The organism is Clostridium sp. UBA3061 (assembly GCF_002367465.1).
Classification (GTDB): Bacteria; Bacillota; Clostridia; order Clostridiales; family Clostridiaceae; genus Clostridium_J; species Clostridium_J sulfidigenes.
This window is the reverse complement of sequence record NZ_DFCF01000010.1, coordinates 1-115,343: the sequence shown is the minus strand read 5'-3', so window position 1 is coordinate 115,343 and position 115,343 is coordinate 1. Positions and strand designations below refer to the sequence as shown.

Sequence of the window (115,343 nt, the reverse complement as noted above, 5' to 3'; positions counted from 1 at the left end):
TGGACTTTTAGGTCCTAATGGTAGTGGTAAAACGACTTTAATAAAGCTAGCTAATGGGTTGTTAAAGCCAACGTCGGGAGAAGTAAAGATAGCGGGACTTTCTCAGGGCATAGAAACTCAAAAAATAGTTTCTTACCTCCCTGAAAGAACCTATCTTAATGATTGGATGAAGGTATCTGATATTATAAATTTTTTCAAAGACTTCTATGAAGATTTTGATGAAAAGAGAGCCTACGATATGCTAAGTAAGTTAAATATTGAATCAAATGTCAAGCTTAAGACTTTATCAAAAGGAACAAAAGAAAAGGTTCAACTTATTTTAGTTATGAGTAGGCAAGCAGAGTTATACTTTTTAGATGAGCCTATTGCAGGGGTAGACCCAGCAGCAAGGGACTATATTTTAAATACTATAATAAGCAATTATAACGAAAATGCAACTGTAGTAATTTCAACTCATCTAATAGCAGATATAGAGAAAGTTCTCGATGATGTTGTTTTTATATCAAATGGAGAAATAATGCTACAAAAAAGTGTAGATGAAATAAGAGAAAGTAGCGGAAAGACAGTAGATGAGCTATTTAGGGAGGTATTTAGATGCTAAGAAAATTAATGAAATATGAATTTAAGGCTACAGGCAGAATAATGCTACCTCTTTATGGAGCTTTGCTTGGATTTTCAATTATTAATAAGATATTTATTGGAACTAATATGGCTGAGGTAAATATGGATTTCTTAGGTGGAATTCCTGCCATTATAACAATGATAGGGTATTTCGTAACTATGGTGGCAGTTTTTGTGGGAACACTTTTTATAACTGTACAAAGATTTTATAAAAACCTATTTGGTGATGAAGGATATTTAATGAATACTATCCCAGTAAAAAGTTCTCAAAATATAGTAAATAAATTAGTAGTATCTATGGTATGGACTATAATAAGTGGTTTCATAGCTGCAACATCTATATTTGTAATGGCCTATGAACCAGGGGTATTAAAAGAAGCAATTAGAGAATTTAAAAATATTTACTCTGAAATTGGATTAAATGTTTTCGGTATAATAGAATTTATAATATTTGGAATTGTATCTTTAGCTCATCAAATTATGATGCTTTATGCATCACTTTCTATAGGTCAGTTGTTTAAATCAAAAAAATTATTAGGAGGATTTGCTGGATTTATGATATTAAGTATTGCTCAACAATCAATAATAGGAATAGGTATGACTATATTAGTTGCAAGTGATAATTTTATTTATCTATCTTCACACTATGCAATACTTTGTGGAATTATAGTTTGTTTAATTTTCTTCACAATTTTATTCTGTATAACTAACTACATTATGAAGAATAAACTTAATCTAGAATAATAAAAAAATTTAAAGCGTCAGTTTTAGTAATAAACTTAAACTGGCGCTTATTTTTATGTATATATAAATAATTCATTTACCGCCTCTATGCGTTCTTTTAGTATGGTTTCCTAATTATGGTCATTGGGTAGTTTATTATAATGGAAAATTTTATGATCCAGAATTCAGCCTTATGGATGAATGTGCTCCAAATGGAAGAATAGGAGCATATCTTTCAGTTTATTTAGATGAAAGGAATGAAAATGAATAAATTCTTAAAACTGATTAACTATGATATAGAACTATAATCTAATGAACGATAGTAGGAGTATGCGAAGTATCTAATAAATTATAACAATCAGTATTGACTCTAACTAAAGGTTAGGATTTAAAATAATATTGAAAGGGGGGGGGAATCTTGAAGATTGGTGAGTTTGCTAAAAGATCAGGGGTAACTGTAAAAACATTGCTTCATTATGATAAGATTGGGCTGTTACAGCCATCTTTAAAAACGCAAGCAGGTTATAGAATTTATTGTGATGAAGATTTTTTCAAGCTACAACAGATTATTACTCTTAAGTTTATTGGGTTGTCACTTGAAGAAATAAAACAACTTATAAATGAAAAAAATCAAAATATAGAGAATATAATAAGGGTTCAAACAAGAGCATTAGAGGAAAAGAAGAAACATATTGAGACAGTTATTACTGCTCTAAATAAAGCCGAAAAGCAAATACAAAATAATAGTTTTTTGGAAGTTCAACAACTTATTGATATTATCAAGATAACGAATATGGAAACAAGAGCAAAACAAAGATTCAATGACGCAAGTAAACAATATGTTACGGACAGCTATCATTGGAGGTCTAAAACAGCAGAACTAATAAATGAATTGATTAAACCTAACATAAATGATATTGTACTTGATTTAGGGTGTGGAACTGGAAAGCAAATTATTGAGCTATCACGAAAAATAAAATTAGCAATTGGTGTAGATATTAGTGATGGAATGCTTAAACAAGCTAAAGAAAATATAGAAAATGAAAGAGCACATAATATTGAACTATATATAGGAACATTTGAAGAGCCTGAATTAAGTGTAGATTTACGAAAAAAATGTATTACAAAAATTATTTCTAATTATGCATTACATCATCTAACTACAATATATAAGCAAAAAGCAATAGAAAAAATGATTAATATAGGTGGAGAAAATTTGCAAAGTATTATTATTGGTGATTTAATGTTTTTTGAAAATCCTAATGATTATAAGGAGGAATTTTCCTTAGTAGGATATGGACCAGAAGTAGATTTTCCATCCAGCGTGGAAGAGTTAAAAAATTGCTTTTTAAATTTTGATTTTACTGTTGAAGTACACAGATTGCATCCACTTGTAGGAGTTGTGGTTGCTAATAGAAATAAAGTGGATAATCTGTAATAATAAATAAGTTCTTATAATACGCAACAGCTATAAATCAAATAATTTCTTTAACTACTGTACATGCAGAAATAAATATTCGGTATTCTTATTAGAAGTAGTTTAAGACTATATTTAAAATCTAAATTTTAAGCAAATTAATAAAAATCCAACGGCTTAGCCGGTGGATTTTTTACGCTATTCAATATTATTTTTAAATATTTCGTTAAAATTCTAATGAAGACATCCATTTTAAAAATTAACTTTACATCTAAAAAAATTATGCTTTTATATAGTTCAAATATATACATAGGTATATATTAAACTATTTATATAGGGAGCTATTTAACTATAGAAATATTTAACTATTTAACTATTTGTTGTAGCCATGCGGGTTTCAGGGGTTTTCCTATTTTGAAAGTTAGATTAAGTATACCTAAATAAAAAGATGTGACAATGGAATAAAAATGTGATTCAATATAGGAATCATATTTTAAAATATAATTGTTTAAGCATTAGATTTTATGTTAAAGTCTTAGTAACATGATTAATTTAGAAATTATTTACTAAGGGGACATAAATAAAGAGGTGAGCGTAATATTATGAAAAGCCAATGGGAAGAAAAGTGGTTAGAAGATATAGAGTTTTTGAGAGAAAATCTCATAGAAAAGCATAAAAATTTATTTTTTAATATAAGTAGGAAAGAGTTTGATAGTAGGATAGATAAATTAAAGTCAATGATAGGTGGCCTTGATTATGAAGAGATGAAGGTAGAGATTTCAAGGGTGGTTGCCTCAATTGGAGATGCCCATACATCAGTTGCATTTCCTGCTAATAAGTATTTGCCTATTAAGTTTTATTGGTTTGAGGATGGGATTTATATTATAAGAACTAGTGAGGCTTATAAGGATTTATTATTTAAGAAAGTTATAGCAATTGAAGATGTTAGCATGGATAAAATTCTTCATGAACTTTCAGAAATCATATCTTTTGAAAATGAATATTTTTTTAAGGCTCACAGTATGAAGTATATGCAGGTTGCAGAAGTTTTATATGGATTATTGATATCAGATTCTGTGGATAATATAAAAATAACAACAGAACACAATACAGTTAAAGTTAAAACAGTTAATATTAATGAATTAAAGTATTCGGATAGTCAATTGCCCTTATATGCAAGAAGATCTAATGAGAATTTGTGGTATGAATATTTAGAAGATAAAGAGGAACTTTACATAAAGTATAATTATTGTAGGGAAGATGGAAATATAAAAATTAGTACAAAAATAGTGGAGATTATAGACTTTATAGAGAAAAATTCTACTTATAAAATTACTATAGATTTAAGAAATAATCTGGGTGGAGATTCCAGATTATTAGAACCTTTATTATGCTATATAAAGAATAATCCTAGAATTAACAATAAGGAAAATCTGAAAGTAATAATAGGAAGAGAGACTTTTTCATCAGGATTACTTAATGCTTATGAATTCAAATTTGAGACAAACTGTGTTATTTGGGGTGAACCTTCAGGAGGAAAACCTAATTGTTATGGTGAGATATTAAGATTTGTTTTACCAAATAGTAAATTTAGTGTTAGCTACTCAACTCGATATTATAAATTGATAGATGATGATAGTACTATGTCTCTGTATCCAGATAAGACTTTACATGAAAAAATTGAGGATTATATAAATTATTAATAAATATTTTTAATGATTAATTTTTAGTCAGAAGTTGTAGCTACCAATTTTATTTACCACTTTTGTAGAAATATAACGGTATTCAATTCTTTGCAGCACTACTTATAGAACTAGTTGATAACTTTAATCTTTGGCTGAAACAAATTTAATATATTATCAATGGGGGACGGTAGCAGTTTTGCAATTATCATCTTAGCTACTATATGCAAAGACAACAGATGAAATCAAAGAAGGTCATGGAGCAGTCGTTTATCGTACCCATTTAGTTCGAATAATATCGTGTTGGTGTTCATTTATATTTTGTACAAAATATGGTATAATTTTATAAAAATATTATGTATTATTAGTTTATTGTTGCTACTGTAAGCATAAAAGATTTTAGTAATCAATAAAAGGCTAATTAAGATAGGATATTTAAATCTAAATTATAAAATCAATTCACAAAAGAGGTGTAATGTATGATTGAGAATAAATATAAATTTCAAAAGCTAACCCCAGTCAAAGATGTTGATTTGAGAGTATATGAAAATTCAATAGATTATATTTTTTCAAATCCCGATATCCGTAATATTGCTATTTCAGGAGCATATGGTGCGGGTAAAAGTAGTGTTTTGGAATCTTATAAAGATAAACATCCAAAATTGAAGTTTTTACATATATCACTTGCCCACTTTAAAACACATGATAAAGAAGAAAATGAAGAAGTAAAAGAATCTGTTTTAGAGGGGAAAATATTAAATCAATTAATACATCAGATATCAGCAAGCAAAATACCACAAACGAATTTTAGGGTTAAGAAAAAAATAAAAACTAGTTATATTATAAAAAACACTTTAGTTATAATGATGCTGGTTCTTTCAATTATGCATATATGGCAATTTAAAGTTTGGAGCGATTTTGTATCTTCTTTACCACGTAACTGGATTCAATCAATTTTAAATCTTTCAACAAGTAGATATTCACTTCTGGTAAGTGGATTAGTATGCATTATTTTATTAAATGAATTCATATTTGAACTTGTTAAAATACAAAAGAACAAGAATGTATTTAGAAAGTTTAATGTACAAGGAAATGAGATCGAAATCTTTGAAGATAGCGACGAATCTTACTTCGATAAATACCTCAATGAGGTGCTATACCTTTTCGAAAATGCAAGTGCAGATGTTATTGTTTTTGAAGATATTGATCGATTTAATGCCAATAGAATTTTTGAAAGACTTAGAGAAATAAATATCTTAACCAATATTCAGCTGAAAAAAGAAAATAAAAAGCCTATTAAAATTTTTGAGATATTTAGAAAAGTAAGGCTCTTAGCAAAAATTCTACCCTACAAGGAGAATAATAAAACTCTGCGATTTTTCTATCTACTACGTGATGATATTTTTGTATCAAAAGACCGCACAAAATTTTTTGATTTTATTATGCCCGTTGTTCCTGTTGTGGATAGTTCAAACTCATATGACCAATTTATAGGCCACTTTAAGGAAGGTGGTATTTTTGATAAATTTGAAGAAAGTTTTTTACAGGGACTTTCTTTATATGTAGATGATATGCGGATTTTGAAAAATATATATAATGAATTTATTATTTACTATAATCGATTAAATACAACCGAACTTGATTGTAACAAAATGCTTGCTTTAATTGTATATAAAAATCTATTTCCGAAAGATTTTAGTGAATTACAACTTAATAAAGGATTAGTTTTTACGCTTTTTGATAAAAAAGAAGAATTGACAGAGTCAGAAATCAACAAATATAAGCAAGTATTGGAAGAGAAAAACCTTGAGATTAAATCTGCTAAAGAAGAGCATCTAGTTTCTATTGAAGAATTGGAGGATGTCTATAAAGAAAAGTGGTCACGTTTTTATAATTCAAATCGCTATAATTATCAGCTGCAAGAAGAAAAGCGAAAAGAACACGATTGTGAAAAAGCAACCCGTATACAAGCTATACAAAATAGAGCAAATAATCTAATCCCTGCTTTAGAAAATGAAGCTACACAACTTAGAGATAAGATAGTATTAACAAAAAATAAACAACTAAAAGATTTAATAACTCGTAAAAACATTGATAGTGTTTTTAAAGTGACGGTAACTAATGAAATTGGGGCCAAAACAGATTTTAATGAGGTTAAGGGTAGTGAGTACTTTTCGTTGTTAAAATATCTTATACGTAATGGGTATATTGATGAAACCTATAATGACTATATGACCTATTTCTATGAGAATAGTTTGAGTCGTATAGATAAAACTTTTTTACGTAGTATAACCGATGAAAAATCAAAAGAATACACATATAGATTGAAGAATCCCAAATTAGTTGTAGACCGACTTAGAATTGTTGATTTTGATCAAGAAGAAGTACTTAATTTTGATTTGCTTGAGTACCTACTAAAAACACCAAGATGTATTGATAATCTTGATAGGATTTTACTTCAACTCAAAGAAATAAAAAATCTGAAATTCATAGGTGCATATTTCGATACAGAAAAAGAGTTGCCTGCTTATGTAAGGCATCTTAATTTGCGATGGCCTGAATTGTTTTCACATATGGTGACGATAGAGGCTTTAACAGAAGAGCAGATACGTCATTATTCAATTTGTACAATATATTATTCCGATGATAATAGTTTACAGTCTGTAAATACAGACAATAAGCTAAGTGGTTATATCGCCAATTGCCCTGATTATCTTACGATAGAAAATCCTGATATACTAAAATTAATTCATGGGTTTGAATTATTAGGTGTATCATTTATTCAAATAGAGTATGATTGTGCCAACAAAGAGCTGTTCGAAGCAGTATATGAAAACTCTTTGTATGAACTTAATTTTGATAATTTAGCACTTATGCTTAGGGTTGTCTATAGAATTGAAAGTGAAAGTGATATTCAGCATAGAAACTACACATTGATACTTATGAAGCCAGATTCTTCATTGTCTCTATATGTTAAAAAAAATATTTCCGCATATATAGAAATTATATTATCAAATAGTGGCAGTAGCATTAGTGATGATGAAAATGCTGTATTATCAGTTTTAAATGATGAGGAGATATCTACCGAGCAAAAAATAAACTATATTAAATTATTGCAAACTCCGATTACATTACTTTCTAAGGTAGAAGATACGACGTTGTGGGATAGTTTATTAGAACGACGTTTGGTTAAATACTCAGAAGAGAATATTATCGTTTATTTCAATTTGAAAAAATATAACTCTACATTGATTCAGTTCATAAATAGTGGTGAAAGAAAATTAGATTTTACAACAGGAAAAATTACTTTGGAAGATGAAAGATCCGAACTATTATTTGATGAAACTATCATATGTGACGAATTGACAAATCAGAAATACAAAGAAATTGTATGCACGCTTGATTTTTATTACGAAAATTTCAATGTTCCTAATATTTCTGATGAAAAGCTGCGTATTCTTGTTGATAAAAATATTCTCCATATGACTCCGCAAAATTTACAATACATAAGAGGGAATTATCCCGATCAAGTTATGTATTTTATTGAAAACAACATACAAGAGTATACAAAAATTCATACCAATGACTTGTTTAGTTTCGAGGAGCTGACTCTAATACTTCTTTGGGATATTGTAGATGAAATCAAACTAAAATTACTTACTTTTACAAAAGTACCGATATCTATAAATAAAGATAAGTATTCGGTAGTTGTAAATGAGCATATTTTATGTAATAACCTTGATGTTAATGATCTTCCAAACTTATTTGCGACATACGAGAAATGGGACAGTTCAATTCAACAAGTCATATATAACTTAGCAATACAAAAATTAGATATTGTGACTTCAAACTCTAAAAATATATCAGATAAGCTAACAAAAGATTTGATTTCTTCCAATGATTTAGTAAATGAACACAAAATCAATCTATTCATATCATTTATACCTAATTTAAGTATAAGTAAGTGTAAAGAATATATGTATCTTCTTGGGTTAGATGATTATGCAAAGATTTTTGTGCCTCGAAGTAGAACTAAATATGAGATTACAAGCGTAAGTGAAAAATTACTAACTGCATTTAAAAATAAGGAATGGATTGAAAGCTTTGAAGAGGCTCAAGATAAACCTGGGTACTACAAGATTATAAAGAGAAAAGCAGTCACAAAAACACTGCCGTCAAAATTGCTTTAACACATGAAAAGATTATAAAAACACAAACCGCTCTATACGATTTAAAACATAATATATTTTTAAAAGAAGGTAAAATGGTCCCTACATCAAGGATACTTTGAAAAAGACTATGCAACTAAAGGCTGATTTCTATATTGGATAGGAGTCAGCTTTTTTAATTCCTATTGATATCTGAAATTATTATAGTAATGCATATATTTATTTATCATACTTTGCAACTATTCAAATGTATCACATCCTTTATAGTCAATTTCTTCTTTCATATGACCAAAGAAAGACTCCTGTGGAGCATTATATCAACAGATACCACGCATTGACATGGATTTGCTTAATTTATATTTTTTTAGAAGTTTTTGAAAACGATGACTAGTATAATGAACCTCTTAATCTGAGTGAACAAATGCTTCTGAATACAATGAATTACTATTGTTCTGCATTAATTTTTCAATTGTGTCCATAACAATATCTAATTTAAGATTTTTAGTAATAGTATATGCAAAGATTTCATTTGTAGAAGCCATCTTTAGTCGTCGACAAATAATCCATATGAGAAGTGCCGTATGGTATATAAGTAATATCAGTCAATAGCACTTTGCCTACAACATCTTGATTAAATTCTCTATTTAGCAGATTAGGAACTAATGTATGTTCTTTGTTCGCCTTCATAATCCTACGGTAAGGAGTTGCTTTTCTTATTGGATATTTGATATTATATTTTTGCATAATTCTTTGTATATACTTTCAGTTTATAGCCATATTAAATTCTTGTTCTAATACTATCTTAATAGAACGAGAACCTTTCTTATATCCTTTATGATTAAATGCTTTAAGAATTATATCTTTTAATTGTATAGCTCTTTGTTCATGGTTATTGCGTTGATTTTCTGAATTTAAATAATTATAATAACCAGATTTTGATACTTTAATTAATTTACATAAGTAAGATATCATATTTCTTAATTGCTACCTAGTTGTAGGATTATAAATAATCACAAAATTGAGTATGCTATTAACTTACCGTTTTCCACCTGCCTTTTTAAAGCTCGATTTTTTTGAACAGCTCTGCCTCAGCTTTCCAATATGCAATTTCTGCCTCATTTTTTCCTATTATTTCTTCTAAAGTCAGTTCATTAGTAGTTGACGCCCACTATTAAATTTTCTAGTATCCCTAAGCCCTAGTTCCTCTGCTTTATTATAAGCATTACTCCACCTTTTACTGTCACACCAAATTCTGTGATTACCAAGTATTTCCACGTAAAATCCTGCATCATGGAAAATATTAATTGGTAATTTTCCAACACTACGTTCAGCAATAAATAAAGTTTTAAATTCATCTGTGTATGTAAATCCTTTTTCACTAACTTTTTTACATACTTATTATTAGATAAATTTAGAATTTCTTCTTTCGAGAGTAAATTTTTACTCATGGTATTCACAACCTTTCTGTTTTTTATTGTGCACAAAAAAGAACCTATATGAATAGTCTTTTTAAAGTATCTATTTCATATGTTACATTTTAGAAAGTGGCTAAGGCTTTTTTATGTACAAATATCTTATCATAAGTAGAGCAAATTTATCTTAGATTCATTAAAATACATGATCTTTATTAAACCTGAATTATTCAAAGATATAAAAAGATAAATTTGATGAATAATTCGTGCTAAAATATAAGAGGGGAGTAGCTCTTAAGGAATAAGAAATAGATTTAAATATCAATAGATAATTGAAGATAGTAAAACATAATGATTTGGTATATCATGTTTAGAATGTTATATTTATATAATATTAAGTATCTGACTATTGAAAATTATAAATGATGAAAAAATAAGAGGTTCGAAAGTATGAAAAGAAAAAAGTTATTAGAGAATATTAATATACAAATAAAGAATGGAAATCATATTATTGGTGTAGCAACAGGTACAGGAATGACGGCAAAATATGCTGAAAAGGGTGGAGCTGATTTTATTTTAATGCTAAATTCGGGTAGATTTCGGCAAATGGGGAGAAGTTCATTGGCAGGTTATTTACCATTTTGCAATAGCAATGATATGGTAATGGACTTTGCTTCAAAAGAGATAATACCGTTGGTAAAAGATATGCCTATTATATTTGGACTCAATGCAACGGACCCTCTAAAGAATATGGAAAGTTACATAGATAAAATAAAGAATATGGGATTTTCAGGTATTAATAACTATCCTACAGTTGGACTTATAGACAGTCAGTTCGGTGAAGCTCTTGAAGAAGAAGGATGTAACTATTTAATTGAAGTAGAAGCAATAAGAATAGCCCATGAAAAAGACATGTTTACAGTTGCCTTTGTATTTAATGAAATACAGGCGGAGCAGATGATTATTGCAGGTGCTGATGTCATTTGCGTACATTTAGGTCTAACAGGAGGAGGATTGTTAGGAGCAAAAAAAGTCTTCTCACTGGAAGCTGCAAAGGTTAAAGCAGAGAAGATATTTAATAGATGTAATGAGTTAAAACCAGAGGTAATTAAATTAATATATGGTGGACCTGTAAAAACACCAATCGATATTCAGTACATGTATAGTAATATTGAAGATTTAATGGGATATATAGGTGGATCAACATTTGAAAGAATTCCATCGGAAAAGTCTATTACAAACATAACAAAAGCTTTTAAAGTTTCAACTCAGTTAGATGAAGATGATTTAATAATTAAAATGTTAGATGGAGTTAAAAAGCACTATAATTATGTTGAATTTGTAAAGGAGTACGTTGCCAAAAATTATATGAATGATGTTTCATTTCTAGACTTAGCCAAAGTAGCTCATGTATCAAGGGGTTACTTAAGCAGTTTATTTAAAAAAGAAGTTGGTTGTAGTTTTCCAGAGTATCTAGTTAAATTTCGTGTAAATAAAGCAGCAGAAATTATAAATAAAGAGAATATCCAATTGTCAGACTTAGCACCATTAGTTGGTTATAAAGATTATGTGCAGTTTAGCAAAATGTTTAAAAAGTATAAGGGTTGTTCGCCAAAACAATATAAATTTAGAAATATGACATAAACACAAAAATATAGTACATAGCAACGTTTACATAAAGAGATGAAAAACGTATGATTAACTTATAAATATCATACGTTTTATAAGACGATTATCTTAGTCATTTATCTAATATTGTACAGACTAGATAAAAGAAAATTTATGTAGGGAGATTAAAGAAATGAAGACAATCGCTATTGCAGGAACATTTGACACTAAAGGCACTGAATATTTATACGTAAAAGAACTAATTGAAGGTTTGGGTTTATGTACTTTTACCATTCATACCGGTGTATTTGAGCCAGCTTTTGAACCAGATGTATCAAACAATGAAGTTGCAAAGGCAGCAGGCTCAGACATAGAAACTCTAGTTTCCAAAAAAGATAGGGCATTAGCAACAGAAGTATTATCAAAAGGCATGGAGAAGTTATTACCTGAATTATATAAACAGGGTAAGTTTGATGGTATTATATCCTTTGGTGGAACTGGAGGAACTTCATTGGTAACTCCAGCTATGAGGGCACTGCCTATAGGTGTGCCAAAGGTTATGGTTTCAACGGTTGCTTCAGGCAATACTGAACCTTATGTAGGTACCAGCGATATTATTATGATGCCTTCTGTGGTGGATGTTGCAGGTCTTAACTCGATTTCAACAAAGATTTTTACAAATGCAGTATTTGCAATTGCAGGTATGCTTAAGTTTGAAAATACAAAAGTCGTGGAGAAAAAGCCATTAGTTGCTGCAACTATGTTCGGCGTAACAACTCCATGTATAACAGCTGCAAGGGAATACCTTGAAAAGAGAGGTTATGAAGTTCTTGTATTTCATGCAACAGGTGTAGGTGGACGTTCAATGGAAGCACTTATCCATGGAGGCTTTATTGAAGGTGTATTAGACCTTACTACCACAGAATGGGCAGATGAAGTTATCGGTGGTGGTTTAAATGCAGGACCTCATCGTTTAGAGGCAGCAGGTAAAAATCAAATACCACAGGTTGTATCAGTAGGTGCCATTGATATGTGTAATTTTGGACCATATGAAACAGTTCCGGAGAAGTTTATAACACGTAACTTATATAAACATAATCCTTCAGTAACGCTTATGAGAACAAACAAAGAGGAAAATGAAGCGATTGGTATGAGACTGGTTGAAAAAATAAATCTAGCTAAAGGAAAAACAGCTTTATTCATACCTCTAAAAGGAGTATCTGCTATTGATGTAGAAGGTCAGCCTTTTTACGGTCCAGAAGAGGATGAAGTATTATTTAATATATTAAAAAATGGTGTAAACAGAAATGTTGTAGAAGTAGTAGAAATTAATTGCGCTATTAACGAAGTAGAGTTTGCAGAAGCAGCAGCACAAAAATTAATAGATATGATGAAAAAATAGTGAATAATAAATTTAAATAATAGAAGGAGGCTTTATTGATGAATACAATGACAAGAAACGAAATTATGACAAAGTTCAAAGAACAGGTTAAAAATGGGCAAACATTATTAGGTGTAGGAGCTGGTACAGGTATTACGGCTAAATTCAGTGAAGCTGGTGGAGCAGATATGCTTATAGTTTATAATTCAGGCAGATACAGAATGGCAGGAAGAGGTTCTCTTGCAGGATTACTATCCTATGGAGATGCTAACCAGATTGTAGTTGAAATGGGAGCAGAAGTACTTCCAGTTGTAAAAAATACTCCAGTTCTTGCTGGTGTTTGTGGAACTGACCCATTCAGAGTAATGGATATTTTTCTTAAGCAATTAAAAGCACAAGGTTTTGCAGGGGTTCAAAACTTTCCTACAGTAGGATTAATTGATGGTGTATTTAGACAGAACCTAGAAGAGACTGGAATGGGTTATGATTTAGAAGTTGAAATGATAAGAAAAGCGCATGAACTGGATATGCTTACAACTCCTTATGTATTTGACCCTGACCAAGCAAGAGCAATGGCAGAAGCTGGTGCTGATATATTAGTTGCACACATGGGATTAACTACAAAAGGTACAATAGGAGCACAAACAGCACTTACACTTAATGACTGTGTAGAGAGAATTGAAGCTATTATTAAAGCTGGAAGAGAAGTTAATCCTGATGTTATGGTAATCTGTCATGGAGGACCTATTGCGGAGCCAGAAGATGCTGCATATGTAATAGAAAAAACAGAAGGAATTGACGGTTTCTTTGGTGCTTCAAGTATTGAAAGATTTGCAGCGGAAAAAGGAATAAAATCACAAACAGAAGCGTTTAAAGCAATAAGTAAATAATAAATATAACATCACATCCACCACCTGTAATGGCTTAAATAGTTATTTATAGGTGGTGGTACTTTTTGCTGAGAGATGTTAACTTCTATTTATATTAGTAAAATTATTTTAAAGTAAGTGTATAGTAAATTTGATCTACAAAATGTATTGTTTACCTCAAATAAGTATGCTAAAATGTTATATATTGGTAAAAATTAAAAATGTGGAGGTGTAGAGATGATGTATAAAATTTATAAAATTGACTCCAATAATTTGACAGCAGATGAAGTTGAAAACTTATATTTAATCAATAAGAATATAACAAAAAAATATAATTTTTTAGACCCATATAAAAGTAATGATGACTATAAAGCTCTATATTTATCGTCTTTTAATGGAAGTGATAATGAGCTATTTGTACTTGAAAAGAATTCTTTAATTTGTGGAATGATTAATTTTGGTAAGGCTGCTGACTGTAATGGAAATGAACAATATAAATTAAACATCACTTTATGCGATTTATCAATTGATGAACTTATGATTACGGCTATAAATCAATTGGTTCAAGAGAAACTAGCTCAACATGGTGAAATTGTAGTGGTTACATATAATTATGAATTAAATGAATTAATGAATCAATACAATAATAAGGTAAGCTTAAGGGCTAATTATTACACTTTAAAAAGAGAAGACATTGATATAGACATGCTTAATAAATTCATGAAAGAATTGGAAGCAAAAAATTCAGATCTTTCTATTAAATATACTGATATCATCTCAGAGAGCTATATCAAACAATATTGTGATTTGTTTACAGAAACTATGAAAGATATGCCGGATGTTATGGAAGAGGGGTATGTACAGTTTATTATAAATCCTGAAAAACAAAGGCAAATTAATGAGTCTAATAAGAAAAGAAATATAACTCATAATTGTTATATGATTTTTAACTCAAATAATGAAATGATTGCTAAATCAAATGTATCTGTCAATAATAACGACCCTGGTTTTCCTTACCAATTTATGATTGGAGTTAAAAGATCCTATAGGGGAAGGAATTTAGGAAAATGGCTTTATGCATCTATGTATAAGAGATTATTCGAGACTGTTAATTTTGACAGGGTGATTGTATGTCATCATCCTGCAAACAAACATGCAATTAATGTTAGTGAATGGGTTGGATATAAATTCAACTATTTAATGACAGCTCATATTTTATATAAATAACAAATATTTCACTATTATGATAGCCATCAGTTTACTAAACTGATGGCTACTATTCTTAAACCTATTGCCACAATCTCAAAGTACCTAGATTATTCATCCCAGAAATATTTTTCACGTGCATTTGTAACTTTTTATGGTATTTCACCCTATGAATATAGAAAAAAATAGTTGCCAATTTCAAAATAATAGTTGATATAATACATTAATAAAATCCTCCGAAGTAATGCTAAGAGTTTTTGTTTTGTGCTCAAATAGTTGATAGAGTCATCAAAAGTTAAAAATTTTATAAGTAAATAGGTATTTTACAATATGTAAATAAAATAAAAAGCTGAACAAATAGAAACAAAATACAATAAAGTTAAACAAAATACAACAAAATACTTTACAAGTGCAAAGAGAACTATTATAATTTAATCATAAACTAATTTTGAAAGGGTAGATTTTTATGGAAAATCAATTTTATACAATAGATAAAATCGCAGAAATATTAGGTATGCATCACAAAACTATAAGAAAATTTATAACAGAAGGGAAGCTTGGAGCAAATAAAGTTGGAAAGCAATGGAGAATTTCAGGTCATGATTTAAGTGTTTTTATGGAAAAAAATAATGTTAGTATTAATAATAAAAAGATTAGTGAAGAGTCAAATATTGATTTTGTTACTAATGGAGAAGTGAAAGATACTATAAAGCAAAAGGTAAATGTATCTACTGTTGTGGATATTAATGATGTAGATAAAGAAGAATATTTTAGAATATCAAATACTCTTATAGCACTAATGAATTGTAAAGATTCCGGAATGGAAAAATCAACAATTAATATGAAATATGATGAAAAAGTAAACAGACTAAGGGTTTTGTTATGGGGAAATGTAAGCTTTATTGAAGGTATGCTAAGTTCAATTTCTATGCTTGTGGAACAAACCAATTTATAAGGAGAGTGAATACTTTGAATTACAGAGTAGTAAACAAAAATAACAATAAATATATTGAATTTATTTCTGATTTGAGGAAACTTTCTTCAGAGCAAGATGTGCTAGATTACATATCTAAATGTATGGAAAATGACATTTATACAATAATACTGCATTCTAATGTATTATCTGAAGACTTCTTTAATCTTAAAACTGGACTCGCAGGCATGGCATTGCAAAAATTTATAAACTACAATGTAAAAGTCGCTGTTATTATTGAAGATGAAGAAAAGCTTAATGAGCGATTTAAAGAAATGATTATGGAAGCTAACAAAGGAAATCATTTCAGAACATTTAAGAATATTGCAGATGCTGAAATTTGGATTTCGAAATTATAATATAACGATGGCATGTATGTAAGTTATAACTCATATGGTTGTCATTACAAAGAGGTCTATTATGGAGAAATATTTTTCAATAGGAGAGATATCTAAACTATCTATTATGAAAATACACATTATTTTCAGACTGTAATAAGATGTAATCTTATTACAGTTTTTTGCTTTAAAAAATTATGGTAGTCTTTTCTCTAACTATTTAATGTGCCAATATTAATGCTTTATCACACTTTTTTCAAAAGTTTGTTGCGGTGGAGGAATTATTTGATATAATAAGTAGAATAATAGATTAGGAGTGGTTTTATGCAAGTGTATTTTGATAATAGTGCCACCACTGAGCCTTATGATGAGGTAATAGATGCTGTGGTACATACAATGAAAAATAATTTTGGAAATCCTTCATCCGCTCATGGTTTAGGCCTTAAGGCAGAAATAGCTCTTAATGAATCAAGAGATAAAATAGCTAAGACTATCAATTGTACCAAGGATGAAATAATATTTACTTCTGGTGGAAGTGAAAGCAATAATTTTTTAGTAAAAGGTTTTACTGGGGTAGGTGCGCACATAATAACTAGTGAAATTGAACATCCTAGCGTACTTAATACCTTCAGGGATTTGGAGGCAGCAGGGACTAAGGTTACTTATTTAAAGGTTGATAATAAGGGTCGTATATCTCTAGAAGAATTAAAAAACAGCATAAATAGTGACACTAGATTAGTGAGCATAATCCATGTTAATAATGAGCTGGGAGTTGTACAGGATATAGAAGCTATAGGGACATTAATAAAAGGAAAAAGTCCTAGAGTTAAGTTCCATGTAGATGCGGTCCAAAGCTATGGAAAGTTTAAAATAGATGTAAAAAGAGCTCAAATAGATTTGTTATCCGTCAGTGGACATAAAATTCATGGTCCTAGAGGAGTTGGTTTTTCTTACATAAAAAAAGGATTTAATCCTAAGGCTTTAATAAGCGGTGGTGGACAGGAGAGAAACTTTAGATCAGGCACAGAAAATTTACCAGGTATTATAGGCTTTGTAAAGGCTTCAGATATTATATATAATAATGTTCAACTTAATTATTCAAAGGTAAGTGAGCTTAAAGAATATTTTATAGAAAGACTTAGAGATATAAAAGATATAGTGATAAACAGTCCTTGTGAGGATTGCTTCAGTCCTTATATTTTAAGTGTTTCATTTAAAGGTATAAGAGGCGAAGTACTACTACATCTTTTAGAGGAAAAGGGAATATATGTATCTACTGGTTCTGCCTGTTCCGCAAAGAAACAAGGAGATAGCCATGTGCTTAAAGCTATAGGCCTTAATACTCAGGAAACAAAGGGAACCATAAGGTTTAGCTTTAATGAGTTTAATACAAAAGAAGAAGTAGATTACACTATAGAAGTACTAGAAAAAAGTTTGAAATTTTTAAGGAGAAAATAATATGAGAAAACTATTACTTATTAAATATGCATCGGAAATTTTTTTAAAGGGATTAAATAGAAGAATCTTTGAAAAAAAGCTCATGAAGAATATAGATTCAGTACTTAAGGGATGTAGCTATGAATTTATAAGCGATCAAGGAAGGTGGTTCCTCTATAGTGAAGATTTGGAGGAGGTAATGTCAAAAGTAAAAAGGGTTTTTGGCGTTTCTGAAGTTTGTTTAGTTACTGAAGTAGAACCTACCATGGAAGCTATCAGTGCTCAAGCGGTTGTGGAAGCTGGGGATTTTGGAGAAACTACCTTTAAGGTTGAAAGTAATCGAGCAAACAAAGCCTTCCCTCTAAATTCTATGGAGATGAGTCGTGAAATTGGCGCTGTAGTATTAAATGCTGTAGAAGGATTAAGGGTAGATGTTCATAAACCACAAAGAATAATAAATGTGGAAGTAAGAAAAAGGGCATATGTATATTCTAAAAGGGTAAAAGCTGTTGGAGGAATGCCTTACGGCACAAATGGTAGTACTATGCTTATGCTTTCTGGTGGTATAGATTCTCCTGTTGCTGGATATTTGATGGCAAGACGTGGGGTAGAATTAAACGCTATTTATTTCCACAGCCATCCTTACACTAGTGAAAGAGCTAAAGAAAAGGTAAAGGACTTGGCAAGATTACTAAAGGGCTACACTGGGAAAATCAATCTTTACGTGGCACCTTTCACTGATATTCAAATGGATATAATAGAAAAATGCCCTGAGAATGAGCTTACTATAATAATGAGAAAATTTATGATGAGAGTTGCCTGTGCTGTAGCGGAAAAATATAATATAAACTCTGTAACCACCGGGGAAAGTATAGGCCAGGTAGCAAGTCAAACTATGGAGGGACTAATGGTCAGCAATGACGTGGCAGATAGGCCAGTGTTTAGACCTCTTATCGCCATGGATAAAATAGATATCATGGATATATCTAGAGATATTGGAACCTATGAAACATCTATACTTCCTTATGAAGACTGCTGTACAATATTTGTACCAAAGCATCCAAAAATAAAACCTAGAGTGGACTTAATAAGAAATTCTGAAAGTATACTGGATATAGATAGACTTGTTCAAGAATGTATAGATAATATGGAGATATACAACGATCTTTAATAATTGATGCCTAAATAAATAAAAGGATGCAGTAATTCTAAACTGCATCTTTTTTTAGATGAAAATTTGGCTAAACATAGTCAAATGTTGTTATATAATTAGAAATATCAAAACACATATGGAATGCTGTTGCTGCAAGTTTAATAAAATATCTATTATATAGTAATATTTCTATCCCAATGTCTATGAGCTGAAATATCAGTTATGAATTTATTTGTAAACTTATCCTTAGAATCCCCAACTGTAACTCCAGGTTGATCTTTCATCTCTGGCTTTAATAGCATAGTCATTGATTGTGAAACTAAAATTGGCTTGAAATGCTTATAGGTTTCTTCGATAAACATCTTAGTGCGCATTTTGAAGTCAGGGTCAACATTGCCTGAGCCAAGAACGCAGATAGCATCAAACAGTACGGGGTCTGCAGATAGCAAGGAATGTTTAGGTAGCTGACTTGTGCCATCAGAACCCTTTATTGGGCTTAAGTTACAACCTATTATTTCTGGCATAGTTTTTGCTGCGTTTAAAGCTTTTATCATTGTGTTAAATTCATCTGAATTATATCCTTCTGATAATATTATTCCAACTTTTAATGTATCCGATTTTTTAATAGTATTTTCTTGACTCAGTGCTGGTGATACTTTGTTATATTTTGATGCTTCACCTTTAGGAAGGTTAGCTCCGAGATATTGTGCTACTTGAGTCATCATGTTAATATTTACATTACCAAACATATCAATTATTTGTTGCCTAATATCTTTATTGTTTACCTTAGAAAGTTCAAATTTAAATGCATCAATGATATGCTTTTTCTCCACATCACTCATGCTATTATAAAACATTGCTGCTTGAGAAAAATGATCTTCAAAACTTTTACTTCGTGAGCGAACTATATTTCCTTCTACCTTTTCTTGGTAATTAGCAAAACCACCTTGGTCTTCACCTAGGGTTTTAGGAGTGTTGTTAGATAATGAATTATTATGGTAGCTCACATTAGTAGTATTTATTGTCTGCCTTGAATGTCCATCTCTTTGATTATTATGGACGGTGACTACAGGTCTGTTTATAGGAATCTCATGGAAGTTAGGTCCACCTAGTCTTGTAAGTTGAGTATCTGTATATGAGAATAACCTACCTTGGAGTAGTGGATCATTTGTAAAATCAATTCCTGGAACTAAATGACCGGGGTGAAATGCCACTTGTTCAACTTCTGCAAAGAAATTATCTACATTTTTATTTAAGGTTATTTTCCCTATAATCTTTACTGGAATATCCTCTTCTGGCCAAATTTTTGTAGGATCCAGTATGTCAAAATCTAAACTGAATTCTTTATCTTCTGGCAATAATTGTACACCTACTTCATATTCCGGATAATTGCCTGTATTGATAGCTTCTTGCAAGTCCTTTCTATTGAAATCTGGATCCTTTCCAGCTATTTTTTGAGTTTCATCCCAAACTAAAGAATGGACTCCAAGGGCAGGTTTAAAATGCACTTTAAAGAAAGTAGATTTACCACTTTCATTAATAAATCTAAAGGTATGTATGCCAAAGCCTTCCATCATACGGTAACTTTTCGGAATTGCTCTATCGGACATAGCCCACATAACAGTATGAGCAGATTCCTGATTATTTGCAACAAAGTCCCAAAAGGTATCGTGAGCACTAGAGGCTTGAGGAACTTCCGTATCTGGCTCAGGTTTCACTGCATGAACAAAATCAGGGAATTTAATTGCATCTTGAATAAAGAAAACAGGAATATTATTTGCAACTATATCATAATTGCCTTCTTGAGTATAAAACTTTACTGCAAAACCTCTTATATCTCTAACTGTATCTGCAGAGCCTCTAAATCCAGCTACTGTAGAGAATCTTACAAATATAGGAGTTTTTATAGAAGGATCTTGTAAAAATCCTGCTTTAGTATATTCCTTCATTGATTCATATAATTGAAATTCTCCGTGTGCTCCAGTACCTCGTGCATGGACAACTCTTTCTGGAATCCTTTCATGGTCAAAATGAGTAATTTTTTCTCTGAAATGGAAATCTTCCATTAAAGTTGGCCCTCTATCCCCAGCCTTTAATGAAAACTCATCCTGTGACATTGTAAGACCTTGATTTGTAGTAAGATTTTTTCCTTGGTTATCCACTTTAAATTCATCTAGTTGTTTCTCTTTTGCATTTTTTATCTGGTTATTTTCATTGTTGTTTTGATTTCCCATGGTATTCTCCTTTCAAAGTATCAACTTTAAAGTTAAAAATGTTGTTTACTATAATATTGTCAACTAAAAAGTATTTATACTACTAAGTGATAACTAAGTTTTATTATATTGAATTTGTGCATTATGATATGTTTTTTAAACAGAGTTTTAATAAAAGGTTTTGATTACCTTATAAGTTAATTGTTGTGTAATAGCTGGTGTAAGAATGTTATAATATATTTAGTAAATATTTTTCATGCTGAAGGGCAGGGTGTCTATGGGAAATACTAAGGATTTTGATAAGGTTTATAAATATTATGATAAGTTTATGGCTACTTTTAACTTATATAAGATTAAAGATATAGAAGATGCAGCCGGTATTAATGAGGATGAAGTGGTTGTAGATATAGGGGGAGGCACTGGCTTTTTGGCTAATCATATTTGTAATAGCTGTAACACTGTATATGTCCTTGATGAAAGTGAGAAGATGCTTTCAAGAGTAGAGGAAAGAGGTAATGTTAAAGTTATAAAAGGTAATGCTTTAAGTACGCCATTTCACAGCGGTTCTATAGATACAGTTATAATGAGTGATGTTTTTCATCATATCAAAGAACAAGAGGAGCTCATTGCTGAAATAAGTAGGATACTAAAGGATAGTGGAAAAATAGTTATTATGGATTTCCATAAAAATCATATAAGAACCAGGTTGTTAAGATTATTTGAATTTATTCTCTTTGGAAGATTGTTTTTTAGAACTAAAGATGAAATTAAGGTTTTGCTTGAAGAACATTTTCATATAAGTAAAGTTTATGATAAGGGCTATTATTTTATATTTGTAGGTGAGAAAATATGATAAATAAAATGGTATTTTACTTAAAGGTTGGCTATAAACTCTTTAAAAAAGAAGTTGTAAGCAAAGAAGATTATAGAGCAGAGTATGATAAAGTTTCTGATACCTATAATCATTGGCTCGAAGAAATGGGAACACATTCTGATAATATTATTCATTCAAAGTATATAGATCCAAATAAGGAATTGAAAATACTAGATTTTGCTTGTGGAACAGGATATATAACTAAGGGTCTTTTAGATAAATCTGAAAAATATAAAATCACAGCTGTAGACCAATCAAGTAAAATGCTTGAGAAGTTAAACGCTGTTAATAAGGATAAGGTTACTATTATTAATAGTGATGGTATTGAATTTTTGAAAAAATCTAATGAAAAATTTGATGTGATATTTTTTGGTTGGGCACTTTCTTATTTCAATCATCATGAATTATTTAAGCTCTTTAATAATGCTTTAAAACCCCAGGGTATATTAGCTATAATTACAAATGTTCATGGAACTTTAGATAAGATAGAAGAAATATTTCTAGAAGTAATGAGAGAGAAGGAAAAGGAAGTAATTAAACCTATGGATATAAGATTAAATTTACCAAAGGGGAAGAAAGGCTTAGTTAAATGGTGCAGGCAGTACAATTTTAAGGTTTTAGAAGTAGATGAAGGTGAAGTGTTTTTTAGATTTAAGGAGCCAGAGGAACTTATGGAGTGGTTAAATATAACTGGTGCATTGGCAGGCACTAAGAAGATCTTTAATGATTATAATGAAGTTGAACCTCTTATAGTGGAAAAAATAAAGAAAGAGAAATATAAAAATGAAGATTATGAAATAAATCATAAATTTGCCTATGGGGTATTTAGAAAGGAATAGAAATGGATGAGCATAAATAATTTAAAAATCATGTCTCAAATGGCTATTGATAAAAATGTTATAAGGAATATATTTGACATTTACAATATTCTAAGGGAAGATAAGCAGTTTAATCTATTAAAATATATAAAAATGATGAGAAGTTTTATAAAGGGTGAAAAACTAGTGAAGCATGAGGACAAGTATATACTGAGTACATTTTTACCACCCTTTCCATCTAAGTCCTTTGTACAAAATGTACTAGCAGTTGATGGGTCTAAAAACATATTTACAAAGCAAATCTATGCAGAGAGAACTGCACCTATTTCTATGTATTTATGTATAACACATAAATGTCCTAATAATTGTGTTTATTGTAGTGCAAAAAGTAGACAATTAGGAGAAGAGTTAACAAAGGAACAATGGATTAAGGTTATACAGGAGCTTCAAGAAATGTGCACTCCTATTATTGGAATTACAGGAGGAGAGCCCATGGCACGTGAAGATATATTTGATATAGTAAGAAGTATAGATAATAGAAGTACATCTATTTTATTTACCAGTGGTTTTAATCTAAGCTATGAAAAAGCAAAAAAGTTAAAGGATAGTGGTCTATTTGGCATTGGAATAAGTTTAGATTCTTATGAAAAAGATGTACACAATAAAAATAGAAATAATGAAAATGCCTTTGATTATGCTATTGAAGCTCTTAGAAATGCAAATAAAGCAGGGTTATATGTAATGGCACAAACCGTTATATTGAAAGAAAATCTTGATGAGGAAGAGTTATTTAAGTTATTTAAATTTGCTAAGGATAATGGGGCCCATGAAGTTAAGATACTTGAACCTATCCTAAGTGGCAATCTTTTAACAGAAAAACAATTAAGTAGTGTAATGTATAGTGAAAGTGATAGAGAAAAGCTTATAAAATTGCAACATAAGGCAAATAAAAGAAGTGATTTACCTAAGATAAGTACCTTTGCTTATACAGAAAGTGAATTAAAATTTGGTTGTGGAGCAGGAAATCAACATTCCTATATAAGTGCTTCGGGAGAATTATATCCCTGTGATTTTGTACCTATGAACTTTGGAAATGTAAAAAAAGAATCTGTAAAAAAACTATGGATTGAAATGAAAAATCATATAGGCAAGCCTAAAATTGGATGCTTTGCTCAAAAAGTAAATAGGGAAGTATTTAAGCAATCAGAAGGGATACTTCCACTTAATAAGGAAAAGGCAATAAATATCTGTAATAAGAATAAAAGTAATAGATATCCTAAATATTATAGGAATTTACAATAAGGAAATTAAAGGGGCTTTTGAAAAGCTCCTTTAACATGTTTTATAAATATTTTGAAGGATTATCTAAAATCTCTTGAATTACACTAAAATATTGTCCTACATGTAAGCCATCAACTAAGGCGTGGTGTACCTGAACAGACAGTGGCAACTTAACTTTACCATTTTCTTCAAAGTATTTACCCCAGGCTATTCTTGGAATACTGTCAACAGGATTCATCTGAATTGGGTGGGCTACACCAGTAAATGAAACCCAAGGAATACTGGTCATATATAAGAGATCATCACAATCAGATTCATCTTTAATAATGATATTATTTTTTATTTTATCTATTTCTTCAGATGCACTAATTTTAAAATCATTGAACTCATTTATGAATTTTGCTCTACAAAAACTAAATACTTCATCTTGTACCATTACAGTAAAAGCAGGGTTTATATATTCATGCTCAACTACCTTATCTTCTCTTATCCTATATCTAAATTCTTTTATATCATTGGCTGCTTTTGTAGCTACATATACAAAGGATATAAAAAATGGGATTTCATTTTCTTTAATATAACTATAAAATTTTGTAATATCTACATTACCGCAAATATTAAAATGTGGGTAATTAAAGCTCTTAAAAAAATTATAGTGGTCTTTTCTTTTCCAGTTTTCTATATCTATAAATTTCATTAATATATCACTCTCCATAAAAATAGTAAATTCCCTGATAAAATACCGCAATTTCCATTTTGTAAAATTAGCATTATGAACACTTAAAAATCTCATAGTTAACTTTTAAACTAAATTACAATGCATAACATTACAATTATATCATTTATACCACTAAGTTTAAATTGAGAAGTTAGACTTAAATATAATTCATAAATAAAAAAGATTCTATATTAAATATAGAATCTTTTATGGTTGCGGGAGCAGGACTTGAACCTACGACCTTCGGGTTATGAGCCCGACGAGCTGCCAACTGCTCCATCCCGCGATATTAAGTTCTTAAGAGATTTCCTTAAGCTTCTTATTCAGTATAGTATTAATAGTGAGATAAGTCAATGGTATTAGCAAAATAAATATTATATTTTTACGTGTATAATTTAATGAAGATATTTCATTAAGATTTATACATCTAAATAGCCATATTTAAAGGGGAGAAGGGCATGTTAGATTCATTAATAAAATCATCATTTATATTAGTACCATTGATGTTAAGTATGATAGTTTACCATAACTTTGATAAGGAATATGCCATAACTGATAAAATTAGTGCAAAAATAAAAATGGACAAGAAATGGCAACCTTTTTTAGTAGTATGTTCTGCTTTTGTATTGCAGATAATTATTGGAATTATAGGTATATATTGATAGATATTCCTACTAATGTATTCTTCATATTTAGTGGTTTGATAACGGGGATAGCAACAGGGTTTTCAAATAAACTTCAAAATCAAATTAAAGACAAAGAAATATAAAATAATTTAAATTTATATAAGTGTACCATATGAAGTGTTAAGAGATACATTGAGTAACTTCAATGAGCTACTATTAGTATATAGCTTGTTGGAAAAATTAAATTAATATGGATGTTAATAGATATAAGTCAGTTAAAACGTGCTATAATAGGGAGGTTTTTAAATAAAAAGAGGCTTAAACGTATCTATAATATTAATGGATATGCTTAGTCCTCTAGGAATTATTTATATAAAAAAACTTTTAGGTTATCTTTATTGTCTAAGGTGGCAAGTAGAACGTTTTTTATATCAGTTTGATATAACTTTTTTAATTTGGAAACAACCCAACCTTCATCTTTATTAGTTTGCTTTAGCTCCTCGTAATTAATTCTACCATCCTTAATGATTGTCCTAGGCAAATCAAAGGCTTCTGTTTCCATTTGATAGAATGAAGGAGTAATAGGTTCATATTTTGGGTCTAAAAAAACAGAAAATTTTCCATCAGCTTCCCAAATCGCTAATGCTACTTTTTTTATATCTTCTACTTTTTCTTCACGTAATTCTTCTAATAACACATCAAGAGATATTCTTGCTTTTTTTAATCCTTTATAAATAATTTCTCCGTCTTTGATAATTGTGATTGGTTTATGATTAATAAGTATTTTTATAAATGGAAATTTTAGAACACAAAATACTCCAGCAATATATAGGACAACTAATACAATTGTTGAAATGACAGATCCCTTTAACCCAAGGTTTTCATCAGATAATGGATGAGCAATAATATTTCCAATTACTAAAGCAATGACAAAATCAAGGAGTCTTAATTGGGAGATGCTACGTTGTCCTAAGACTTTTGCAACAATAACTAAAAAGAAAAAAGCAATAATAGCACGCAAAGCCCACTCCATGATAGTAAGTGTTTCCTGACCTTGTAAAAAATCCATAATGATATCTCCTTTATACTAAAAATCTAATATGTAGTTTATCGTTGATGTTATTTTAACCAATAATTAATGAAAAAATTAGAATGAAAGTTTTTAATAATAAACTAAACTATTTTTAGATAAAAAAGGATAAAACTACTTACACATAGATATCACTAGGGTAGGATATATGTTATAATTAGGTAAAATAAAATTTTTGTAATATATACAAGGAAATGGAATTATGAAATTCAGAATTGTTTCATTTAAGATTACTTTATAAAATAGGGGGTATAAAATGAATTTAAATGAAATAAAATTAGAACTAGTAAACATAGAATCAAAGGAAAAACTGGAGAATTTGATGAGTATATATTTACATGATTTATCAGAGTTTGCAGATGATTCAAAAATTAATGAAGATGGAAAATTTGAATATGATGGTTTAGAAATGTATTTTAAATCAGAGGATTTAACTCCTTATTTTATAACATATCAAGGGGAAGTGGCAGGTTTTGTTCTTTTTAATACTGGGAAATATGTTCCAAAAGATATTGATTATGTTGTTCATGAGCTATTTCTATTAAAGAGTTTTAGAAAGAAAGAAGTAGGTAATGCTGCAATTAGAATTTTGTTAGATACAAGGGTAAATATAAAATTGAGCAAATATCAAGTAATAAGCCTGCGGTGAATTTTTGGAGAAAATTTTATGAAAAATAAGGCATTAAATATATAGAATCAAAAGAAAGAAACTATGATTTAGAATGTAGCGTTCAGATATTTAATATATAACTAAAAAGGAGATACCATCTTTAAGGGGGTATCTCTTTTAAGTTTATCTAAAGTTACAATGGCATTAGAGTTTTATCTTTTATAATAACTAATTTATTAATTCGTATTGTAATTAAAAACATAAAATGTAAATTTATGTTAGTTATGTTTAACTATACTATGTAATATATATAAGTATAGGATTATTTGTTACAATATTTAAAAGAGGAGATGTATAATATGAATATTCCTGTTTGGGAATATGTACTTTCCATGGGAACTTATTTTATTTTACTTTTATTCATGATTGAATATATGAGGAAACATCACAAATTTGCAGCTATCTTCTGGGTTGTATCTTTATTTACTTTTCCACTTTGGCTTATGGGAGGCATAAATGGTTGGTTTCGTTGGGCAAAAACATTCAGTGCTATATTGCCACTTATAATAGGTGGATTTTTCCGTGTAGCTGATCAGGAACAATATAAAGGAAAGTTCTGGGACTTTATGAGAAAGGATTGGATCGTTTGGTTCATTTATGCGGTACTATTCTTAAATATTGCAGAAGCTACTATAAAAGATGTTACTTTAAAAAACTATGGCAATGCGCTTTGTGGATTATTATTATGTTTTACTATTCCATTCCCAAATGGACGAAAATTCTTTAAATTAAGTGCTGAAGATAATAGTATGTTTATAGCTTATACAACTATAGCTTGGAATTTATTATATACAACTTGGAATTTATGCTTTGTTTATGGTGAAACTGGTAAATACTTTGCTAGCTCTATATGCATATTATTGGCGGCAGAAATATATCCAATTATTAAAAGAAAACCTGAACTTTATATAGCAGCTCGTATATATACCTTATCTGCTCACGTATTAATTAGAGCTTGTTTACCTAACTTATTCCCAGCTGTAATGGATGCATCATCATGGTTTAATGCAGATATATTATATGGATGGGGAATATTTAACGGTCTAATAATAATTCCTTATGCTTTCTGGTATATATGGCAACTACATTCAGGTAAGGCTGAAGTAAGCTTCATTAGAAGTAATACTTCAGCAATGTAGGTAAGTAAATCTATATTTATCCTTAGATACCTTAAACTAAATGATCTAAGCCATTAACTGCAGTTTGCTCATTCTCATTAATAGGAATAACTATGCATTTTTGACCATCAATTATTTGAGATTTTATTTGAGGTATCTTTTCAGGTTTTACTTGAAGTATAACGTCATAGTCAGGAGCATTCTTATTATCTTCTGAATTTATATCCAAATCTTTCTCTAAATTAGTTTCTAAAGTTTCTTCTAAAATTATATTATCTTCACTAACTTCTGTAGATGAGGGAGTTTCACTATCTACAGAAGTTTCTTGTTTAACTTCATCCAGTTTAGTTTGAAGTATTTCTACTTGTTTTTGAAGGTGTTCTTCCTTCTTTCTTTGGGCATTTACCTTAAGTGCCTTTGAATCAATTAAATTTTCTGCTAAAGGAAGATCATCACCAAAGTTTTCTACATAGGATTCTTCAATCTTAGAAGTGATTTCTTCAGGAACCCCACTTTCTATTAAAAGGTTTTGTATATCCTTCTTTGTTAAGCTTATAGGTTCACAATCTGCATCATCATATATAGCATTGTATTCCTCTACCATAGCACTTAGATTTTCTTGTACTTCCATAAAAATTTTATCAGCCTTCTTTTCTTCAGTACTAAAAGAATCTTTAATAATTGACTCAAATGTTTCTTTTTGCAAGGTAGCAGTTTGTTTTGAATAACAACCCAAAGCATTTTCCATTAATTCAGGATGGGTATCCTTTGCATTTTTCGTGTAATACATAATAGAGTTGACATCTGAACTACGCTCAATAAAAGCAGGAAACACAAAGCCATTAGTTGGAGCATCAACTACCCAATCTCTAATACGTGCTTTTATTTTATTTTCTTCTTCAAAGTATCTAAGACCAGGCTCAGAAAGTGAAACAGGGCATATTGCACATAACACATATTCATATACTTCTTCAGATTCATCTAACTTTGCATTATCAGTGGTTTTAGTAATAACGTCATAAGCATCATGAAAAACAAGTATTATAAAATTACCGGTAAAATCATAATTATCAATAATTAAATTATAAAAGTTATCAAGGAGGGCATCATCTTTTAATTGACTTTTTTTAAGTTGCATAAGAGAAATTTGTCTTTCATTCACATAGTCTTCATTAATTGGAAAGTTAAGTTCTAAAATATTATTTCCAATAGTACCAGACAGTACTTTTTTAGCGATTTCTAAGTACTTAAAGTATTCATCTCCATCTAAATTTAGAAATGATTCTTTAAATTTTAAAATGATATTTTTTTCTCCATTAACATAGCAACCACACAACTTAGTGAAGGTGCAATGATCTTTTTTTAAACGTCTTTTTAACTCAAGTATATCTTTTTTTCTCATATATAAACTCCTCAATCTAGTATTTTTCTATTTGTAGGTATTATTAACTATACAGAAAGGCATCACTATATTCATTCCAATAAACAGAGTTCTTAGTATCAGTATTTTCCATACTTAGGACTCGTTGTCCTTTAGGATAAATAAGTCCATGTAAGCCAAACCAAAGATTTGGACACTCACTTAAGTATAATATTTTTTTCATCTTAATTAAAGGGTTTATTAGGTAAAGTAAATACAGATGATATGAAAATAATAAGCATACCTAGAATGTATCTGGTATAATAAGGGTATGATTCCATATAGAAGGTTAGTGGCAGAAAAACTAAAACAGGATTTTACTAAATAAGTTATATATTAAGAGGGGTAAGAGAATGGTATTTGAAAAGTTAAATGAAAAGTATTTAGAGGATGCAGTTAAGCTTGCACAAAAACAATATAATATGGAGCAGAAATATATAGAAGCCTTAAATGATAAAGACTATAAAGAGGTTCTTACTGATTTATTGAGTGATATTTTTAAGAATAATCATGGAATGGTAGCTATTGAAAGAGGAAAAGTATTAGGGTATTTAAGTTTTTGGAAAAGTGTAAACGGTCATTTTGGCAATGTTAAAGGTTCATTTTCTCCATTATTTGCAAATGCTTATGGCGGAGAAAATAGGGGTAAAATAGCATCACTTCTTTTTCAATATGTATCAGAAGAAATGATTAAGGAAGAAATTTTAAGTTATGCAATTTGTCTATATAGCCATGATGCTCAAGTTATGAAATCTTTGACAATGAATGGATTTGGCATAAGGTGTGGAGATGGAATCAGAAATGTTAACAAGCCGCTCAATATTGAAATTAACACAGAATATTCTTATGAAGAAGTACATTATAGCAAAGCAGGATGTTTGTTATCGTTAAGCAATAGTTTAGTAAGGCATATGAGAAAGAGCCCTACATATTTTCTGAATGAAGAGCTTTCAGAAGGGGAATTTGTAGAGAGATGCAATAATAGACAATCACGTTTCTTTATTGCCAAGGATAAATCAGAAATAATAGGATATTTAGAAGTCACAAATGATGGAGAAACATTTATCACTGAAGAACCAGACTATTTGCATATCTGTGGGGCATATTTGAAAGATAGCTATCGTGGGAAGAATATAATCCAGAGTTTACTTTCCGTTGTTATTGAAACATTAAAAAGGGATGGTATAAAGAGATTAGGTGTGGATTTTGAAACAATTAATCCAACTGCGTTAAGATTTTGGGAAAAGTATTTTGATAGTTATACGTATAGTCTTGTTAGAAGAATTGATGAAAGAATTCTTAGATAAAAACTAGAAGCAAATGCTGATTTCTATATACTCTAATATGGTATCCCGTTATTAATATATAATTACGTATTAATATATAGTGATATTTGCAGAAATCGGTTTCTATAATGTAGAAATAAGATGCATAGAGCTTGAAAGAAATAAATGGAAGTTTTAAAATATATTTGTAAACTCAAAGTTGAGAGGTGAGTATATGATAAATACAAATTCAATAAACCAAGTTAATAAAAGTAATATTAGTGGACTGACAATTCCTTTATATGATAGTTACTGTTTTTCTAATATTTGTGGAACTATAAAAGATTTATTTAATATTGATTCAGATAAAAAACTTCCTAGTGATGTTATCGGAAATAGCAATGAGAAACCTAATAAAATAGTATTTTTTCTAACGGATGCTTTTGGATGGTGTTTTTACGATAAATATAAAGAGCATTCTAAATTTTTATGTAAATTAGAAAAGAGCGGTGTAGTTTCAAAATTAACTTCACAATTCCCATCTACTACAACAGCACATGTAACAACAGCATTATCTGGTGAATCAGTTTATGAACATGGACTTTATGAGTGGTTTTATTATGAACCAAAAGCTGATGATATAGTAACATCATTTTTATTTAAGGAAGCAAGAAATAAATATAATGAAACCTTAACAAGGAAAAATATAAAACCCAGTGACTTTATACCACAAAAAAGCTTTTTTAAAGAATTATTAAACCATGGAATAAAAAGTACTGTTTATCAACCTAGTCATATAAATAATAGTACCTATACTAGATTCACATGTAGGGATGCTAATTTAAAGGGTTATGACACAAATGAAGATTTGTTTAAATCATTATCAAAGGATTTATTAAAGAATGATGATAAAGAATATTTTTATGTTTATTTACATGACATTGATGCTATAGCTCATGCAAAAGGAAATCAATCAGAAGAATTTAAAATAGTTATGGGTAATTTATTTAAAAATTTAGATAGGTTTTATGAAGAAGGAAAAGATAAGTTTAGTAATACTGCTATTATAATTTCTGCAGACCATGGTCAAATTGATATTGATCTAAAAAATCCATATTATATTAATAAACTAATTCCTGATATAGAGAAGTATTTAAAGAAAAATAAAAACAATGATATCATGTCACCAGCAGGATATTGTAGAGATTTATTTCTGCATGTAGAGGAGAAATATTTGATAGAGTTAAAGACTATTCTTGAAAAGGAGTTATATGAAATAGCACAAGTATATCTATTTGAAGATTTAAAAGATAAAGGCTTATTTGGAGTTCCTAGTGAAAAGTTATTAGAGAGAGTTGGAAATTTAGTTATATTGCCTAAAGAAAATAATACTGTTTGGTGGTATGAAAAAGATATATTTGAAGTTACATTCCTAGGAATGCATGGTGGAGCAAGTAAAGAAGAGATGGAGATACCATTTCTATTTTATATGTTTAAATAATATTGTAGTAACCTAAGTTACAAGCTACTTCGAAAAGTCCCCAGGGAGACATAAACAAGTTATGAACACAATCTGATTGTATCTGCCTGATGGAAAGGGGGGATGAATGGGAGAGGCTGTAATGACAAAGGTCAGGTTTTAATGTTGAATGATAGGAATGGAGTGATTATGTGTCTAGAGCAAATGACAGAGATATAGTTAGGGGACAGTATAATTCAGATAAGAATTTAAAAGCCAGACAAGCTTTACATGATGGTTTTAGTACAAATAAATATGGATGGTTTAATTGGGTATTTGATCAATATAAGTTTAAGCCTAATGATAAAGTTATTGAATTTGGATGTGGGAATGGAAGTACATGGGCTAATAATAGAAATAGGATACCAAAGGATATCCAGGTGATTCTCACAGATTTGTCTGAAGGTATGTTGAGATCAGCAAAAGATAACCTTTTAGGAATTGATGAAGTATTTGATTATTCTGTTAGTGATATACAAAATATTGAATATGAAGACAATTCATTTCAGTGTGCCATTGCAAATCATATGCTTTACCATGTGGAAAATAGAGATTTAGCAATCAGTGAAATTGCCCGTATACTTAAAGCAGATGGAACTTTTTATGCTACTACCAATAGTCTTTATAATATGAAGGGACTAAAAGACTTAGTGAGAAATTTTGATTCTCAACTTGATTATGAATCCTTTTCTGTTGCAAAGGAATTTGGTATAGAAAATGGGGCAGAGCAGTTATCAAAGCATTTTGATTCTGTTGAAACTTTAGTATATGAAGATTCCCTTCATATAACAGAAGCAAAGCCTTTAGCGGATTATGTTCTATCATTAGATGAACATGTGAACATACAGGATATAATGACGGAGAGCAAAGTACAGGATTTTTACAGATATTTGGAAGATATAATTTTAAGAGAAGGAAGTATTGATATACCTAAATCTAGCGGAATGTTTATAGCTAAGAATCCTAAGAAAGTGTTATAAAAGGAATGATTGCTATATTTGAACGCATATGAGTAGAGTTACATTTGAGTTATGCTTCAAATTTCATATTTAATTAGTAGAACTTACTCAGCGAACGCATATGAGTTGAGTTATAATTAAAGCAAATAGGGCGTGTAATAAATTATGTTGAATTTATTACACACCTTATTATTTTATTCTTTTAATACATTAATAATTTTTCTAGATAATTTATAAGATTCACCCGCTCCAAAAACTATAATTATATCTCCACTTTTAGCTTCACTAAGGAGTTTACTACATATTTTATCAGAGCTTTTTATATACTCAGCTTTATTTATATCTATTTCACTACATAGCATATCTAAATTAACTGGCTCTATGTTTTTATTTGCTTCTCGTCCTAAGAAGGGATTTGTAATAATAACTCTATCTGCCTTTTTTAATGCTATAGCAAACTCATTAAAAAACAGCTTTGTTCTTGAAAGTTGATGTGGTTCAAAGACAGCGAAAACCTTTTTTCCTGGATAACTAAGTTTAATTGAATCTAAGGTAGTTGCTACTGCTGTAGGATGATGAGCAAAGTCATCAAAAATCTTAATATCATCAATATCTGCTACTAATTCTAGTCTTCTTCCTATTCCTTTGAAATTTTTAAATGAATTCTTTATTGCATCTATATCAACACCTAACTCTAGGGCAGTAATTAACACCCCTAAAGAGTTTTCAACGTTATGCTTACCGATAAGTCCAAGGTTAAAATTATATTCTTTATCTCCATTTACTACTTTAAAGGAGGAATATTCAGGGGTGTTTGAAGTCAATTCTGCTTTATACTCCATGTAAAAAGGGAATTCAAGCTTATTATCTATATAATATCCAATAACTTTTACTCCTTCTTCATTTAGCCAATGTCTTAACTCACATAATATTTCTCTAATAGCTGTACTATCTTCATTAACAACTAAAATTTTTGAACCTTTAAGCCTTTTTATAAAGTTTTTAAAAGAAGCCTTGACATGATTTATATCCTTGAAAAACTCTGGATGATCCATTTCCACATTGTTTATTACAGCTATTGAAGGACTATAATTTAAAAAATTATTATTGAATTCATCAGCTTCACATACAAAGTAATCTGACTTTCCTAACCTGTATCCACCACCCCAATTCTTAAAGGTTGTTCCGGCTTCAACAATTGGATCTAGACCACCATTTTCCAAAACAAGTCCCATTAAAATTGTAGTTGTAGATTTACCATGGGTACCTGCAATGGAAACAACAAACTTTTCATTTTGCACATATTTAGCTGAAAACTCCTGCCATGTCATTAAAATTCCTCTTCTTTTAGCTTCAAGTATTTCTGGATGATCCGGTGAAATATCTAAAATGGCAGGTGATATAGCTAAGATATCAATATCCTGTATATGGCTTGAATCATGACCTTTTAAAATATCTATATTATTTTGTAAAAGAGCATCTTTATAATATCCTGATATATTCAAGTCACATCCTGAAACATCAAACCCCATGTTCTTTGCAATAATTGCTATAGGTGCAGCACCACTTCCGCATATACCCATGAAATGCACTTTTATTTTATTTTCCAATATAATTCACTCCTATCATAATGTAATTTAGATTAAGAATATGTTTTAGAAAAGCCTTTGTTCTGCTATTTATTCAAAATAAAGTTGATTCACATTAAATTACAATTTCAAATTAATTATAACATAAGTTTACTATTGTTTTCCAATGGGTGAAAAAGAAATGATTATAGACTTGCATGAAGCTCAAGAAACCATTCAATTCAATTTTAAAGTAATGTATAATAAGAATTAAGTAAAAATTTGATAATATGTGAAAAATTAAGTTGTATTTAAAATATAAATAAGAAGTTAAATTTAATGAATTTTTTCATCTTTGACAAAGAACTAACAGAATATAAGGTAATTAGTAAATTAATATAATCAAATTAGTATGGACAAAACAAAGCACAGTAAGACGGGAATAAAATACTTTGTTACTATATACTTTAATGGAGGTTAGAATTTTGGAAATAATTAAGGATATTAATAATGCAATTGAATATATTGAAGATAACTTAGGTTCAAATATAAGTATTGATGAAATAGCGAAGGTTGCATTTACATCACGTTACCATTTTCAAAGAATGTTTCATGCATTAACTGGGGTTACTTTAACAGAATATATTAGAAATCGTAGGATAACACTTGCTGGTGAAGAGTTATCTTCTAAAGATGTAAAGATTATTGATGTAGCTGCTAAATATGGTTATGAAAGTCCAGATGCGTTTACTAAAGCTTTTCAAAGACTTCATGGTTCAACACCCTCTATGATAAAAAAGGGCAATGCAAGACTTAAATCATTTCCAAAACTCTCATTTCAAATATCAATTAAAGGGGAATGCGAAATTAATTATAGAATAGTTAAACAAGATGAATTTAAATTTTTTGGAGTGGATTTTTTAACCACATTAATAGATAATGCATTGTATAAAGAAATACCAGAATTTTGTGATAAAATTTGGGAGGATGGAACCCATCTTAAGATTAATGAATTTTTAGGATATTCTAAAATGAATATGCTTTATGGAATTCATTATGATTTTAAAGAAGATGGAAGTAGAAAATATATGATGGGGTGGAAAGTTCCTGATAAAGATATACCTAATGAATATAAAATAGTAAACATACCTTCATGTACATGGGCTGTTTTCGATGGCAGGGGAGATAACTTGAATACCCTTGCCATAGCAGATTTATGGAGGCTAATATATTCAGAATGGTTTCCATCATCAGGATTTGAACAAATAGAAGGACCATGTATAGAAAAGTATTTTTGGGATGATGATCAATATATTAATTATAGTTGTGAGTTATGGATTCCAGTAAAAAGAAAATAAAATGGGGGATAAAATGAGTATTGAAATAAAAAATCCAAAGGAAGATCAGTACGGTAATAGTAAAGAAAATATTTTTTTAGCCTTTAGTGATGATGGAAGCTATTTGGGAAGTGCCTATACATATCCTAATATAAATTATCATCAGGCCCATGAAACACCATACCTTATCTTTATAGATATTGATATAGAATCTAATATAGACAAGCTTTTAAAAGATGAAGTTAAACAAAAATTATTTGATAAGGTATTCCTAAGGGCTAAAGAGCTTCATAAGGAAAGACCAGACTTAAAAGCAAGAATATATTCTGGATTTGAATATAACAATGAGAAGCTTGATTTTTATATTAAAAATGGTTTTGATGAAAACTACAGTATCATTATGGAAGCAGATATTGAAGAGAATCCTAAATATACATTCACTGAAGTAGAAGTAACTGAGATAAATTTAAGTTCTCAGAAGGAGCTTATGGAGTATAGTGCAATATATAATGAAATCTTTATATCACCCTTAGATGTAGATGCACTTTTAGAACAAAGTAAGGAAAAGCATTTTAAAAATCTATATTTTTTAGTTGATGGAAATATACAAGGTGGTTGCACAATCTTTGAAAAGGATGGTTACGGCTATATTGAAACTTTATATGTTTTATCAGAAGCACGTGGCAAAGGAATATCAAAAATTATAGTTAAGTATATATTTAATTATTTCTTGTCAAAAAATTTAAATAAAACAAAGCTAGAAGTATGGGAACTCAATAAACGTGCTATAAATTTATATAAATCTTTTAGATATAATGAGGTTGAAAAGAACTTCATGTTTCCAGGTATAACTATTTAATTATGTAGAATAAATACAGGGAGGTTAAATAGAAAACACAAATTATAATAGTTAGGGTGAAGTGTATCTGTTGAGAAACAAAGTAAATAAAAAGAAAAATTAGTATAGTGAGAAGAAATGATAAAAAGTGAGAAACTTCATATAAATGGAGTTTTTCACTTTTTACTATTTTTAAGCTAGGAAGTTTTAATATACTATCTCTACACTTTAATTATACCATATATAACAAAGTAATTATAGACTGGTAATTTAAGGTATATGTGATAAAATAGCAATGTTAATTCTAAAATGCTAAAGCTTATTACAAGGAGGAGATATTTTGTCAATAAATAAATCTGAATGGCTAGTAGAAATAGAATGGTTAGAAAAGGTGCTTAGGGAGGTAAAAAAGCAATTAAAAGAAAAACAAAACTCCAAAGATAATTTTAAAAAAGAAGCTATTGAAACCCAAAGAGAATTATGGGAAAATCTTGGGGCTGTTTCAGTAGAAAACGGTATGCAGCATATAGGAGATTTTATGCAGTTTATTAATACCATGAAAATTCAAAAGAGGAACCATGAGTTTGAAAGAAAGCTAGTTGATAAATATGAGAAGATGATTTCATCTCCTTATTTTGCAAGAATGGATTTTGAGGAAGAGGGAGAAGAAAAAGCTGAAAAGTATTATGTTGGAATTTCTAATTTAATTGATGAAGACTTTAATTTCTTTATATATGATTGGAGGGCACCAGTTTCTAGTATGTTTTATGATTATGAAATTGGAAGTGCTAATTATAAATGTCCTGATGGGATTATAAATGGCAAAATATCAATGAAAAGGCAATATAAAATTAGTGATGGCAAGATTGATTATATGTTTGACAGTAATATAAAAATAGATGATGAAGTATTACAAGATATATTAAGTAAAAGTAGCGATAATAAAATGAAGGCTATAGTGACTACAATTCAAAGAGAGCAAAACAAGGCAATTCGTAATGAAAAATATAAAAATTTAATTGTTCAGGGGCCTGCAGGGAGTGGAAAAACTTCTGTTGCTCTTCATAGGATTGCATATTTATTATATAAGCATCGAGATACCATAACATCTAAAAACATAGTTATATTTTCCCCAAATAATATTTTTAATGATTATATTTCCAATGTTTTACCCCAGCTTGGGGAAGAGAATATGCTTCAAACTACATTTAAAGAATATATGCATAAAGTTCTAGAGGAGGTAGGAGATAAAGAAGATTATTGTGCAATGATGGAGACAATTTTTGGTGATAACAGTGAGCAGTCTTATGATATTAGGGTTAAAAGCTTGAAGTTTAAGTCATCTGCTGAGTTTGTTAATTTATTAAAGATATATATAAAGCACTTAGAAAAAATAGGTAGAGATTTTAAAGATATTACTTTAAGAGGGAAAACTATAATTTCAGCAGTGGAAATACAGGAATTATTTTATAAGGACTATAAGAGGCTTCCTCTTAAGAGAAGGTTAGAAAAGCTAAAGCAAAGAATTCTATATGTTATAGAACCTTATGAAAAAACATTGGTTGATAAAGCAGTAAAAGAAATGGAAGAATCCGGTGAACACTTAGATAAAGATGAAATAGTTAAAAGAAGTAAATCTTTAGTAAATAGAGACATTAATTCTATAGTTAATGAGGTGAAAGAAAAAACTAAATTTGATTTGATGGATTGCTATAAAGCCTTTTATGAAGATTTAGAACACTTCTTAAAGATGGTAAATATTAAATATGATAATGAAAGTATTAGAGAAATTAAAAGATATACATTAGAGAATTTAGGGGTTAAAAAGATAAATTATGAAGATCAAATAGCTTTATTATTTATAAAAGGAGCTGTAGGTGATATTCTAAAAACAGAAGAAGTGAAGTATGTAATTATTGATGAGGCTCAAGATTATTCACCATTACAGTATGAAATCTTTAATCAGTTATTTAACAAAGCAAATAAAACAATCCTTGGCGATATATCTCAATCCATTAATCCTTATATGAATGTTAGAAGTTATAACAATGTTGTAAATATACTTAAACCTGAGGATACTTCTATAATAAATTTAACTAAAAGTTATAGATCAACAATGGAAATAACTAAATTTTCTCGAAAAATATTAAGTGATGAAATTCAAGATGAATACGTGGAAAGAAGTGGGGAGTGGCCTAAATTAACTGGTCTTTTAGATGAAGAAGATATAAATGAAAGAATAGTTGAAGAGGTAAAAGTTCATAAGGGTGATGGGCATAATTCCATAGGAATAATAACAAAAAATGTTGATGAGGCACAGAGGGTTTACAATCATTTGAAGGATAGGATTAATATTAAAATGATTATAAGTGAGGATGATGAGTATGTTAATGATATTTTAGTTATTCCTGCATATCTTGCTAAGGGTTTGGAATTTGATGTGGTTATGATATATAATGCCAGTGATTTAAAGTATAAAGATGAAGAGGATAGATTGCTACTTTATACAGCTTGTACAAGAGCCCTCCATGTTTTAGATATATTTTATTTAAGGGATGTATCATCATTATTAAAGTGAAAAGAAATAAGGTAGACTGAAAAAGTCTATCTTTTTTTATATGAAAATGTAATCAAAACTTGAATCTGAAAATTAATTACAAAATATGTTATAATAAAAGGGAAAGATAACTATAAGGCATTAGATAAATAGGAATTTAAGGGGAGTGGTTTTTCATAAATATATAGTAAAACAAATACAAATTGAATTAATTAAATATTTTATGGGAGACGAGTATTATGGCTGGAGATAATTTTAATGTTAATTTAAGCTTAAGTGAAGTAGCTGAATTATTAGATAAAGGAATAGTAAATGAAAGTATTACAGGTGAAAGGATAGATTATCATGTTGTAAATATTGATGATATTCATGCTATGATTGTAATAGTCTATGAAAAACATTTCTATAGAGCAGGGAACAGGCTTACATTAACAGTATGCATAAATAATGTTCATGATGTTACACATGTTCACTGCATAGGTGCCGGTGGTGGTGAAGGACTATTTAGATTTGACTGGGGAGCAAGTGATAAATTTACTAATTCTCCAAGAGAAATATTAAAAAATTATATAATATAAACAGTAATTGGGAGGTGTATTTGTGTCTAATTACTATGAACAAAGTTTAAATTCTACAAAATTGTTTAAGGTTTATGATTCAAAATATCCAAGAATTAAGCGTTATTTAGGTGAAGAAATCAAATTTGTGGGTGAAAATTTACAGGGTAATGAGAAGGTGTTGGAGGTTGGAACAGGCTATGGACGTATAATTAAGGAACTGGCACCTTTTGCATCAAAGCTTGTAGGTATCGATATTTCAAAGGACTCTGTAGAACTTGGTAGGAATTATATAAAAGAAAGCCCTAAATGTAGTATTGAAGTTATGGATGCCCACGACCTTAAATTTGGTGAAGAATTTGATGTGGTATTATGTTTACAAAATGGTTTATCAGCTATGAAAGGATACCCTATGGATTTAATTAGACAATGTATGAAAGTGCTTATTCCTGGAGGAAAGGCTTATTTTAGCACATACAGCCCTAAATTTTGGAATCATCGTATAGCCTGGTTCTATGAACAGGCGGATAAGGGGCTACTTGGAGAAATTGATTTGGAAAAAACTCATGATGGTATGATTGTGTGTAAGGACGGATTTGTTGCTAATACATTTTCTGAAGATGAACTTAAAAAGTTTGGTGAGGAATTCGGTAGTGATTATAGCATTGAAGAAGTAGATGAGTCTAGTCTATTTCTTATTATTAAAAAGTCTATAGATTAATTTTAGTCTATCCTTAATTTTCATAAAAAAATATCATATTGAGATTTAGGTAGGGAGCATTTTACATTCATCCATGAAACCCTTCATAATACATTTCTATGTTATGAAGGGTTATTTTATCTACTTTCCCTCTACAAACCATTTGTAATTTGATTCGTAAAATACGTACTTTTCACGGCCTTGAATTTTGCAAGTGTATCTAATTCCGGCTCCTCCAGCTTTTAAGCTAGCAGCTGGTCTTATGTCTATTATTTTGTCTACTTCATAGTGGCGGCCATCTTCCCAAATTATTTCTCTGGGTTTTAATACACCTTCCTTTGTAAACTCTGCTAAAACATCCACATAAATCTTTGACATAATTACCTCCTAAAAATAACCATGAGGATGTATTGTATGATCCTCACAAGGATTAATCCTTGATAAATTCCTATCTGTATACATAATAGCTCTATGAATACTCTTATATCCAAAACGTCTTCTAATTTGGTCTAAAGCCTCATCTATTTTTTCCAGTTTAAGTCTTTTTTCATTGTCCATAAATAAATCTGTCTGTACTGGCATTGTATCAATTACAAGGTCAGCACCTCTTACACCAATACTTCTTACGGGATTTTTAAAGCTATAATTTTCTTTAAATAGCTTAAAGGCTGCCTGGGCAACTTCCTTGGTTATATTGGTAGGAGTTAGAAGTTTCCTTTGCCTTGAAAAACTGCAAAGCTTGGTATCTCTAACTGATATTTCAACTACGGTACATTTTAATCCATTTTCTCTAAGTCGTTTTGTCACACTTTCAGCTAAAACTATTATAATAAGCCATACATCTTCATCACAAACTAAATCCCTAGGCGTAGTAGTGCTATTACCTATAGATTTTATGGGAGCACTATAACTTTCAACTAGTACTTCTGAAGTGTCATAACCGTTGGCGAAAGAATGTAGAATAAGTCCCATTTTCCCTAGATGCCTTTTAAGAAAATCAGGATGGGTTTTGGCTATATCTCCAATAGTATTTATGTTTATGCTTTTAAGTTTTGCATTGGTGCTTCTACCAACATATAAAAGGTCTGAAGCTGGCAAAGACCAAGCTATGTTCTTATAATTTTCCTTTGAAATTGCAGTTATAGCATCAGGCTTTTTATAATCAGAGCCTAGCTTTGCAAATATCTTATTCCATGAAACTCCTATACTAACTGTTATACCTAATTCTTCCTTCATTCTATTGCTAATTTGCTTTGCTATTTCAAAGCCATTGCCAAAAAGCCCACAGCTCCCTGTTACATCTAGCCAGCTTTCGTCTATTCCAAAAGCCTGCTGCATATCTGTGTAATGCCCATATATTTCATGGGCCATTCTAGAAAATCTTAGATAAAGATCCATCCTTGGTGGCAAAAATATAATTCCAGGACATAGCTGTTTTGCCTGCCACAAAGGCATTCCTGTTTTCACCCCAAATTTTTTAGCTATTTCATCCTTAGCAAGGACAATTCCATGACGAGCTTCAGGGTCTCCACCAACTGCCACTGGTTTTCCTTTTAGCTCGGGATGATGCAAAAGTTCAATACTTGCATAACAAGAATTAATATCTGAATGTAAAATTACTCGTTCCAAATAAAACCATCTCCATATATGATATATTAATATTATATATCATTATATGATAAGTAAATAGTTTTATGTATCACATAATGATATTTTTCTATTGTAATTATCATTCCACTAATATACAATTAACATAAGGAGGTGTCTACTATGAAAAAGACCCTAGGAGAAAAAATAACAGCTGCAAGGGAAGCTATAGGTTTATCCCAATATGAAGTAGCTGAGTTTATAAAAAACAAAGGTATAGATGTGACGAATCAAAAGGTTAGTAAGTGGGAAACTAATTATACTACTCCCAATGCTTATCAGTTTTTAGCTCTTTGTGAAGCACTAAAGGTTAGTGATGTACTGGGAACCTTTGGGGATTGCAGTGTAGACTCACCTTTATCTAATCTAAATCAAGAGGGGAAAAATAAGGTAGAAGAATACATAACGCTCCTTATTGCCAGCGGTATGTATAGTAATGAGGTTAAAGAAGAAAAAGTAATATATATGAGAAAGCTTCCTCTTTATGATTTACCGGTATCTGCAGGAACTGGTAGATATCTAGATGACAACTCCTGTGAAATCATTGAAGTAGGTAGTGATGTTCCTATGGAAGCAGACTTTGGAGTTAGAATTTCAGGAGATAGTATGGAGCCTCGTTTTGTGGATGGCCAAATAGTTTGGATTCATAAACAGGACATTTTGGAGGATGGAGAAATTGGAGTATTTGCCTTTGAAAATAACTCCTACTGTAAAAAGATTTCTATTTGTGGAGATGGAATTAAGCTTATTTCCCTTAATGAAAAATATGCGCCTATAAGTGTTCCAAGAAATGTAGAGTTTCATTGCTTTGGGAAGGTTGTAGAGTAATAAATTTTTTATAGATACTCAAATCAATTAAGGGAATTCTTTTTAAGAGTTCCCTTAATTGATTTGAGTAGGAAACTATTTAACTATAAAAATATGAACCTATTTAACTATAGAAATATATAACTATTAAAATAGTTGTTGTGGTCATGCGGGTTTTAGGGAATTTCCAATTTTGAAGTTAGGATTAAGTATGTAAAAATATGAAAAATAAATAGCAATAGAATTATACTAATAAAAAAGTTATTCCCTATTATAAAATAGTTTATCTAAGTTACAATAAGGGATAACTTTTAAATCTATGTATAACAAAAGGATGTGGAAAACCTCAATAATAACATCATATTATGATACGAATAACTATATCTTAATATGTTTTCGTTATAAAACTTAAATAAAAGGTACACATAATTTACAGTTATCTATAGGGGAATTAATAAGAGTACATTCAACATCAAAGACATCCTTTATAAGTTTTTCATTTATAATCTCATCCTTAGGGCCTTGAGCCAATATGTTTCCATTCTTTATAGCAACTATATTATCAGCATATTTTAATGCATGATTTATATCGTGAATAACCATTGCTATGGTTCTATTTTCTTTTTCATTTAAATTTCTTAAAATATTTAAAATTTCTAGCTGATACTTTATGTCTAGATGATTTGTAGGCTCATCTAAAAGGATGATATCTGTATCTTGTGCTAAAGATAATGCAATCCAAGCCCTTTGTCTTTGACCACCAGATAGGTTATTTAAAGTTATATCCTTATCGTTTATAAGTCCAACCTTTTTTATGGCTTCTAAAACTAGATTTTCATCCTTTTTACTCCAAAATGATAATAAATTATGGTAAGGGTATCTTCCTTGTTTCACCAAATCATAGACAGTTAAATCTTCTGGAGCATTACTGCTTTGAGGAAGCATGGACATAAGCTTGGCAACTTCCTTTGAAGGCATTTTAAGAATATCTCTATCCTCCATGAGTATATCTCCATTTTTAGGTTTAAGTATTCTTGCCATGGCCTTTATTAATGTAGATTTTCCACATCCATTAGAGCCAATTAAGGCAGTAATTTTTCCTTTCTCTATATTTATATTAATATTATCTAATATAATTTTTTCATCATAACATAACTTTAAATTTTTTGCTTTTATCATTTCTATCATCCCCTTTTGTAGTTTCTTTTTTTAACTAAAAGGTATATAAAGTAAGGTGCTCCTATAAAAGCTGTAAATATACCTATAGGTAAATCCTGTGGATAAAATAACCATTTAGATACAAAGTCAGCTAATAATGTTATTATTCCACCTATAAGTATTGAAAGTGGGATTACATTTTCAAACTTTGAATCTACCAATTTTCTTGCAATGTGAGGAGCTATTAAACCTACAAAAGATATACCACCACCAATAGTTACAGCTCCTGCTGCTAATGCAGCAGAAATGCCTAAGAGTATTATCCTGCTTTTATGTAGCTTATTACCAAGGACTATTACAACTTCATCTTCAAGCTGATGAAGATTTAAATCTTTAATAAATATTAATGTTAATGTAGCGAAAATACTAAATATTACTATAATCAGTATTGCATGTGTCCAGTTAGCACCATATATACTTCCTGTTATCCAAGTTGTAGATTCTTTTATAAAAATTATTGGTCCATTTATTATAAGAATATTAGTTATGGCCTTAGCAATAGCAGAGACTCCAATTCCTATTATAATTAATTTATTTGTTGAAGAAGATTTTCCATTTATAAGCAAAATGCACATTAAAGCTATAAATGAAAATATAAAAGTAAATATAGGCATATATAATATAGATGTTGTTAATGAATTATTCTTAGGATCTATAAAAATAGTTAAAAACACCAATGCTCCAACGGAACCTCCATTAACTACACCTAATATATCTGGAGATGCTAAATCATTTTTAACCACTCCTTGAAGTATAGCTCCCGATAATGCTAAAGAGGCTCCAACAAAAAAGGCAACAAGAACTCTTGGTAACCTTATTTTCGTAACTAAAATAGATGAAAATCCTGTATCTATTCCTAATATACTCTTTAGTACATCTAATGGACCTACCATAGCTTCACCTAGGCATAATGAAAAAAATATCATTAAGATAGTAATCCCTAGTAAAAGCGCACTTAACTTAATAGCTTTTTTACTTATATTTATCATTGTCTGGTCCTCCTTTTCGCAACATATATAAAGAAAGGACCACCTATAAGTGCAGTTAAAGCACCAACTGGGACTTCTTTTGGATAAATTATAAATCTTGACATTATATCTGCAAGCAATAGTATAGATGCCCCTGTTAATATAGAAAATGGTATTAGCCATTTATAATCAGTTCCAATAAATTTATGTACTATATGTGGAGTTATAAGTCCAATGAAAGCTATTGGACCTGCCAAAGCCACAGATACACCAGATAAAATAGCAACTATAGCTATTATAAGTATTTTAAAATATAGAGTTTTCATACCCAATGACCTTGCCATTTCTTCTCCTAATGAAAATACATTGAATTTTTTCCAGATAAGCAACGTAAATACTATTACTATTAATATTATTGGAATAAATTTAACTATTAGTTCTAATTTCTTCCCTTCAACAGAACCTGTCATCCAATAAACAACCTGCTCAAGTGCAGCCTCATTTTTATACAAAATACCTTGTGCTAAGGAAAAGAATAGTGCACCTAAAGCAGTACCTCCTAATGTTAAGTCCATAGGCCTTATGTCACCTGAAAGACCTCCACATAATAAATAAACTAGTAGAGAAGATCCTAGTGCACCTAAAAATGCTAACCAGGCAAGTCCTAGTGAAGATACATTAGGAAAATATGTGAGAACTATAACCAAAGTTAATACTGCTCCTGAATTTATACCTAAGATACTTGGCGAGGCTAATTTATTTCTAGTCAATCCTTGAGTTAAAAGTCCAGATACTCCAAGAGCTCCTCCAACTAGAAGAGAATTTAATGTTCTTGGAATTCTTGAAGTTCTTATAATTATATGTTCTTGAGAATTATTAAAATCTTTATATGCATCTATTAAAGTATCATAAGATGTAGGTATAAATCCTTTAGTAATACTTAAGTAACATAATATAAGAGTGAATATTGTAAGTAATATAAGTAACATCCATCTACCGCTATTACTTTTTAGAATATTTTTCATATAACTCCTCCGATTTATAATATTGAAAAATGATATCATTTATTATTGATAATCTTTCTCAAACATGATATCATAATTAAGTGATAAAATCCATAATAAATTTTAGGAGGAATGACAAATGCAAAAAAAATTATTATCTGCAATTTTATTAGGTATGCTAATTGTAAGCTTACTTGTTGGTTGCTCTAATAAAACAGAAAATACAACAGATTATAAAACTATATCTATACAACATGCTATGGGAACAACAGAAATTCCTGAAAATCCAAAGAATGTTGTTATATTAACTAATGAGGGTGTAGAAGCACTTCTTACACTTGGTGTTAAACCAGTTGGAGCTGTAACTGGTTTTACTGGTGATTGGTATGAACATACTAAAAGTGAACTTACAGGTGTTAAGCCTGTTGGTAAGGAGACAGAGCCAAATGTAGAAGCAATTGCTGCTTTAAAACCTGATTTAATAATTGGAAATAAAATGAGACATGAAAAGATATATGACCAATTAAGTGCAATAGCACCAACTGTTTATTCAGATACAATAAGAGGCGAATGGAAGGATAATTTTAAATTCTATGCTGAAGTTTTAAATAAAAAATCTGAAGGTGAGAAAGCTATACAAGCATATGAAAGTAAGATTACTTCTATAAAAGAAACTTATAGTGATAAATTAAATAATGAAATATCACTTGTAAGATTTATGGATGGAAAAACTAGAATATACCTTGGGGATACTTTCGCTGGAACTATTCTTAAAGAAATAGGATTTAAAAGACCAGCAGCTCAACACGGAACAGACTTCGTTAATGAAATAGGCAAGGAAAGATTAAATGAAGCTGATGGAGATGTAATGTTATACTTTACTTATGAACTAGGAGATGGTAAAGGTCTTGCTAGAGAAGAAGAGTGGTTAAATGATCCGATGTTTAAATCTCTAAATGTTGTAAAAAATAATAAAGCTTATAAAGTAGACGATACTATTTGGAATACAGCAGGTGGTATAAAAGCCGCTAATTTAATGCTTGATGATTTAACTAATATGTTAAAGAAAGGAAAAATCTAAGGTTATTAATTAGCCATTAATGGAAGTTTTAATACATATAATATAATAAAAAAGGTGCTATCTAAAAATGGGATATATTTCCTAGACAAGACAGAACCTTTTGTTTTTAAGGGTGAAAAGAAGCTTTCGTAAAATAAGCTAGTCTAAATAAATATTGAATAATCTCTTATATTATTAACGCTCAGCCCTTTCGGAATATTGATTTACTAAAGCATTTATTCAAGATAAAATCTACAACACAATAACTCGTATACACTCAAACAAGTTGTGTTGCTTACGATTTTACCATTCATAAATACTAAGTAATAAAATATTCATGGAAGTTCTTCTAGTAAATTAGAAGAACTAAGTTCGAATGGCATTCGCTAACAATAATATTAAATTAAGGCTATGTTTAATAACAGTGTTGATAATATGGCAATTTTTAATGGAAGTCAAAAATGGCTTCCATTAATTCATATTTAAAGAAAGATACGACAGAACTGAATCTAAAATTATGTTACATCAGCCCTACAAATTGGAATTTATAAATCTATCCAATATCGTTCAACAACACAATTTTCATCTTTAATTAATACTTCATTTTCTTTTTTTCCACCTTGGGATAATATGGTTTTCTGAGAAGCCAAATTATCATTATCACAAGTAAGTAAAATTCTACTTAGTTGTAATATGTCCTTACAATAAATTAATGCTTGTCTTAATTCTTCTTTTGCATATCCTTTGTTTCTTTCAGACTTTCTTACAGAATATCCTATATGTCCACCATATTGTAAAAGATAATCATTTAAAAAATGCCTTATTTGTATCATTCCTACAATGCAATTATCATTTTTCCTAATTGCTAATAATTGTGTTGATGTAACTTTTCTTCCATCTACTTCTTCTGTTTCATTCAATAATGACTTTTCAATATATTCTTGTGGCGAATTCGAATTTCTTAAGAAACCTGTTCCATCCATTGATTCATTATTTTTAATAAACTCATTCTTATATGAGAATATGTCATCACCATATTCTATTGCTACTTTCTTTAATACTAAGTCTTCCATAAAAATCACCTCTATAAATTACTATTTGTTGAGTTGTTTTACATCTTTTATAGCCACATTAATCTACTATTGTGTCTGTATTTAATTATACAACATAGTAATGTGATTATTCAAAAGATATTTTGTGGCTACACTATGAAAACTATACATCCATTCTTTTAGTTTGCTATGAAAAGCATTTATGTGCTGTATATGGTAAATGCCTTCCTTATGCTTCCCACGTTTAATTTGTTGTAGTTCAACACCTAAATTTTGTGCAAATCTAATATAACTCTTGTGTGAATCAGTACAAAGGATAGATTCATCCTCAATCCTGCCTGTAAAGAGCCTTTCTAAATCTGTATGTTTCATCCTACCTTTACATATTAGTTCAGTCATAATATTTCCCACTCTATCAATGGCACATAGTACACAGACCTGTTCCTTTGATATACCTCTTACTACTCCTACTGCCTTTTACTCCACGTTTATGAGGTTCTCGTGACATTATAAACGTAGTGCTTTTCTTATGATTTCCTTTAAAGGATTCTCTGAAAAACGCCTCGTCAACTTCTATAACTCCACCAACATTACCAATACCCATATACACTCTGATAGCGTCTAAAAACTTATGCCTCCAATAAAAAGATGTAGGCACACTAATCCCAACTATCTCTGCACATTTTCTTATGGAATAACCATTTATCATACATTTAGAATATAATATCCACTTTTTAATATATTTCTTACTGTTGTAACGGGGTGAACGTGTAAAATCAGTAAAGGTCTTTCGGCAGGACTTACAGATATATCTTTGTTTGCTATTGAACTTGCCATTTCTTGATACTTCCTCATGTCCACAGTGGGGGTAGACTTTTCCCTTGGAGAATCGGTTCTCTTTAACCTCGTTAGTAACCTCGGTAGCAAAAGAACCTAATACAATAACTTCTTCAAGATAATTTAATATTTCTTCCTGTCCTGTTGTTCCTAAAGCATCTAAATCTTTCTTTACTGACGCTACACTTGGCATAATAATACCTCCGTAATCCTTTATATAGTCTTATTGCACCCAAATATTCAGAAAATATAAATTTTCAACACTTATCTTAAACATAGCCTAAATTAAAAATGTAATATTATAAACACTATTCTTTAAATCTAACAGTTAATTGTAATACAGTAATCTAAAGATAACACATCTAAAGTAACCCTTTTAAAAATAAGAGTATCATTTTATTAACTCAAAAACGTACTTATAATTGGAATTGCAATGTATAGATAAGGTTCTAATTTAATAACCATACTATCCTTAGAAGAAATTTCAACTACTGTTTTATTGGCAAGTTCATGAAAAAACTTACTAATAATATTGAAAATAATCCAATCACAAATAGTTCCTAGGGTATTCATTATTAAATCATTAATATCTGATGCACGAAATTGGACAAACAATTGAGCAATTTCAATAATAATTGAAAATAATATTCCACTACATACTGTGGGCAATAATGTTCTATACTTTTTCCATAATGTTGGCAATAAAAATCCAAAAGGCATAAAAAGTATTATATTAAGTATTGCTGAAAGCTCAAGTCCATCGTTAAAAGGCACTAAATTTATAATGGGATTAAATAATGGCCTGTTTAATCTTGAAAGTCTTTTCCATTCGCTCAAAGTAGGAATTCCGACTACATCTATTAAGGAAATCATAAGATATAATATAAAAAGATATCCCAAAAAGTAATGTTGCCATCCTATTTTCTTTTTAAGACTCTTACTATTTTTATTTAAGAATATATTTAAAATAGTTATTAGAAAAAATGATAATATCATTGGTATTATATAACTTTTCATCATAGAAATCTCTTTCCCCCGTTTTAATCTTAATATTTACTATTACATTAAAAATTTAATTTGAAAACTGATCTCTAAAACACTCCTTTATAAATTATTTTTTATTACTAAATATAGTATATAAGTAATTATTTAAAATCTTCTTAATTGTTTCTTAAGGTTATTATTGCAAACTTTCAATTATATACCTTTGTAATAGTTGTTATGAAACTCTTTAGTAACTTCATCTTATTAACTCTATTGCTACTACTATCATTAAGCCTCCTAGATGAAAATCATATTTTTATAAATATATATATTTAATTTTAATTATATAGCAGGAATGCTAGTCAAATAGTTGTTCTGTTTATGGGTATTTCAGAGGTTTTCCTATTTCGAAGGTAGGATTTAATATATTCAAATATGAAGAATAATTGTTATTACAAATCATTTAAATATGGAAAATAAGAGATAATAGGTAAGTATCTATTATCTTTTTGTAAGTATTGACATAAAGGTAACTGGTTACGTATAATTATATATGTAATCAGTTACTTTTAAGTTACAATAAATATTGGTGAATATAATTTTTATGGAGTGTGATGAATAGTGGATAAAAAAGAGGAAAAGAAAATGGAAGCTTATATATATGGAGGTATATTTGCTTTATCTAATAAATTACAACTACTAGGAGATAAATTCGATTCTAATATATCTACAAAGCAATGGTTTTTAATTGCTATTATAGCTAGCTTTAAATATGAAGCTCCAACAATTTCAATGACTGCGGAAAGAATGGGGACTTCAAGACAGAATGTTAAAAAGATGGCTAGTATATTAGAAAGAAGAGGCTTCTTAGTAATAGTTAAGGATAAAGAGGATGGTAGAATACAAAGATTAGAATTAACAAAGTACTGTACAGACTATTTTGAACAAAGAATGGAAAGTGAAGAAAAGTATATTGAAAATTTGTTTGCAGATTTTGATGAAGAAATGTTATTAGGTGTATTTAAAGGAATAAAGCAATTAGAGAAAAATATTATGGTATTGGAGAAACAAAATGAAGAGGAGAGTTAAGAAAAAAATGGGGTTAATTTTAGGCATAATTTTATTATTAGTATCTATATTAGTTATTTATTTCAATGTACCTTATTCAAGATTAAAAACAAACTTTAAGGATTATTTAGTTGCAAGTGAAGAAAATATTAATGAAAATAAAAAAGCTGCTAAATATACATTGGAGGATTTACCACAATCCATGCAGAATTTTTATAGCTATACTAAGCTAGTTAATAAGGTTAGTAGTAACCATGTGAGTTTTAATTTTAAGGATGCCGATTTTGTAAATATAGAGATGAATAAAACATTGAAAATAAATTATTCAGAACATATTTTTGGAGATGTTCCAGCTAGATTTGCTTTTATAGATTCATCACTTTATGGCATACCATTTCAAGGCTTGGACTCATTTATTAATGGTGAAGGTGGGATGAAGGGAGTAGTAGCAAAAAATATTACTCTATTCAATCAACGCGGGGAAGAAATGAATAAAGCAGCCTTGGTGACCTGGCTTGCCGAAATTATATTTATGCCGTCACAGTTATTAAGTGGAGATGTAGACATAAAAGAAATAGATAAAAATACAGTGGGTGTATCAATAACGTATGATAACATAAAGGCAAGTGGAATTTATAAATTCTTAGATAGTGGAGAGCTTGTTGAATTTACAACTGATGATAGAGCACTTATCTATAATGATGGAAGATTAGAACATAGAAAATGGTCTGCGCTATATGAAGATTATAAGAATAATGGTGATTTACTATTACCTAATAGATTAAAATCTAAGTGGCATTTTGATAATGAAGATATAATATATTTTGATGGTACTGATATAGAATATACATTCTATTAGTAGATTGGTAGTTACAGTAGATATGGTTTGAATCTATAGGTGGAAACCCTTTTACTAAAATTGTTATATGAAAATATAATATTATAAGTTTTACATTAGAGGTTCAAATATAGGTGAGAGTAGACAGATTTGTGAAACAGAGGTTGTGACAAAAGTATGAAAATACTTTGTCACAGCCTCTTTTCTCATGAGATTTCTTTGCTTAAAGTTTAAAAACAAGAAAACTAAAGAGTGTGTAAATTCTTTTGTAAAGCGTTGACTCTAACACCACGTCATAGTGTAATATAAAAATATAACTTGAGTATATTAACAAAAACTCACAGCCGGCTGAGTATTAGATAATATTGATAGCTGTAAAATCAAACTTTGAGGTGTAGCAATGAGAACAGTAAAACAAGTTTCGGATTTGACAGGAGTAAGTGTGCGTGCATTACATTACTATGATGAAATAGGATTATTAAAACCAAGTGAAATTACAGAGGCAGGATATAGACTTTATGATGATGAAGCTCTTAAAACTCTGCAGCAAATTTTATTTTTCAAAGAGCTTGATATACCTTTAAAAGATGTTAAAGAGATAATGATGAGTCCATATTTTGATAAAATGCAAGCACTAAAAAATCAGAAAAAGTTGCTTATTTTAAAAAGAAAAAGATTGAATGGTTTAATAGAGCTTATAAATAAAACCTTAAAAGGAGAAAGCACAATGAATTTTAAAGAATTTGATATGAATGAATATTTTAATGTATTGGAAGAATTTAAAACAGAACACGAGGATAAGGTAAGTGAAATTTATGGTAGTGTAGATAAATATAATGACCATATTGAAAAATTTAAATCTAAGGAAGATGAAATTGCTAAAATGGCTATAAAGAAATATGGAAGTATTGAAAAATATGCTACGGCTTTAAAGAAAAATCTTAACAATAGTGCTACGTTTACTTTAGCAGAACAATATGATGAGTTTAAAAGAGATTCCTTGGAAGGTAAGCACCCTAAATTAAAAGAACTATTTAAGAAGCTTACATCTGACTTAAGTAAGGATCCTTATTCAAAGGAGATTCAAGAAATTGCTGAAGAAATAACAGATATAGCTAAAAAAGATTATGAAATTTTCAAAATGGATAATGGGGATGATCATTGGTACTATATGGTGCAAATTTATTTGGTATATCCTAAGTGGATAGAAGAAGTGGATAAGAAATATGGAAATGGTGCATCTAAATTTATCGGAGAAGCTCTAAAAAATTATTTGGGAGATAAGCAGCCTAAATTAGAAGAACTATATAAAAAGCTTGCATCTGACTTAAGTAAAGATCCTTATTCAAAAGAGGTTCAACAAATTGTTGAAGAAATATCAGATGCAACTAAAAAAAGTCAAGAATTTTACAAAGTAGATGAGGGAGAGAATCATTGGGGTTATACAGCAGAGCTTTATTTATCAAATTCCACATGGATAAAAGCCATTGATAAACAATATGGAAGTGGAGCATCTAAATTTATGGGGGAAGCTTTAAAGTTTTATGCTGAAAATAGTAAGTAATGAATTAAAAACTATGAAGGATTTGCCATATAGAAAGAAGGTTACAAGTATTAACGTATATTGGCGCTAGGATATATGTTATAATTAGGTAAAATAAAATTTTTGTAATATATACAAGGAGATGGAATTATGAAATTTAGAATTGTTTCATTACCACCGTTTAAAGCTGCTTCATCAGGGGTTGATAAAAATTTTGATTTTTCTGCAGAAGGAATATTGGGAAAGTTTGATGCATATTTTTCTGATATTAAGCCATTACCACGAGATGACTTTATGCCACGAGATTTTTTATTTTTTGATCCTGTCGAACAAGGTATGGTTTGGTGGTGGGCGCTAAATGATGACATGGATAGCGGTAGTAACGATGTAGTTGACTTTGATGGCGGGTATTATCTTACTTACACATATAGAGACGGCGATGAAGAAATGAGTAGTAAATTGTATAATGAGGCTATAGAATACATTAATAAATCAGAATTGTTTGAATTGGATGAACGCAATAATCATTATAGTATGGGACATATTATTACTCCTAAGGATATTATCAAGGCACAGGGATGGGCACAGATGGAAACATTTATACCAATTAAGCTAAGAATGAAATATGATAGATAAACAAAGCACGAAGTTGTTAATGATAAAGAAACTTATGATGTGATAACCTTTGGACCACTTTGTGTGGAAACTGATTTACAGAACACAGGTATTGGTGGTTTATTATTAGAAACAACAATGCAGCTTGCTAGAGAAGCAGGGTATAGGACAATTATATTTATTTTCCCAATCAGAAGATTATAATTTTATTAAAGTTTAATTTAGGTTAAGAGAGAGTAGGTAAATTTGTGTAAATACAAATTTACCTACTCTCTTTTTGTTGAAGTTAGCTGTTTTTCCATAGCTATATAAATTTTAAGAATGGACCTTACCTTCTACCAGTGAAGAAGTCGTTATAGGTTGATGCGATTTTTTCCCAGGTTATTCTATCCACAACTCCAGTTCTCCTTAGGTCAAATACCTTTTGAAGACTCTTAACATTTCTTTCCGTTGCTAAGTCAAATATATTATCTATAGGTAGAATTCTTATGTTATATCCGTTTTTAGCTAAAACATTCATATACTCTTTAAGAACAGCAACATACCCATTGTTATCTCCAAGTTTTAGTTCAAATGGGAATGGGAAAAGAATATCTGAGGTATTTATATCCCTACCAGAGTCTAATGCCAAATATACAAATACAATATTCCTCCAAGTATTAATATCCACCTCGCCATTTTGAACTAATCCAAAGGTTCTTTGAAATCTTAACACAGCATTTTGTGTTCTTCCATCAAAATCTCTATCAACATTAACTTCTGGTATCTCTTTATATAATGTAGATATCTTTCTAAGCATTGTTTTAAGTCTTCTTACATCTTTATTGCTAAAATTTTTCCTTAAAACATACCCTGGATATCTAGTTAAGTCCTCTACTGAGTAAATGTCTTCTAAATCTACATAGGCACAGTATATAGTATTCCAAAGCCTTCTATCAACTGATTTTAAAATAGGCAAATTAAATGCCTTTTGAAATTCCATTAAGGTTTCCAGAGTTTCATAATCAAAAATACCAGTTATAGCATTTTTCTTTAATCCATAAGCCTCTGCTAGGGTACTTAAATATACTTGTAGCTCCCTTACTTTTCCTCCTTTAGAACCATATTTTAATCCTCCTAATGGATAATCTCCATCAAAACTTCCATCTAATTCTTCAATAATCATATTTTCTTCTGCTTCTTGATCTAATTCAGCTAATCTTTTTACAGCAGTATAAATTGCTGATAATTTATACCAGGTTGCTCTTCCCACTATTCCATCTTGAACTAAATTAAATATTCTTTGAAATACTTTAACGGATGCTTCAGTGTTAGGTCCAAAGATTCCATCTGGAATTAGCTTAGGGATAGCAGGATAATTTTGTGATATTCTATTTAACTGTTGTTGTATTATAGTTACATTGGAATTTCTATCGTTGATCCTTATTGCTGATCCAGGATATGATTCTACTAAACCTGCAATAATTGGAGTTCTTTTTAGTATTTTATCATTACCATAATAATACTGTAGTATTTCAAAAGCATTTCTACCAGCATTTGCTAGGTCTACAGTTCCCCATTGAGACAGCCCATTACACCTAGATGTTGTACCATTGCAATATTGTGTGAAATATGGCGCTCTGCTATTAACTATAGAAAAATATTCATTAAAAATAGAATCTACAATTTTGCTTATATTTTCAAATATGTTTCTACCAGGTACAAAGTATTGATCATAGGCTGTAGAATTTGTTATTTGAAATGAATAACCTCTACTTACATACCATTCTGTATAAACTCTGTTAAGAGCAAAGGTTATTTGTGCATAAATATTGGCTCTTAGGGATTCTTCAGGCCATGTTGGGTAAATTTCACTGGAAGCAACATTTTTAATATAATCTACAAACCTGACAGTGACATTTTGCGCCCATGCACTAGGAGCTCCAAGGTGTACTGTAATATACTCTGGTATATATACTTCTCTTAATACAAAAGGTTGAGATAACACTCCAGTTTTCTGATCTCTTTGAACATCCAATAATAATTGATGAGGAGGTATAACAATCCTATTTTCCGTTGTGTTGTAAAATGCAGCTGCACCAACTTTAACTATCTCAGTTAATGATACATTTTGAATAGAAGTAGTTTCATCAAAAATACTAACACCTTCTATTAGTACATTATTATATCCTTCTGCGGTTACTAACACATCATATCTAGCATAAGGAATATATGTTTTATTCATTGGTTCTAATGACAAATTTTTATCGGGAGCATCTAACTCAATAATCTCACTTCTGCCACTTTCATCTACACCACTGTCTGTCTCAAAAATAACCTCTTTTGTTTTTTGATCTCTAATTTTTATCTTTGCACTTGTGATAGGTAAGGCTTCTTGTTCTTTTGAAAGTTGAACTATTATATATCCTTTTCCCATTTTACACCACTAAATATTACTCTAATATATTATATTGATGGATATTTGTTTTGATACTGTCACATTGCGGTATAAAAAATAATTATATTGTAATCAGCTATTAATGCTAAACTGTCCTAAAGGATAAGACTGCCTAAATTGATATTTGTTCATTGAGGGATAAAGATTAGGGTGATACAAGAAAGGTATTATTAAGTCTTATACATTTAAAAATAAGAGTATTAATACATAAAGGAGAAAATTATGATAGAAATTTTTAGGTTAAAGCTACTACTCTTATAATAGGTGGTAGCTTTATGTAAAAAATGATATAGAAATATTTTCTACTATTGTAATATAATTTTATTAACTCTAAAATTATATTAAATAGAACTAAAAAATAAAGAATGTAAGTAAGGAGTATAGTAATGAACAGTTTACTAGCAACAAAAATAAATGATTTTATGGAATTATACTGCAATACATGGGCATTTAGTGGTTCCATATTAGTAGCTGAAAAGGGTGAGACTATCATTAAAAAAGGCTATGGAAAGGCTTCTATAGAACATAGTATTCCCAATACATCACAAACAAAGTTTAGAATTTGTTCTATAACAAAACAATTTACCGCTATAGCAGTGATGATGTTACAAGAAAAAGGCTTATTAGATGTTAATGAAAGCATTACTAATTATTTTCCTGAATTTCATCAATTTGATAAAAGAATAACTATACATCATCTTTTAACTCATACTTCCGGTCTTCAATATTTATTTGGACCAAACTTTCCAATAATGTATAGTAAATCAAAGCATACACATGAAGATATGTTTAATATATTTAAAGATAAACCTCTTTTGTGTGAGCCAGGGGAAAGGTGGAATTACTCTAATTACGGATACTATTTGCTTGCATGTATTATTGAAAATGTTTCAAGTGTGACCTATGATGAGTTTTTAAGTAAGAACATTTTTCAGCCTTTAAATATGAAGAATACTGGTATTGAAAAAAATAAAGCAATTATACCAGGGCTAGCTAATGGGTATTATCTAAATGATAATGATTTAATCCATACTGATTATGTAAACATGGATGTAACATTTGGATCAGGGGAAATCTATTCTACAGTTGAGGACATGCTAATATGGGATCAAGCTTTATATAATGGAGGCCTTGTTTCAGAGGAAACACTGAATACTATATTTTCACCATATGCAAATTCCGGAGAAAGAGGAACTGAGGATAATGATTATGGATATGGATGGTTTATAGATGAAATGTACGGACGCAAGAGGATAAGTCACGACGGCGGTGGATTGGGGTTCACAACTGGATTTGACAGATACATCAATGAACAAGTAAGTATTATTGTATTAAGTAATTATGGATTTACAGCAGTTTGGCGTATTACAGATATTCTTGCTGCTATAATGTTTCAAGAGGAATATCAATTTCCAAGTAGACCACTCGAATATGCTTTAGATTCCAAAATATATGAAGAATATATAGGGATATATAAAGGGGACGGCGAGAAACTCACTGTTGGAAGGGCCAAAGAAAAAATGTTTTTTGTTCTAGATGATGAATATATTATACCCATGTATCCAATATCAGAAACTGAATTTCATCATACTTGGATTGATGAGAGTTATGCCTTTTATAAAAACAAGAATGGAGAAATGTACTTTTGGGGAGCTAAAAAACAATAATTGATACACTTCAAAGCTTAAAGAGAATTATTTCATATAAAAATATAAATTGCTTGTTTAGAATTCAAAAAAGCAGTCTGAAAAAGGCTGCTTTTTTAAATTTAAAATGTTTTCTATTTACCTGGAACAAGTATTTTAGCAATAGGGTAACTTCTATATCAATACAGATAAACTTCTTATTTTATATATTTTAATATAACATATGTATAAAAACATACCACTTATAGACAATAACTAACCACTTACTGTTGTTATATTTACAAGGGAAAAAATAGTTAATATAATAAAAATATGGGGAGTGAAAATATGAAAATACGAATTGAGGTAGATAATAAAATAAGCGAAAATGAAGTTATTATTAGATGTAGTGAACTTAATGAAGACATTAAAAATATTCAAATTATGTTTCACGATATGCTATCATGCAAGAAATGTATAACTTTTTATAGAGGTGATACCGAATATTATCTTTCTTTGGAAGAAATAATATTTTTTGAAACTGAAGGAAATAGGGTTTGTGCACATACTATAGACAATATATATAACGTGAAATACAAGCTTTACGAACTTGAAGAGTTTTTGCCAGGATATTTTATGCGAGTTTCAAAATCAACAATTCTAAATACAAATCATATTTACTCCATAACACATAGTCTATCATCATCAAGTAAGGTCGAATTTCAAAATACTCACAAACAGGTGTATGTTTCAAGATATTATTATAAACCACTAAAAAATAAATTATTAGAAAAGAGGAGATAAAATGGATAACAGTAGACTTTCGGGAGGACTTTCTCTTATACTATGTGGAATTGCTTTAATTATCTATAAACTTGGATATTTTTCAGATACAAATATTTTTACAATTTTATTTACAATTTTCTTAGTTGGTATCATTATAAAGAGTGTATTAAAAGCTAATTTCGCAGGCATTTTATTCCCAATAGCACTCATTTGTATTGATTATGATGAACAGCTTGGTATAACAGCTATCACTCCATGGACAGTATTAATAGCAGCATTACTTGGAAGTGTCGGTCTTTCTATGGTTTTTAATAAACATCCTAAGTGGTCTCGCAGAAAAAGTAATTGGGATTCTTCTAAATTTAATACTATTGATACGGAAGATGAAAGTCATATAAAGTTAAAGACCTCATTTGCTGGAAGTATTAAGTATATAAATACAGATAAATTTGAACAAGCAGATTTAAAGTGTAGCTTTGGAGCAATGAAAGTGTATTTTGATAATGCTGTTCTTTATGAAGGAAAAGGATATGTTAATATAGAAGCTTTTTTTTCTGGTGTAGAGTTATATATACCTAGAAATTGGACTGTTGAAAATATATCTACTACATCTTTTAGTGCAATAACTGAAAAAAATAGAAATGAAGGAACAGCAGATAATATTCTAACTATATGTGGATGTATAGATTTTTCAGGAGTAGAAATAATTTATATCTAAATAAATAAATATAATACCTATGCACTCTATGCATAGGTATTATATTTTAAATAGTATGTCTTATAACTGTTAGGGAGAAGCGTGTACTATAGGTAAATCTGTTTTTTAGCTAGAATGAAAAATTGCTCTAGCTAAAAGTACTATAAAACTAGGTAATTAGGAACACAATATGTTTTGCTACCTTAAAAATTTTCTTGACAACATAATTGTATATGTATATAGTTTACATATAATACATTATAAGGGGTAGGGTTAATGGATTTATTGTTACAGGTACACTATAAAGAAAAAAATAATCCTGATGTGGAAACATCAAGGTTTATTAATATTTTACTAAATACTTTAACCAAGAAAGAATATACGAAATTGAGAATTTTATTTTATATATTAAGTTTAATTAGCATAATAGCATTGATATATTTTATGTGGATTATGAATAATATTATAATTTCTATGTATGTCGTATGTGTTCTAGGATTTATAGTAATTTTTCTCCCAAACCTACACTTAGCAGTACGATTAATGTACATGTTAATAATATGTTATACAGCGATTGTTGAATTAATTAGAAGAATAGGACTTAAAAAAACATAGAAAATAAATATAATTGAAAGTATGAAAAGTTGGGGGTAAATACTATGGAATATGAAATTATACATTTAGCAAAGGATAAATGGAAGGAAACTATAATCCCGATAGGTTATACTACAGATAAATATTATGATGTTGTAGTAAATGAAACGGATAAAGGCTTTACTATTGATATAGAAAAGAAAGACTTTAGCGAGCCAGTAACCCATACACCAGAAGAGTATGATTTTCCAGATAAGTTATATGAAGACCACTGGGAGAATGCTTATGCTTGGGGAGTGTTAGTTAAAGATAAATTAATTGCTGCAATTGAAACAGATCAAGAACTATGGTCTAATCGTCTAAGAATTACAGAACTTTGGGTAGCAGAAGAATATCAAAAGAATGGAATAGGTCATGCATTAATTCAGGTTGTAAAGGAACAAGCAAGAAGAGAACGTCGTAGAGCTATTATACTAGAAACACAGTCTTGCAATGTTAATGCAGTGGATTTTTATCAGCATGAAGGATTTACTTTGATTGGTATGGATGCTTGCTGCTATAGGAATAATGATTTACAAAGAAAAGAAGTTAGATTAGAATTTGGATGGTTTCCAGAAGAAAAGAAAAAGTTAAATGGTGAAGAGGTAGAAATTAGAATGGAAACAGAGGATGATTGGTACAATGTGGAGCTGATGACACAGCATGCTTTTTGGAACAAACATCATCTTGGCTGTGACGAACATTACCTAGTGCATAAATTACGTAAGCATAAAGACTATCTTCCAGAGCTCAGCAGAATAGCAGTAAAGGATGGTAAAGTAATAGGATGTATAATGTATTCAAAGGCAAAGATTGTTGATGGTGTAGATACCCATGAAATTATAACCTTTGGTCCTCTTTGTGTAGAGCCTAAATGGCAAGGAAGTGGAGTTGGTGAGCTGTTATTAAGGGAAACAATGAAGCTAGCTACAAATAAAGGGTATAAAGGTATTGTAATTTTTGGAGAACCGGATTATTATCCTCGAATAGGATTTAAAACCTGTGATAATTTTAATATTACCACTGCTGATGGTAAAAACTTTGATGCATTTATGGGAATTGAATTAGCAGAAGATAGTATGAAAGGTATAAAAGGAAAATTCTACGAATCGGAGGTTTTTGAAAATCTACCTAAGGTAGAAGTTGAAGAATATAATAAAAAATTCCCCAAACTACAAAAATTAAGATTCCCAGGTCAATGGGATTGATTAAATGTTAAAGGATAAGGCGAAATAATATCAATACAAAAGGTAGAGTGGTAGAAATGAATAAAGGAATTAAGTTAGTTCAATATGTTGAGAAAAATAATGGAATATAAAGGAAAAACCTCAGATATAACTGAGGTTTTTATAATTCCTAAATTAAACTTTTAAAGGATCTATGGAGCCTGTGAAAAAAGCTCTGTAAATTACTTCAAATCAGAATGATTTGATATTATTTTATTGACTATACCATATGTTATAGCATCATCAGAACTTAACCAATAGTTTCTATCAGTGTCTTTTTCAACTCTTTCTAGTGGTTGACCAGTAGCTTCACTTATAATTTTATTAATTCTTTTACGAACTCTTAATATTTCTTCAGCTTCAATACCGATGTCTGTAGCTGGACCATTAAATCCTCCTAATGGTTGATGAATCATATATCTTGTATTAGGAAGAGAATATCTATTTTCTTTATCAGCTGCAAGATAAATTGTTATACCAGCACTTGCTACCCAACCTGTACCTATCATTATAACTTTTGGGGTAATGAACTTTATCATATCATGTATTGTATCTCCAGCTTCAACATGCCCTCCTTGACTATTTATAAATATTTTAATAGGGTCATTTCCCATTTCTTCAAGGATTAAAAGTTGAGTAACTACTTTTTCTGCTAAAGATTGATTAATCTCACCAGAAATAACTATAGTTCTTGATTTCAATAATTTTTCCATGACTATATTGGGTGTGTCTTTTGAAATTTCCTCTTTTTCGCTCTCTTTACTATAAAAAATCATATTATTTTCCTCCTCTAATCTTAAATATATTTAAGTTATGAATATATAGCTGTATATTTCTATAACCTAGTAGTTGGATTTAAATTGATTAATACGAAAAAATTGCGACTATATTATGAATCCGTTTTTATAATTTACTATATTTGTTTTAGTAATAACTATACTAACACTAATTTAATTTTTTTACAATATTGTTTAAAAAAACCGGTAAATTATAGTAACTAAATATATATTATAAAAGTAATAGGAAAGATATGATTTAGCAGTATTAAAATTACCTTTTTATTTAAAGCAACTTTAGGTTGTCAAATTTGTTATACTTAATTGGTAGAAGGATGATAATATTATCAGTATACTTATACAAGAGGTGATTAAACAATGAGTTTTCAAGAACAATTGCAAACACTTAGAAAAGCAAAGGGTCTATCACAAGAAAAGTTAGCTGAAGTTTTAGGGATATCAAGGCAAGCAGTTGCAAAATGGGAAGTGGGTCAATCTTATCCCGATATAGCTAGACTGATTGCACTAAGTGATTATTTTAAAGTAAGCATTGATAAACTAGTTAATGATTATGAAGAAAATTGCCGCTTATGTATAGAAGAGCATAGCGATAATCATATAAATGAAAATATAATTGATTTCTTATGTAGGGCTAAAAAAGCTACATATGCTGGAGAGGGGACAGAGAGTGAATCTTCAAGACCAAATTCTCATGATTTAGAATATACAGAAGGAACTTTAAAATATATAGATACATATATAGGTGGAGAGAGGTTCGCAGGAGAGGAAGCACTATGGCAAGATGATATTCCATTTTGGTCAATGAATTATATTGGGAGAGTTTTAGATGAAAGATTTTCAGGGAGTTTTTTGAAGGAAGTTTTGAGTTTAGTAACTAAGGAGAATCCATATAGAGGTCCTGTTATTTATCAAAATGGCCAGTATAAATATCATTGTATAATAAATGGAGAATTTAAATGGTTTCAAGGACATGAGGAAATATACTTTGATCATATCAAGGTTTATGAATGTTATTTCCATGGAGGAACAATTAAATAGTTAAAATAAATATAAGAGGGATGAATATGATTATGAAATTAAACAGAAATGATTTATGTTGGTGCAGAAGTGGATTGAAATATAAAAACTGTCATTTAGAATTTGATGAAAAGTTAAGCAATTTGAAAAGAAAAGGTCATATAGTACCAACTAGAAACCTTATAAAAACAAAAGAGCAAATTGAAGGAATAAAAAAGAGTGCTGAGATTAATAATGGTCTTTTAGACTTAATTAGTGAAACCATTAAGGAAGGCATGACAACAGAAGAAATAAATAAATTGGCACATGAATATACAGTATCCAATGGAGGAATTCCAGCCACTCTTAATTATGATGGATTTCCTAAAAGTATTTGTGTATCAATAAATAATGTGGTGTGCCATGGAATACCTAGTAAAGATGTAATTCTAAAGAATGGTGATATTGTAAATGTTGATGCAACAACTATACTTAATGGATATTACTCAGATGCATCAAGGATGTTTATGATTGGTGAAGTAGATGAAGAAGCTAGGAAATTGGTTGAAGTAACTAAAGAATGTTTGAATAAAGGCTTAGAAGCAGTTAAACCTTGGGGATTCTTAGGAGATATTGGAGCTGCAATTCAAGAATATGCAGAAAGTAATGGTTATTCAGTAGTTAGAGAATTCGGTGGACATGGAGTAGGCTTAGATATTCATGAAGAACCATTTGTTTCTCATTTGGGAAAAAGAGGAACAGGTATGGTTTTAGTACCTGGTATGGTATTTACCATTGAACCAATGATAAATGCTGGAAGTAATGAAATATTTATAGATGAAGATGACGGGTGGACTGTTCTTACCGATGACGATTCTCTTTCAGCACAATGGGAGCACACAATTCTTGTAACTGAAGATGGAATAGAAATAATTGCTAGATAGATCATGTGATAAAAGCCTGTAGGAAAAGAAACGTAAAATGAAATCTATTATAAAAGAAAGCTAATAAAATAATGGGGAATCTTTTGTATTAGCTTTCTTTAAATCTAGAGTAAGTTATATTAATGAGGGGATAATTAATTAAATTGTAGTAAATACTTCTTCTTCAGAAAGTCTTGATTTAGGTAATTGTGCATTGAAATCATCATTAGCTTTGTATCCTAAAGGAACTAATGCTACAGCGGTGAATCCTTTTTCAGTTAATCCTAATTCTTCATTTAAAACTTTAACATCAAATCCTTCCATAGGTACTGCATCTATTCCAAGAGCAGCAGAACCAAGTAATAAGCTACCCATATTTAAGTAAACTTGTTTATCCATCCAATATTGTAAGTCATTGTAGTCATTTTTATGGAAGTTAACAAATGTACTACGTCCTCCATGCATACCATTTTTGATTTCTTCGTTAGCAAAACGTCCATCTTGATCTTCTTTTTCTAAGATATGTTGTAAGTAATCTTCATCCATTGAAGTTCTTGCACAAAGTACAACTATATCTGATGCAGTAAGTACTTTTTCATCATTAAAAGCGTAGAATCCTTGAGTACTTTTGCTTATTTGTTTTTTCCCTTCTTCACTTGAAGCTATTATAAAATGCCATGGTTGAGTATTAACGCTTGAAGCACTAAGTCTTAAAAGTTCTTTAATTTGTTTCATATCTTCTGCTGAAATTTTTCTTGTATTATCAAATTTTTTAGTTGAGTAACGTCTTTCCATTATTTCTATTAAGTTCATATTATATATCTCCTTTTAATTCAAAAATAGTTTATATTAATTTTATAAATTTTCAAAGGCTTACTTGTTTGCCGCCCTTGTATGCTATAATAATATCAACATACTGTTATATGAACAAGTATGCACTTAAAAGTAAGTACTATCTAAAAGGATAGTGATATCAAAAAGGAGAGTTGTATGAATAATAAAGAAATAGAAATAAAAAATTGTAGTGAACTGTGCCCTATGGAATTTGCAATGACTCAGATATCAGGGAAATGGAAACTAGTTATTTTATGGCATATTTATGATAGTGAAGTTATGAGATATGGTGAATTAAAAAGAGCTGTAAGTGGAATTACAGATAAAATGTTAAGTAATCAGTTGAAAGAGTTAGTTAGTGATAACATAATACATAAGGAAGTTTATGAAGAGATTCCGCCAAAGGTAGAATATACTTTAACTGAATATGGAAAATCATTAATACCTATAATGGAAATGTTATTTAAGTGGGGAAAAGAACAATTAATAAGATTAAATAATGATAAATAGCTTTTAAGTAAAATTGATAATAATAATTTTAAAAGTTAATTATAAAGGAGAGAGTTATGAAGCATGTAGAGCATACCTTTGAAGCTGTATTTGATAAAAATTCAAAAATTCTTATTTTAGGAACATTGCCATCTGTTAAATCAAGAGAGGTGGATTTTTATTATGGTCATCCACAAAATAGATTTTGGAAAGTTATTGGAGCAATAACTCGATGCTCTGAATATAGAACTATTGAGGAAAAAAAGAAAATGTTATTAGAAAATAATATTGCAATATGGGATACAATAGCTTCTTGTGATATCATAGGTTCAAGTGATTCTAGTATTAAAAATGTAGTCCCATCAGATTTAACTAGTATTTTAGATAATAGCAATATTAAAAAGATATATGTTAATGGTGGCAAGGCATATCAACCTTATAATAAATATTCATTAAAAAAAACAGGAATAGAAGCTATTAAACTTCCATCAACTAGTCCTGCAAATGCAAGATATAGTCTTGATAAGTTAATAGAAGAATGGCAAGTGATTGTTTAATGAATACCACTGGTTATACTGGTGGTTCAAAAAGCTTTTAGCTATAAGTAGAAAAAAAGAACCCTCTTTGATAAATAGAAGTAGGTTTGCCAACCACATCTAAAATCAAGGAGGGATATTCAAGCAGATAATAAGGAATATGTAGAAGCAGTAGAATTTTAGAATTCTGCTGTTTTTTTATTGTAGGTACATGCTAAATAAAGGGAATATTTTGTTAATATGGTATAGATTTATTGAGCAGTGGAGAGTGAGGTGATACAATAAAGATGTTATTGATTAAATTTAAATAATAAGGATAAGGTAAAGCAATATCAAGACAAAAGGTACATTGTTATAAATAGAATAATAAAATTGAAAAAGATGAAGGAGTAATATTATAAATATCAATTATAATAAAGGAGGAGCTTAAATGAAAATTGTTAAATTAATAAAATATATAGCTATAGTTATTATTTGTTCTATACTTGATATGACACTTCATGGAATAACTTCGGAGATTAGTCCTTTTCCTAAAATTGCAAACTTCAGTTTTCTTGTTAAAACTATTGGAGCTGTTGGAGCAGCTACGGTATGGATTCTGGTTGCTTTTTCCAGTGTAGCCTATGTGTTTTATAGATATGAAGATAAAATTCTAGGAATAAAGATTGGAAAAGGACTGCGATATGGTAGTGCAATAGGTTTATTGTGGTTATGGGGTATGATGGAAGGTGTTTCTTTATCGGGTAATACTTTAACACATGAAATTGTAATGGGAATTTGTGATGCTGCACCGATAGTATTGATGGGATTATTATTAGGTAAATTTACAAGTGACTCCAGTCATATTAAACAAAAGAAGAGGCCTTTTAATAGCGGTAACATATTTTTATCTATTTTCATTTTTTCTATAATCTTTTTATTTGGACGTTACTTTTTCTATTTTACAAAAATTATAGATTCAGGTTATGAGAAAAGACCTTATTTTACTTTTATTTGGACTTTATTAATGGGTACATGTATAGGTATCGTATATCTATTATTAGGTAATACTACTAAATCACAATCAAAGCCTTTAGGTGCAATAAAATTTGGGATTACAATATTCGGGATTAATTGGTTTGCCTTTCTTATTTTTATCCCAATTATATTTTCGGGGGCGTTTATTGATACACTTCTAAGACTTGGTATTGATATATTGCTAGTTAGTTTAAGCTGTTATTTATCTGAAACCTTAATAAAAACTAACTGTTATAAAAGGAAAGTTCATAGTAGTTTACACAATTTGGAATTGTATGGTGGTGCAGATGAAAGGGAATAGTAAGAGCGCTATTAATTAGAAAAGGAAAGAGGCCTAAACTTACACCATTAATGGGATAGGTTTAGACCTTTCAAGTTTAGGTAGAATCTGTTCTACCAAAGGTATTAGGTAGGGCAAAAAAACAAATTCTAAAGCTTTTCAAAGGTAACAGGACGTTTTAAATTACCTAGGAAAATAGGATGTGTACAATTCTTATAATCACTAATTAGTCTTGTAGTCGCTATTTGACTGTTATCATAGGTTTTAAAATAATATTCACAGGTGTTTGTGTTTATAAATGCAGTATATTTAGTGTAATCACAAGTACCTTTATCTGTAAGAACAATTCCCCTTGGAATTGAAACACTCTCCACAATGTGGAAACAAGTCATTATTGCATCGACTCTATCTTTAGGTACTTGACTATGGGTTTTTAGAAAGGCTGTTCTAACAAATCGTTCTGGAGAGGTGTATCCACCAGGTAATAACATTGTTCCACCAGCCTGACCAAAGGGTGTTAACTCAACATTCTCCCAACAGGTTTTCTTTTCTTGGATTGTAGATAATTCCATATAATTTCTTAGATTAGTCATATGCCACATAAAATCTGGACTATTAGTCATAACTCCTATAGGATTATCAAATATCTCAAGCCCATTTCTTGTTTGCTCAATAACTACACATTTACCACTTTTATCAGTTGCAATCCAATGAAGAGGAGCAGCCGTTTTAGTAACAGGATCGGGAAGACCTATGACACATATATTTTTCAGTATCATACCTAGTTCATCTACTGAAGCACACCGCCCTAAAATATAATGTAGAAAATCCAATGATGCAATAGGCTCTTTATTCTTATCCTCTACTGGTATATCATAATCGGCATAACCCGCAAAGTATAGAGCTGCGGCAGCAAAGCCTCTTTCATTTACCCCATCAAAAAAGCCTAGCACATTATCAGCTTCTTGCCCGATACCTATAAAGTTATAGCAATCATTATGCTTTTTCATGGTAATAGGATTATACCATGGGTTATTTCTAGGTATTATAAAAAATCCAGGTTCTATATCGTAAGAAAAATCCATAGTCCTACAAAACAAATTTTCCATCTGTAAAGATTTTAAAGTAAACGCTGTACACATATCTACACCTTCTTTTTTATATATCTATACTATAGTATTTACAACTTTATAATTTTTATAATATTATAATATATGTTTAGAATATGTTAAAGTTACGATACTTAGTTTATTTAGATCACTGGAATGTTGCAACTCAGTAGAATTAACTTAATTAGCTAAATATGATGAATCTTATCACTGTTATTTTAATGCTATATAAATATCAATATCTGCATTTTCAAAGTCACTATTTAGGTATTCCTCAAAGTCACCTGTAAAGCTTCTGTCTAAGTCCATTTTCCAAATTTTGTCCCAAGCTTTTGCTACTGCTGTTTCCATGTGTCCATGGACAGAGAATTTTGCATATTTCCCCGCAGGAATGATTTTTGTTGTAAACTCACTGTTTTCTGATTTTGATACTTCGTTGCCTGCGGTAACAAGATAACTGTTTTCTGTATAATCGGAATAAAGTCCAATTGCATATTCATTTACCTTATTCTTGATGTTTGCATTGATACCACTTTGATATAAATCAACCCAAAGCTTGCCGATTTTCTCACCCATTTTAGGGTCTTCGTTGCTCGTTGTCACACTTACACCAACAATAATTTTTTCTTCAAGATTTACAATTTCATAGTTCATTTTAACTACCTCCATATATTTGATATATTTATAATAAATCAAATAATATGTCAACAGTATGTCATATTATAAATAATTGTTCATCATTTTTTGTATTTCTTCTTTTATGGAGTTTCTTATGTCCAATGGTTCTAATACCTCGCAATGGCTACCAAAAGAAGCTATATAAGGAAATAGCCATTCACCCATAGGATAAATTGTTTCAGTTATAAAACTGTCGTCAACTTCTTTAGTATAATTATCAAACTCGTCATATACTCGAAAAGCCATTTGGGGAGACAGTTTTAATTTCAAAGTGATATATTGCTCATTAAACATGTTGTCCTTCTTAAATATAGGTTCCATAACTTTTCGATGAAAATGTTTATCTGTAACCACAATATCCTTTATACGACTTAGTTTGAAAAATCGAAAATCCTGCCTTAAAGTACAATAGGCATATAAATAACGTGCCATACCTTTAAAACAAAGCTTTAAAGGTTCTACATCTCGTGTAGTTCTTTCGCCTTTTCCGCTTGAATAAGTAAAACTCATTATTTTCTTAGATAGGATTGCTGATTTAATATCATTAAAGAATTTAGATTCGTTCTCTGAATTGTACCAGGATGAAAAATCCACTTCAATCCAATCGGAGTTATTCTCTCCAAATAGGCTGCCTAATTTTTGTAATGCAGAATCTGTTTCATTAAAATTGATTGCACCAACTGCTTGTAGTGAGGATAAAATATCAGACTTTTCTTCTTCGGTTAATACAGCTTTGTTCAGCACAAATTCATCTAAAATAGATATTCCGCCACCTTTGCCTTTGGTCATATAAACAGGAATACCTGCTGATGATAATGTTTCAATATCACGATAAATGGTTCTACTAGAAACTTCAAACTTCTCTGCAAGTTCTCTTGCCGTAACAGTTTTTTTATCAAGAAGTATATATATTATTTCAAACATTCGGTTGATTTGCATATTTTCACCTCTATCATATTATAGCACATGAACATGACATCACTATGTCATATTTATATACTGTCAAATAAGGAATGGTAGCCACATTATGGCTACCACTTATAAGTTTGAGAAATCCCCTTTACAGATGAGATGTATTCCGTTGGTGACATTCCAGTTAACTTTTTAAATTGTTTGGAAAAATGCTGCAAAGAATTATAAGAAAGAAAATATGCGATTTCAGTGATATTCATATTCCCATCACGAATAATTTCCTTTGCGCGCTCAATCTTCATATATATGAAATAATCAATTACTCCACAGTTTTTATTTTTGTGGAAGAGTGAATGTAAGGTAGAACGGCTGATAGAAAATTCATTGCAAATATCTGAAATTTTAATTTGCTCACAAATGTGTAGCTGCAAATAATGCAAAATTTGTTCAAATACATAGGATTTATTAGAGCTATCCCAAGACTGTTTTGTAACAGAAGGTAGGTTTTTAACTTTTTCATCATCACAATGATGCCTCTTTATATGAATTAGAAATTGTTCCAGATATAACAAAATCAATTGTTGTGAGCCAAAAGGTGCACTAGTAGAGAGTTTTACTTGTTCAATGGAAGGGATATGGAGTGGAGTTGAAAATGCAGCGCGCGCTTCTGAAATAATTTTTGCAATTAAAGTTTTTTCTATAGAAGACAGAGTGGTAACTTTACCAGTAAAAAAATCCATTGATGGGGAATTGCACAAAAATGAAATTGCCACTAAATTAGGCGATTTCCTTCCTATTGCCTTCACAGCGTGAAATTCATTTGGTCTATGAAAAATCATATCTCCAGCATAGAGCTGATAATGCTCAGAGGCTGCTTGTACCATAACTGTTCCTTTGTCTACATATAGGAATTCCCAAAAATCATGAGACTCACCATGGAAAACAAAATCTTTCAAGTATTCAAAATAGTGAATGGTGATGATTTCAGTGATTTCAAATTCTTTTTTTAATCTAGTACTGATATAAGCCATACAACCAACTCCTTGCTTATGAATTATTATCAATTTATTTTAGCAAATATAACAAAAGAATACAATTTAACAAATAGATATTTTGGATGATATAACAATTATACTGGATGATTGTATAAGCTAAATTTTAAAAAAAACTATACAATATATGTAACAGTATGGAAGTTATAGAAAAGGTCTTCTCTATGCACATAGAAATACCTTTTAAAATATGAATGGAGAAAATAGAAATAAATAGGAGGAAATAAAATGAGTAAAAAATTAAAGGTAGCATTAGCTGGACTTGGTAGTAGAGGAAAAGACACCTATGCATTAACTGCTAAATTATTCCCAGAGAAAATTGAAATTGTAGCAATTGCAGACATTGATCCTGCAAAGGTAGAAGATGTGGCAAGGGAGTATAACATTCCGAAAAGGGCATGCTTTTACAGTGCAGAAGAACTAATTGCTCAGGATAAGCTAGCAGATGTTATGTTTATTACTACTCAGGACAAGGAACATGTAAGACAAGCAATCCCGGCCCTTAGAAAAGGCTATCATCTGTTATTGGAAAAGCCAATTTCACCAGACCTTGATGAGTGTAGGGAAATTGTAAAAGTAGCAAATGAATGTGACAGAAAAGTGGTTGTATGTCATGTGTTGCGTTATACACCATTCTATACAAAATTAAAAGAAGTAATTGACAGCGGTATAATTGGAGAAGTAGTTTCTGTTATGGCAATTGAAAATGTGGGATATTGGCATCAAGCACACAGTTTTGTACGTGGAAACTGGAGAAACTCAAATACTACTAGCCCTATGATATTACAGAAATGTTGTCATGATATGGACTTGTTATTATGGCTCACAGGTAAAACTTGTAATTCTGTATCTTCCTTTGGAAGCACCTATTTATTCAAAAAAGAAAATGCACCGGAAGGAGCAACGAAGCGTTGTATGGATGGATGCAAAGCAAAAGCAAATTGTCCCTTTGATGCAGAAAAGATTTATATAACAAATGAAAAAACTGGTGTGGCAAAGGGGAATACAAAGTGGCCTGTTGATGTATTGACCCTTCATCCTACTGTAGAAAGTATTACAGAAGCAATTCAAAGTGGACCTTATGGAAGATGTGTATATTACTGTGATAATAACGTAGTAGATCATCAGGTTGTAAACCTAAATATGACAGATGGTGCCACCATTTCATTGACAATGAGTGCATTCACTGCTACAGGTTCACGTTATCAGAAGATTATGGGGACAAAAGGAGAAATTGTTGCAGATTTGTCTGAAAAAACTATTAAAGTAACACCTTTTGGAAAAGAAACTGAAGTAATGGATATATCTAAGCTATCAACGGATTTTTCTGGTCATGCAGGGGGAGACAATCGTATGGTGGAGGAATTCATTGATATGATTGCAGAGGATGGAGAACCGACTAATGCCATTACATCAGTAGATAAATCCGTAGAAAGTCATTATTGCGCAATGGCAGCGGAACAATCTAGGCTGGCAGATGGCGTTGTGGTTGATTTGGATACTCTAAGAAAATAAAATGGCATGTAGTAATTAAGTAATGAATTTAACATAGATTAATATAAAGAAAGTATTGAAATATAGGTGGTAATATGAATGAAACAACATTAGTAGTAATGGCAGCTGGTATGGGAAGTCGTTTTGGGAGTTTTAAACAGCTAGAGCCTGTGGGTCCAAATGGGGAAATAATACTTGATTTTTCAATATATGATGCAGTAAAAGCAGGCTTTTCAAAGGTAGTTTTTATTATAAAAAAAGAAATGGAAAAGGATTTTAGACATGTTATCGGCAAGAGAATTGAAAAGATAATAGATGTAGATTATGCTTTTCAGACACTAGACAAAATTCCTAAGGGGTGTTCTATCCCTAATAATAGATATAAGCCATGGGGAACAGGGCATGCTGTGATTTGTGCTAAAAGTGAAGTTACCACTCCCTTTATGGTAATAAACGCAGATGATTACTATGGTAGCCATTCCTACAAAATAGTTGGGGATTATTTATCTCAAAATAAAGGTATGTGCATGGCTGGGTTTAGACTAAAAAATACACTAACTGAAAATGGCATGGTAAGCAGAGGATTATGCGAAATAGAAAAAGGGTATTTAAAAAGTGTGGTGGAGCATACATCTATTGATAAAAATAGTGGAATACCTCTTGATACTATAGTATCTATGAACATGTGGGGGTTTGACATTGATATATTTAATGTCCTTGAACAGGACTTCACTCTGTTTTTAAATGATTTAAAAAATCCATTAAAGGATGAATTTTATCTTCCGTCAGTAGTTGATAATATGATTAAAACACAAAGTGCAAAGGTGAAAGTACTTGAGACATTAGATAAGTGGTATGGAGTTACATACAAAGAAGACTTGTCTATAGTTAAAAATGCTATAAACCGAATGATTAGAGAGGGATTATACCATGGAATATAAATTGCATCAGGTTTTAAAACAGTTTAATATTAACACTGAAATGAGCTCTTATGGTAACGGATATATAAATGACACATATATTGCAAAACCATATATATTGCAAAGAATCAATAGTAATGTGTTTAAAAATCCTGAGGGTTTAATGGAGAATATTGCAGCTATAACAGAGCATCTGAGAAAGAAAATCCTTCTTAGTGGAGGAAATCCTGACAGGGAAACACTAACAATAATAAAAACTAAGAATGGTGAAAAGTACTATAAAACCAATGAAAATGATTATTTCAGGGTATATAAATTTATAGGTAATGCAGTGACCTACGATCAGGTTGAAGATCCTATGCAATTTTATTATGGCGCCAAGGCCTTTGGTAAGTTTCAAAATATGTTGTCTGATTTTCCAGCAGGTAAATTATATGACACAATACCTAATTTTCATAATACAGCCACAAGGTTTGAGGATCTGTTAAAAGCAATTGAAGATAATAAATGTGGCAGATTAGAAGAAGTGGGAAAAGAAATTGAATTTGTAAAAAAACGCAGAAGAGATGTGAGCATTATATTAGATGCAATGAAAGATGGAAGCATTCCTCTAAGGGTAACACATAATGACACTAAGCTGAATAATGTTATGATAGATATAGATACAGGTGAAGGGGTATGTGTAATTGATTTAGATACAGTAATGCCAGGGTCACTTCTCTATGACTACGGCGATGCACTGAGATATGGAGCTTCTAGCGGAAGGGAAGATGAAACAGATTTATCAAAAATATGGTTTGATATGAATCTGTTTAAGTATTTTACAAAGGGATATTTTCATGAAGTATTACCTATACTTGTGCCAAAAGAGATTGAACTTATGGCGTTTTCTGTGAAACTTATGACCTTTGAATGTGGTATAAGATTTTTAACGGATTATTTAAATGGAGATACCTATTTTAAAATTCACAAGGAGAAACACAATCTTCATAGAGCAAGAACACAGTTTAAGCTGGTTAGTGATATTGAAGGGAAAATGGATATTATGAATAAGATAATAGGGGAACTTATAGAGGGTAATTAGAATGATAGCCACTTTAGGATAGGTTGCTTATTAATAGGCGCTGAGAATCTATGTAATGAATAATACAGAATTGTTTTTTACATATTTAATGATAATTTACTATGTTAGAATATGTAATATAAATTTATTGAGAAAAGGATAGCCCTTAGTGGCTATATCATTATTATATTAGGAGGTACAGAAATGAAGAGATGTGAATTTAGAAAAATTACTATTGATGATATACCTGCAATGTCTGATTTGTTAATATTTAGGCAAAACCTTGAGAGTAAGTCATTTCCGTCCTTGAAGAATAGTTGTCTTAATACAAAATATATCACGGGTTTACTTGAGAATTTATTTGTTAATAGAAAAGCAATTGGAATAGGAGCCTTTGCTAGTGATGAACTAGTAGGTTATATATTTGGTGAGATGAAAATTGATGATAGAGGCAGACATATATGGGTGCCCTATGAGGGAATAGCAATTAGAATGGATCAATCCTCAGAGCTTATAAGGGAGCTTTATACAAAGGTTTCTGTTTTATGGCTTGAACATGGCTACTTTAGCCACCATACATTTGTACCTCTAGGAAATCAGGTGTACTATGAAGCCTTCCAAAGATTAAGTTTTTTTATTGATCATGTATATGGAATAATGAATATGGAGGATTACAAGGCTTTTAAAAATTCATCTGATGCAGAGATTAGATTTGCTAACAAAAATGATAGTGAAATAATGGGTAATATGTCCAGTATAATCTTATCATGCCTCAATTCAGCACCTACTTTTTTACCTATAAAACCTGAACTTGTAATGAATATAAATGCTGGGTATAAAAGTTTAGTAGAGGATAATGATTCAACGATTCTTATTGCAGAAAAGGATATGAAGGAATTAGGATTTCAAGTATATGAGCCTATTACTCCAGATTTGATGGCACCTGATAATGGGGTAGAGCTGCATATTGCTGGCACTCACCATTCCCAAAGGGGAAGAGGTGTTGGTAAAAAGTTAATGAATGAAGGCTATAGGATTATGAAGAAAAAGGGATATAGTAGCATAATAACAGATTGGAAAATAACAAACCTTGGTGGTTCAGATTTTTGGCCTAAGTGTGGATTTAAGCCAATAGCTTACAGAATGATTAGAAATATTGACAATAATATAGCATGGGCAAACTTTAATAACCCAAGTATTATTCTATAGTAGCTTAGAGTATTAGAAAAGTTAAGCAGTATATTTAATTAAGGCAATATCTTCTATAAAATTAGCAAATTTAAAACACATAGAAGCAGTAGAATTTCAGGATTCTACTGTTTTTTGTAGTTATTATTGAATGTGTAAACAATATTATGAGTAAAATGTAAAATATTTAATATTATTGTTCAGTTTGGAAATAAAGTATATAATTTAAAGTATGAGTTTAGAGGTTAATATTCTAAGAGAGGAAGAGATTTAGCAATTATGAATACAAATATGTCATATATTAAAAAAAGATATAACAGTGCCTTAGAGAAATTTATTGAAAAGGTAAGAAGGGACAGTAACATTATTGCTGCATTTTCCTATGGAAGTATTACAAGTGATAATTTATGGGGAAAGTCTGATATAGATATATGGTTAATATTAAAGGAAAACAGCAAGAAGGTATATAAGCAGTATTCACTTGTAGAGGATGATATAGACTTCCAAGTGGAACTATATAGCAGAAATTATTTTATTGAATTGGTAGATAGTCCCCAAAATCAAAACTTTTTTAGAACAGTTTTAAATGAAAGTAATTTATTATTTTCAACTGATGAAACAATAGAAAAGCTTTTTAATGGAGATAAATTCTTAGGTGATAGAGACAAAGAGGAGAATTTATTAAAGTCGGCCATCTATGGAATTATATGTGTAAAAAAAGCAGAAAAGCTATTACTGGTTGAAGAAGAGCTTGTTGATGGATTCAGTTTAATTCAAAAACTAGTATGCCATATAGCATGTATAGAAATAGCATTAAATAATGAGTTTAGGGGCAGAGAAGTAATAAGTCAAGGATTAAATCTCAATCCTGATTTTTTTAATTGCACCTATATGACTTTGATTAAAAATGAAGTAACTATTTTAAGTTTAGTTAAAATATTAGAATTGTGTAAAGAGTATATAGAAGAGAGAAAAGATGTTCTTTTTCATCCTATTGTCAGATGGATGAAAGAAGAAGGTGAAATAAGAGGCGTATCAATGATTAATGAATACTTGAAAAAGAAATATAATATTAGTAATGATGGCAATGAACTTACAGATACTTATAATTGGCTTGCAGAAAGAGATGTACTAATTAAGGTTAGTGAATCAATAAAACTTATGGATAAAAGCAAGGTTACCTTTGAAGAAGCGGCATATTATTATAATTTTGACAGTGATATATAACTTAGAAGCTATTTAGAAAGTAAAGGAGAATACAATTGGTTAGAAAAAGTATAAGTGTAAAAGGAGCAAGAGAGAACAACCTAAAAAATATTGATTTAGAGATACCTAGAGATGCTCTCACTGTAATTACTGGGGTAAGCGGTTCAGGAAAATCGTCTATTGCTTATAACGTATTATATGCAGAAGGACAAAGAAGATTTTTACAGTCTCTATCATCATCTTCTAGATCTAATATAATGAATATGGAAAAACCTGATGTAGATATGGTCACAGGGTTATCCCCAGTAATATCAATTCCACAGAAGAGAGGTATTAAGAATCCCCGTTCATCAGTTGCAACTATGGCTGACTTGTCAAACCATATTAGACTATTATATACAGTTTTAGGAACTCCACATTGTCCTATATGCCATAAGGAAATTCAGTGTTTGTCAACCAGTCAAATAGCTGAACATATATTGAGTCTCCCAGAAGGTACTAGAATTGAAGTACAAGCCCCTGTTAATAAAATATTTGATAAAAGCTATGATTATTTATTAACTGAACTTAGAAGTAGAGGCTATAGAAGATTTGTGATCAACAATAAAGTATTTGATATTAAAAATAATATAAACTTAGATGAGACTGGAACTTATAAAATTGAAGTAATAGTAGATGAGGTTTCAGTATATAAAAAGAATTATGAACAAATAGTTAGCGCAATAGAAAGAGGATTGGAAGTAGGGCAGAATTTTATAAGATTACAGATCCTAAACAAGGAGCTTTCAGAAGAGGAAGTAAGAAAGTTTACTAAGGGGTTTATTAACTGTGAACATAATATTATTACAGGGAAATTCCTCCCTAAATATTTTTCACCAAATGATGTCAGTGGAGCATGTCCTACATGTCAGGGACTTGGAACCTATAAAATGACAGAACCATATCTTTTGATTAAGGATGAAAAGAAGAGCATGAGAATGGACCCTCTTTATGTATCTCAGTTCAGTTTGAGTGATAAAAATGGTGCAGCAAGATTGCATAGCCTTGCAGCACATTATAATTTTAGTATTGATACTCCTTTTAATGAGCTCCCAGAGAAAATAAAAGATATTTTTTTCTATGGAACTAAAGGTGAACGTTATGAGCTGCTGAAGCCAACAGGAGAGAGAGAAACAGAAGGAAGACGAAGGTACGTAAGTTATGAAGGGCTAGTGAACTATATAACACGTCTTTATAAAGATAATTTAGATAAAGGAACAAAGAACAGAGATAACGAAAAACTCTTTGTCAGTCACATTTGTCCAGAATGTAAGGGTAAAAAGCTAAAAAAAGAAAGATTATTAGTAAAGATAAACGAAATAGACATAAATGAGTTTGGGAAAATGCAGATACAGAAATTAAAGAAATTTATATCATCCCTAGAAGTAGTTGAGTCTAAAAGGGAAGTTGCACAGCAGATTATTAATGAAATGATAATAAAACTAGAGCTTCTGGAAGAAATAGGACTTGAATATTTGAGCTTGGGGAGAAGTTCGGATACTCTCTCTGGAGGAGAAACTCAAAGAATACGTTTATCTTCACAAATCGGATCAAATCTAATGGGGATGATGTATATATTAGATGAACCAAGTATAGGACTTCATGAGAAGGATACATTTAAAATAATTAATACATTAAAAAAGCTAAGAGATATGGGTAATACTGTAGTTGTAGTTGAACACGATATGGAGACTATTGGGAACGCAGATTATATAGTAGAATTAGGACCAGGTGCAGGAGCAAATGGCGGCGAGATAATTGCAAGTGGAAATATTAAAGAGATTATTAATACAGAAAGATCTATAACAGGACAATATTTGGCTGGAAAGAAGAAAATTGTTATTCCTAAAGGAAGACGCTTAGGCATAGGAAAACATATAAGAATACATGGTGCAAGAGAAAATAATCTTAAGAATCTTAACCTAAGCATACCATTAGGAACCTTTATTTGCATTACAGGTGTATCAGGGTCTGGAAAAAGCAGTTTGGTAAATGAGATATTATACAAGAGCATATACTCAAAGTTGCATGATTCTAGAATTAAGCCAGGACTCAATGATGGAGTTGAGGGTATTGAGAATATTAGTGATGTTAGATATATTGATCAATCACCAATTGGAAGAAGTTCACGTTCAAATCCAGCAACCTATATTAATATTTATGATAAAATAAGAGATATATTTGCAGGAACAGAAGAAGCAAAAGCTAGAGGGTATGACATTTCAAGTTTCAGTTTCAATAATAAGGGCGGTAGATGTGAGACTTGTATGGGAGAAGGAAATATTGTAACTGAGTTGCAATTTATGCAAGATATCATAACCATATGCCCAGTATGCAAGGGTAAAAGGTATAGAAGCGAGATATTAGAGATCAAATATAAAGAAAAAAACATAGCTGATATTCTTGAACTAACAATTGAAGAAGGAGTGGAATTTTTCAAGGATGTAAACCTAATACACTCTAAATTGAATGTATTAAACAAGCTAGGATTAGGATACCTAAAATTAGGACAATCCTCATCTACATTGTCTGGGGGAGAAGCTCAAAGGTTGAAGCTAGGAAGAGAACTGGGGAAAATTAAAAAAGAGAAGGATAATCTATATATCTTAGATGAGCCAACTACAGGTCTCCATATTAAAGATATTGAGAAATTGTTGCTATCTCTTAATGAACTTGTTGATTTAGGAAATACTGTGCTGGTAATTGAACATAATTTGGATTTGATAAAAACCGCAGACTATATAATAGATATGGGCCCTGATGCAGGAGAAAATGGTGGTCAGATTGTAGCAGAAGGAAGACCAGAAGATATTATAATGTGTGATAAATCCTATACAGGAAAATATCTGAGAAAATATATGGAATGAAATATTATACACTGAGTTTATGTATAATTACGTTTCAATCTTATAATTACTAAAGGAGATGAGCAAAATATGAATAATGTTTTAAACAAAATTCAAATTCCAGAAAGAATAAAACTTGCAAATATGCCAACTAAAATTGAAAAACTTGAGAGGTTTTCTAAAATGTTAGGTGGACCCAATATTTATATAAAAAGAGATGATCAAACTGGACTTGAAGTATCAGGAAACAAAATTAGAAAATTAGAATTTACAGCAAAAGATGCTATTAATAAAGGGGCTAATGTGCTTATAACTTGCGGTGGAATCCAATCAAACCATTGTAGAGCAACGGCAGCAGTAGCAGCGAGGCTTGGGATAAAATCAGTACTTGTTTTAAGAGGAAGCAGTAATATTGAATCTGATGGAAATTTATTTATAGATAAGCTTCTAGGGGCAGATATTCGTTTTATAACAGCAGAAGAATATAAAAATTCAAGATCAGAAATTATGGAACAGATTAAGAAGGAATATGATAAAAAAGGTTATACATCCTATATTATTCCAGAAGGTGCTTCAAATGTAATAGGCACATTTGGATATTATAATGCAATGAAAGAAATTATTGAGCAGGAACAGGAATTAGGTGTTCATTTTGACAAAGTTATACTCCCTGTGGGATCTGGAGGTACTTATGCAGGAACTTTTTTAGCAAATAAAATATTAGAAAACAAGTGTGATATTTTAGGTGTTAATGTTTGTGATGACAGTGAATATTTTAAAAATCGTATCTACGAAATAGTACAAGATACCATGAAATATATTAATATAGATTTGGAATTGTCTAAAGATGAGATAAGAATTATAGATGGATATGTGGGAAAAGGATATGCTTTAAGTAGAGAAGAAGAAATAAATTTCATTAAGGAATTTGCAAAATTAGAAGGAATAATTTTAGATCCTGTTTATACAGGTAAAGCCATGTATGGATTAAGTAAAGAAATAAAAAAAGGAAACTTTAAAAACGATGAAAATATTTTATTTATCCATACTGGTGGGGCTTTTGGAATATTTCCTCAAAAGGAGCTATTTAAATACTAACATATTGAATTTATCCTGTAATATTAGAAGATGAAAATGAGATAGCAAAAACTAAACAAGAATTAAATAGAACTATACACTATATCACCAGACTTTCCATAAGTGTTATTATGATAACATGGAGGTGCACATAGTATGGATAAGGTATATAAAACATCAGAAGTAGCTAAAAGAGTTGGTGTACATTCCAACACTGTACGTTTGTACGAAAAGCTTGAATTAATACCAAAGGTGAATAGATTACAAAATGGTTATAGAGTATTTACTGACTATCACATAGAACAGTTTAATCTTGCTAGAACTGCCTTTAAAGTAGAGGTTCTACAAAATGGGCTAAGAAAGAAGATAATCAATGTTGTTAAGCTATCTGCCAAGGGGGAGTTTCAAGAAGCAATTAACTGTACAAATGATTATATAAGTCAGATAAAGCGAGAACAAAAAAATGCAGAGGAAGCTATAGAACTTTCAAAGAAGCTTTTATTAGATACGGATGCTCAAGATAATTATATATTTTTTACGAGAAAGCAAACAGCAGACTATCTTAAGGTCACAATGGACACATTAAGAAATTGGGAGATGAATGGTTTACTTACTGTTAAGAGAAGGCATAATGGATATCGAGTTTATACTGAAAGTGATATTAATAGACTTAAAATAATACGTACTTTACGTTGTGCTAATTATTCTCTTTCAGCAATTTTAAGAATGATTAATTCAATGTCAGAAAGTATAGAAATTGATATTAGAGAGGTAATTGATAAACCCAAAGAAGATGAGGACATTGTTACAGCATGTGATAAGCTTCTTACTTCCTTAAGTGATGCAGAAAAAAATGCAAAAATTATATTAAGGCAATTACAATTTATGAAAAACAAATTTAATACAAACTCTACACTTTAACACCAGACTTTGTGCTGGTGTTATTCTTTTATCAAAAGGAGGGAATAACACATGGAAGTAATAAAAGTTCATAATCTCTATAAATCCTATGGGAATGTTCAAGTGGTGAAGAGTGTTAGTTTAACAGTAAAGAAAGGCGAGGTATTTGGATTGCTAGGTGCCAATGGGGCAGGGAAAAGTACTACCATAGAGTGTATTTTAGGTACAAAGAATTTTGATCATGGTCAGGTATCTATCCTAGATATGAATCCTAAAAAAGAAAGAAAACAGCTATTTCAAAGGGTTGGGGTTCAGTTTCAAGAATCTAATTATCAAGATAAAATAACAGTGAAAGAGTTGTGTGAAATAACTGAAGTTCTTTATAAAAATCCATTAGATTGCAATAAATTATTAGAAGAATTTGACCTTCAAGATAAGGGAAAAAATTTAGTAATTGAATTATCAGGAGGTGAAAGGCAACGATTATTTATTATCCTAGCCTTAATTCCTAACCCAGAGTTAGTATTCCTTGACGAGCTTACAACAGGATTAGATGTAAAGGCTAGAAGAGATGTGTGGAAGTGCTTATTAAAATTAAAGAAGCAAGGACTCACAATCTTTTTAACATCTCATTTCATGGATGAGGTTGAGGTTCTGTGCGATAAAATATGTATTTTAAAAAATGGAGCAATAGATTTTTATGGAACAGTTGAAGAAGCAGTGGAACTGAGTCCATATGAAAAATTTGAGGATGCCTATTTATGGTTTGTAGATGAGGAGGATTTGGATGATGAGAGCATTTAAAGCAATGCTAAAAACTGAATTAAAGTTATCACTAAGAGGCATGGATATGTTCATCTTTGCAATCTGTATGCCAGTGGTGATAACTGTTATTTTAGGTGTTATTTATGGAAATAAACCCGCATTTCCTGAAGCAGACTTTACATTCATGGAACAATCCTTTGTAGCTGTATCAACTATTGCAATATGTGCAGGTGGTTTCATGGGATTACCATTAGTATTATCTGAGTATCGTCATAGAAAGATATTAAAAAGATTTAGAGTAACACCAGTTAGCCCAGCTATGATTTTAGTAGTTCAAGGAATGATTTATACTTTATATGCCATTGTTTCATTAATAATTATTTATTTAACAGCAAAAATATTTTTCAAGTTTCAATTTAGAGGCTCATGGATAAACTTTTTAGGAGCTTATACATTAGTAATGGCATCAATGTTCAGCATTGGATTTATGGTGGGTGGAATAGCGAAAAATAATAAAATGGCAAGTGTTATTGCAAGTATTTTATACTTTCCTATGCTTATATTTTCAGGAGCAACATTACCCTATGAGGTTATGCCAACATCCCTTCAAAAAGTGGCAGATATCTTACCATTAACTCAGGGAATAAAGCTTTTAAAAAGCGCATCACTTAACTTAAGCATAGATAATGTAATGATACCAATTTTAGTTATAAGTATACTTTCTGTGATATGCATTTGGGTATCTATTAAGTTTTTTAGGTGGGAATAGTTTGAAACTGATAAAGAAATAGTGATAGTCTAAGCAATTAAAACAAATAAGTGATGGAATTGTAGCTAGTAAAAATATGATAAGTTTTACTAGCTACTTTGCATAAAAATATAGATGGTTGAATTTTATATATTTTTAGTTATGCAGTTATTAGAATAACATTAATTTGGTTCACAAGATCTTAAAACTGGTACTTCAATTTGAACAAGCTTTTGAGATTTAACAGTAGCAGTTACCTTTATAGTACAGCATAAATTTTTATTATGGCACCCAATTGAGTAGTTACTTGGTTGTATGCATGAACAAGTTACATTATTAATAGAGCAATATACATCAGCACCTTCAGGTTTTATAAGATTAACATTTTTATAAAAGCATACTACTTTTTTAAATAAATAACAATCTGGATAGTTACTTGTAAAATTAATAATTACTTTTATTTGCAACTTTACATTTACTAAATTAGTTTGTTTGTTTATTGTAGTTATATTTAATATATTACATCTAGTTTCTCCAACATCACATTGGATGTGTTCAGTATTATATAATGGTGGAAGTTTAAAGGTCTCTTTAAGTTCTTCTTCAAACTTATTTGAATCAAATATTCTTGTTGTTTCAATGCACATTCTATTTAAAGGGGTTGGGCATGGAAAATCAACATTTGCTATTGCTATACCTAGTGGTAAAGGAATATTAGGGATGGTATTTACCACTGTATTTGTATTTATATCAATTATATAAATATCATTAGTACAGGAGTTTGTAACATAGGCAAATCTTCCATCGGGTGTAATTGCTATATCAAAAGGGCAATTTCCAACAGGGATAGTATTTACTACTGTATTTGTATTGGTATTAATTACAGAGACGTTATTAGTAAAGACATTTGTGACATAAGCATAATTTCCATCCGGTGTTATTGCTATATAACTAGGACCAGTACCAACAGTTATGGTATCTACCAATGTATTATTAGTTAGATTTATTACAGATACAGTGTTTGAAAAGGCACTTTGTCCTTGATTTGCAACATAGGCAAGGTTACCATTTGGAGTTATTGCTATGCCTTGGGGAAAATCTCCTACAGTTATGGTGTTTACTATGGTATTTGTAGTCGTATCTATAACTGATACATTATCTGATTTTGAGTTTGTAACATAAGAAAAGTTGCCATTTGGTGATATTGCCACAGCAATGGGATTTCTACCAACAGTTATAGTATTCACAATTGTATTAGTATTGGTGTCTATGATTGATACTGTTCCTGAGGGAGAGGTTGCAAGTCCAGAGTTTACTACATAAACATATTTACCATTTGGGGTTATCGCTATGCCTGTTGGGGAGGTACCAACTGTTATGGTATCTACTAACGTATTGGTGCATGTATTTATAACTGCTACCAGGTTTGAAAGGTTTGTAACATAGGCAAAGCTACCATCTGGTGTTAGTGCAATAAATTTTGTTATATCACTTGGAGATAAAATTGGAATGGTATTTATTACCGTATTTGTACTTGTATCTATAACTGAAATTTTATTATTGTCATTTGCAACATAAGCAAAAATAGACATGTTTATCTACTCCTATATTTTTTTTATTATTATAATATGAGGGAGTTTAGCAATAAGTTAATCTATAGGTGGAGAAGTTTAAACTTTTTACTTGTGGTGCGGTGAAGGGCATCTGTGTAGAACCAAAATTAAAAGGAGTTTATAAAATATTTAAATTAAGTCAATGATATTAAAAGTGTCATTGGCTTGTGTTATAATTACGTTAGTAAGCTATTGGAAAATTATATATAGATAAATAAGGATTTGGAGGTTAATTATGAAAAAATGGTATGATGAGGAGTACGAATTTGAAATTGAGGTAACTGGTTTTCTTCGCAGTGACCATACAGAGCGGTACTGCAGAAACGGCGAAGAAGTGGGTGATAAGTATACCTGCACCTATGGCTGTCCCATAAATTCGGATGGACAGGGTATCTGTTCCAAGGTTATGATGATTATGTTCCCAATCATGGAGTCGGTGAGAAGTGGCGGAGATTTAGAGAACATAGGTGGCAGTAGCAAATATAGCAAGGATATTGTATGCCCAGATGGCTGTGTCATGTTCAGGCTAACGGCAAAGAAACTTGACAATGAGAATTTTTATAAAGGAAAGTTTTTTGATTAGTTTTGATTTTTATTGTGCTCAGTTTGAAGAGAAGCCGAAATATATATATCATTAACATAAGAAAAATCTAATATAATATAAGAAATACTTCCCAGATTAATTTTTAAACTGGGAAGTATTTTCTAATTTTATATTACCACAAAATTACTAAAATTTCAAGTCTTGTATTGGGTTAGAGTTAGGAGTACTGTGTATCTAGAGGTGATTATGGTGGATAAAAATATGACTTTAGCATTTCAAAATTTCCAGAAAAAACAAGCTGCAATTGAGTTAAAAAGGTGTAATGAAATAACAATAAAATATGGGTTAGCTTTATGTGATGTAGAAATTAATGAGCTGGTGGAGAATCGTTTTAAGTCATTAAAAGATACATGAAGAATTGAGTTTTCTGAAGGAATTTTAAAAAAGATAGTAGAGGTTTTTTGTGATTCTCCTTATATAATGCAACAGAATTATAAAGAGACATTAACGGAGATTCAAGAGTCGTTCTATTTTTTAAAAAATGAAGCCATGGATCAGATAGCTGATGATGAACTTATTGAGTTTATGAAAAGACATTTTGATGGAAAATGTCAAGGTTCTTTGGAATATTTAAGAGGAACTACTTTAGAAGAGCTTTGTAGAAATACAAGATATGGATATGAAGTGGATGATACAGATATGTACGGACATGAATTTTAGGAGGTATTATGGAAGAAAGCAACAAGAGTTTAATGGCGTTTTCAGATAATATTCAAATAGATAAAAATATAAGTGAAGAAGATAAAATGCTTATTGAGTTTAAAATATGGAATTTACTTGGCAAGCACACTAAGCGATATACAATGGGTGATAGCACATCAGTTCCAATAGAAATAGCGGAAGAGTTACTTAATTCAATTTGTTTTTCATTAGGATTAGAATTAAGAGAATTAATGAACGCAAAGGAAGTATTGATGGAAGAAGATATAAGTGACTTGTTAAAGGCTTCTTGGAGTAAAATAGCCTCTTTGATGGAGAGAGGAAAGAATTTATTAGAAGAAGTTAGAAAGAGTTCACCTAATATAGAAAACATATCATATAAGGATACAATAAATGAAATAGATAAATTTTTTAGTAAATATGACTATAGATTTTTCGCTCATAAGATAGACTGTAGCATAGATTATCAACTTTCTAATGCCATATCAGAAAAGCTGCAAGGAATTGAATATATAAATGAATACTTAAAAGCACTACTTATAGAAAATGAGTTTTGCATATGTTTTGATAAGGATAATATTATTTATATTCTAAATAGCTATTGCGATGATTATAAAGAGCTATTAATTAATATTTTTGAACCAATACTAACAAATGCCATAGGGCTTGATATTTTAGGCAGAGATATATTAACATTAGAGATTTCGGCATTGCAAAGAGAAACGTTATTAGGGATTTTTAGAAACTTGTCCAAAATTGAAATTTTAGTAAAATTAAAAAGCTCAGCAAAGAGAGTCTGTGATATTTTAGGGATAGTTGATAATGAAAAGATAGAATATATCCAAAAAACAGCTGTGAATATTTATCCTAGAATTGAAGTAGGATTATCCACAGGAAATATTGATAATATATTTTTATCCTTTAAGTATGAAGATGAATTAAAAGAAAGTGAGTTTATAGATAATGATACTATGGACAATGAAAGGTTACGCAATTTAATCAATGAAATAAATGATTGTAGATTTATTTCAGATAAGATTGCAATGGTAAAAGAAGAGGTTAATAGCTTAAGTGACTTAGTTGAAGTGTTAAACCTGTGTTTTTGGGAAGATGAAGCTTTAGAATTATTTAAAACACTTTCAAAGGAAGAGATTTATATTATTAAACACTATTTAGATAATAAATATGAAGCATATAGTTCAGATTCACAATGGGAAATTAAATTTATGAATTATATAAGAGGTCTAAGTAAATAGTAATAAAAGCTTTAACATTACTTATCCATTTGCTTTAGGGGTTATTATTGTTACAGATTCAAAAAATATATTTTAAGGAGAGCGAAAATATGACGGAGTTTTGGGAAAAAAGTTTTATAGAAAAACAAACAATGTGGGGATTTAAACCATCAGAATCAGCCATTATTGCCAAGGATTGTTTTATTGAAAATAATATAAAAGATATATTAATACCGGGTATTGGTTATGGTAGAAATGCAAAGGTATTTATTGATAATAATATAAATGTTACAGGAATCGAAATTTCAAAAACAGCTATTGATTTAGCAAGGCAATATGGGATTGATATTAATATTTATCATGGTTCAGTTGGAGATATGCCTTTTGAAAATAAACTATATGAAGGGATATTTAGCTATGCACTTATTCATTTATTAAATGAAAGTGAGAGGGAAAAATTTATTAGTGATTGTTATAATCAATTAAAACAAGACGGATATATGATTTTTACAGCTGTTTCAAAGAAAGCTCCTATGTTTGGAAAAGGAAAAAAACTTAATGAAAGCTATTATGAAACAAAGGACGGAGTAAAAATCTTTTTTTATGATTCCGAATCAATAAAAAAAGATTTTCAAAAATATGGACTTGTAGAATTTTCTGAGATTGATGAAATAGATAGTGATAATAAAGATAAACCTCCAATGAAGTTTTTATTGATAAAATGTAAAAAATAAGTATAATCATTACATTTATATTTAGTAGTTATAATAAACTTTAATATGTGAGATAGTTGAGATAAGATTAAAATAGCCACCTGTAAGTATATTAAATAGCTACTTTACAGGTGGTTATATTTTTTATTAATTAATATTTAGTTTATGGAAGAAGACTTTTTTGTCAGTGTATTTATATATTTTAATAAAAATATATAAATATCAAAAGCAATAAAGAAAAACTTGACAAGTATATCATTTATGGATATATTATATTTAATGATATATCATTTAATAATATATCATTAAATATAATATTAAGGAGAATTTTATGCCAAGAAAAGATTCTATTGATATAGGGGAATTAACAGATTCTGCTTTTTATATTTTATCTAGTGTTGTTGATGAAAAGCATGGATACCTAATTATGAAAACTATTGAGAAGTTTACTAATAATGAAGTTACTATTGGCCCTGCATCACTTTATACAACATTGAAAAAGCTTTTAGCGGCAGATTTAGTGGAGTTAAATTGTGGCACAGATGAAAACAAAAAAATATATAAAATAACCAATAAAGGACGAGATATGCTTATAAAAGAGATTGAACGTAAAAAGCAGATGATTAAATTCGCTGAAAATTTTTTGGGTTAGAAAGGGGGATATTTTTGAAAAGTAAATATGTAATGATTAATGGGTTTGCATTTAGTGAAGAAAGTGATATGGAAAAATTAAAAGAATATGCAAGGCAAGGTTGGATATTAGAAGATATAGTAGGAGGGTTTTTCTATAAACTAAGAAAAGATAAATCTCAAGATATAATATATAACTTAGATTACCAAACAGAAGCAAATGAAGAATATTTCACTATATTTAAAGAAGCAGGATGGAATCGTATTGTTTCTGTAGAAAATTATATGCACATTTTTTCAGCACAAGCTGGAACTAAACCTATTTATAGTGATTGTGATTCAGAAATAGATAAATATACAAGTATAAGAAATCTAACAAGAAAAGGGACTTTATATTCTTTAATACTAGCTATAGCTCTAATTGGGTTGCTAGTTGTTTCTTTAGTTGCCATTAAACCTATATTTTTGATTATTGTTGGATTGTTGATAATTGATATATTTGTATTTGTCTTTAATTTTATGCCTTATTTAGCATATAACTCTAGAATTAAGCAAATAAAAAAAGATGGTACGTGTAATAGTAAAGCAATAGATAATAAAAGTTCATGGATATTATATGCAATTTCAGGGGTTCTATGGTTAGCTATAGGAATATGGCATTTAATTGGGAAACTATATTTTACTGCAGTATTTCTTATAATTTTTGGTGCTTTTTTCATTTTTTCAAGTTCAGCCTACTTTAAGAAATATAAAAAGTCTTTATAAATTATATACAGTATGGATAAGAGTATTTTTTAGGAACAGTAGAATTTCAGAATTCTACTGTTTTTTATGTAGTTACAAGTTAAACAAAGGAAATATATGCTTTATATGGTATGAATTTATTGAGCAGTGGAAAGTGAGGTGGTACAATAAGGATATTGTTAATTCAGTTTAAATAATAAGGAACAGGTAAAATAATATTCAATTTAGGAATAGTATTAAAGGTGAGTGAGATATGAAATGCGTATAAGAAGGTATGAACCATCAGATTGTAAAGATTTAGCCGAACTGTTTTATAATACAGTACATTCCATTAATGCAAAAGACTATACAGAAGAACAGTTGAATGTATGGGCAACAGGTAGTGTAGATTTAGAGAAATGGAATAAATCCTTATTAGAAAATTTTACAGTTATTGCTATTGAAAATAATATTATAGTTGGTTTTGGAGATATAGATAAGAGTGGATATTTAGATAGATTATATGTTCATAATGACTACCAAAATAAAGGGATTGCTACTGCAATTTGTGATGTGCTGGAAAAGGCATTTGAGGTAGATAAGATTAGTACACAGGCATCAATTACTGCAAAGTATTTCTTTGAAAAACGAGGATATAAGGTTGTAAAAGAACAGAAAGTAGAAAGGAAAGGTGTTTTACTAACAAACTATGTTATGGAGAGGTATTGCAATTCTAGTTTACTTAATGAAAATATATAAAAAATCCCACTTTAAGTAGATATGGAGAACTGTACCACAAGAAAATGCAATTTATACCCCCGGGAGTTTATATGGCTTGGCTAAGGCTATTTTTAAAGCTGGAAATACCATACTAAAAATAATGTTATATTTACAAAATATGCTATAATTAAAAAGGTAAGTAATTTTTAGTGTCAGGCAAATAGTAAAATTTGTGGAGGCGATTTTAATTATGGATAATATTCAGAAAGTAATTAATTATTATATTACAAATTATAATCTGGAATATAATGCATTTGATGATGGAAAAAATGTATTCATGGAAAGCGATGTAGAAATTTTTCGTATGATTTCATTTGGAAAATCAATGCTTTTTATTGGAAGAAGAGATTTAATTAATTGGGCAAAAGAAAATTTTATAGATACTTTAGCAGAAGATATTATTGATGGTAAAAATCTTCATAGGATTGAATGTAAACTAAGAGAAAATGATTTATGTCTAGCAGGTGAACATTTGAGATTCCTTTATAGTAAAAGTGAAGATATTATTTGCCCAGATAATGTAGTTCTTAAGAAAATAGAAAAAGAAAATATGAGTGAGTTTTACATAAAATATCCTGGATTTGAAAATGCATTAAATTATGAGAAGGATGAAATTGCAATTGCAGCTTTTATTGAGGGAACTATGGTAGCTGTAGCTGGTGCAGACAATTATCATGATCCACTATGGCAAATAGGTATAGATACCATTAAGGAATATAGGGGACAAGGGTTAGCAAAATTGGTTATTCAACAATTAACAAAGGAGATATTGAAGCGAGATAAAATACCATATTATACAACTTGGAGTGCGAACCTTGCTTCAACGAGAACTGCTTTAGCCACAGGATTTTATCCAGCCTGGGTAGAATATTTTGCAGAAAAATATTAACTTTTAATAGCAAAATATTATCTTGTCAAATTCCAATTTAAGATTGATTAATTGATTAAAATGATATTTTGGAGGTAGTGAAAGATGAAGATTGAATTAATAGAAGCCAGTAAGGCTGATAAAATGATATTAAAAAATATGATTGAATTATATAATTATGATTTATCAGAATATGAAAATCGTGATTTAAATGAACATGGGTTATATGATTACAGTTATTTAGATAATTACTGGACAGAAAAAGATAGATACCCCTTTATAATTAGAGTAGATGAAAAATTAGCAGGATTTGTTCTTGTTAATAAACATAGCGTTGTTACCTCATCACCAACTGATTATGCAATTGCAGAATTTTTCGTTCTAAAAAAATATAGGAAAAGAGGAATAGGTAAAATTGTGGCTTTTGAAGTTTTTAATAAGTTTCAAGGAAATTGGGAAGTAAAACAGTTGCGTTTACATAAGGTTTCTCATATTTTTTGGAATAATGTAATAAACCAATATACTTTAGGTAACTTCATAGAACTTCAAAATGGTAACGAAGTTTGGGATGGTCCTATTCATAGATTTAGTAATAAATAAGTACAAATAGAGCAGTAGGGCAATTCTTGCATTATATATTTCACTATGAGATAATTATTAAAGATTACACAAAGGAAAGGGGATATATTATGCATATTCAGCATGTAACCTTAATGGTTAACGACTTAGAAGAATCTATTAAATTTTATGAGACAATTACAGAACTAACTGTTTCCCGACGCTTTAAAGCAGGAGATGGAGAGCTTGCATTTCTGACAAATGGCAAGGGAGAAACTGAGATTGAACTTGTTTGTATGCCACAGGGTCAGAAGTTTGAAGGAAAGGGTATGTTCATTTGCTTTAAAACAGATAAACTAGATGAAATGCATAATCTTGTGCAGGACAGAGGTCTTAATCCTTCTGCCATCCAAAACCCTGGTGATGGAACTCGCTATTTTTATGTATATGATCCAAATGGGGTANNATAGAAAAAATTAATGGAGATTTGTTTAATATAGAGTCCATAGAGGAGTTAAAGAAGTATATTTAATTAGGGATATATTCCCTATAAAACTAAGTGATTAGGAACATCTATTAACAGTAGAATTTCAGAATTCTGCTGTTTTTTTATGTAGTTATGCCTTAAACAAAGGTATATTTATTGTACATAGAACTAGTTAAATCCTAATGTACCAGCTAAGTAATAACGCGTTTACATAGTATGGTACAATTATATTATTAACAAATATGATTAATATACAAATAGTAATTTATCTACCTGCTTATTTGAGATTAGATATGCAGTATGAGAAAATTTATATAATCCTCGGAAAATATTTTAAAAGTCTATTGACTCTGACATCGTGTCGTCCATTATTCTGATTACAGAAAGGAGTTGAGCATATGGGATTGATGACTATAAGTGAAGTAACAAAGGTCTTTAATGTTTCTACACGAATGCTTCGGTACTATGAACAAATGGGGCTATTACTCAGTCAACGCAAAGAAGATTACGCATATCGCGTTTATGATGAAAATGCTATTCTACGTCTTCAGTATATCATTGTATTACGTAAGCTGCGGATTCCAATAAAACAAATTGCGTTGATTTTCAAAACTCCTGAATTGACTAACATTATCGAAATATTCCAAAGAAACATAGTTGAGCTTAATGATGAGATAACTGCACTTGATATCATTCGGGATGTGTTGGAGATTTTTGTATCACGCTTGAATAAAAGCACGGGAACAACAATTAAACTTGATTTATTACAAGATGCTGATATCATAAAAGTCATTGAACCGCTAACCCTTTCTAGAATTAATTTTAAGGAGGAACGTTCAATGAAAGAATTAAACAAGGCAAATGAGGTATTGGGTAAGTTACAAAATGTTCGAATTGTTGTGATGTCTCCATGTACTGTCGCTTCGTATCACTTTATTGGTGAGAATCCAGAGGAAGTAGTTGGAGGTGTGGTAGATAAATTTATTCGTGAGAGCAATCTGTACGAAAAGAAACCCGATGCAAGAATGTTTGGGTTTAATCATCCAAATCCATCGCATAATAGACCACATCACGGATATGAGGATTGGGTAACCATTCCTGATGACATGGAAGTCCCAGCGCCACTCGTAAAAAAGAGGTTTGAGGGTGGAATGTACGCAGCCCATACTATTGTATTCCCTGACTTCCACGAATGGAAGCTTTTAAGCAAATGGGTAGAAGAAAGTGATAAATATGATTCCAACTACAGAGAGCAAGGAGAAGAGATTATGGGCGGATGCCTTGAGGAGCATTTAAATTGGATTTATTCTTCCCATATGGGTTGGCCTGAAAATGGAATAGATGGTCATATTGATTTACTTTTACCTATAAAGTTAAAATGATACCTGTGTTGTGTAAATTGAGCATAACCTGTACCCCAATAAACTACAATTTTTTCTAAAGATATATATTAACTAAAAGGATGCTAATCTTTTCGGGATGGAGCATCTTTTTGTTTGCTTTTAAATAAGAACAAGATGGAAAAACCTCACTTCAAATAGTTACGGTGAACCGTACCATAAATAATTGAGGTTTTTTTAATGGAAAAAAACAAATACTATGTAGAAGTAATGATATATATTGTTTGTGCAGAATTGTGATATATGGTAAGAATTATCCAGTAATATGGGCAAAATAAAACTATGGAGGGGATAAAATGAGTTTTAAGATTATTGCAGACTATCATACTCATACTAATATTGCAAAGGGGCATATTCCCTTATTTAATATTATTTTTGGAGAACATGCAAAAGGAAGTATTGAATCAAATGTTAAAACTGGAATAAAAAAAGGATTAAAAGAAATAGCAATAACAGACCATGGTTATAGGCATAGTATCTACGGGATGAAACTAAATCAATATAAAGAAGTACGTAAAGTAATTGATGATTTTAATAAGAGTTCATTATTGAAGGAGAATGACTTTAAGATTCTTCTTGGTATAGAATGTAATATTGTTACTAAAAAGGGGGATATAGATATTAAAGATGAAATAATTGATTACCTGGACATAATTTGTGTGGGTTATCATCCTGGAGCGGTACAAAATCCACTTTTATTGAGAAATTATACAGAAGCTGCGATTAATGCTATTAAAAAATATGAAATTACAATATTAAATCATCCATTAGAGCATGTTAATCCAGATATTATTGAAATTGGAAAGGTCGCTATTGAAAGAAATACTGCTTTAGAAATTAACAGATCTCATAAGAATATGGATATTGAAACAATAAAAAAGTTAAAGAACATGGGCGTTAAATTTTCATTGGGAAGTGATGCACACAAATCAGAGGATGTAGGGGATTTTGGTAAAGCATATAATATTGCAGTTGAGGCAGGTCTTACAGATGATGATATTGTTAATGCTGATGGAGATGCACATAAATTAATGAAATTAATAAGAGATTAAGTTTGGTAGTGGTAACGGATTGTAACATATTTATTTTATGTATAAAGAATTGTAGAACATTGGGGAACTTGGATAAAATATCTTAAAAGAATGTTTAATATAAATGTTTATTGCATATACTACAATTATTAAAATAAAGTAAAAAAAGAAGAAATTAGGTGATTTAAATGATATACATATATAATTGTTATGGAGGAACCCACTCGTCTATTCTAGCAATTGCTTATCACTTAAAAATGCTGGATGAAACTCGAGAACCAACTAAGGATGAAATATTGAAATTACCTAACTTTAATAAGTTAGTATATGGAAATCGTGGAGAACTTTTTTATTATGGAAGTGATGAAGATGGAAATAAAGTCTATGTTGTAGGTAGAGGACGTTCAAAGGTTTTAATTCCAGGATTATATAATTTAACTTCTATGCTTCATAAAGAAAAGCTATTAAATGAGAAAATTATATTTTCTAATACATCGCCAACGGTTCCATTACCAATGACCTTTGGCGGATTACTTTCTAGGTGGCTAAAAATTGATTTTCTAGGAGTACCCTTGCTTATAAAGGGAGCAAAACAATCATATAAGAACGTTATAAAACTTGTAAATCACACAAAGAAGGCATCAAAGGAAGATAAGTCAGAGGTTATTATTTTAGATAATAAGGAATTTAAGAAAAAATAATTTTTAACTGTTATAGGGGTTATATATTAAATTCAAGCCAATGATATAAAAAGTATCATTGGCTTGTGTTATAACTATTTCTATTTGTACTGGAGATTATTTATATTAGCGTAACGTGATATGAAAGCAGTTCAAAGCAACTCTTCTGAGGGTGGGTTGAAAAGATTTATTAAATACCTTAACCTATATTTATCAAGAACAGGAGGGTATCATATGCCAGATCAGAAGTGTCAAGAGGAATACATACGAAAAATTCATAAGGTGCAGGACTATATTGAAGATCATTTAGGGCAATCACTGTCTATTGAGGAACTTTCCAATGCTGCTGGGTTTTCAAAATATCATTTCAGCCGGATATTTCAGGGCATATTAAACGAGCCTTTAGCCCATTATGTGAACCGGATTCGCATGGAGAATGCACTTTTTTTACTTGCACACCGGACAGATAAAAATATTACGGATATTTCCTATGAACTTGGATATACTGATTCAGCCGTATTTTCCCGTGCATTTAAGAATTATTATGGCGCCAGTCCAAGAGAATACCGGAATGAATATAGCAAGAATTGCAAAGATTCTTTTTTACTGTCAGAGTATAATAAGGACACAGTGAAGAAAGAATGGGCAAACAATCCGATTCCTGTGACCGGGCAGATTACTATAGAAAATTTGGAGGAAAAGCAGGTTGCTTATGTGAGACATACAGGTACCTATGACACATTAGCAAAGAAGTATGTCAATCTTATTCAGATTTTATTTGATCATGCAAAGAAGCAGCATCTTCTTGTGAAGGGTCAAAACTGGGTGATTGCCATGTATCATGATAATCCGGAATTCGGAGAGGATAATCAATTCCGTACCAGCCTGTGTCTCACGGTGCCAGAGTATATACGAGTTCAGGAAGACGGTATTCTTGGGAGGATGAAACTAGAAGGCGGACTGTATGCGGTGGGACATTTTCAGATTCAGCAGGAACAGTATAGCGATGCTTGGAATTACATGTATCAACAGTGGATAACCAGCAGTGGTTATGTTCCAAGAAACTCATATCCATTCGAAGTGTATCGAAACGAACCTTATGCCAATGGAAGTCCTATCCATGAGGTAGATATATACGTTCCTATTGAGCCAATGAATTATGTGAAGTAATCTACGATTTAGGCAATTAGGGTTTACATCTATCTTCCCATTGAACCCATTCATTTCTAACATGCTGCAGATCTATTCAGAGGTGAGCATATGGAAGAAATCAAGATTCAAGGAGCACGAATCCATAATCTAAAAAATATTAATCTAACTATTCCTAAACATCAACTGGTGGTGATTACTGGGATCAGTGGTTCCGGTAAATCCAGTCTTGCATTTGATATCCTGTTTGAAGAAGGCAAGAACAAGTATCTAAGGTCCATTGGAATTCTGGCTGGACTTGATAACGAGGACAGGTTCGATACTATGGAAGGAATCGGCCCAACGGTGGCGGTATACCAAAATACAATAAGGCAGAACAATCCCCGTTCTACAGTTGGCACAAAGACTGGAATTCTAAACCAGTTAGCCATGTTATATACCAGTGACGGAAAGCCTATGGATGAGCATAGTGGACATATCTCCCTAGGCTTCTTTCTATATACAACGGCCGATGGTATGTGTATTAGCTGCCAGGGCAGAGGTTCTTATTATGATATCAATCTGGAGAAGTTGATTCCAGATAAAACAACAACCTTATTGGAGGTCTATGAGAGTCTGCAGGTAACAGCTGGTTTCTTACGAATTTTAAAGAAGAAATACGGGGTATATTTTGCAACCCCATTCTGGGAACTTCCAGAAGATATCAGTAATGAAGTCATCTATGGGACATATGATAATGGCAAGCAAAGCTACTGTCTGGAGCGTATATTAAGAAATGCGTATGAAAAGGGCGAGGATGTGGAGGAAGTTTATTTAAAGACCCTTTGTCCAGATTGTCATGGACAGCGAATCGGCAAAGAAGCAAGAGAAGTCTTCCTTCATGGAAAGCACATTGGTGAACTGGGACAGATGACACTGACAGGTCTTCTTGATTTCCTAAAGGAAATACCGGAGGAAGAATTATCTCAGTTTGGTAAGAACGTGGTAAAGAATTTAGTGGAAAAATTGAAGCATCTGATTCAGTTTCGCTTAGGACATCTGACTCTTTACAGGGAGATGTCTTCTTTAAGCGGTGGTGAGGTACAGCGAATCTTTCTCCATCTCCATCTGGAGTCTAGACTGAATTCTCTGATCTATGTCTTTGATGAACCCATGGCAGGATTACATTCATCAGAGAAGGAAAGCATGATCGAAGCGATAAAGGAATTAAGAGACATTGGTAATACAGTAATTATGGTGGAGCATGATAAAGAGATGATTCGTCATGCCAACCATATTATTGAGATTGGTCCAAAAGCAGGCATAGAAGGTGGAAGGGTGGTCTACCAGGGAGATTATGAAGGATATGAGAATGTAGATACTATGCTTAGTCAGTATCTTTCAGGCAAATGTTTGATGCCGGAAAGGACGGTCAGAAAGCATGCCTTTGATAAGGAAGACTGTCTAATCTTAGAGCATGCAAATACCCATTATTTAAAGGACTTAACTGTAGCATTTCCACTTCATGTCATGGTTGGTATTGCTGGATTATCCGGAAGTGGGAAGAGTTCGCTCATTGAGGAGACGCTTTTGAAACGTCTTGCTAGTGCCAGAAAATATGGTCTTGCAACTGGTATAGTAGGAGTAGAACTGATTAGTGGCTTTGCAAAGATATCTCAGGAGCCTATTGGAAGAAATTCCAGTTCTACGCCAGTCTCTTATATTGGTATCTGGGATAAGATCAGGGAACTTTTTGCAAAACAGCCGGAAGCAAAAATAAGAAACATGAGTGGTGGACATTTTTCCTTTTATTCTAAAGGAGCATGTCCAGACTGTGGTGGTAGTGGTTATGAAAGAATCTTTCTGACCTCCAATTTTTCCGTAGATAAGCTCTGCCAGATGTGTCATGGAAAGCGGTTTCATGAAGAAAGTCTTTCTGTAGACTATAGAGGAAAAAACATTGCCGATGTGTTAGAGATGAGCGTTACTGAAGCCATTTCATTCTTTGCAGATCAGAATAGTATTGTGAGACCACTACGTATTTTAGATCAAATGGGCATGGGGTACTTAACCCTTGGTCAGCCATCTTCTTCTTTAAGTGGTGGTGAGGCACAGAGAGTGAAGCTTGCCAAAGAGCTAGGACGGCATCGAAAGGGCAATATACTATATGTGTTAGATGAACCAACCACTGGACTTAGCTTGTATGATACGGCATTGTTATTAAAACTATTAGATCAACTTGTTGTAAATGGCAATTCGGTGATTGTAATTGAACACAATGTAGAGGTCTTAAAGAGCTGTGACTATATTATTGAACTTGGTCCGGAAGGTGGGGACAAGGGGGGTGAGATTATTGCCAAAGGAATACCAGAGCAACTGAAAGATAATCCAAATTCCAGAACAGGAGGGTATCTTATATGAATCATATAAATCAAAGAAAAAAGATATGGTTAGAAAAGATAATAAACAGTAGCTATAACAATATTACTGGCATAATTGTATTAAAAAACGGTCAAACATTATATGAAAATTACTATAATGGTTATACCGCTAATAACACCATCCATGTTTTTTCAGTGACAAAAAGTATTATTTCCATATTGATTGGTATTGCTATAGATAAAGGGTACATCAAAAGTATCAACCAGAAAGTATTGGATTTTTTCCCTGATTACACAGTTAAAAGAGGAGAAAAAACGATACAGAGTGTTACCATTAAGGATATGTTGACTATGACAGCCCCATATAAATGTAAGTCAGAACCATATGCGAAGGTTTTTGCAAGCGATAGCTGGATAAAAGCTGGGCTTGATTTATTAGGAGGGAAGAGGCAGAACGGAGAGTTTAGGTATTCTCCAATTGTAGGAACACATATTTTATCAGGAATTCTTGTAAAAGCAACAGGACAATCAGTACTTAATTTTGCAAGAGAAAATTTATTTTCGCCATTGGAAATTAATGTTGGACACAATGTGGTGTTACCAAATAAAGAAGAACATCTTGCCTTTCCAAAAGATAAAAATGTTAGCGGTTGGGTTGTTGACCCTGAAGGGGTAAATACAGCAGGCTGGGGTCTTACCTTGACCCCAATGGATATGGCAAAAATAGGTCAATTGTACTTAAATAATGGAATATGGAATGATAAACAAATTATACGGTCGTGGTGGATAGATGAAAGTATAAATGAACATAGTCGAGGAGGAAAGCTGGCCTATGGCTATCTGTGGTGGATTATTGATGATAAAGAACATATATATGCAGCTTTGGGACAGGGAGGAAATGCGATTTATGTTAATACAAAGAAAAAAATGGTAGTTTCTATTGCTTCTATTTTAAAGCCATATGCGAAGGATAGTTTAAAACTTATTAAAGATTATATTGAACCAATATTTGAGAATTGTGTATAGTATATCTTAATTTATCAGTGAGATTATGAGGCTAATCCGAAGTTTTACAAATTCCAATTTGTGCAGGTGAAGATACTCAAAGGGATAGGATAGGCTTAAAATCCTATCTTTTTTTCATGAAAAGTATAATTAAAACTTGAACTTTAAATAATATTACTTATATTATATATGGAGAAATATAGATTTTTTTACTTAGGGTAAGGTGAGACGTACCATAAGTAACGGAGGTTTTTGAGTGATAATTACTGAACCATATCATAATTAAATTTATGTAGGGTGTATATAATTTTACACTTTTTTTAATTAAGAAGAAGTTGTTATATGTTCTCATAGACTGTGAATGTGGAGAGTAGCTATTTGTACGAACAAAAGGACTTATTAAAAAATTTCTCTAAATGATTATATATCAAGACATAAATTTTAAAATAAAACGTAATAAACGTATAATGAAAAAAATGTATAAACATGATAAAATAGGATAGGTATAGAAAAATATCATTAAACACGTTTCTTATGTAGGGGGATAAAATGAAAAATAATAAGAAATATATAATAATTTTAATAGTGGCTATATTTGCTATAGCTGGAGTTGTTAGTTATACATATTTGAAAGGAAATAGAATAATAAATGATTTTAGTAATTATGTAGTGGAATATAAAGATGGCATTAGTAAGTTTCTTTTAAATTCAAATGAGGAAAAATACCAAGCGCTAATTAATAAATGTGATCAGATTATTGTAAATAAAGAATATAAAAAAGTTGAAGGACTAAAAGAAGAGTTAAATCAGTTTAAAGATAATCTAACAAATAGTAATATAGAATTAATAAATAAAGGCATTTCAGAACTTGAAGCTATTGATATAAGCAAGCTTAAGGACAAAGATTTACTTATAAATAAAATTGAAGAACTAAAAAGTTTAAGAGATAAAAAAGAATTTGTTGATGGAAATGAAAAGCTAAAAGCCTTAAAAGCAGAAATAAATGATAAATTAGAAATCAAAAGGCAAGAGGAAGAAAAGGCAAAAGCTGAAGCCGAAGCAAGAGCAAAGGCAGAAGCAGAGGCAAAAGTACAAGCACAAGCTGAAGCAAGGGCAAAGGCAGAAGCAGCATCAAAAGCTCAAGTGGAAATAGAAGCTCAGACTCAAGGGGAAATAAATAATCAAGGAAATACACAAAGCACAAATGAAAGTGAAATAATAATAGATATTCCAACACCATATGTTCCAACGTGGGTAGAGAACCCATATTTCAATTAATGTTGTGCTTACTTAGAATCATTAGAGGGTTAAGGAAGTATCTTTAATTAAGGATATATTTACTTATGAACCTCAATAATTGGGAACACATAGAAACAGTAGAATTTCAGAATTCTGCTGTTTTTTATGTGGTTCAGTATTTTCAAAAATAAGTTGCGCACACAACAAATGTGTGTTAATATTAAGTTGTCCACACAACTTAAAGAGGAGAGATAAAGTATGCATACTGAAAAACTAGGCGATTTAGTAATGAACATATATAAGAATTTAAAGACTAAAATTGAAAGAGATTTAAAACATTATGATATTGGTATGGGACAAATGCAGATATTGATGACTTTTTTTAATGATATTGAGAACACTTTAACGCAAAATGATTTGGTCAAACTCCTTGGTGTAGATAAGGGCAATATTAGCAGGAGTGTACTAAAATTATTAGAAAAGGGATATATTGAGCAGTCAGATATTAATAAAAAGGGTTATCGCTTGACAGCAAAAGGTGTTGACTTAAAATCTGAAATTGTCCCAATATTTATTAGCTTAAATGATTTGATAACAAAAGATATAGATCCAAGTGATATAAATCAAACTCTTATTACACTTACTAAAATATCTGAAAATTTGGAGGGAATAATATGAATGTATCCATTGTATATTTTAGTGGTACAGGAAATACAAAAGCAATAGCGGAAGGCTATAAAGCTATACTTATAAAGTTAGGTCATCATATTGAGATTATGTCTATAGAAGAGTCAACTTGCATACCTGATCATGAGTTGTTAATAATTGGTGGTCCCATTTATGCAGGAAATATGCCTGATGAGCTAATCAATTGGATCAGGAAGAATGTAAAAAGAGTAGAGGGAAAAAAAGCTATTGTATTTTCAACCTCAGCAGGATTATTAAATGCAAATGGTGTTAAATCAATTGGTAAAAAACTGATAAATAAAGGTTATTCACTTCTAGATATGAGTGCTTTTGAAATGCCACGTAACTTCTACATCGATAAATATGATCCTACCCCTGATAATATTCAAAAGCAACAATTTGAAAATGCAGCAACTAAAATTATGGAGTCATTAAGTAAAATTAATAATAGTAATGAAATAAGAGTAAAAGAGTCAATGATAATGATTGATTTATTTGCTGATTTATTTAGGATTATGGCAAAATCACTAGGTAAGTCCTTTAGCATTAATGAAAACTGTATTGGTTGTGGAATGTGTGAAAAAAATTGTCCAAAGAAAAATATAAAATTTAAAGATAAGAAGTATTTTAACAAGTGTATTATGTGTACACGTTGCATTCACAACTGTCCGGTTAATGCAATTAGCTATAAAGATAAGCAAATTGAACAGTATAGAGTACATTATGACATAAAGTTTGATTCTTAAAAACGTGATCAAATATTGCCCTAAATGCTATAAAAAAACTATGTGCAAGGGCTTTAAGAAGAAATAAACAAAGAGGTGTGTTATGGGTCAAGGTTATACTTTGAAATGTAGTAAATGCGACTATGAAAAGACTTTTAACACAGGCATAGGTTTTCTCTTTATGCAAATTAAGGAACAAGTAGCAAAGGATATAGTAGATGGTAAATACGGTAAAGAAATGCAAAGCTTTATAGATGAGCATCCAAAGGCAGAAATTTATGTTAGTAGAGAAATATACCACTGTAAAAACTGTGAAAATTTATCAGAAAAACTACAGATAAAGGCTTATACAAAAACCAGCTTTTATGAAAAAACATATAGATGTGGTAAGTGTAAAAAAGATATTATGAAAGTTATAGATGATGATAAGGTGCATATGCTAAATTGTCCAAAATGTCATGAAATGTTAGAGATTGCAGGGGTAATGATGTGGGATTAGATTATAGATGTTTTATAAAATATTAGTGAAATAAAATGGATATACTATATGATAACAACATTGAAATTAATTGGAGTAGCAACTATACCAGTAGTATGAGGTAGTCTCTTTTCAATACTTTTATCTTATTTAAATGAAGGAGCAGGATTGGCTATATTTATATTTTCTATCTTAATAAGTATAGGAAGTTTGTATATCAATATTAGTAAATACTTATTAAACGGAAAATCAGCAGTTTTAGAATTATCGCTAGTAATAACTGTTTTGTTAATAATCCTATGTATAGTAATAGGAGATTTTGTATCTAAAGAAATATATACTTTTATTAGTAAATTAAGAGAAGTTATTAATTTATATTAATAAAATATTTATGATAAATATAAAAAACAGTAGAATTTCAAAATTCTGCTGTTTTTTATATATTCTAATTTTAAGTTAAATCATATAAAATATTTTCCAAACGAGAATAAGAACAAATGTTTGTGTTAATAATTTAAATAGTAATAAACTAAGGAGGAATTGAGACATGAACAAATTATTAAACCCTAAAAATGATGTTGTATTTCAAAAAATATTCGGAGTAAAAGAGAATGAAAAACTATTAATAAGCTTCTTAAATTCTGTACTAGAACCCATTGGAAATGGAAAAATAAAAAGTATTACTTTAGAGGAGAAAGCACTAAATGTATCTTTGATTGCCAGTGAAAAGCTAAGTATTTTAGATATTAATGTAACAACAGAAAATAGTACTCATATCAATGTAGAAATACAGCTGATAAATCAGTATAATATGATTAGAAGGACAATATTTTACTTATCAAAAATGATATTAAAACAGTTGGTTAAAGGAGATAATTATAATCAACTTAATAAAACTATAACTATAAATATCTTAGACTTTGATTATATTAATGATGAGAAGTTTCATAGTAGTTATCATCTATATGAAGATATGACAAAGAAATTACTGAGTGATATTGTTGAAATACATTTTATAGAACTTAAGAAGTTCGAAAAATCAAAGAAAGACTATAATAATAAGTTGCATAGATGGTTAAGCTTTTTAATAAATCCAGAAGGAAAGGAGATAGATATAATGAAAAAGGAAGATACTGAAATCAAGGAAGCGATGGATGTTCTATACAACATTAGTGGAGATAAAGAATTAATACAGTTGGCCGATATGAGAGATAAAGCTATAAGGGATGAGAAAAGTAGACTTCAGGGTGCTAGGGATGAAGGAAGAGAAGAAGGTAGGCAAGAAGGTAGAGAAGAAGCAAAAAGCGCTTTAGCTAAAAGTACTATAAAACTTTTAAGGAAAAAGTTTAAGGATATTCCAGAGAATATAATAGAGTCTATACTTAAATTATCTTTAGAAAAGATAGAAAAGATTAATGGAGATTTGTTTGATATAGAGTCCATTGAGGAGTTAAAGAAGTATATTTAATTAGAGATGTATTCCCTATAAAACTAAGTAACTAGAAACACCGAGAAACAGTAGAATTTCAGAATTCTGCTGTTTTTTTATGTAGTTATAGGTTAAACAAAGGAAATATATGCTTTAAATGGTATGGATTTATTGAGCAGTGGAAAGTGAGGTGGTACAATATATGTGTAACGTGTAGTATATTGGTGGATGGGTTAATGCATTTTTAAGATATAAGAAATAAAGAAGTGATATTTAAGTAATTTAAGCAGAATATTCAACCTTCAATTAGTGGGGGGCATATATTAATAGTTAATATTCATATATGAGGATTTAACCATTAGTAAAAGACAAAAGGAACAATGACCAATTATATTCTAGTATCTGTGGCCTTGGGGAGATTAGAAGCACTAGCGATTCAAAAATTATTAATGAACTAAATAGGGGGGATTACAATGATTTATTATGATAATGATAATTTACTTATACGCTCTATGATAAAGAGCGATATTGATAATTTGGTTCATGGTTTTGCAGAACAAAATTGGCATAAATCATATGAACTATTTAATGACTATTATAATCAGCAAGAAAATAATGAAAGGTTAGTGATTATTGCTGAAATAAAGGGTGATGTTGCTGGATATGTTACATTACTTCCATGTACCAAAGTTGGTCCTTTTGCACATAAAAATATACCTGAAATTGTTGATTTTAATGTCCTTATTAAATATCAAAAAAGAGGTATAGGTAATAAAATTATGGATGTAGTAGAGAGCCTTGCAAAAGAGGAAAGTGATTTTGTTTCTCTATCGGTAGGACTACATTGTGGTTATGGCTCTGCTCAAAGAATGTATGTAAAACGAGGATATATTCCAGATGGTACAGGGGTTTGGTATAATGGAAGTCAATTAGAACAATATGCAAAATGTGAAAATGACGATGATTTGACTTTGTATTTTCTTAAATCATTTTATAGAGCTTAAGAAGGCAGAATATATGAAAATGAGATAACAAAAGCACCTAAAAATAATTAATTTAGTTAGCTTATTAAGCATATATAATTAAGAAAAGATATTAAAAGGGGGAATTTGATGATACAAGTAGAGAAAGTAACATCACCAGAAGAAAGATTTATTTTGAATAGAGAGTATATTAAGACTTTAGTATCGCCAATAGATGGTTACTGGGAAAATGTAATTATAGGGAATTCCCAGTGCTATATAATTATTTATAATGGAAAGAAAGTAGGTCATTTTTTCGTCGATTCCAAAAAAACTTTAGTACAATTCTATACTTTTACAGAGTATTTTATACATGCACCAGAGATTTTTGAATATATTATTGCGAATAATATTGCCGAAAATGCTACTGTTTCTACTAAAGAGACAGAATTTCTATCTTTGTGTCTTGATTATCAGAAGAATATATCTATAGATTGTTATCTTTTTACTGATAACAAAAATATAAAATATGAATTGGCTAATTTTAAAGATGTGTCCTTCAAATTAGCTAAAAGCGATGATATAGTCACTATAAAAGCAAAATGTGACCCTGCATTTGAAGGTTATTATGAAGATTTAATAGAAAACAATCAATTATTCGTACTATACAGTGGTGACATTCTACTAGGAATAGGTGAATTTAGAATATTTAAATCAAATGAACAATATGGTGATATAGGAATGATTGTCGCAGAGGAATACCGTAAAAAAGGTATCGGAGCATATATTATAACTCAGCTAAAGGAACATTGCTATAGGAATAATTTAAAGCCCATGGCTTGCTGCAACCCTAAAAATATAGCTTCAAGAAAAACATTGGAAAAATCAGGATTCATCGCCAATCATAGAATTATATATGTAACTTTAAAGTGATGCTGCCATGAATTATCAACTTAAGGTGAAAGCCATCATATAAGTAATGAGTTTTAAAAAGTAACATATTATCAACACTGTTATTAAACATAGCTAAATTTTTAAGGTAAAAGTTCGAAGATATTCCAGAGAACATAGTAGAGACTATACTTAAATTACCTTTAGAAAAGATAGAAAAAATTAATGGAGATATATTTGATATAGAATCATTAGAGGAGTTAAATAAGTATCTTTAATTAAGGATGTATTCTCTATAAAACTAAGTAATTTGAAACACCTAGAAACAGTAGAATTTCTGAATTCTGCTGTTTTTTTATGTAGTTACAGGTTAAACAAAGGAAATATTTGTTGAATATGGTATGAATTTATTGAGCAGTGGACAGGGAGGTGGTACAATATATGTGTAACGTGTAATATATTGGTGGATGGGTTAATACATCTTTAAGATATAAGAAATAAAGAAGCCATAGGGAAGAGGTAGAGCATGAGTAACAAGGATATTATAAATGAAAATAATTCATTAATAGAAGACTTTCAGGACAATCAAATTGGTGTTAAGGATATTACATCCCCGATTATTACTAATCCTTATGGTGCTATTACCTTACCCCATGATGGTAGTGTAGATTTAAATAGCTTTTCACGAATACTGGAAAATAAATTAAGTAGTAGCTATAAAATATTTTGGTTCTTTGGGATCTATGAAGAGATAATCAAGGGGAATAAGTACATATCCTTTAGAAAACTTGTATGTAGAATGATAATGAGAGCATGGTATCCTGTTACTCAATACAAACTTAGTTTAGGAATTCAAGATAGACTCTATGATTTAGTTATATTAATCCATGAAAAATATAATATACCTTGTGATATGAATAAAAATAAGCTATTAGAGTTTATAGAAAATATAGGGGATGTTGAAGTTGAAAAAAGAATTAAAACACTTCATGATTATGTACCTTATAGACTATTAACTCCCTTCTTTACTAGGGAATTAGCTATAGTTAAATAAGACTTTAAGAAGAATGGTATTAAGAGAAATAAGTTTATAGCTGAGCTGACCAATCTAGATGAGAGAGCTATATATAAAATAGATGTTAATAACAAGAGCATAGAAATTAATGATTCTTGGTATAAGTATATAAAGGCTAATCAAACTATCATATGTGGTTGGATGCATTATAAACTGGTTTGTTATCTTCAAAAGGTAAAGAGTTGAATTTATATATTTGCTAATTGTTTTTTATTTCAATATGTCAATAATGTTTATAATTATAAGTAGTAAAGGTTATGTTTTATGTAACGTCTTAGAAACTCTCAACATATAAACTTAAGTTTTTTTAAAAGATGTTAGTAGCAATTAATAACTAGTCACTATATTTCAGTTTTTACAATGGGGTTAAGTCTGAGACTAATAAATGGAAATTTAATTTCGCATTTTTAGGTAATTAACACGAGTTCATAACGAAAACTGGTAATAGTTTCTAATTGCTTAATGTCTGTCGGTGTATTGAGTAAGCCTAACCCAGTCGTTTCTAACATATGCTAAACTTAGTAAGTCATATGAAGTCCATAGGATCTCCTGATATTTAATGGAAACTAATTGACTGATTTCGAATTAATAGGTTATGTAGAAAGAATGCAATAGCGTATATACCATGCCGAATGTCTTAGTAACAAAAGACAAACGGAAAAATGAGAGCTTGAGCTGTATATTGTGAAAGCAACACGTACAGTTTTTAGATGATAATTAGGGGATAGTGTTTCATATTTAGCCGACAGGAATAAAGAAACACTATTATATAAACACATTTATGAGAAATGGAGGTTATATTTATGAGAGAAATTTATATTCCAAATATTTTCAGAACTGCGAATATAAGAGTTGTTGAAGGTGAACAAAAATTATCAGAAATTCCTTATGTATTAGATTTTAATCTAGAAGATGACCAACAGTGTCAAGCAATGTTGCAATTTCAACTTGCAACATTAATAGAGAATATTCTTTTGTTTGATCGTGTATATTTAGACATTATTAATTTTCCAGTTGCAATTGATATGCTTTATAAAATTGATCCTAAAAATACTGAAAAAATGATAAAAAGAGGATACATATCTTTTTTAAATTGTGATGAAGTAGTTATAAGCACAGTAAAAAAAAGTGATGGAAACTTTGTAATTGCATTTAGTGGTAATAAGGCGATTAAAATTAATTGTGTTAACGATTTCGAACAAATTCTTTTTGGAGATTTTTGCTATAAGAAAGAAATATATAAATACTTAGAAAATATGCTATTGATTTCAAAAACATACACGGGAAATATTTTTGAAATTGGTAAACAAATTGTACATATGGTTGATGATGAAATCAAAGCAAAAACTTATTCAAAAATTGGAATCGGTATTAATGGGAATTACGGTATTACCTCAAAAAACAAAGGGATTTTTGATACCATTTGTCAGGTGATTAGAGATGAAACTATTGCTAAAGTTTTTGATATAGATACAATATATCATGATGATATTGTCCGCAATATAGCTGAGATGCGAGTTAATAGATATTACTCTACTAATGATGGTTTTCATAAATTGATATATGTTAATGATATTCCTGATATTCACAAATTGTTTTTGGAAGGAAATTTAACAATAGAAGATATTATAAAATTAAAAGAAACAAGAAAGTATAAATCTTTTCAAAATTGGTTTTTTAACAGAAATAATAATGACGATATAGTTAAAAGTTTTATAACCGAAATTACCAGGAAAAGCAAGTTGGATAGTATTCCGGTGAAGGCTGTACGATTCATGTCAACAACTGTTATTGGTGCTGTAAATCCAGTTGCAGGTGTTATTGAAGGGCTTGCGGATACATTTGGAATAGATTTGTTAAAAGGCGTAACTCCAAACATGTTTTTTGATGATTTTTCACAAAAAATTAATAAGAATGAACGCAAAGGTAGTTTAGATTATGAAGAAATATCTGTTTCTTTGAATCAAACAATAGAAATTGATTTGAGCAAACAAAACAATTTAGATCAAGAACAGAAAGTATATGACGCACTCGTAGATTATGCTCAAAAAATTATTATGGCAGATGATGAAGTAAAGGCTATATCATATTTTGATAAAAGCAGAAAAATATTTGAAACGAGGCAAACGATCAAAACTTTACATGGATATTTACTATGTGTTATAAACTTATCTCAAAGAAGTATTGAAAAGTGCAGAATTTTTCTAATGAATTTTTATGACATACTATATTCATCAGGTGATTCCATTTCTGGAAATGAAGAAGTAATAGTAGAAGTGAGAGAAGCATACTTATTTCTTTGTGTTTTTGGGTTAATTATAAGGATAGATAGTTTATTTGGAGAAAATATATTATATGATAAAATTAAAGAATTAAATAAAAATGGTTATTTAGATAATATATTAAAAGAAACTAGTGATAGCTTAAGAGAATTTAACGAAGAACTCATAATTAATTCATCTGACAGAACAGTTTCTTGTAAATATGAAATTATTCTTGAAAGAATATCTAAAATACTTCAAGACAATATTTATGTCCAACAATCATATGCACAATTACTCAGTAAGAAGCTTTTTCTAGCTAATGAAAAAGAAGTGAAAAATGATTGTATAGAAAAAATGAGAGATATTTATACTAAGAACAGTAAAAATATTTTGATTTTATGTGAATATGCAAAATGTTTGGTTAACATGACATCAATAGCAAAAACGTATGAAGAAAAATACATTTGGACAAACCGTCTTCGTAATCTGTACACCGAATATTATCAAAATGAAAATGTTCAAATTTACAATGCAGAAGCTCTTGTAAATTTATCCTATAGTGATAATTCAGATGAAACAATTAATGAACTAATGATATTGTCTAATGAGCATAACAAAAACATAGTTTTAAAAATTCTGTGTTCAATTGCTTGGTTTAATAGAACGACCAAAGATTGTCCTTTATTAGAAAAAGAGAGAGTTTTAAAAGAAATTAAGAGAATTTATGTTAATAATCCTAAAATAAAAGAAGTTGCATTATATTATGCATCTGCATTGGTGAATTTACAAGGAAGCTATAATGATAAGATTACTAACAAAAGAGTTTGTGATGAGGTATATTCTGTATTGGGAAATTTTGAAAAAAATGATCTTAGAAGCATGTTAATTAAATGCAAGGCAGTTATTAATTACTTAAATTTTTGTAATAATTATGATGAAATAGAACAATATTATTTAAGATTGTTAAAAAATCATCTTCAGCTACCAAACAATGAAGAAATCATTCATGAATGTGTGTGTGGAATATTTAATTCAACTGGAAATATACTTATGGAGAAAGAAAGTATTGAGAGATTAAAAAAGATTCTCCTTTTTTCATTTAAAACTACAGAAAACAAAACAATCATTAAACGTTATTCACAGTATATGCAAACATTAATTAGCAGAACTGAATTGTCAACAGAACTGAAAAATAGGTGTATTAATCACTTAATTGTGATTTCAAAAGAGTATAATGACGTAGTAGCAACTGAAGTGGATTCAACTAGTAAACCACAAGTTATAAGGTTCATTATATTATAGCAAGCGAATTCAGCAAAGAGTATCCCAACTAAGAAACTTAAATATTAGATAACTAAAATTTAAATGAGAGATGGGGATGTTATACAATATGCAAGATATAAAATTTAATCTATATAGAAATGAGAATGAATTATCATATAAAGCTAACGAAATCATAAATACCTTCTACAGCGAGGAAAACAAAAAAGAACAAGAAAAAAAGAAATATGAATTATTTCACTTATTAGTATTAATGGACTTAAAACACTTCGATAGGTTTATTGATTATAAAGAAATAAGACCTAATGAACCAGGGGATGCAATAATAATTGATAAAAATAACGGTAAGCATTTGGTAGAGATATTTAGGGTGTTTGGTGATGAGGAAAATAAAATAATTAATAAAAAGATGAATAATGTATTCAGTTCAAGTTACGATATTGAAGACTATTGCAATTTTGACTTGGATAAAATGTCTAAGATTCTTTTAGATAAGTTATTTGAGAAGAATAGTAAAGGATACTTGAAGGATAATCAGTATAAAACAAAAAATATACTAATTGTGACATGTGAACATAATCGATGCTCTATATGTGGCAGTTGGATAGTAGTAAAAGTGGCTAAGAAGTTAGAGAATGAATTGAGTGTAAAAAATTATGATAATGTCTATGTAGTGGACTATATGGCTTCAGGTAAAGATGGTGGACCTGTTGTATATGATTTAGAAAATATGATTTCTGAAGCTAAAAAATGTAAATTGATTGAATAATACAGTTTTATTTAAGGGTTTATTAAAAAAGATTATGATAAAAACAAGGGAAGTAATTACAGGTAATATCTTACTAGAGATATTAAACTCCATAACCTCTTGTAGGCAGCTTCATTGTAATATATAGGAAGTAATACTTTGGTACAAAAATGATAACTAGTCAAGGGTGAACTAAAGAAAAAGAAAGTTTAGATGATAGAATGTAGACATAAGTTAATAAGAAATGATTAAATGGACAAGTTTTATTTGATTATATGTTTAATACTTAAGTAAAATTGTTGATAAAATTAAATAGATCAAATAAGGAGGAAACTGCAAATGACTATTGACTTAAAAGCCTTTCAGAAATCGCTAGCACAACAAAAAGTTTATGATGCTTGGCAATATGTTGAAAGTTTGAGAGAAACGCTTACCTATATGAGTGTTTCATGTGGATTGTTGGAAAAGGTATATGCACACAGGATTAAAGCTTTAGCTACTCAGGAGCAAAAAATTATGGCAACAACAATCGAAACAGGAAAAGCTTCTGTAACAGAAGAAAATTTGTATTGCACCAATTTAGATATTGTAGGATTGGTAATTGATGATTCTATGTTCTTACGAAAAAATACAATGGAGTTCTTTCACTATGCAAGAATGAGTATGGATATTTTGTTTCAAATTATTAATGCAGCACTATTTGGGGATAAATCTAGCGAGGTTACTGATAGACGGCTTATATCCAATGTATTATATGAATTGGGTAACACATCTGCTTTCGCAGACTTAAAAATTCTATTAGACAATAACAAAAAAGATGATAACTTTAAGTATTTGCAAGCCTTTGATAACTACATTAAGCACATAAAAACTGTTCTTGTTACTGTAAAAAATAGCTTTATACTGGGAAATTCCAATGAACTTATGATTAGAGAGTTTGTGTATGATGGAATATCGTATGCGACTGTAAAAGCTCTGGATAAAGTAAAAAGTACAAATGATTATGTTATAAAGACGGTTGAAGATATTTTGCTTGAAGTTCAGAAACAATTGCCCAATTGCCTGGATAACAGTAAAAGAATACAAACAATTAGTTTTAAACAATTGATTAAAGAGAATCCAAAGTCTAATGCTGTTGAATATATATCATTCTTTATTGATGTACAAAATGATATAAGTGAATTGCCTCGAGAGATAAAGGTGTTACCGCTTATTATTAAGCCAAATGATGAAATATATAGTTTTGATTTTAGATTTCATAAGATTTTTATTAAGAAAAAAGGGTGTGGAGAAGAATCAATAATTGGTTGTGCTGAATTGAAAAATGGACTAGAAACAAATGAACTATATAGAAGATTTGAAGTAAGAACATGTGATATAACAGAGTATCATAAATATGTGATTTCTTTTGTTCAGAAATATCCTAAAATATCAATAAATTACTATGCAATGGAAGGAACGATAATTGTATGCAAAGATTGATGTAAACAAAATATTAATTGTGCTTAGGATATATTAGTTTACCAATCAAATGAAATGTAGTATGTTGGCAAGATTTACATTATCCATATAATAAGAAATTGGTATGTTTAAAATCAATTGGATAATTCTGTATATAAGTAAACATTTAATAGTTTGAGTTTGAGTGAATGGGAAGGGAGGTCATATTAGTAGAGGTATTAAGAGAAAACCAGATGACTATTATAGTAATAGTTGTTTTTATAGTAATAGTTGTTTTAAATTGTATTGATTTGGTTAGTTAATTTCTTTAAAGTATAAAATGATATCAGAAAGAGATGTGAAATATATGTATTTATTATGCATATGGCTCCTTCAAAAATAAAGAAAGAAATTTTTATTATAAATATCTGTAAAAGATTTAAATCTAAAAAATATTTAGGGTAATGGGCCATAAGCATGAGTAAATAGGTATGGGGGTTATATAATGGATAAATTAGAATTTATAATAAGACAATTAGCTAAAACAAATAAAAAAAACTATGAAAATTATGTTGTAAGTAGAATATGGCATAAGTTAGATAGCATAGATATAAAGTTTATAACTCAGCAATATGTGTTAAGGGCAGAAGGAAAATATGCGCTAACAGATATGTATTTTCCTCAAATAAGTTTACATATAGAAGTAGATGAGCCACATCATAAAGAAAATATAGTAGCTGATGAAATTAGAGAAGCAGATATAGTAAATATAATTAATCATAAGATAATGAGAGTAGATATTTCTAAGGGATTAGAAAATATAAATAATCAAGTTGATGATATTGTAATACAAATTAATAGTAGTATAAAAGAATTGGGAGATAAGTTTGTTCCTTGGAATTTAGAAAAAGAAACCAGTCCAGAAACATATATAGAAAATGGATATATATCTTTAGAGGATAATGTAGCATTTATGAGAGGGTATGAGGCTTGTAATTGTTTTGGTTTAAATTATAAAGCATTTCAAAGAGGAGAAGCTAAACATCCTATTGAAAAAGATACTTCAATTTGGTTACCTAAGTTATATCCTAATGGAGAATGGGATAACAGCATTTCATATAATGAAGATATAATTTATGAAAAAGCAGCTTCAACTAATCAAAAGCATTATGGAAAACAACTTAATGTTGAAGAGGTTAAAAGAAAAAAACGTATAGTTTTCGCCAAAGTTAGAGGGCCATTAGGTGATATAATGTATAGATTTAAGGGGTTATTTCAGTTAGATGAAGTAGAATCAGTGAATGAAAATTGCTTTGTCTGGAGAAAAACAAGTGATACTGTTAAAACATACAGGGCTATATGAAATTAAAGATAATAGTAATTCAAAAGCTGACTGTCATGAAAAACATATGTAAGATGATTTAGGTAAATAAGTAACAGTAGAATTTTAGAATTCTGCTGTTTTTTTATGTAGTTTTACATTAAACAAAGGAAATATTTGTTGGAAATGGTATGAATTTATTGAGCGGTGGAGAGGGAGGTGGTACAATTAAAATAAAGATTATCATGGTTATAGTGTTGATTTATACTAAAACTG

General features: G+C 30.0%; 104 protein-coding genes, 1 tRNA gene and 2 pseudogenes (1 of these 107 running past the window's edge). 84 read left to right on the top strand and 23 right to left on the bottom strand.

Going from position 1 to position 115,343, the window contains the following annotated elements; all coding sequences use genetic code 11:
* The 5 genes from B2P65_RS08130 to B2P65_RS08110 all read left to right on the top strand — a co-directional run.
* A protein-coding gene (locus B2P65_RS08130; protein WP_346846669.1) for an ABC transporter ATP-binding protein crosses the window boundary here: on the top strand, positions 1–601 show its 3' portion. Its footprint begins 101 nt before the window's first position; the window shows 601 of its 702 coding nt (coding positions 102–702); its start codon lies beyond the left edge, outside the window; the stop codon is at positions 599–601.
* The gene (locus tag B2P65_RS08125; protein WP_346879967.1) at positions 595–1,365 is read left to right on the top strand and encodes an ABC transporter permease; all 771 of its coding nucleotides are present in this window, start codon (positions 595–597) and stop codon (positions 1,363–1,365) included. Before B2P65_RS08130 ends, B2P65_RS08125 begins: the two co-directional genes overlap by 7 nt.
* A gap of 397 nt (positions 1,366–1,762) precedes the next feature.
* Complete coding sequence (locus tag B2P65_RS08120) at positions 1,763–2,782, top strand: MerR family transcriptional regulator (protein WP_346879966.1); 1,020 nt, start codon at positions 1,763–1,765, stop codon at positions 2,780–2,782.
* A 581-nt stretch (positions 2,783–3,363) separates the two neighbouring features.
* On the top strand, positions 3,364–4,464 hold the full coding sequence (locus tag B2P65_RS08115; protein WP_346879965.1) for a peptidase S41: 1,101 nt from the start codon (positions 3,364–3,366) through the stop codon (positions 4,462–4,464).
* Positions 4,465–4,922: 458 nt separating this feature from the next.
* On the top strand, positions 4,923–8,633 hold the full coding sequence (locus B2P65_RS08110; protein ID WP_346879964.1) for a hypothetical protein: 3,711 nt from the start codon (positions 4,923–4,925) through the stop codon (positions 8,631–8,633).
* A gap of 161 nt (positions 8,634–8,794) precedes the next feature.
* Here the strand turns inward: B2P65_RS08110 and B2P65_RS08105 are convergent.
* Positions 8,795–10,060, bottom strand: a pseudogene (locus tag B2P65_RS08105) (IS3 family transposase).
* A 414-nt stretch (positions 10,061–10,474) separates the two neighbouring features.
* Here B2P65_RS08105 and B2P65_RS08100 point away from each other — a divergent pair.
* The 9 genes from B2P65_RS08100 to thiI all read left to right on the top strand — a co-directional run bounded on the left by B2P65_RS08100 (position 10,475) and on the right by thiI (position 19,007).
* Positions 10,475–11,668, top strand: coding sequence for a phosphoenolpyruvate hydrolase family protein (locus tag B2P65_RS08100; protein WP_346879963.1), 1,194 nt, complete (start codon positions 10,475–10,477; stop codon positions 11,666–11,668).
* 157 nt (positions 11,669–11,825) lie between these two features.
* Entirely contained in the window at positions 11,826–13,034 is a 1,209-nt protein-coding gene (locus tag B2P65_RS08095) for a Tm-1-like ATP-binding domain-containing protein (protein ID WP_346879962.1), read from the top strand.
* 38 nt (positions 13,035–13,072) lie between these two features.
* Complete coding sequence (locus B2P65_RS08090; protein ID WP_346879961.1) at positions 13,073–13,903, top strand: phosphoenolpyruvate hydrolase family protein; 831 nt, start codon at positions 13,073–13,075, stop codon at positions 13,901–13,903.
* Positions 13,904–14,119: 216 nt separating this feature from the next.
* The gene (locus tag B2P65_RS08085; protein ID WP_346879960.1) at positions 14,120–15,109 is read left to right on the top strand and encodes a GNAT family N-acetyltransferase; all 990 of its coding nucleotides are present in this window, start codon (positions 14,120–14,122) and stop codon (positions 15,107–15,109) included.
* A gap of 42 nt (positions 15,110–15,151) precedes the next feature.
* Complete coding sequence (locus B2P65_RS18065) at positions 15,152–15,277, top strand: hypothetical protein (protein ID WP_414632272.1); 126 nt, start codon at positions 15,152–15,154, stop codon at positions 15,275–15,277.
* A gap of 277 nt (positions 15,278–15,554) precedes the next feature.
* Positions 15,555–16,043, top strand: coding sequence for a helix-turn-helix domain-containing protein (locus B2P65_RS08080; protein ID WP_346846678.1), 489 nt, complete (start codon positions 15,555–15,557; stop codon positions 16,041–16,043).
* Positions 16,044–16,057: 14 nt separating this feature from the next.
* Complete coding sequence (locus B2P65_RS08075) at positions 16,058–16,420, top strand: DUF4180 domain-containing protein (RefSeq protein WP_346876875.1); 363 nt, start codon at positions 16,058–16,060, stop codon at positions 16,418–16,420.
* A 303-nt stretch (positions 16,421–16,723) separates the two neighbouring features.
* A complete protein-coding gene (locus B2P65_RS08070) occupies positions 16,724–17,857 on the top strand; it encodes a cysteine desulfurase family protein (RefSeq protein WP_346879959.1) in 1,134 nt (377 codons plus the stop codon).
* 1 nt (position 17,858) lies between these two features.
* Entirely contained in the window at positions 17,859–19,007 is a 1,149-nt protein-coding gene (gene thiI / locus B2P65_RS08065; protein ID WP_346879958.1) for a tRNA uracil 4-sulfurtransferase ThiI, read from the top strand.
* A 155-nt stretch (positions 19,008–19,162) separates the two neighbouring features.
* Here the strand turns inward: thiI and B2P65_RS08060 are convergent, their stop codons facing one another.
* On the bottom strand, positions 19,163–21,223 hold the full coding sequence (locus tag B2P65_RS08060; protein WP_346846682.1) for a catalase: 2,061 nt from the start codon (positions 21,221–21,223) through the stop codon (positions 19,163–19,165).
* 256 nt (positions 21,224–21,479) lie between these two features.
* Here B2P65_RS08060 and B2P65_RS08055 point away from each other — a divergent pair, with 256 nt between their 5' ends.
* The 3 genes from B2P65_RS08055 to B2P65_RS08045 are packed head-to-tail and all read left to right on the top strand — an operon-like array spanning position 21,480 to position 24,196.
* Positions 21,480–22,055 (top strand): class I SAM-dependent methyltransferase, encoded by a 576-nt coding sequence (locus B2P65_RS08055; protein WP_346846683.1) that lies wholly within the window; start codon positions 21,480–21,482, stop codon positions 22,053–22,055.
* Positions 22,052–22,915, top strand: coding sequence for a methyltransferase domain-containing protein (locus B2P65_RS08050; protein WP_346846684.1), 864 nt, complete (start codon positions 22,052–22,054; stop codon positions 22,913–22,915). The genes B2P65_RS08055 and B2P65_RS08050 overlap by 4 nt, the downstream gene beginning before the upstream one ends.
* Before the next feature lie 6 nt (positions 22,916–22,921).
* Positions 22,922–24,196 carry a radical SAM protein gene (locus B2P65_RS08045; RefSeq protein ID WP_346879957.1) on the top strand — a complete coding sequence of 425 codons (1,275 nt, stop codon included), beginning with the start codon at positions 22,922–22,924 and terminating at the stop codon, positions 24,194–24,196.
* A 40-nt stretch (positions 24,197–24,236) separates the two neighbouring features.
* Here the strand turns inward: B2P65_RS08045 and B2P65_RS08040 are convergent, their stop codons facing one another.
* The gene (locus B2P65_RS08040; protein WP_346846906.1) at positions 24,237–24,872 is read right to left on the bottom strand and encodes a chloramphenicol acetyltransferase; all 636 of its coding nucleotides are present in this window, start codon (positions 24,870–24,872) and stop codon (positions 24,237–24,239) included.
* Positions 24,873–25,103: 231 nt separating this feature from the next.
* Positions 25,104–25,179, bottom strand: a tRNA-Met gene (locus B2P65_RS08035).
* A 172-nt stretch (positions 25,180–25,351) separates the two neighbouring features.
* Here B2P65_RS08035 and B2P65_RS08030 point away from each other — a divergent pair.
* Entirely contained in the window at positions 25,352–25,555 is a 204-nt protein-coding gene (locus B2P65_RS08030) for a hypothetical protein (protein WP_346876871.1), read from the top strand.
* A 328-nt stretch (positions 25,556–25,883) separates the two neighbouring features.
* Here B2P65_RS08030 and B2P65_RS08025 read toward each other — a convergent pair whose 3' ends face one another.
* The gene (locus tag B2P65_RS08025) at positions 25,884–26,588 is read right to left on the bottom strand and encodes a DUF421 domain-containing protein (RefSeq protein WP_346846687.1); all 705 of its coding nucleotides are present in this window, start codon (positions 26,586–26,588) and stop codon (positions 25,884–25,886) included.
* A 277-nt stretch (positions 26,589–26,865) separates the two neighbouring features.
* Here B2P65_RS08025 and B2P65_RS08020 point away from each other — a divergent pair, with 277 nt between their 5' ends.
* Positions 26,866–27,258 carry a hypothetical protein gene (locus B2P65_RS08020; RefSeq protein ID WP_346846688.1) on the top strand — a complete coding sequence of 131 codons (393 nt, stop codon included), beginning with the start codon at positions 26,866–26,868 and terminating at the stop codon, positions 27,256–27,258.
* Positions 27,259–27,578: 320 nt separating this feature from the next.
* Positions 27,579–28,418: a hypothetical protein gene (locus B2P65_RS08015; protein ID WP_346846689.1), complete on the top strand. Its 840-nt coding sequence runs from the start codon at positions 27,579–27,581 to the stop codon at positions 28,416–28,418.
* A 31-nt stretch (positions 28,419–28,449) separates the two neighbouring features.
* Here B2P65_RS08015 and B2P65_RS08010 read toward each other — a convergent pair whose 3' ends face one another.
* Positions 28,450–29,799 carry a DUF4317 domain-containing protein gene (locus B2P65_RS08010; protein WP_346879956.1) on the bottom strand — a complete coding sequence of 450 codons (1,350 nt, stop codon included), beginning with the start codon at positions 29,797–29,799 and terminating at the stop codon, positions 28,450–28,452.
* Positions 29,800–30,170: 371 nt separating this feature from the next.
* On the opposite strand from B2P65_RS08010, the gene B2P65_RS08005 reads away from it, so the two are divergent.
* From B2P65_RS08005 to B2P65_RS07995, 3 genes are all read left to right on the top strand, one after another.
* The gene (locus tag B2P65_RS08005; RefSeq protein WP_346846692.1) at positions 30,171–31,124 is read left to right on the top strand and encodes a GNAT family N-acetyltransferase; all 954 of its coding nucleotides are present in this window, start codon (positions 30,171–30,173) and stop codon (positions 31,122–31,124) included.
* 193 nt (positions 31,125–31,317) lie between these two features.
* Positions 31,318–32,583 (top strand): alkaline phosphatase family protein, encoded by a 1,266-nt coding sequence (locus tag B2P65_RS08000; protein ID WP_346846693.1) that lies wholly within the window; start codon positions 31,318–31,320, stop codon positions 32,581–32,583.
* 170 nt (positions 32,584–32,753) lie between these two features.
* Positions 32,754–33,581 carry a class I SAM-dependent methyltransferase gene (locus B2P65_RS07995; protein WP_346879955.1) on the top strand — a complete coding sequence of 276 codons (828 nt, stop codon included), beginning with the start codon at positions 32,754–32,756 and terminating at the stop codon, positions 33,579–33,581.
* Positions 33,582–33,754: 173 nt separating this feature from the next.
* Here B2P65_RS07995 and murC read toward each other — a convergent pair whose 3' ends face one another.
* Positions 33,755–35,170, bottom strand: a complete 1,416-nt coding sequence (gene murC / locus B2P65_RS07990; protein ID WP_346846695.1) for a UDP-N-acetylmuramate--L-alanine ligase — start codon at positions 35,168–35,170, stop codon at positions 33,755–33,757.
* A 443-nt stretch (positions 35,171–35,613) separates the two neighbouring features.
* Between murC and B2P65_RS07985 the strand changes: the two genes are divergently transcribed.
* From B2P65_RS07985 to B2P65_RS07965, 5 genes are all read left to right on the top strand, one after another.
* Positions 35,614–36,486 (top strand): AraC family transcriptional regulator, encoded by an 873-nt coding sequence (locus B2P65_RS07985; RefSeq protein ID WP_346846696.1) that lies wholly within the window; start codon positions 35,614–35,616, stop codon positions 36,484–36,486.
* Positions 36,487–36,499: 13 nt separating this feature from the next.
* Positions 36,500–37,324, top strand: a complete 825-nt coding sequence (locus B2P65_RS07980) for a GNAT family N-acetyltransferase (protein ID WP_346846697.1) — start codon at positions 36,500–36,502, stop codon at positions 37,322–37,324.
* Positions 37,325–37,643: 319 nt separating this feature from the next.
* A complete protein-coding gene (gene helD / locus B2P65_RS07975) occupies positions 37,644–39,881 on the top strand; it encodes an RNA polymerase recycling motor HelD (RefSeq protein WP_346879954.1) in 2,238 nt (745 codons plus the stop codon).
* 218 nt (positions 39,882–40,099) lie between these two features.
* Entirely contained in the window at positions 40,100–40,438 is a 339-nt protein-coding gene (locus B2P65_RS07970; protein ID WP_346846699.1) for a DUF6054 family protein, read from the top strand.
* A gap of 22 nt (positions 40,439–40,460) precedes the next feature.
* Positions 40,461–41,138 carry a class I SAM-dependent methyltransferase gene (locus B2P65_RS07965; RefSeq protein ID WP_346879953.1) on the top strand — a complete coding sequence of 226 codons (678 nt, stop codon included), beginning with the start codon at positions 40,461–40,463 and terminating at the stop codon, positions 41,136–41,138.
* 120 nt (positions 41,139–41,258) lie between these two features.
* Here the strand turns inward: B2P65_RS07965 and B2P65_RS07960 are convergent, their stop codons facing one another.
* Positions 41,259–41,495: a hypothetical protein gene (locus B2P65_RS07960; protein ID WP_346846701.1), complete on the bottom strand. Its 237-nt coding sequence runs from the start codon at positions 41,493–41,495 to the stop codon at positions 41,259–41,261.
* A gap of 9 nt (positions 41,496–41,504) precedes the next feature.
* Positions 41,505–42,746, bottom strand: coding sequence for a DNA polymerase thumb domain-containing protein (locus tag B2P65_RS07955; RefSeq protein ID WP_346879952.1), 1,242 nt, complete (start codon positions 42,744–42,746; stop codon positions 41,505–41,507).
* 141 nt (positions 42,747–42,887) lie between these two features.
* Between B2P65_RS07955 and B2P65_RS07950 the strand changes: the two genes are divergently transcribed.
* On the top strand, positions 42,888–43,592 hold the full coding sequence (locus B2P65_RS07950) for an XRE family transcriptional regulator (RefSeq protein ID WP_346879951.1): 705 nt from the start codon (positions 42,888–42,890) through the stop codon (positions 43,590–43,592).
* A 387-nt stretch (positions 43,593–43,979) separates the two neighbouring features.
* On the opposite strand, the gene B2P65_RS07945 is transcribed toward B2P65_RS07950, so the two are convergent.
* From B2P65_RS07945 to B2P65_RS07935, 3 genes are read right to left on the bottom strand one after another with little or no spacing between them, the layout of a single operon-like run.
* Positions 43,980–44,750 carry an ABC transporter ATP-binding protein gene (locus tag B2P65_RS07945; protein WP_346846704.1) on the bottom strand — a complete coding sequence of 257 codons (771 nt, stop codon included), beginning with the start codon at positions 44,748–44,750 and terminating at the stop codon, positions 43,980–43,982.
* A gap of 5 nt (positions 44,751–44,755) precedes the next feature.
* Positions 44,756–45,778, bottom strand: coding sequence for an iron ABC transporter permease (locus B2P65_RS07940; RefSeq protein WP_346879950.1), 1,023 nt, complete (start codon positions 45,776–45,778; stop codon positions 44,756–44,758).
* A complete protein-coding gene (locus tag B2P65_RS07935) occupies positions 45,775–46,782 on the bottom strand; it encodes an iron ABC transporter permease (protein WP_346879949.1) in 1,008 nt (335 codons plus the stop codon). Before B2P65_RS07935 ends, B2P65_RS07940 begins: the two co-directional genes overlap by 4 nt.
* Before the next feature lie 118 nt (positions 46,783–46,900).
* On the opposite strand from B2P65_RS07935, the gene B2P65_RS07930 reads away from it, so the two are divergent.
* The gene (locus tag B2P65_RS07930) at positions 46,901–47,842 is read left to right on the top strand and encodes an iron-siderophore ABC transporter substrate-binding protein (RefSeq protein WP_346879948.1); all 942 of its coding nucleotides are present in this window, start codon (positions 46,901–46,903) and stop codon (positions 47,840–47,842) included.
* A gap of 524 nt (positions 47,843–48,366) precedes the next feature.
* Here B2P65_RS07930 and B2P65_RS07925 read toward each other — a convergent pair.
* The 3 genes and pseudogenes from B2P65_RS07925 to B2P65_RS07915 form a co-directional block, all read right to left on the bottom strand.
* The gene (locus B2P65_RS07925) at positions 48,367–48,894 is read right to left on the bottom strand and encodes a GNAT family N-acetyltransferase (RefSeq protein WP_346846708.1); all 528 of its coding nucleotides are present in this window, start codon (positions 48,892–48,894) and stop codon (positions 48,367–48,369) included.
* Between the two features lie 99 nt (positions 48,895–48,993).
* Positions 48,994–49,903 (bottom strand): annotated as a pseudogene (locus B2P65_RS07920) (IS1595 family transposase); the annotation flags it as partial.
* A 206-nt stretch (positions 49,904–50,109) separates the two neighbouring features.
* On the bottom strand, positions 50,110–50,730 hold the full coding sequence (locus tag B2P65_RS07915) for a VanZ family protein (protein WP_346878953.1): 621 nt from the start codon (positions 50,728–50,730) through the stop codon (positions 50,110–50,112).
* 585 nt (positions 50,731–51,315) lie between these two features.
* Between B2P65_RS07915 and B2P65_RS07910 the strand changes: the two genes are divergently transcribed.
* From B2P65_RS07910 to B2P65_RS07895, 4 genes are all read left to right on the top strand, one after another.
* Positions 51,316–51,783 carry a MarR family transcriptional regulator gene (locus B2P65_RS07910; protein ID WP_346846710.1) on the top strand — a complete coding sequence of 156 codons (468 nt, stop codon included), beginning with the start codon at positions 51,316–51,318 and terminating at the stop codon, positions 51,781–51,783.
* Entirely contained in the window at positions 51,767–52,621 is an 855-nt protein-coding gene (locus B2P65_RS07905; RefSeq protein WP_346879947.1) for a DUF6544 family protein, read from the top strand. Before B2P65_RS07910 ends, B2P65_RS07905 begins: the two co-directional genes overlap by 17 nt.
* Before the next feature lie 379 nt (positions 52,622–53,000).
* The gene (locus tag B2P65_RS07900; protein WP_346879946.1) at positions 53,001–54,164 is read left to right on the top strand and encodes a MerR family transcriptional regulator; all 1,164 of its coding nucleotides are present in this window, start codon (positions 53,001–53,003) and stop codon (positions 54,162–54,164) included.
* Between the two features lie 129 nt (positions 54,165–54,293).
* Positions 54,294–54,779 carry a hypothetical protein gene (locus tag B2P65_RS07895; RefSeq protein ID WP_346846713.1) on the top strand — a complete coding sequence of 162 codons (486 nt, stop codon included), beginning with the start codon at positions 54,294–54,296 and terminating at the stop codon, positions 54,777–54,779.
* A gap of 307 nt (positions 54,780–55,086) precedes the next feature.
* Here B2P65_RS07895 and B2P65_RS07890 read toward each other — a convergent pair whose 3' ends face one another.
* Positions 55,087–57,174, bottom strand: a complete 2,088-nt coding sequence (locus B2P65_RS07890) for a peptidoglycan-binding protein (protein WP_346876856.1) — start codon at positions 57,172–57,174, stop codon at positions 55,087–55,089.
* 407 nt (positions 57,175–57,581) lie between these two features.
* On the opposite strand from B2P65_RS07890, the gene B2P65_RS07885 reads away from it, so the two are divergent.
* From B2P65_RS07885 to B2P65_RS07870, 4 genes are all read left to right on the top strand, one after another.
* The gene (locus B2P65_RS07885) at positions 57,582–58,862 is read left to right on the top strand and encodes a serine hydrolase domain-containing protein (protein WP_346846715.1); all 1,281 of its coding nucleotides are present in this window, start codon (positions 57,582–57,584) and stop codon (positions 58,860–58,862) included.
* 306 nt (positions 58,863–59,168) lie between these two features.
* Positions 59,169–59,624, top strand: a complete 456-nt coding sequence (locus tag B2P65_RS07880; protein WP_346846716.1) for a LytTR family DNA-binding domain-containing protein — start codon at positions 59,169–59,171, stop codon at positions 59,622–59,624.
* A 1-nt stretch (position 59,625) separates the two neighbouring features.
* Positions 59,626–60,324: a LiaF transmembrane domain-containing protein gene (locus tag B2P65_RS07875; protein WP_346846717.1), complete on the top strand. Its 699-nt coding sequence runs from the start codon at positions 59,626–59,628 to the stop codon at positions 60,322–60,324.
* A 638-nt stretch (positions 60,325–60,962) separates the two neighbouring features.
* Positions 60,963–62,144, top strand: a complete 1,182-nt coding sequence (locus tag B2P65_RS07870; RefSeq protein WP_346879945.1) for a GNAT family N-acetyltransferase — start codon at positions 60,963–60,965, stop codon at positions 62,142–62,144.
* A 200-nt stretch (positions 62,145–62,344) separates the two neighbouring features.
* Here B2P65_RS07870 and B2P65_RS07865 read toward each other — a convergent pair whose 3' ends face one another.
* Entirely contained in the window at positions 62,345–62,938 is a 594-nt protein-coding gene (locus B2P65_RS07865) for an ATP-dependent Clp protease proteolytic subunit (RefSeq protein ID WP_346846719.1), read from the bottom strand.
* Between the two features lie 378 nt (positions 62,939–63,316).
* On the opposite strand from B2P65_RS07865, the gene B2P65_RS07860 reads away from it, so the two are divergent.
* Together B2P65_RS07860 and B2P65_RS07855 are read left to right on the top strand one after the other, a co-directional pair.
* A complete protein-coding gene (locus tag B2P65_RS07860; protein ID WP_346879944.1) occupies positions 63,317–63,997 on the top strand; it encodes a DUF5680 domain-containing protein in 681 nt (226 codons plus the stop codon).
* A gap of 32 nt (positions 63,998–64,029) precedes the next feature.
* Positions 64,030–64,899, top strand: a complete 870-nt coding sequence (locus tag B2P65_RS07855) for a methionyl aminopeptidase (protein ID WP_346880104.1) — start codon at positions 64,030–64,032, stop codon at positions 64,897–64,899.
* Positions 64,900–65,037: 138 nt separating this feature from the next.
* Here B2P65_RS07855 and B2P65_RS07850 read toward each other — a convergent pair whose 3' ends face one another.
* Positions 65,038–65,691 carry an oxygen-insensitive NAD(P)H-dependent nitroreductase NfsB gene (locus tag B2P65_RS07850; protein WP_035134070.1) on the bottom strand — a complete coding sequence of 218 codons (654 nt, stop codon included), beginning with the start codon at positions 65,689–65,691 and terminating at the stop codon, positions 65,038–65,040.
* 177 nt (positions 65,692–65,868) lie between these two features.
* Here B2P65_RS07850 and B2P65_RS07845 point away from each other — a divergent pair, with 177 nt between their 5' ends.
* From B2P65_RS07845 to B2P65_RS07835, 3 genes are all read left to right on the top strand, one after another.
* The gene (locus tag B2P65_RS07845; RefSeq protein ID WP_035134068.1) at positions 65,869–66,222 is read left to right on the top strand and encodes a winged helix-turn-helix transcriptional regulator; all 354 of its coding nucleotides are present in this window, start codon (positions 65,869–65,871) and stop codon (positions 66,220–66,222) included.
* Positions 66,223–66,278: 56 nt separating this feature from the next.
* Entirely contained in the window at positions 66,279–66,758 is a 480-nt protein-coding gene (locus B2P65_RS07840; RefSeq protein ID WP_346879943.1) for a DNA-deoxyinosine glycosylase, read from the top strand.
* 409 nt (positions 66,759–67,167) lie between these two features.
* Positions 67,168–68,055, top strand: a complete 888-nt coding sequence (locus B2P65_RS07835) for a hypothetical protein (RefSeq protein WP_346879942.1) — start codon at positions 67,168–67,170, stop codon at positions 68,053–68,055.
* Positions 68,056–68,183: 128 nt separating this feature from the next.
* On the opposite strand, the gene B2P65_RS07830 is transcribed toward B2P65_RS07835, so the two are convergent.
* The 4 genes from B2P65_RS07830 to B2P65_RS07815 all read right to left on the bottom strand — a co-directional run bounded on the left by B2P65_RS07830 (position 68,184) and on the right by B2P65_RS07815 (position 71,764).
* A complete protein-coding gene (locus B2P65_RS07830) occupies positions 68,184–69,176 on the bottom strand; it encodes a choloylglycine hydrolase family protein (RefSeq protein ID WP_346879941.1) in 993 nt (330 codons plus the stop codon).
* 180 nt (positions 69,177–69,356) lie between these two features.
* A complete protein-coding gene (locus B2P65_RS07825; protein WP_346879940.1) occupies positions 69,357–69,797 on the bottom strand; it encodes a GyrI-like domain-containing protein in 441 nt (146 codons plus the stop codon).
* Positions 69,798–69,863: 66 nt separating this feature from the next.
* Complete coding sequence (locus tag B2P65_RS07820; protein ID WP_346879939.1) at positions 69,864–70,760, bottom strand: YafY family protein; 897 nt, start codon at positions 70,758–70,760, stop codon at positions 69,864–69,866.
* A gap of 92 nt (positions 70,761–70,852) precedes the next feature.
* Positions 70,853–71,764, bottom strand: a complete 912-nt coding sequence (locus B2P65_RS07815) for an AraC family transcriptional regulator (RefSeq protein ID WP_346879938.1) — start codon at positions 71,762–71,764, stop codon at positions 70,853–70,855.
* Positions 71,765–72,013: 249 nt separating this feature from the next.
* Here B2P65_RS07815 and B2P65_RS07810 point away from each other — a divergent pair, with 249 nt between their 5' ends.
* The 10 genes from B2P65_RS07810 to B2P65_RS07765 all read left to right on the top strand — a co-directional run bounded on the left by B2P65_RS07810 (position 72,014) and on the right by B2P65_RS07765 (position 84,052).
* Positions 72,014–73,300, top strand: coding sequence for a Gfo/Idh/MocA family oxidoreductase (locus B2P65_RS07810; protein ID WP_346879937.1), 1,287 nt, complete (start codon positions 72,014–72,016; stop codon positions 73,298–73,300).
* 74 nt (positions 73,301–73,374) lie between these two features.
* Positions 73,375–74,220, top strand: a complete 846-nt coding sequence (locus B2P65_RS07805) for a sugar phosphate nucleotidyltransferase (protein WP_346876847.1) — start codon at positions 73,375–73,377, stop codon at positions 74,218–74,220.
* Positions 74,210–75,283, top strand: a complete 1,074-nt coding sequence (locus B2P65_RS07800; RefSeq protein ID WP_346876846.1) for an aminoglycoside phosphotransferase family protein — start codon at positions 74,210–74,212, stop codon at positions 75,281–75,283. The genes B2P65_RS07805 and B2P65_RS07800 overlap by 11 nt, the downstream gene beginning before the upstream one ends.
* A gap of 183 nt (positions 75,284–75,466) precedes the next feature.
* A complete protein-coding gene (locus B2P65_RS07795) occupies positions 75,467–76,471 on the top strand; it encodes a GNAT family N-acetyltransferase (protein WP_346878944.1) in 1,005 nt (334 codons plus the stop codon).
* 258 nt (positions 76,472–76,729) lie between these two features.
* Entirely contained in the window at positions 76,730–77,677 is a 948-nt protein-coding gene (locus B2P65_RS07790) for a nucleotidyltransferase domain-containing protein (protein WP_346846734.1), read from the top strand.
* Between the two features lie 35 nt (positions 77,678–77,712).
* Positions 77,713–80,562, top strand: coding sequence for an excinuclease ABC subunit UvrA (gene uvrA / locus B2P65_RS07785; RefSeq protein ID WP_346879936.1), 2,850 nt, complete (start codon positions 77,713–77,715; stop codon positions 80,560–80,562).
* A 69-nt stretch (positions 80,563–80,631) separates the two neighbouring features.
* Positions 80,632–81,639 carry a D-cysteine desulfhydrase family protein gene (locus B2P65_RS07780; RefSeq protein WP_346879935.1) on the top strand — a complete coding sequence of 336 codons (1,008 nt, stop codon included), beginning with the start codon at positions 80,632–80,634 and terminating at the stop codon, positions 81,637–81,639.
* A 135-nt stretch (positions 81,640–81,774) separates the two neighbouring features.
* Entirely contained in the window at positions 81,775–82,539 is a 765-nt protein-coding gene (locus tag B2P65_RS07775; RefSeq protein ID WP_346879934.1) for a MerR family transcriptional regulator, read from the top strand.
* Between the two features lie 51 nt (positions 82,540–82,590).
* Positions 82,591–83,322 carry an ABC transporter ATP-binding protein gene (locus B2P65_RS07770; protein ID WP_346879933.1) on the top strand — a complete coding sequence of 244 codons (732 nt, stop codon included), beginning with the start codon at positions 82,591–82,593 and terminating at the stop codon, positions 83,320–83,322.
* On the top strand, positions 83,309–84,052 hold the full coding sequence (locus tag B2P65_RS07765; protein WP_346880103.1) for an ABC transporter permease: 744 nt from the start codon (positions 83,309–83,311) through the stop codon (positions 84,050–84,052). The genes B2P65_RS07770 and B2P65_RS07765 overlap by 14 nt, the downstream gene beginning before the upstream one ends.
* 161 nt (positions 84,053–84,213) lie before the next feature.
* On the opposite strand, the gene B2P65_RS07760 is transcribed toward B2P65_RS07765, so the two are convergent.
* The gene (locus B2P65_RS07760; RefSeq protein WP_346879932.1) at positions 84,214–85,623 is read right to left on the bottom strand and encodes a beta-propeller fold lactonase family protein; all 1,410 of its coding nucleotides are present in this window, start codon (positions 85,621–85,623) and stop codon (positions 84,214–84,216) included.
* 256 nt (positions 85,624–85,879) lie between these two features.
* Between B2P65_RS07760 and B2P65_RS07755 the strand changes: the two genes are divergently transcribed.
* The 31 genes from B2P65_RS07755 to B2P65_RS07610 all read left to right on the top strand — a co-directional run bounded on the left by B2P65_RS07755 (position 85,880) and on the right by B2P65_RS07610 (position 115,109).
* Positions 85,880–86,227 (top strand): TIGR04076 family protein, encoded by a 348-nt coding sequence (locus B2P65_RS07755; protein WP_346846740.1) that lies wholly within the window; start codon positions 85,880–85,882, stop codon positions 86,225–86,227.
* Between the two features lie 207 nt (positions 86,228–86,434).
* A complete protein-coding gene (locus tag B2P65_RS07750) occupies positions 86,435–86,602 on the top strand; it encodes a hypothetical protein (RefSeq protein ID WP_346879931.1) in 168 nt (55 codons plus the stop codon).
* A gap of 3 nt (positions 86,603–86,605) precedes the next feature.
* On the top strand, positions 86,606–86,908 hold the full coding sequence (locus B2P65_RS07745; protein WP_346880102.1) for a DUF6323 family protein: 303 nt from the start codon (positions 86,606–86,608) through the stop codon (positions 86,906–86,908).
* An 8-nt stretch (positions 86,909–86,916) separates the two neighbouring features.
* Positions 86,917–88,164, top strand: a complete 1,248-nt coding sequence (locus B2P65_RS07740; RefSeq protein ID WP_346879930.1) for a DUF6179 domain-containing protein — start codon at positions 86,917–86,919, stop codon at positions 88,162–88,164.
* Between the two features lie 89 nt (positions 88,165–88,253).
* Positions 88,254–88,877, top strand: a complete 624-nt coding sequence (locus tag B2P65_RS07735; protein ID WP_035134039.1) for a class I SAM-dependent methyltransferase — start codon at positions 88,254–88,256, stop codon at positions 88,875–88,877.
* Between the two features lie 310 nt (positions 88,878–89,187).
* Complete coding sequence (locus B2P65_RS07730; protein ID WP_346879929.1) at positions 89,188–89,508, top strand: PadR family transcriptional regulator; 321 nt, start codon at positions 89,188–89,190, stop codon at positions 89,506–89,508.
* A 14-nt stretch (positions 89,509–89,522) separates the two neighbouring features.
* On the top strand, positions 89,523–90,251 hold the full coding sequence (locus B2P65_RS07725) for a DUF2812 domain-containing protein (protein WP_346879928.1): 729 nt from the start codon (positions 89,523–89,525) through the stop codon (positions 90,249–90,251).
* 237 nt (positions 90,252–90,488) lie between these two features.
* Positions 90,489–90,968 (top strand): GNAT family N-acetyltransferase, encoded by a 480-nt coding sequence (locus B2P65_RS07720; protein ID WP_346879927.1) that lies wholly within the window; start codon positions 90,489–90,491, stop codon positions 90,966–90,968.
* A gap of 211 nt (positions 90,969–91,179) precedes the next feature.
* Positions 91,180–91,878, top strand: coding sequence for a GNAT family N-acetyltransferase (locus B2P65_RS07715; RefSeq protein ID WP_346879926.1), 699 nt, complete (start codon positions 91,180–91,182; stop codon positions 91,876–91,878).
* An 84-nt stretch (positions 91,879–91,962) separates the two neighbouring features.
* Positions 91,963–92,457, top strand: a complete 495-nt coding sequence (locus B2P65_RS07710) for a GNAT family N-acetyltransferase (protein WP_346879925.1) — start codon at positions 91,963–91,965, stop codon at positions 92,455–92,457.
* Positions 92,458–92,546: 89 nt separating this feature from the next.
* Complete coding sequence (locus B2P65_RS07705; protein ID WP_346879924.1) at positions 92,547–92,885, top strand: VOC family protein; 339 nt, start codon at positions 92,547–92,549, stop codon at positions 92,883–92,885.
* Between the two features lie 415 nt (positions 92,886–93,300).
* Positions 93,301–94,284, top strand: coding sequence for an effector binding domain-containing protein (locus B2P65_RS07700; protein WP_346879923.1), 984 nt, complete (start codon positions 93,301–93,303; stop codon positions 94,282–94,284).
* A 314-nt stretch (positions 94,285–94,598) separates the two neighbouring features.
* Positions 94,599–95,354, top strand: coding sequence for a PHP domain-containing protein (locus B2P65_RS07695; RefSeq protein WP_346879922.1), 756 nt, complete (start codon positions 94,599–94,601; stop codon positions 95,352–95,354).
* A 167-nt stretch (positions 95,355–95,521) separates the two neighbouring features.
* Positions 95,522–96,034: a DUF3189 family protein gene (locus B2P65_RS07690; RefSeq protein WP_346879921.1), complete on the top strand. Its 513-nt coding sequence runs from the start codon at positions 95,522–95,524 to the stop codon at positions 96,032–96,034.
* 213 nt (positions 96,035–96,247) lie between these two features.
* Positions 96,248–97,183: an AraC family transcriptional regulator gene (locus B2P65_RS07685; protein ID WP_346879920.1), complete on the top strand. Its 936-nt coding sequence runs from the start codon at positions 96,248–96,250 to the stop codon at positions 97,181–97,183.
* A gap of 90 nt (positions 97,184–97,273) precedes the next feature.
* Positions 97,274–99,562 carry an excinuclease ABC subunit UvrA gene (locus tag B2P65_RS07680; protein ID WP_346879919.1) on the top strand — a complete coding sequence of 763 codons (2,289 nt, stop codon included), beginning with the start codon at positions 97,274–97,276 and terminating at the stop codon, positions 99,560–99,562.
* 5 nt (positions 99,563–99,567) lie between these two features.
* Positions 99,568–100,548, top strand: a complete 981-nt coding sequence (locus tag B2P65_RS07675; RefSeq protein ID WP_346880101.1) for a serine hydrolase domain-containing protein — start codon at positions 99,568–99,570, stop codon at positions 100,546–100,548.
* A 528-nt stretch (positions 100,549–101,076) separates the two neighbouring features.
* Positions 101,077–101,805: a hypothetical protein gene (locus B2P65_RS07670; RefSeq protein ID WP_346879918.1), complete on the top strand. Its 729-nt coding sequence runs from the start codon at positions 101,077–101,079 to the stop codon at positions 101,803–101,805.
* Positions 101,806–102,024: 219 nt separating this feature from the next.
* Entirely contained in the window at positions 102,025–102,444 is a 420-nt protein-coding gene (locus B2P65_RS07665) for a MarR family winged helix-turn-helix transcriptional regulator (RefSeq protein WP_346879917.1), read from the top strand.
* Positions 102,441–103,199, top strand: a complete 759-nt coding sequence (locus B2P65_RS07660) for an EFR1 family ferrodoxin (RefSeq protein WP_346879916.1) — start codon at positions 102,441–102,443, stop codon at positions 103,197–103,199. The genes B2P65_RS07665 and B2P65_RS07660 overlap by 4 nt, the downstream gene beginning before the upstream one ends.
* An 82-nt stretch (positions 103,200–103,281) precedes the next feature.
* Positions 103,282–103,677 carry a hypothetical protein gene (locus tag B2P65_RS07655; protein WP_346879915.1) on the top strand — a complete coding sequence of 132 codons (396 nt, stop codon included), beginning with the start codon at positions 103,282–103,284 and terminating at the stop codon, positions 103,675–103,677.
* Positions 103,678–103,824: 147 nt separating this feature from the next.
* The gene (locus tag B2P65_RS07650; RefSeq protein WP_346879914.1) at positions 103,825–104,037 is read left to right on the top strand and encodes a hypothetical protein; all 213 of its coding nucleotides are present in this window, start codon (positions 103,825–103,827) and stop codon (positions 104,035–104,037) included.
* Between the two features lie 166 nt (positions 104,038–104,203).
* Positions 104,204–105,124 carry an Rpn family recombination-promoting nuclease/putative transposase gene (locus B2P65_RS07645; RefSeq protein ID WP_346879913.1) on the top strand — a complete coding sequence of 307 codons (921 nt, stop codon included), beginning with the start codon at positions 104,204–104,206 and terminating at the stop codon, positions 105,122–105,124.
* A gap of 434 nt (positions 105,125–105,558) precedes the next feature.
* Positions 105,559–106,089, top strand: a complete 531-nt coding sequence (locus B2P65_RS07640; RefSeq protein ID WP_346879912.1) for a GNAT family N-acetyltransferase — start codon at positions 105,559–105,561, stop codon at positions 106,087–106,089.
* Positions 106,090–106,197: 108 nt separating this feature from the next.
* Positions 106,198–106,980 carry a GNAT family N-acetyltransferase gene (locus B2P65_RS07635; RefSeq protein ID WP_346879911.1) on the top strand — a complete coding sequence of 261 codons (783 nt, stop codon included), beginning with the start codon at positions 106,198–106,200 and terminating at the stop codon, positions 106,978–106,980.
* 122 nt (positions 106,981–107,102) lie between these two features.
* Positions 107,103–107,216, top strand: a complete 114-nt coding sequence (locus B2P65_RS18060) for a DUF4351 domain-containing protein (protein WP_414632439.1) — start codon at positions 107,103–107,105, stop codon at positions 107,214–107,216.
* A gap of 248 nt (positions 107,217–107,464) precedes the next feature.
* Positions 107,465–107,992: a hypothetical protein gene (locus tag B2P65_RS07630; protein WP_346879910.1), complete on the top strand. Its 528-nt coding sequence runs from the start codon at positions 107,465–107,467 to the stop codon at positions 107,990–107,992.
* A gap of 824 nt (positions 107,993–108,816) precedes the next feature.
* Positions 108,817–111,579, top strand: coding sequence for a hypothetical protein (locus B2P65_RS07625; protein WP_346879909.1), 2,763 nt, complete (start codon positions 108,817–108,819; stop codon positions 111,577–111,579).
* 88 nt (positions 111,580–111,667) lie between these two features.
* Entirely contained in the window at positions 111,668–112,327 is a 660-nt protein-coding gene (locus tag B2P65_RS07620) for a hypothetical protein (RefSeq protein WP_346879908.1), read from the top strand.
* A 318-nt stretch (positions 112,328–112,645) separates the two neighbouring features.
* Positions 112,646–113,788 carry a hypothetical protein gene (locus tag B2P65_RS07615; RefSeq protein WP_346879907.1) on the top strand — a complete coding sequence of 381 codons (1,143 nt, stop codon included), beginning with the start codon at positions 112,646–112,648 and terminating at the stop codon, positions 113,786–113,788.
* Positions 113,789–114,251: 463 nt separating this feature from the next.
* Complete coding sequence (locus B2P65_RS07610) at positions 114,252–115,109, top strand: AbaSI family restriction endonuclease (protein WP_346879906.1); 858 nt, start codon at positions 114,252–114,254, stop codon at positions 115,107–115,109.
* Positions 115,110–115,343 lie beyond the last annotated feature (234 nt).

Coding starts and splice junctions, on each gene's coding strand:
- B2P65_RS07625 (WP_346879909.1), top strand. CDS start 108,817: ATGAGAGAAATTTATATTCCAAATATTTTCAGAACTGCGAATATAAGA.
- B2P65_RS07915 (WP_346878953.1), bottom strand. CDS start 50,730: ATGATGAAAAGTTATATAATACCAATGATATTATCATTTTTTCTAATA.
- B2P65_RS08100 (WP_346879963.1), top strand. CDS start 10,475: ATGAAAAGAAAAAAGTTATTAGAGAATATTAATATACAAATAAAGAAT.
- B2P65_RS07830 (WP_346879941.1), bottom strand. CDS start 69,176: ATGTGTACAGCGTTTACTTTAAAATCTTTACAGATGGAAAATTTGTTT.
- B2P65_RS07640 (WP_346879912.1), top strand. CDS start 105,559: ATGATTTATTATGATAATGATAATTTACTTATACGCTCTATGATAAAG.
- B2P65_RS07885 (WP_346846715.1), top strand. CDS start 57,582: ATGAACAGTTTACTAGCAACAAAAATAAATGATTTTATGGAATTATAC.
- B2P65_RS07845 (WP_035134068.1), top strand. CDS start 65,869: ATGAATAATAAAGAAATAGAAATAAAAAATTGTAGTGAACTGTGCCCT.
- B2P65_RS07860 (WP_346879944.1), top strand. CDS start 63,317: ATGAGTTTTCAAGAACAATTGCAAACACTTAGAAAAGCAAAGGGTCTA.
- B2P65_RS08020 (WP_346846688.1), top strand. CDS start 26,866: ATGAATTTAAATGAAATAAAATTAGAACTAGTAAACATAGAATCAAAG.
- B2P65_RS07735 (WP_035134039.1), top strand. CDS start 88,254: ATGACGGAGTTTTGGGAAAAAAGTTTTATAGAAAAACAAACAATGTGG.
- B2P65_RS08095 (WP_346879962.1), top strand. CDS start 11,826: ATGAAGACAATCGCTATTGCAGGAACATTTGACACTAAAGGCACTGAA.
- B2P65_RS07810 (WP_346879937.1), top strand. CDS start 72,014: ATGAGTAAAAAATTAAAGGTAGCATTAGCTGGACTTGGTAGTAGAGGA.
- B2P65_RS07610 (WP_346879906.1), top strand. CDS start 114,252: ATGGATAAATTAGAATTTATAATAAGACAATTAGCTAAAACAAATAAA.
- B2P65_RS07900 (WP_346879946.1), top strand. CDS start 53,001: ATGAGAACAGTAAAACAAGTTTCGGATTTGACAGGAGTAAGTGTGCGT.
- B2P65_RS07950 (WP_346879951.1), top strand. CDS start 42,888: ATGAAAAAGACCCTAGGAGAAAAAATAACAGCTGCAAGGGAAGCTATA.
- B2P65_RS07875 (WP_346846717.1), top strand. CDS start 59,626: ATGGATAACAGTAGACTTTCGGGAGGACTTTCTCTTATACTATGTGGA.
- B2P65_RS07740 (WP_346879930.1), top strand. CDS start 86,917: ATGGAAGAAAGCAACAAGAGTTTAATGGCGTTTTCAGATAATATTCAA.
- B2P65_RS08110 (WP_346879964.1), top strand. CDS start 4,923: ATGATTGAGAATAAATATAAATTTCAAAAGCTAACCCCAGTCAAAGAT.
- B2P65_RS07765 (WP_346880103.1), top strand. CDS start 83,309: ATGAGAGCATTTAAAGCAATGCTAAAAACTGAATTAAAGTTATCACTA.
- B2P65_RS07880 (WP_346846716.1), top strand. CDS start 59,169: ATGAAAATACGAATTGAGGTAGATAATAAAATAAGCGAAAATGAAGTT.
- B2P65_RS08010 (WP_346879956.1), bottom strand. CDS start 29,799: ATGAGAAAAAAAGATATACTTGAGTTAAAAAGACGTTTAAAAAAAGAT.
- B2P65_RS07760 (WP_346879932.1), bottom strand. CDS start 85,623: ATGTCTATTTTTGCTTATGTTGCAAATGACAATAATAAAATTTCAGTT.
- B2P65_RS08090 (WP_346879961.1), top strand. CDS start 13,073: ATGAATACAATGACAAGAAACGAAATTATGACAAAGTTCAAAGAACAG.
- B2P65_RS07720 (WP_346879927.1), top strand. CDS start 90,489: ATGCGTATAAGAAGGTATGAACCATCAGATTGTAAAGATTTAGCCGAA.
- B2P65_RS07925 (WP_346846708.1), bottom strand. CDS start 48,894: ATGGAAGACTTAGTATTAAAGAAAGTAGCAATAGAATATGGTGATGAC.
- B2P65_RS08000 (WP_346846693.1), top strand. CDS start 31,318: ATGATAAATACAAATTCAATAAACCAAGTTAATAAAAGTAATATTAGT.
- B2P65_RS07775 (WP_346879934.1), top strand. CDS start 81,775: ATGGATAAGGTATATAAAACATCAGAAGTAGCTAAAAGAGTTGGTGTA.
- B2P65_RS08070 (WP_346879959.1), top strand. CDS start 16,724: ATGCAAGTGTATTTTGATAATAGTGCCACCACTGAGCCTTATGATGAG.
- B2P65_RS08085 (WP_346879960.1), top strand. CDS start 14,120: ATGATGTATAAAATTTATAAAATTGACTCCAATAATTTGACAGCAGAT.
- B2P65_RS07970 (WP_346846699.1), top strand. CDS start 40,100: ATGGCTGGAGATAATTTTAATGTTAATTTAAGCTTAAGTGAAGTAGCT.
- B2P65_RS08060 (WP_346846682.1), bottom strand. CDS start 21,223: ATGGGAAATCAAAACAACAATGAAAATAACCAGATAAAAAATGCAAAA.
- B2P65_RS07630 (WP_346879910.1), top strand. CDS start 107,465: ATGAGTAACAAGGATATTATAAATGAAAATAATTCATTAATAGAAGAC.
- B2P65_RS08055 (WP_346846683.1), top strand. CDS start 21,480: ATGGGAAATACTAAGGATTTTGATAAGGTTTATAAATATTATGATAAG.
- B2P65_RS08015 (WP_346846689.1), top strand. CDS start 27,579: ATGAATATTCCTGTTTGGGAATATGTACTTTCCATGGGAACTTATTTT.
- B2P65_RS07895 (WP_346846713.1), top strand. CDS start 54,294: ATGAAATTTAGAATTGTTTCATTACCACCGTTTAAAGCTGCTTCATCA.
- B2P65_RS07645 (WP_346879913.1), top strand. CDS start 104,204: ATGAACAAATTATTAAACCCTAAAAATGATGTTGTATTTCAAAAAATA.
- B2P65_RS08080 (WP_346846678.1), top strand. CDS start 15,555: ATGGAAAATCAATTTTATACAATAGATAAAATCGCAGAAATATTAGGT.
- B2P65_RS07865 (WP_346846719.1), bottom strand. CDS start 62,938: ATGATTTTTTATAGTAAAGAGAGCGAAAAAGAGGAAATTTCAAAAGAC.
- B2P65_RS07620 (WP_346879908.1), top strand. CDS start 111,668: ATGCAAGATATAAAATTTAATCTATATAGAAATGAGAATGAATTATCA.
- B2P65_RS07835 (WP_346879942.1), top strand. CDS start 67,168: ATGAAAATTGTTAAATTAATAAAATATATAGCTATAGTTATTATTTGT.
- B2P65_RS08030 (WP_346876871.1), top strand. CDS start 25,352: ATGTTAGATTCATTAATAAAATCATCATTTATATTAGTACCATTGATG.
- B2P65_RS07660 (WP_346879916.1), top strand. CDS start 102,441: ATGAATGTATCCATTGTATATTTTAGTGGTACAGGAAATACAAAAGCA.
- B2P65_RS07690 (WP_346879921.1), top strand. CDS start 95,522: ATGATATACATATATAATTGTTATGGAGGAACCCACTCGTCTATTCTA.
- B2P65_RS08115 (WP_346879965.1), top strand. CDS start 3,364: ATGAAAAGCCAATGGGAAGAAAAGTGGTTAGAAGATATAGAGTTTTTG.
- B2P65_RS08005 (WP_346846692.1), top strand. CDS start 30,171: ATGGTATTTGAAAAGTTAAATGAAAAGTATTTAGAGGATGCAGTTAAG.
- B2P65_RS08045 (WP_346879957.1), top strand. CDS start 22,922: ATGAGCATAAATAATTTAAAAATCATGTCTCAAATGGCTATTGATAAA.
- B2P65_RS07850 (WP_035134070.1), bottom strand. CDS start 65,691: ATGAACTTAATAGAAATAATGGAAAGACGTTACTCAACTAAAAAATTT.
- B2P65_RS08050 (WP_346846684.1), top strand. CDS start 22,052: ATGATAAATAAAATGGTATTTTACTTAAAGGTTGGCTATAAACTCTTT.
- B2P65_RS18065 (WP_414632272.1), top strand. CDS start 15,152: ATGGCTACTATTCTTAAACCTATTGCCACAATCTCAAAGTACCTAGAT.
- thiI (WP_346879958.1), top strand. CDS start 17,859: ATGAGAAAACTATTACTTATTAAATATGCATCGGAAATTTTTTTAAAG.
- B2P65_RS07870 (WP_346879945.1), top strand. CDS start 60,963: ATGGAATATGAAATTATACATTTAGCAAAGGATAAATGGAAGGAAACT.
- B2P65_RS07635 (WP_346879911.1), top strand. CDS start 106,198: ATGATACAAGTAGAGAAAGTAACATCACCAGAAGAAAGATTTATTTTG.
- B2P65_RS07945 (WP_346846704.1), bottom strand. CDS start 44,750: ATGATAAAAGCAAAAAATTTAAAGTTATGTTATGATGAAAAAATTATA.
- B2P65_RS07780 (WP_346879935.1), top strand. CDS start 80,632: ATGAATAATGTTTTAAACAAAATTCAAATTCCAGAAAGAATAAAACTT.
- B2P65_RS07890 (WP_346876856.1), bottom strand. CDS start 57,174: ATGGGAAAAGGATATATAATAGTTCAACTTTCAAAAGAACAAGAAGCC.
- B2P65_RS07700 (WP_346879923.1), top strand. CDS start 93,301: ATGGGATTGATGACTATAAGTGAAGTAACAAAGGTCTTTAATGTTTCT.
- B2P65_RS07930 (WP_346879948.1), top strand. CDS start 46,901: ATGCAAAAAAAATTATTATCTGCAATTTTATTAGGTATGCTAATTGTA.
- B2P65_RS07655 (WP_346879915.1), top strand. CDS start 103,282: ATGGGTCAAGGTTATACTTTGAAATGTAGTAAATGCGACTATGAAAAG.
- B2P65_RS08125 (WP_346879967.1), top strand. CDS start 595: ATGCTAAGAAAATTAATGAAATATGAATTTAAGGCTACAGGCAGAATA.
- B2P65_RS07840 (WP_346879943.1), top strand. CDS start 66,279: ATGAAGCATGTAGAGCATACCTTTGAAGCTGTATTTGATAAAAATTCA.
- B2P65_RS07770 (WP_346879933.1), top strand. CDS start 82,591: ATGGAAGTAATAAAAGTTCATAATCTCTATAAATCCTATGGGAATGTT.
- B2P65_RS07715 (WP_346879926.1), top strand. CDS start 91,180: ATGGATAATATTCAGAAAGTAATTAATTATTATATTACAAATTATAAT.
- B2P65_RS07790 (WP_346846734.1), top strand. CDS start 76,730: ATGAATACAAATATGTCATATATTAAAAAAAGATATAACAGTGCCTTA.
- B2P65_RS07805 (WP_346876847.1), top strand. CDS start 73,375: ATGAATGAAACAACATTAGTAGTAATGGCAGCTGGTATGGGAAGTCGT.
- B2P65_RS07695 (WP_346879922.1), top strand. CDS start 94,599: ATGAGTTTTAAGATTATTGCAGACTATCATACTCATACTAATATTGCA.
- B2P65_RS07680 (WP_346879919.1), top strand. CDS start 97,274: ATGGAAGAAATCAAGATTCAAGGAGCACGAATCCATAATCTAAAAAAT.
- B2P65_RS07855 (WP_346880104.1), top strand. CDS start 64,030: ATGAAATTAAACAGAAATGATTTATGTTGGTGCAGAAGTGGATTGAAA.
- B2P65_RS08025 (WP_346846687.1), bottom strand. CDS start 26,588: ATGGATTTTTTACAAGGTCAGGAAACACTTACTATCATGGAGTGGGCT.
- B2P65_RS07980 (WP_346846697.1), top strand. CDS start 36,500: ATGAGTATTGAAATAAAAAATCCAAAGGAAGATCAGTACGGTAATAGT.
- B2P65_RS07825 (WP_346879940.1), bottom strand. CDS start 69,797: ATGAACTATGAAATTGTAAATCTTGAAGAAAAAATTATTGTTGGTGTA.
- B2P65_RS07935 (WP_346879949.1), bottom strand. CDS start 46,782: ATGAAAAATATTCTAAAAAGTAATAGCGGTAGATGGATGTTACTTATA.
- B2P65_RS08040 (WP_346846906.1), bottom strand. CDS start 24,872: ATGAAATTTATAGATATAGAAAACTGGAAAAGAAAAGACCACTATAAT.
- B2P65_RS07820 (WP_346879939.1), bottom strand. CDS start 70,760: ATGCAAATCAACCGAATGTTTGAAATAATATATATACTTCTTGATAAA.
- B2P65_RS07710 (WP_346879925.1), top strand. CDS start 91,963: ATGAAGATTGAATTAATAGAAGCCAGTAAGGCTGATAAAATGATATTA.
- B2P65_RS07755 (WP_346846740.1), top strand. CDS start 85,880: ATGAAAAAATGGTATGATGAGGAGTACGAATTTGAAATTGAGGTAACT.
- B2P65_RS07960 (WP_346846701.1), bottom strand. CDS start 41,495: ATGTCAAAGATTTATGTGGATGTTTTAGCAGAGTTTACAAAGGAAGGT.
- B2P65_RS07795 (WP_346878944.1), top strand. CDS start 75,467: ATGAAGAGATGTGAATTTAGAAAAATTACTATTGATGATATACCTGCA.
- B2P65_RS07670 (WP_346879918.1), top strand. CDS start 101,077: ATGAAAAATAATAAGAAATATATAATAATTTTAATAGTGGCTATATTT.
- B2P65_RS07940 (WP_346879950.1), bottom strand. CDS start 45,778: ATGATAAATATAAGTAAAAAAGCTATTAAGTTAAGTGCGCTTTTACTA.
- B2P65_RS07905 (WP_346879947.1), top strand. CDS start 51,767: ATGAAGAGGAGAGTTAAGAAAAAAATGGGGTTAATTTTAGGCATAATT.
- B2P65_RS07665 (WP_346879917.1), top strand. CDS start 102,025: ATGCATACTGAAAAACTAGGCGATTTAGTAATGAACATATATAAGAAT.
- B2P65_RS07685 (WP_346879920.1), top strand. CDS start 96,248: ATGCCAGATCAGAAGTGTCAAGAGGAATACATACGAAAAATTCATAAG.
- B2P65_RS07730 (WP_346879929.1), top strand. CDS start 89,188: ATGCCAAGAAAAGATTCTATTGATATAGGGGAATTAACAGATTCTGCT.
- B2P65_RS07815 (WP_346879938.1), bottom strand. CDS start 71,764: ATGGCTTATATCAGTACTAGATTAAAAAAAGAATTTGAAATCACTGAA.
- B2P65_RS07800 (WP_346876846.1), top strand. CDS start 74,210: ATGGAATATAAATTGCATCAGGTTTTAAAACAGTTTAATATTAACACT.
- B2P65_RS07750 (WP_346879931.1), top strand. CDS start 86,435: ATGGTGGATAAAAATATGACTTTAGCATTTCAAAATTTCCAGAAAAAA.
- B2P65_RS07615 (WP_346879907.1), top strand. CDS start 112,646: ATGACTATTGACTTAAAAGCCTTTCAGAAATCGCTAGCACAACAAAAA.